99 protein-coding genes (1 of these 99 cut by a window edge) are annotated in these 115,343 nt (G+C 57.8%); 36 read left to right on the plus strand and 63 right to left on the minus strand.

What is annotated here, in order from left to right; translation table 11 throughout:
- Positions 1-705, minus strand: the start of a protein-coding gene (gene prlC, locus ABEH87_RS13245) for an oligopeptidase A (protein ID WP_346576843.1). The gene continues 1,338 nt to the left of window position 1, outside the view; 705 of the gene's 2,043 nt are visible here — the first part of the coding sequence; the start codon lies at positions 703-705; its stop codon lies beyond the left edge, outside the window.
- Positions 706-932: 227 nt separating this feature from the next.
- Here prlC and ABEH87_RS13250 point away from each other — a divergent pair, with 227 nt between their 5' ends.
- A complete protein-coding gene (locus ABEH87_RS13250) occupies positions 933-1,757 on the plus strand; it encodes a CPBP family intramembrane glutamic endopeptidase (protein WP_346576844.1) in 825 nt (274 codons plus the stop codon).
- Between the two features lie 94 nt (positions 1,758-1,851).
- Positions 1,852-2,694, plus strand: a complete 843-nt coding sequence (locus ABEH87_RS13255) for a 23S rRNA (adenine(2030)-N(6))-methyltransferase RlmJ (protein ID WP_346576845.1) — start codon at positions 1,852-1,854, stop codon at positions 2,692-2,694.
- A gap of 865 nt (positions 2,695-3,559) precedes the next feature.
- On the opposite strand, the gene rnz is transcribed toward ABEH87_RS13255, so the two are convergent.
- Positions 3,560-4,474: a ribonuclease Z gene (gene rnz / locus ABEH87_RS13260; protein WP_346576846.1), complete on the minus strand. Its 915-nt coding sequence runs from the start codon at positions 4,472-4,474 to the stop codon at positions 3,560-3,562.
- A gap of 19 nt (positions 4,475-4,493) precedes the next feature.
- Complete coding sequence (gene rtcR, locus ABEH87_RS13265; protein ID WP_346576847.1) at positions 4,494-6,077, minus strand: RNA repair transcriptional activator RtcR; 1,584 nt, start codon at positions 6,075-6,077, stop codon at positions 4,494-4,496.
- A gap of 497 nt (positions 6,078-6,574) precedes the next feature.
- Here rtcR and ABEH87_RS13270 point away from each other — a divergent pair, with 497 nt between their 5' ends.
- From ABEH87_RS13270 to gorA, 4 genes are all read left to right on the plus strand, one after another.
- A complete protein-coding gene (locus ABEH87_RS13270; protein ID WP_346576848.1) occupies positions 6,575-7,708 on the plus strand; it encodes a slipin family protein in 1,134 nt (377 codons plus the stop codon).
- 2 nt (positions 7,709-7,710) lie between these two features.
- Entirely contained in the window at positions 7,711-8,928 is a 1,218-nt protein-coding gene (locus ABEH87_RS13275; RefSeq protein WP_346576849.1) for an RtcB family protein, read from the plus strand.
- A gap of 12 nt (positions 8,929-8,940) precedes the next feature.
- Entirely contained in the window at positions 8,941-9,732 is a 792-nt protein-coding gene (locus ABEH87_RS13280; protein WP_346576850.1) for a nucleotidyltransferase domain-containing protein, read from the plus strand.
- A gap of 179 nt (positions 9,733-9,911) precedes the next feature.
- Complete coding sequence (gene gorA, locus ABEH87_RS13285) at positions 9,912-11,264, plus strand: glutathione-disulfide reductase (RefSeq protein WP_346576851.1); 1,353 nt, start codon at positions 9,912-9,914, stop codon at positions 11,262-11,264.
- A 58-nt stretch (positions 11,265-11,322) separates the two neighbouring features.
- Here the strand turns inward: gorA and ABEH87_RS13290 are convergent, their stop codons facing one another.
- From ABEH87_RS13290 to ABEH87_RS13310, 5 genes are all read right to left on the minus strand, one after another.
- Positions 11,323-12,465 (minus strand): fimbrial protein, encoded by a 1,143-nt coding sequence (locus ABEH87_RS13290; protein ID WP_346576852.1) that lies wholly within the window; start codon positions 12,463-12,465, stop codon positions 11,323-11,325.
- Positions 12,466-12,469: 4 nt separating this feature from the next.
- The gene (locus ABEH87_RS13295) at positions 12,470-15,085 is read right to left on the minus strand and encodes a fimbria/pilus outer membrane usher protein (RefSeq protein ID WP_346576853.1); all 2,616 of its coding nucleotides are present in this window, start codon (positions 15,083-15,085) and stop codon (positions 12,470-12,472) included.
- 43 nt (positions 15,086-15,128) lie between these two features.
- Complete coding sequence (locus ABEH87_RS13300) at positions 15,129-15,824, minus strand: fimbria/pilus periplasmic chaperone (RefSeq protein ID WP_346576854.1); 696 nt, start codon at positions 15,822-15,824, stop codon at positions 15,129-15,131.
- Positions 15,825-15,887: 63 nt separating this feature from the next.
- Positions 15,888-16,424, minus strand: a complete 537-nt coding sequence (locus tag ABEH87_RS13305) for a fimbrial protein (RefSeq protein ID WP_346576855.1) — start codon at positions 16,422-16,424, stop codon at positions 15,888-15,890.
- A gap of 639 nt (positions 16,425-17,063) precedes the next feature.
- Complete coding sequence (locus tag ABEH87_RS13310) at positions 17,064-17,984, minus strand: substrate-binding domain-containing protein (RefSeq protein ID WP_346576856.1); 921 nt, start codon at positions 17,982-17,984, stop codon at positions 17,064-17,066.
- A gap of 185 nt (positions 17,985-18,169) precedes the next feature.
- On the opposite strand from ABEH87_RS13310, the gene ABEH87_RS13315 reads away from it, so the two are divergent.
- Both ABEH87_RS13315 and ABEH87_RS13320 read left to right on the plus strand, forming a co-directional pair.
- On the plus strand, positions 18,170-19,147 hold the full coding sequence (locus ABEH87_RS13315; RefSeq protein WP_346576857.1) for a hypothetical protein: 978 nt from the start codon (positions 18,170-18,172) through the stop codon (positions 19,145-19,147).
- A gap of 23 nt (positions 19,148-19,170) precedes the next feature.
- The gene (locus tag ABEH87_RS13320) at positions 19,171-20,034 is read left to right on the plus strand and encodes a hypothetical protein (RefSeq protein WP_346576858.1); all 864 of its coding nucleotides are present in this window, start codon (positions 19,171-19,173) and stop codon (positions 20,032-20,034) included.
- 77 nt (positions 20,035-20,111) lie between these two features.
- Here ABEH87_RS13320 and ABEH87_RS13325 read toward each other — a convergent pair whose 3' ends face one another.
- The 3 genes from ABEH87_RS13325 to ABEH87_RS13335 are packed head-to-tail and all read right to left on the minus strand — an operon-like array spanning position 20,112 to position 23,236.
- A complete protein-coding gene (locus tag ABEH87_RS13325) occupies positions 20,112-21,983 on the minus strand; it encodes an amidohydrolase (protein WP_346576859.1) in 1,872 nt (623 codons plus the stop codon).
- A complete protein-coding gene (locus ABEH87_RS13330; protein WP_346576860.1) occupies positions 21,973-22,557 on the minus strand; it encodes an antibiotic biosynthesis monooxygenase in 585 nt (194 codons plus the stop codon). Before ABEH87_RS13330 ends, ABEH87_RS13325 begins: the two co-directional genes overlap by 11 nt.
- A gap of 37 nt (positions 22,558-22,594) precedes the next feature.
- The gene (locus ABEH87_RS13335; RefSeq protein WP_346576861.1) at positions 22,595-23,236 is read right to left on the minus strand and encodes a hydrolase; all 642 of its coding nucleotides are present in this window, start codon (positions 23,234-23,236) and stop codon (positions 22,595-22,597) included.
- Positions 23,237-23,366: 130 nt separating this feature from the next.
- On the opposite strand from ABEH87_RS13335, the gene ABEH87_RS13340 reads away from it, so the two are divergent.
- Positions 23,367-24,275, plus strand: coding sequence for a LysR family transcriptional regulator (locus ABEH87_RS13340; RefSeq protein WP_346576862.1), 909 nt, complete (start codon positions 23,367-23,369; stop codon positions 24,273-24,275).
- Between the two features lie 57 nt (positions 24,276-24,332).
- Here ABEH87_RS13340 and ABEH87_RS13345 read toward each other — a convergent pair whose 3' ends face one another.
- Positions 24,333-25,196 (minus strand): EamA family transporter, encoded by an 864-nt coding sequence (locus ABEH87_RS13345; RefSeq protein ID WP_346576863.1) that lies wholly within the window; start codon positions 25,194-25,196, stop codon positions 24,333-24,335.
- Positions 25,197-25,258: 62 nt separating this feature from the next.
- Here ABEH87_RS13345 and ABEH87_RS13350 point away from each other — a divergent pair, with 62 nt between their 5' ends.
- Positions 25,259-25,798 carry a MarR family transcriptional regulator gene (locus ABEH87_RS13350; RefSeq protein ID WP_346576864.1) on the plus strand — a complete coding sequence of 180 codons (540 nt, stop codon included), beginning with the start codon at positions 25,259-25,261 and terminating at the stop codon, positions 25,796-25,798.
- A 47-nt stretch (positions 25,799-25,845) separates the two neighbouring features.
- On the opposite strand, the gene ABEH87_RS13355 is transcribed toward ABEH87_RS13350, so the two are convergent.
- From ABEH87_RS13355 to ABEH87_RS13380, 6 genes are all read right to left on the minus strand, one after another.
- Positions 25,846-27,426 carry an MFS transporter gene (locus ABEH87_RS13355; RefSeq protein ID WP_346576865.1) on the minus strand — a complete coding sequence of 527 codons (1,581 nt, stop codon included), beginning with the start codon at positions 27,424-27,426 and terminating at the stop codon, positions 25,846-25,848.
- Between the two features lie 160 nt (positions 27,427-27,586).
- Positions 27,587-28,228, minus strand: a complete 642-nt coding sequence (locus ABEH87_RS13360; protein WP_346576866.1) for a hydrolase — start codon at positions 28,226-28,228, stop codon at positions 27,587-27,589.
- Positions 28,229-28,497: 269 nt separating this feature from the next.
- Entirely contained in the window at positions 28,498-29,352 is an 855-nt protein-coding gene (locus ABEH87_RS13365; protein ID WP_346576867.1) for an alpha/beta hydrolase, read from the minus strand.
- Positions 29,353-29,583: 231 nt separating this feature from the next.
- Positions 29,584-30,507 (minus strand): sugar ABC transporter substrate-binding protein, encoded by a 924-nt coding sequence (locus ABEH87_RS13370; RefSeq protein ID WP_346576868.1) that lies wholly within the window; start codon positions 30,505-30,507, stop codon positions 29,584-29,586.
- A 79-nt stretch (positions 30,508-30,586) separates the two neighbouring features.
- Entirely contained in the window at positions 30,587-31,363 is a 777-nt protein-coding gene (locus ABEH87_RS13375; protein ID WP_346577144.1) for a TIM barrel protein, read from the minus strand.
- Between the two features lie 5 nt (positions 31,364-31,368).
- Positions 31,369-32,388: a Gfo/Idh/MocA family oxidoreductase gene (locus tag ABEH87_RS13380; protein ID WP_346576869.1), complete on the minus strand. Its 1,020-nt coding sequence runs from the start codon at positions 32,386-32,388 to the stop codon at positions 31,369-31,371.
- A 187-nt stretch (positions 32,389-32,575) separates the two neighbouring features.
- Here ABEH87_RS13380 and ABEH87_RS13385 point away from each other — a divergent pair, with 187 nt between their 5' ends.
- A complete protein-coding gene (locus ABEH87_RS13385) occupies positions 32,576-34,576 on the plus strand; it encodes a sigma 54-interacting transcriptional regulator (protein ID WP_346576870.1) in 2,001 nt (666 codons plus the stop codon).
- Between the two features lie 29 nt (positions 34,577-34,605).
- A complete protein-coding gene (locus ABEH87_RS13390) occupies positions 34,606-35,271 on the plus strand; it encodes a TerC family protein (RefSeq protein WP_346576871.1) in 666 nt (221 codons plus the stop codon).
- A 75-nt stretch (positions 35,272-35,346) separates the two neighbouring features.
- On the opposite strand, the gene ABEH87_RS13395 is transcribed toward ABEH87_RS13390, so the two are convergent.
- From ABEH87_RS13395 to ABEH87_RS13405, 3 genes are all read right to left on the minus strand, one after another.
- Positions 35,347-35,844 (minus strand): TIGR00645 family protein, encoded by a 498-nt coding sequence (locus ABEH87_RS13395; protein WP_346576872.1) that lies wholly within the window; start codon positions 35,842-35,844, stop codon positions 35,347-35,349.
- Positions 35,845-36,019: 175 nt separating this feature from the next.
- Positions 36,020-36,223 (minus strand): hypothetical protein, encoded by a 204-nt coding sequence (locus ABEH87_RS13400; protein WP_346576873.1) that lies wholly within the window; start codon positions 36,221-36,223, stop codon positions 36,020-36,022.
- Between the two features lie 14 nt (positions 36,224-36,237).
- Positions 36,238-36,570 carry a helix-turn-helix domain-containing protein gene (locus ABEH87_RS13405; RefSeq protein WP_346576874.1) on the minus strand — a complete coding sequence of 111 codons (333 nt, stop codon included), beginning with the start codon at positions 36,568-36,570 and terminating at the stop codon, positions 36,238-36,240.
- Positions 36,571-36,774: 204 nt separating this feature from the next.
- On the opposite strand from ABEH87_RS13405, the gene ABEH87_RS13410 reads away from it, so the two are divergent.
- Entirely contained in the window at positions 36,775-37,683 is a 909-nt protein-coding gene (locus tag ABEH87_RS13410) for a LysR family transcriptional regulator (protein ID WP_346576875.1), read from the plus strand.
- Here ABEH87_RS13410 and ABEH87_RS13415 read toward each other — a convergent pair whose 3' ends face one another.
- Positions 37,684-38,589 carry a siderophore-interacting protein gene (locus ABEH87_RS13415; RefSeq protein WP_346576876.1) on the minus strand — a complete coding sequence of 302 codons (906 nt, stop codon included), beginning with the start codon at positions 38,587-38,589 and terminating at the stop codon, positions 37,684-37,686.
- Positions 38,590-38,782: 193 nt separating this feature from the next.
- Here ABEH87_RS13415 and ABEH87_RS13420 point away from each other — a divergent pair, with 193 nt between their 5' ends.
- Positions 38,783-39,910, plus strand: a complete 1,128-nt coding sequence (locus ABEH87_RS13420) for a GNAT family N-acetyltransferase (protein ID WP_346576877.1) — start codon at positions 38,783-38,785, stop codon at positions 39,908-39,910.
- A gap of 203 nt (positions 39,911-40,113) precedes the next feature.
- Positions 40,114-41,922, plus strand: a complete 1,809-nt coding sequence (locus ABEH87_RS13425) for a hypothetical protein (protein ID WP_346576878.1) — start codon at positions 40,114-40,116, stop codon at positions 41,920-41,922.
- 50 nt (positions 41,923-41,972) lie between these two features.
- On the opposite strand, the gene ABEH87_RS13430 is transcribed toward ABEH87_RS13425, so the two are convergent.
- On the minus strand, positions 41,973-43,805 hold the full coding sequence (locus tag ABEH87_RS13430) for an ABC transporter ATP-binding protein (protein ID WP_346576879.1): 1,833 nt from the start codon (positions 43,803-43,805) through the stop codon (positions 41,973-41,975).
- A gap of 209 nt (positions 43,806-44,014) precedes the next feature.
- Here ABEH87_RS13430 and ABEH87_RS13435 point away from each other — a divergent pair, with 209 nt between their 5' ends.
- Positions 44,015-44,617 (plus strand): dienelactone hydrolase family protein, encoded by a 603-nt coding sequence (locus ABEH87_RS13435; RefSeq protein WP_346576880.1) that lies wholly within the window; start codon positions 44,015-44,017, stop codon positions 44,615-44,617.
- Here the strand turns inward: ABEH87_RS13435 and kdpD are convergent.
- The 6 genes from kdpD to ABEH87_RS13465 all read right to left on the minus strand — a co-directional run bounded on the left by kdpD (position 44,595) and on the right by ABEH87_RS13465 (position 52,772).
- Positions 44,595-47,285 carry a two-component system sensor histidine kinase KdpD gene (gene kdpD / locus ABEH87_RS13440; protein WP_346576881.1) on the minus strand — a complete coding sequence of 897 codons (2,691 nt, stop codon included), beginning with the start codon at positions 47,283-47,285 and terminating at the stop codon, positions 44,595-44,597. The genes ABEH87_RS13435 and kdpD overlap by 23 nt on opposite strands.
- Positions 47,286-47,359: 74 nt before the next feature.
- On the minus strand, positions 47,360-47,932 hold the full coding sequence (kdpC, locus tag ABEH87_RS13445; RefSeq protein WP_346576882.1) for a potassium-transporting ATPase subunit KdpC: 573 nt from the start codon (positions 47,930-47,932) through the stop codon (positions 47,360-47,362).
- A gap of 11 nt (positions 47,933-47,943) precedes the next feature.
- Positions 47,944-49,992 (minus strand): potassium-transporting ATPase subunit KdpB, encoded by a 2,049-nt coding sequence (gene kdpB, locus ABEH87_RS13450; protein ID WP_346576883.1) that lies wholly within the window; start codon positions 49,990-49,992, stop codon positions 47,944-47,946.
- A gap of 16 nt (positions 49,993-50,008) precedes the next feature.
- Positions 50,009-51,694, minus strand: coding sequence for a potassium-transporting ATPase subunit KdpA (gene kdpA, locus ABEH87_RS13455; RefSeq protein ID WP_346576884.1), 1,686 nt, complete (start codon positions 51,692-51,694; stop codon positions 50,009-50,011).
- Entirely contained in the window at positions 51,694-51,783 is a 90-nt protein-coding gene (gene kdpF, locus ABEH87_RS13460) for a K(+)-transporting ATPase subunit F (RefSeq protein ID WP_084344168.1), read from the minus strand. The genes kdpA and kdpF overlap by 1 nt, the downstream gene beginning before the upstream one ends.
- An 842-nt stretch (positions 51,784-52,625) precedes the next feature.
- Positions 52,626-52,772: a hypothetical protein gene (locus tag ABEH87_RS13465; RefSeq protein ID WP_346576885.1), complete on the minus strand. Its 147-nt coding sequence runs from the start codon at positions 52,770-52,772 to the stop codon at positions 52,626-52,628.
- 144 nt (positions 52,773-52,916) lie between these two features.
- On the opposite strand from ABEH87_RS13465, the gene ABEH87_RS13470 reads away from it, so the two are divergent.
- Complete coding sequence (locus ABEH87_RS13470; protein WP_346576886.1) at positions 52,917-53,945, plus strand: acyltransferase; 1,029 nt, start codon at positions 52,917-52,919, stop codon at positions 53,943-53,945.
- A gap of 1 nt (position 53,946) precedes the next feature.
- Here ABEH87_RS13470 and ABEH87_RS13475 read toward each other — a convergent pair whose 3' ends face one another.
- Positions 53,947-54,867, minus strand: coding sequence for an EamA family transporter (locus tag ABEH87_RS13475; RefSeq protein WP_346576887.1), 921 nt, complete (start codon positions 54,865-54,867; stop codon positions 53,947-53,949).
- Between the two features lie 194 nt (positions 54,868-55,061).
- Here ABEH87_RS13475 and ABEH87_RS13480 point away from each other — a divergent pair, with 194 nt between their 5' ends.
- The 3 genes from ABEH87_RS13480 (at position 55,062) to ABEH87_RS13490 (ending at position 56,892) form a co-directional block, all read left to right on the plus strand.
- Positions 55,062-55,457 carry a polyketide cyclase gene (locus ABEH87_RS13480; RefSeq protein ID WP_346576888.1) on the plus strand — a complete coding sequence of 132 codons (396 nt, stop codon included), beginning with the start codon at positions 55,062-55,064 and terminating at the stop codon, positions 55,455-55,457.
- A 50-nt stretch (positions 55,458-55,507) separates the two neighbouring features.
- Positions 55,508-56,428 (plus strand): nucleoside hydrolase, encoded by a 921-nt coding sequence (locus ABEH87_RS13485; protein WP_346576889.1) that lies wholly within the window; start codon positions 55,508-55,510, stop codon positions 56,426-56,428.
- 251 nt (positions 56,429-56,679) lie between these two features.
- Positions 56,680-56,892 carry a YdgH/BhsA/McbA-like domain containing protein gene (locus ABEH87_RS13490; protein ID WP_346576890.1) on the plus strand — a complete coding sequence of 71 codons (213 nt, stop codon included), beginning with the start codon at positions 56,680-56,682 and terminating at the stop codon, positions 56,890-56,892.
- 148 nt (positions 56,893-57,040) lie between these two features.
- Here ABEH87_RS13490 and ABEH87_RS13495 read toward each other — a convergent pair whose 3' ends face one another.
- Positions 57,041-57,907, minus strand: a complete 867-nt coding sequence (locus tag ABEH87_RS13495; RefSeq protein ID WP_346576891.1) for a helix-turn-helix domain-containing protein — start codon at positions 57,905-57,907, stop codon at positions 57,041-57,043.
- A complete protein-coding gene (locus tag ABEH87_RS13500; protein ID WP_346576892.1) occupies positions 57,904-58,521 on the minus strand; it encodes a TetR family transcriptional regulator in 618 nt (205 codons plus the stop codon). The genes ABEH87_RS13495 and ABEH87_RS13500 overlap by 4 nt, the downstream gene beginning before the upstream one ends.
- Positions 58,522-58,766: 245 nt before the next feature.
- Between ABEH87_RS13500 and ABEH87_RS13505 the strand changes: the two genes are divergently transcribed.
- The 3 genes from ABEH87_RS13505 (at position 58,767) to ABEH87_RS13515 (ending at position 62,168) form a co-directional block, all read left to right on the plus strand.
- A complete protein-coding gene (locus ABEH87_RS13505) occupies positions 58,767-59,798 on the plus strand; it encodes a LacI family DNA-binding transcriptional regulator (protein ID WP_346576893.1) in 1,032 nt (343 codons plus the stop codon).
- 244 nt (positions 59,799-60,042) lie between these two features.
- Positions 60,043-60,981, plus strand: coding sequence for a TIM barrel protein (locus tag ABEH87_RS13510; RefSeq protein WP_346577146.1), 939 nt, complete (start codon positions 60,043-60,045; stop codon positions 60,979-60,981).
- Between the two features lie 14 nt (positions 60,982-60,995).
- On the plus strand, positions 60,996-62,168 hold the full coding sequence (locus tag ABEH87_RS13515) for a Gfo/Idh/MocA family oxidoreductase (RefSeq protein WP_346576894.1): 1,173 nt from the start codon (positions 60,996-60,998) through the stop codon (positions 62,166-62,168).
- Between the two features lie 62 nt (positions 62,169-62,230).
- On the opposite strand, the gene ABEH87_RS13520 is transcribed toward ABEH87_RS13515, so the two are convergent.
- Entirely contained in the window at positions 62,231-63,124 is an 894-nt protein-coding gene (locus tag ABEH87_RS13520; RefSeq protein WP_346576895.1) for a LysR substrate-binding domain-containing protein, read from the minus strand.
- A gap of 157 nt (positions 63,125-63,281) precedes the next feature.
- On the opposite strand from ABEH87_RS13520, the gene pckA reads away from it, so the two are divergent.
- Positions 63,282-64,898, plus strand: a complete 1,617-nt coding sequence (gene pckA, locus ABEH87_RS13525) for a phosphoenolpyruvate carboxykinase (ATP) (RefSeq protein WP_346576896.1) — start codon at positions 63,282-63,284, stop codon at positions 64,896-64,898.
- A gap of 71 nt (positions 64,899-64,969) precedes the next feature.
- Here the strand turns inward: pckA and ABEH87_RS13530 are convergent, their stop codons facing one another.
- Complete coding sequence (locus ABEH87_RS13530) at positions 64,970-65,500, minus strand: cysteine hydrolase family protein (protein WP_346576897.1); 531 nt, start codon at positions 65,498-65,500, stop codon at positions 64,970-64,972.
- A gap of 47 nt (positions 65,501-65,547) precedes the next feature.
- Here ABEH87_RS13530 and ABEH87_RS13535 point away from each other — a divergent pair, with 47 nt between their 5' ends.
- Both ABEH87_RS13535 and ABEH87_RS13540 read left to right on the plus strand, forming a co-directional pair.
- The gene (locus tag ABEH87_RS13535) at positions 65,548-65,670 is read left to right on the plus strand and encodes a hypothetical protein (protein ID WP_346576898.1); all 123 of its coding nucleotides are present in this window, start codon (positions 65,548-65,550) and stop codon (positions 65,668-65,670) included.
- Positions 65,671-66,126: 456 nt separating this feature from the next.
- Positions 66,127-66,759: a LysE family transporter gene (locus ABEH87_RS13540; protein WP_346576899.1), complete on the plus strand. Its 633-nt coding sequence runs from the start codon at positions 66,127-66,129 to the stop codon at positions 66,757-66,759.
- Here ABEH87_RS13540 and ABEH87_RS13545 read toward each other — a convergent pair.
- The 3 genes from ABEH87_RS13545 to ABEH87_RS13555 all read right to left on the minus strand — a co-directional run bounded on the left by ABEH87_RS13545 (position 66,749) and on the right by ABEH87_RS13555 (position 69,044).
- A complete protein-coding gene (locus ABEH87_RS13545; protein ID WP_346576900.1) occupies positions 66,749-67,519 on the minus strand; it encodes an AraC family transcriptional regulator in 771 nt (256 codons plus the stop codon). The genes ABEH87_RS13540 and ABEH87_RS13545 overlap by 11 nt on opposite strands.
- Before the next feature lie 34 nt (positions 67,520-67,553).
- The gene (gene mntP / locus ABEH87_RS13550) at positions 67,554-68,120 is read right to left on the minus strand and encodes a manganese efflux pump MntP (protein WP_346576901.1); all 567 of its coding nucleotides are present in this window, start codon (positions 68,118-68,120) and stop codon (positions 67,554-67,556) included.
- 327 nt (positions 68,121-68,447) lie between these two features.
- Positions 68,448-69,044: a short chain dehydrogenase gene (locus ABEH87_RS13555; protein WP_346576902.1), complete on the minus strand. Its 597-nt coding sequence runs from the start codon at positions 69,042-69,044 to the stop codon at positions 68,448-68,450.
- A 104-nt stretch (positions 69,045-69,148) separates the two neighbouring features.
- Between ABEH87_RS13555 and ABEH87_RS13560 the strand changes: the two genes are divergently transcribed.
- Both ABEH87_RS13560 and ABEH87_RS13565 read left to right on the plus strand, forming a co-directional pair.
- Positions 69,149-70,036 (plus strand): LysR family transcriptional regulator, encoded by an 888-nt coding sequence (locus ABEH87_RS13560; protein ID WP_346576903.1) that lies wholly within the window; start codon positions 69,149-69,151, stop codon positions 70,034-70,036.
- 60 nt (positions 70,037-70,096) lie between these two features.
- Positions 70,097-70,339, plus strand: coding sequence for a DUF1158 family protein (locus ABEH87_RS13565; RefSeq protein WP_346576904.1), 243 nt, complete (start codon positions 70,097-70,099; stop codon positions 70,337-70,339).
- A 205-nt stretch (positions 70,340-70,544) separates the two neighbouring features.
- Here ABEH87_RS13565 and mgtA read toward each other — a convergent pair whose 3' ends face one another.
- Positions 70,545-73,226 (minus strand): magnesium-translocating P-type ATPase, encoded by a 2,682-nt coding sequence (gene mgtA / locus ABEH87_RS13570; RefSeq protein WP_346576905.1) that lies wholly within the window; start codon positions 73,224-73,226, stop codon positions 70,545-70,547.
- Between the two features lie 982 nt (positions 73,227-74,208).
- Between mgtA and ABEH87_RS13575 the strand changes: the two genes are divergently transcribed.
- Positions 74,209-75,537, plus strand: coding sequence for an MFS transporter (locus ABEH87_RS13575; RefSeq protein WP_346576906.1), 1,329 nt, complete (start codon positions 74,209-74,211; stop codon positions 75,535-75,537).
- Between the two features lie 232 nt (positions 75,538-75,769).
- Here the strand turns inward: ABEH87_RS13575 and ABEH87_RS13580 are convergent, their stop codons facing one another.
- Both ABEH87_RS13580 and pdeH read right to left on the minus strand, forming a co-directional pair.
- Complete coding sequence (locus tag ABEH87_RS13580; protein ID WP_346576907.1) at positions 75,770-77,809, minus strand: AsmA family protein; 2,040 nt, start codon at positions 77,807-77,809, stop codon at positions 75,770-75,772.
- A 61-nt stretch (positions 77,810-77,870) separates the two neighbouring features.
- Positions 77,871-78,644 carry a cyclic-guanylate-specific phosphodiesterase gene (gene pdeH / locus ABEH87_RS13585; RefSeq protein WP_346576908.1) on the minus strand — a complete coding sequence of 258 codons (774 nt, stop codon included), beginning with the start codon at positions 78,642-78,644 and terminating at the stop codon, positions 77,871-77,873.
- 286 nt (positions 78,645-78,930) lie between these two features.
- Here pdeH and ABEH87_RS13590 point away from each other — a divergent pair, with 286 nt between their 5' ends.
- Positions 78,931-79,863 (plus strand): sugar kinase, encoded by a 933-nt coding sequence (locus ABEH87_RS13590; RefSeq protein ID WP_346576909.1) that lies wholly within the window; start codon positions 78,931-78,933, stop codon positions 79,861-79,863.
- Here ABEH87_RS13590 and ABEH87_RS13595 read toward each other — a convergent pair.
- Positions 79,835-81,121: an alginate lyase family protein gene (locus ABEH87_RS13595; protein ID WP_346576910.1), complete on the minus strand. Its 1,287-nt coding sequence runs from the start codon at positions 81,119-81,121 to the stop codon at positions 79,835-79,837. The two genes, ABEH87_RS13590 and ABEH87_RS13595, sit on opposite strands and share 29 nt — an antisense overlap.
- Before the next feature lie 404 nt (positions 81,122-81,525).
- Here ABEH87_RS13595 and ABEH87_RS13600 point away from each other — a divergent pair, with 404 nt between their 5' ends.
- Entirely contained in the window at positions 81,526-82,401 is an 876-nt protein-coding gene (locus tag ABEH87_RS13600; RefSeq protein WP_346576911.1) for an alpha/beta hydrolase, read from the plus strand.
- A gap of 84 nt (positions 82,402-82,485) precedes the next feature.
- On the opposite strand, the gene ABEH87_RS13605 is transcribed toward ABEH87_RS13600, so the two are convergent.
- The 4 genes from ABEH87_RS13605 to ABEH87_RS13620 form a co-directional block, all read right to left on the minus strand.
- Positions 82,486-83,967 carry a pitrilysin family protein gene (locus tag ABEH87_RS13605; protein WP_346576912.1) on the minus strand — a complete coding sequence of 494 codons (1,482 nt, stop codon included), beginning with the start codon at positions 83,965-83,967 and terminating at the stop codon, positions 82,486-82,488.
- Between the two features lie 383 nt (positions 83,968-84,350).
- Positions 84,351-85,625 carry a dicarboxylate/amino acid:cation symporter gene (locus tag ABEH87_RS13610; RefSeq protein ID WP_346576913.1) on the minus strand — a complete coding sequence of 425 codons (1,275 nt, stop codon included), beginning with the start codon at positions 85,623-85,625 and terminating at the stop codon, positions 84,351-84,353.
- A 300-nt stretch (positions 85,626-85,925) separates the two neighbouring features.
- The gene (locus tag ABEH87_RS13615) at positions 85,926-86,381 is read right to left on the minus strand and encodes a hypothetical protein (protein WP_346576914.1); all 456 of its coding nucleotides are present in this window, start codon (positions 86,379-86,381) and stop codon (positions 85,926-85,928) included.
- The gene (locus ABEH87_RS13620) at positions 86,374-87,162 is read right to left on the minus strand and encodes a winged helix-turn-helix domain-containing protein (RefSeq protein WP_346576915.1); all 789 of its coding nucleotides are present in this window, start codon (positions 87,160-87,162) and stop codon (positions 86,374-86,376) included. Before ABEH87_RS13620 ends, ABEH87_RS13615 begins: the two co-directional genes overlap by 8 nt.
- 460 nt (positions 87,163-87,622) lie before the next feature.
- Between ABEH87_RS13620 and ABEH87_RS13625 the strand changes: the two genes are divergently transcribed.
- Positions 87,623-87,970 carry a hypothetical protein gene (locus tag ABEH87_RS13625; protein WP_346576916.1) on the plus strand — a complete coding sequence of 116 codons (348 nt, stop codon included), beginning with the start codon at positions 87,623-87,625 and terminating at the stop codon, positions 87,968-87,970.
- A gap of 60 nt (positions 87,971-88,030) precedes the next feature.
- On the opposite strand, the gene ABEH87_RS13630 is transcribed toward ABEH87_RS13625, so the two are convergent.
- From ABEH87_RS13630 to ABEH87_RS13675, 10 genes are all read right to left on the minus strand, one after another.
- Positions 88,031-88,606, minus strand: a complete 576-nt coding sequence (locus tag ABEH87_RS13630) for a fimbrial protein (RefSeq protein WP_346576917.1) — start codon at positions 88,604-88,606, stop codon at positions 88,031-88,033.
- A complete protein-coding gene (locus ABEH87_RS13635) occupies positions 88,588-89,058 on the minus strand; it encodes a fimbrial protein (RefSeq protein ID WP_346576918.1) in 471 nt (156 codons plus the stop codon). The genes ABEH87_RS13630 and ABEH87_RS13635 overlap by 19 nt, the downstream gene beginning before the upstream one ends.
- A 19-nt stretch (positions 89,059-89,077) precedes the next feature.
- Entirely contained in the window at positions 89,078-89,563 is a 486-nt protein-coding gene (locus ABEH87_RS13640; protein WP_346576919.1) for a fimbrial protein, read from the minus strand.
- A 2-nt stretch (positions 89,564-89,565) separates the two neighbouring features.
- Positions 89,566-90,081, minus strand: a complete 516-nt coding sequence (locus ABEH87_RS13645) for a hypothetical protein (protein ID WP_346576920.1) — start codon at positions 90,079-90,081, stop codon at positions 89,566-89,568.
- Complete coding sequence (locus tag ABEH87_RS13650) at positions 90,078-90,569, minus strand: fimbrial protein (RefSeq protein ID WP_346576921.1); 492 nt, start codon at positions 90,567-90,569, stop codon at positions 90,078-90,080. Before ABEH87_RS13650 ends, ABEH87_RS13645 begins: the two co-directional genes overlap by 4 nt.
- Positions 90,570-90,576: 7 nt before the next feature.
- Complete coding sequence (locus tag ABEH87_RS13655) at positions 90,577-91,152, minus strand: fimbrial protein (RefSeq protein WP_346576922.1); 576 nt, start codon at positions 91,150-91,152, stop codon at positions 90,577-90,579.
- A 113-nt stretch (positions 91,153-91,265) separates the two neighbouring features.
- Complete coding sequence (locus ABEH87_RS13660) at positions 91,266-92,018, minus strand: fimbria/pilus periplasmic chaperone (RefSeq protein WP_346576923.1); 753 nt, start codon at positions 92,016-92,018, stop codon at positions 91,266-91,268.
- A 67-nt stretch (positions 92,019-92,085) separates the two neighbouring features.
- The gene (locus ABEH87_RS13665) at positions 92,086-94,638 is read right to left on the minus strand and encodes an outer membrane usher protein (protein ID WP_346576924.1); all 2,553 of its coding nucleotides are present in this window, start codon (positions 94,636-94,638) and stop codon (positions 92,086-92,088) included.
- Positions 94,639-94,729: 91 nt separating this feature from the next.
- A complete protein-coding gene (locus tag ABEH87_RS13670; protein WP_346576925.1) occupies positions 94,730-95,269 on the minus strand; it encodes a fimbrial protein in 540 nt (179 codons plus the stop codon).
- A 68-nt stretch (positions 95,270-95,337) separates the two neighbouring features.
- Positions 95,338-95,880: a fimbrial protein gene (locus ABEH87_RS13675; protein WP_346576926.1), complete on the minus strand. Its 543-nt coding sequence runs from the start codon at positions 95,878-95,880 to the stop codon at positions 95,338-95,340.
- Between the two features lie 656 nt (positions 95,881-96,536).
- Here ABEH87_RS13675 and ABEH87_RS13680 point away from each other — a divergent pair.
- The 3 genes from ABEH87_RS13680 (at position 96,537) to ABEH87_RS13690 (ending at position 99,776) form a co-directional block, all read left to right on the plus strand.
- Positions 96,537-98,144, plus strand: a complete 1,608-nt coding sequence (locus ABEH87_RS13680; protein ID WP_346576927.1) for a Wzy polymerase domain-containing protein — start codon at positions 96,537-96,539, stop codon at positions 98,142-98,144.
- The gene (locus ABEH87_RS13685) at positions 98,141-98,743 is read left to right on the plus strand and encodes a LuxR C-terminal-related transcriptional regulator (RefSeq protein WP_346576928.1); all 603 of its coding nucleotides are present in this window, start codon (positions 98,141-98,143) and stop codon (positions 98,741-98,743) included. Before ABEH87_RS13680 ends, ABEH87_RS13685 begins: the two co-directional genes overlap by 4 nt.
- Positions 98,744-98,912: 169 nt before the next feature.
- On the plus strand, positions 98,913-99,776 hold the full coding sequence (locus ABEH87_RS13690; protein ID WP_346576929.1) for an FKBP-type peptidyl-prolyl cis-trans isomerase: 864 nt from the start codon (positions 98,913-98,915) through the stop codon (positions 99,774-99,776).
- Here the strand turns inward: ABEH87_RS13690 and ABEH87_RS13695 are convergent.
- Complete coding sequence (locus tag ABEH87_RS13695) at positions 99,754-101,247, minus strand: EAL domain-containing protein (RefSeq protein WP_346576930.1); 1,494 nt, start codon at positions 101,245-101,247, stop codon at positions 99,754-99,756. The genes ABEH87_RS13690 and ABEH87_RS13695 overlap by 23 nt on opposite strands.
- 322 nt (positions 101,248-101,569) lie before the next feature.
- Here ABEH87_RS13695 and bcsE point away from each other — a divergent pair, with 322 nt between their 5' ends.
- Positions 101,570-103,003, plus strand: a complete 1,434-nt coding sequence (gene bcsE, locus ABEH87_RS13700; protein ID WP_346576931.1) for a cellulose biosynthesis protein BcsE — start codon at positions 101,570-101,572, stop codon at positions 103,001-103,003.
- Positions 103,004-103,144: 141 nt separating this feature from the next.
- On the opposite strand, the gene ABEH87_RS13705 is transcribed toward bcsE, so the two are convergent.
- The 7 genes from ABEH87_RS13705 to bcsO form a co-directional block, all read right to left on the minus strand.
- Positions 103,145-104,143: a glycosyl hydrolase family 8 gene (locus ABEH87_RS13705; RefSeq protein ID WP_346577148.1), complete on the minus strand. Its 999-nt coding sequence runs from the start codon at positions 104,141-104,143 to the stop codon at positions 103,145-103,147.
- Between the two features lie 11 nt (positions 104,144-104,154).
- Positions 104,155-104,619: a cellulose biosynthesis protein BcsD gene (gene bcsD / locus ABEH87_RS13710; protein ID WP_346576932.1), complete on the minus strand. Its 465-nt coding sequence runs from the start codon at positions 104,617-104,619 to the stop codon at positions 104,155-104,157.
- A 2-nt stretch (positions 104,620-104,621) separates the two neighbouring features.
- The gene (locus tag ABEH87_RS13715; RefSeq protein ID WP_346577149.1) at positions 104,622-108,677 is read right to left on the minus strand and encodes a cellulose synthase subunit BcsC-related outer membrane protein; all 4,056 of its coding nucleotides are present in this window, start codon (positions 108,675-108,677) and stop codon (positions 104,622-104,624) included.
- Positions 108,677-111,229, minus strand: coding sequence for a cellulose biosynthesis cyclic di-GMP-binding regulatory protein BcsB (gene bcsB / locus ABEH87_RS13720; protein ID WP_346576933.1), 2,553 nt, complete (start codon positions 111,227-111,229; stop codon positions 108,677-108,679). Before bcsB ends, ABEH87_RS13715 begins: the two co-directional genes overlap by 1 nt.
- Positions 111,226-113,325, minus strand: coding sequence for a UDP-forming cellulose synthase catalytic subunit (gene bcsA, locus ABEH87_RS13725; RefSeq protein ID WP_346576934.1), 2,100 nt, complete (start codon positions 113,323-113,325; stop codon positions 111,226-111,228). Before bcsA ends, bcsB begins: the two co-directional genes overlap by 4 nt.
- 80 nt (positions 113,326-113,405) lie before the next feature.
- Positions 113,406-114,203 (minus strand): cellulose biosynthesis protein BcsQ, encoded by a 798-nt coding sequence (gene bcsQ, locus ABEH87_RS13730; protein WP_346576935.1) that lies wholly within the window; start codon positions 114,201-114,203, stop codon positions 113,406-113,408.
- Positions 114,194-114,856, minus strand: a complete 663-nt coding sequence (bcsO, locus tag ABEH87_RS13735) for a cellulose biosynthesis protein BcsO (RefSeq protein WP_346576936.1) — start codon at positions 114,854-114,856, stop codon at positions 114,194-114,196. The genes bcsQ and bcsO overlap by 10 nt, the downstream gene beginning before the upstream one ends.
- Positions 114,857-115,343: the final 487 nt, after the last annotated feature.

Raw genomic sequence — 115,343 nt, forward strand, 5'->3', positions numbered from 1 at the left:
CAGCTCTTCGCGCAGCGCCTGGTTGTCGCAGTACATCATCACCGGCAGATAGCTTGGAATATCCAGCGTCAGCAGCCAGCCTTCCTGCTCTTTGGCTTCGGCCTGCGCTCTGGCGGCGGCCAGCGCGCTTTCCGGCATGCCGGACAGTTCGCTTTCGTCAGCGATCAACTTGCTCCAGCCCATGGTGGCATCCAGCACGTTATTGCTGTAGGTCGACCCCAGCTCGGACAGACGCGCGGAGATTTCGCCATAGCGCTGCTGCTTCTCTTTCGACAGGCCAATACCGGACAGTTCGAAATCACGCAGCGCGTTATCCACCGCTTTCTTCTGCGCCAGATCCAGCGCGGCGAAGTTTGCCCCCTCTTTCAGGTCGCGATAGGCCTGATACAGCCCCTCATGCTGGCCTACCCAGGTGCTGTACTCAGACAGCAGCGGCAGCGTCTGCTCATAGGCCTGGCGCAGCTCCGGGCTGTTTTTCACCGAATTCAGATGGCTGACCGGTGAGAACAGGCGGCTTAAGCGGTCATCTACTTCGGCCAGCGGTTGTACCAGGTTATCCCAACTGTACGGCGCGCCCTGAGCAACCGCCTTTTCAACCGCTGCACGGCTGTCATTCAGCGCCTGAGTCACGGCAGGCACCACATGTTCAGGTTGAATGGCGGAGAAAGGGGGAAGCGTAAAAGAGGAGAGTAACGGATTGGTCATAGCGCAGTCCTTTAATCGTTGATATGGGGCGCATGTTTTCGCGCGATTTATTTAAGATGGGGTTAAGCACAGAGAAAATCAATGGGTCAGGGCAGCGACGGTGCCATTCACGGCGCGCAGAAGCCCATTTTTACCGCACTTTACGCATTGCCACACTCCGTCTGGCGTAGCATACTCCCCCCGCTTTAATACGTCGTATAACTCCGTTACAAACAGGGAGGTTATTTATGTGGTATACGCTGGCGGCCTCGTTACTTTTTCTACCTATTTATCTGCGCAGTTCTCTGGTGCTTCTTGCCATTGCACTGGGGCTGGCGGTGTCTGACCATACCCTGCAACCGCCGGGCATTATCGCGCTGCTCGTCATCGGCGTTGTCGCCGTCTACTGCGGCGGTAAGAAGCAACCGCATGCCTTCTCGCTGCCCGGCGAAATCATCCTCGTGGTCAGTGCAATCGCCCTGATGCTGCATATGATCCCAGGGTTTAATAACCTGATCATTGTGTCTGGTGAACAGGCCGGGCCACAAAGCGCGCCCTTCACTTTTTATTACAACATTGATAAAGCGCTGATCCCTTTTCTGCTGTTAGCCTGCCTGCCCACCCTGCTGAAACGGCCGGCTAGACCCCCGGCGAACGCGCTCTGGTGGCTGGTGCTGCTGATGTCGCTGCCGCTGCTGCTGCTGCTGGCAACGTTAGCCGGGGGGCTGAGAGTCGAGCTGCACCGGCCAGAGTGGCTGGGATCGTTTATGCTGGCCAATCTGTTTTTTGTCTGTCTGGCCGAAGAGGCGCTGTTTCGCGGCTATATCCAGCAGCGTCTGAGCCAGCTGCTGGGCGATAAACGAGCGCTGTTGATTGCCGCCCTGCTGTTTGGTTTCGCTCATTTCTCCGGCGGCCTGCTGCTGATGCTGTTTGCCACACTGGCCGGGCTGATTTACGGCCTGGCCTGGCTGTGGAGCGGGCGGCTGTGGGTGTCTACGCTGGTACATTTCGCCTTTAATATGCTGCACCTGCTGTTCTTCACCTATCCGGTCTGGCAGCGAATCCCGACTTGAACGCGCTTTTTTAAGCCGTTTTCGCTATAATGAGCGCAACCTGTGCCGCCCGGTGGCGGCACGCTCGCATTTACCATCCGGATTATCCCAATACATGCTCAGTTATCGCCACAGCTTCCATGCCGGCAACCACGCCGACGTTCTCAAACATACCGTGCAGAGCCTGATTATCAGCGCGTTAAATGAGAAGGAAAAACCCTATCTTTACCTCGATACCCACGCGGGTGCCGGGCGTTATCTGTTAAGCGGTGAGCATGCGGAGCGTACCGGAGAGTACCTGGAAGGTATTGCGCGCATCTGGCAGCAGGATGACCTGCCGGAAGAGCTGGCCGCGTATATCAGCGTGGTGAAGAACTACAATCCCGGCGGCAAACTGCGCTACTACCCTGGCTCGCCGCTGATCGCCCGTCATCTGCTGCGCGAGCACGACCAGCTACAGCTGACCGAGCTGCACTCCAGCGACTTCCCGATGCTGCGCAGCGAATTCCAGAAAGATGACCGTGCGCGTCTCGCCCGTGCCGACGGCTATCAGCAGCTGAAGTCCAAACTGCCGCCGCCGTCGCGCCGGGGTCTGATCCTCATCGACCCGCCGTATGAGATGAAAAGTGATTATCAGGCCGTGGTGCAGGGGATCCAGGAAGGCTACAAGCGCTTCGGTACCGGTGTGTTTGCGCTGTGGTATCCGGTAGTGCTGCGCCAGCAGATCAAGCGTATGTTCAACGAACTGCAGGCGACCGGTATTCGCCGCATTCTGCAGATCGAGCTGGGCGTGCGCCCGGACAGTGATCGCTTTGGCATGACCGCATCGGGCATGATCGTGATTAACCCGCCGTGGAAGCTGGAGCAGCAGATGAACAACGTGCTGCCGTGGCTGGAAAAAGTGCTGGTGCCTTCAGGTACGGGTCACCACAAAGTCAGCTGGATCGTGCCGGAATAATCTGCGGCACGGGGCGACCGAAAAAGAAGGTCTACATCACTGCTGGTGGAAATCTGCGGCACGGGGCGACCGGAAAAAAAGGTCTACATCACTGCTGGTGGAAATCTGCGGCACGGGGCGACCGGAAAAAATGGTCTGCATCACTGCTGGTGGAAATCTGCGGCACGGGGCGACCGGAAAAAATGGTCGCCCCCTACGATTTATTCCCAATCCGATCGCAAAATCCCCATCCGGTCGCGTAATCCCCATCCAACCGCGTAATCCCCATCCAAACGCGTAATCCCCAATCCGACCGCGTAATTCCCCATCCGACCGCAAAATCCCCATCCGACCGCGTAATCCCCAATCCGACCGCGTAATTCCCCATCCGACCGCGTAATCCCCCATCCAACCGCGTAATCCCCCATCCGGTCGCGTAATCCCCAATCCGACCGCAAAATCCCCATCCGACCGCAAAATCCCTATCCGACCGCGTAATCCCCCATCCAACCGCGTAATCCCCATCCAAACGCGTAATCCCCCATCCGGTCGCGTAATCCCCATCCAAACGCGTAATCCCCAATCCGACCGCAAAATCCCCATCCGACCGCGTAATTCACCATCCGACCGCATAATCCCCCATCCGGTCGCGTAATCCCCCATCCAAACGCGTAATCCCCAATCCGATCGCAAAATCCCCATCCGACCGCGTAATTCCCCATCCGGTCGCGTAATTCCCCATCCGGTCGCGTAATCCCCCATCCGGTCGCGTAATCCTCAATCCGACCGCAAAATCCCCATCCGACCGCGTAATCCCCCCAATCGCGTAATTCCTCCGCGATCGCGTAGGGGCTGACCTTCTTTTTCGGTCAGCCCGCTATCACAGTCAGAGCGGAAACACCGCGAAATCATGCGCCATCTCGGTGTGTTCAAACACCGCCCGGCACTCCGCCAGCAGCCGTTCACTATCACCCCGCAGGTAACGCGTGCTGAGATGCGTAACAATCAGCCGTTTTGCGCCGCTTTCCAGCGCCACTTTTGCCGCCTGCGCCGTGGTGGAATGCCCGCGGCTGTTGGCCTTCTCTTCCATCGCCACTTCCAGCGTGGCCTCATGCACCATCAGGTCTACCCCCGCTGCCATTTCGTTCGCCGCCGCCGTCGGTGCGGTATCGCCAAAAATCGCCAGGCTGCGCCCTTTGATTTTATCGCCCACGTAATCCCAGCCGTTAAGGGTCCGGCCATCCGGCAGCGTCACGCGCTTACCGTGCTTCAGGTCATAGAAGTAAGGCCCGGCAGGAATGCCGTCGGCGGCCAGCTTCGTCGCATCCAGCGCGCCCGGCTTATCATGCTCATCAATGCGGTAGCCGTAACACTCCACCGGATGGGTCATCGGGTACGCCGTTACGCGGAAATGCTCATCGTTGCACACCTCACCCGCGCTAATTTCGATAATCTCCAGCGGGAAGGTCAGCCACGAGCCGCTCAGGCTGAGGGTGGTTTCGACAAAGGTTTTCAGCCCCGCAGGGCCGTATATCGTCATGGGGTCGGTAGAGCCGTTCATCGACCGGCTGGTGAGCAGACCCGGCAGGCCAAAAATATGATCGCCGTGCAGATGGGTAATAAAGATCTTCTCGATCTTCCCCGGCTTGATCGGGGTGCGCAGGATCTGGTGCTGCGTGGCCTCCCCGCAGTCAAACAGCCAGGTGGCATTGCGCACCCCCTGCAAATCCAGCGCTATGCTGGTGACGTTGCGCTCGCGACCGGGCGTTCCGGCACCGGTACCTAAAAACTGCAATTGCATAATTGACGGACTCCCTGAGCTATTGTTGCGGTAATTCACCCGACTTCACGCTGTCCCAGTCTAACGCAAAACGGGCCAGATACTTGCGCAGCCGGTCGGCGTCATTCGGCTGTTTCTTCTGCTGGCGTGAAACGGCAAACAGCGTGCGGCCGGCCTCCGACAGCGATGCGGATTCGCGACACACCTTCAGCACCGTCTCCAGCTGGCTGTGGTCAAACAGATCCAGCGTCTCCGGTAACACCAGCGTGGGTTCAAGCTGCCAGCTGGCGCGCAGGCGGGCGATCTCTTCTTCCACCTGCGCCAGTTCGATACGGCCGTTATCCGCCAGCGTGGCCATGCGGGTGACGGAGGCGCTCAGCTCGCGAAAGTTACCGCGCCACAGGGCAGCAGGCGCGCAGGCAAATTGCAGGTAACGCTGACGCGCCTGCGGCTCAAAACGCACCTGCGACTGGGCATCGCTGGCAAAGCGCAGCAGTTCAAACTCCAGATTAGGTTCAATATCTTCACGCCGTTCCGCCAGCCCCGGCAGCGTAAAGCTCCACATATTAATACGCGCATAGAGATCCTCACGGAAGCGCCCTTCCGCCACCCACTGGCGCATATCGCGATGGGTCCCGGCGATCAGCTGAAAATCACTGCTGACCTCTTTATCCGCGCCGAACGGCAGGAAGCGCTTCTCTTCTATCGCTTTCAGCAGCATCGCCTGTTCATCCAGCCCCAGCTCGGCAATCTCATCAAGAAATAACATGCCGCCGTCGGCCTCACGCAGCAGCCCGTTGCGCGGCTGCAACGCGCCGGTGAAGGCCCCTTTCACATGGCCAAACAGCGTGGACATGGCATTATCACCGCGCAGCGTGGCGCAGTTGACCGCCACCAGCCTGCCGCTGACCCGATGACGTGACTGGCGCAGCTGATAAATTCGCTCGGCCAGAAACGATTTGCCCGCCCCGGTCGGGCCGCTCAGCAGCAGTGGCGCGTCCGAGCGCAGCGCCACCCGTTCAATCTGATCGATCAGGTTATTAAAGGTGGCGTTACGCGTGGAAATACCGCCCTTCAGCAGCGATACCGACTCCTGACGTTCGCGCATAAAGCGGCTGGTCAATGTGGCATAACGGCTCAGGTCGAGGTCAATCAGCGTACAGACGCCCTCGGTTTTGGCACTCTCCTGTTCACGCGGGGCGGGGGCCGTTTGCAGCAGTCTGGCGGGCAGATAGCGTGCCTCGGTCAGCAGGAACCAGCAGATCTGCACCACATGCGTTCCGGTGGTGATATGCACCAGATACTCTTCATTCTCGGTATCAAAAGGATAGTGGCGGGCAAAATCGAGCAGGACGGTGTACACCTCCTCAAAATCCCACGGGTCATTCAGCGTAATCGGGTTCAGCCGCACCTCGGTTTCCGGCGAGACCAGCGCGATATCCTCCGACATTTGCTGTGCCATGGTCTGACGGTCGGGCTGATGCAGCAGGTCCAGGCGGTCAACCGGCAGATCCGGCTGCATGCACAGCCCCAGCGTCGGTCGCCATTTGTTCCAGCGGTTTTCACGCTTGCCCCGCTTATCCAGCGTGGTTCCCAGCATGCCTATCACCACTCTGCGCTTCATGCCTTATCCTTTTATCGCAATATTTATCCCACAGGATAAATTCCTCCCTCAACCCGCAGCAAGCCCTTTCTTTCGCGTAAAAATAAAAATGATATTTATCAATCAACTAAAAATAATTTCACCTTTTTTTTCACCCTGGCACGCTTCTGGCAATAGTTACCCCGTCGATATGCTGAATCATGCCAGGGTTATGAACCCAGCCGGCGCACCGGGAACGGATGACCGTTTTCCCGCAGGCGTTCCGTCAGCACCAGACATTTTGCGAAGGGCACAGGGCCAGAACGGGTTCGACTCCCGGCTTCGCACCTCTCTCCCAGGAGCCTTGAATAGCAGTACCCCGGCTGTGCAGTCAGCAGCCCACCCGGAGCACCGGCTAACGCGTCGGGTCTGGGGCATCATCTCCGCGCCGCCGCCGTACCGGGTGCCGCTCAGATGCTCCCCCAGGCTTCACGCCGCAGCCCGCGCTCCGCGGTGCCCAAATTAATTAAGGAGATAAGATGTTTAAGAAATTCACCATACGGAAAGGTCAAATCGCGTTGCTGTCAAAGAACGATGAATACCAACAAATTTTGCCAGCCGGGGAGTATCGTTTCCGCGACTGGCGCCTTCAGCTCCAGGTCGCGACCTTCGGGCTGAATGAGCCGCTGGATAGTCCCCTGGCCGACTACCTGCAACAGTATCACCCGCAGTGGGTAAGCGAGTTCTGTCAGACGGTGGCGGTGCCTGAAACCTGCGTCGGCCTGCACTATAAAAATGACCAGCTGGTGGAGATCCTGCCGCCGGGTACGCGCCGCCTGTGGTGGCTGAACGGCAGCGCGCAGCGCGTCGACCTGCTGTCCACCGATACGGTAGAGATCCCGGCGACCATCGTCGCCAGCCTGATGCAGCCACAGCTGCGCCAGCACGTGGTGGCCGGTAACGCCGGAGTACTGCTGGTGCAGATACCGGCCTGGCATGTGGGCATCCTGAAGGTTGACGGCATGCCGCAGGCGCTGCTGCCGCCCGGAGCCAGCGGCTACTGGCGCTTCAACCATCAGGTTGATGTTGAGGTGGTGGACACCCGCGTGCAGGCGCTGGAAGTGAGCGGCCAGGAGATTCTGACGCGTGATAAAGTCAGCTTACGCATCAATCTGGCGGCCAACTGGCGCTACAGCGATGTGATGAGCGCCTATGCGCAGCTGACCAAACCGCTGGAATACCTCTACCGTGAGCTGCAGTTTGCGCTGCGGGAAGCGGTCGGGACGCGCAGCCTGGACGAACTGCTGGAAAATAAGCAGGCGATCGATGAGCTGGTAAGCACGCAGATCCGCCAGAACGTGGCGGCTTACGGGATGGAAGTGGCCTCACTGGGGGTGAAAGACATCATCCTGCCGGGAGAGATGAAGACCATCCTTACCCGCCTGGTGGAGGCGGAGAAATCGGCCCAGGCAAACGTGATCCGTCGGCGCGAAGAGACGGCCGCCACCCGATCGCTGCTGAATACGGCCAAAGTGATGGAAAACAACCCGGTCGCACTGCGCCTGAAGGAGCTGGAAACGCTGGAAAGAGTGGCAGAGCGCATCGATAAAATCTCCGTATTCGGCGGCCTGGACCAGGTGCTGAACGGACTGGTACAGATAAAAGGGAACTGACAATGAGTCTGCAACAGCTGACCGCGCCGGGCGCGGCAATGATAAAAATGTGGACCGAGGGCGTACCGGTCGATGCCAAAGCACAGCAACAGCTGCTGAACACGGCAAGGATGCCGTTTATCTATAAACATCTGGCGGTGATGCCCGATGTACACGTCGGCAAAGGCTCGACCATCGGCAGCGTGATCCCGACCCTGGGCGCGATTATCCCGGCGGCGGTCGGCGTGGATATCGGCTGCGGCATGATGGCGGTGCGCACCTCGCTGACGGCCAGCGACCTGCCGGATAATCTGCTGGGCATCCGCAGCGCGATGGAGCGCGCGGTGCCGCACGGCCGCAGCAGCGGACGCTCGCGCAACGATCGGGGAGCATGGCAGACACCGCCACCCACGGTAGACCGCCACTGGCAGGTACTGGACGCAGGGTTTAAACGCCTCACTGACCGCTACCCGGCGCTGCTGAAAACTAACCACTATCATCACCTCGGCACGCTGGGCACCGGCAACCACTTTATTGAGCTGTGCCTGGACGAAGCGCAGCGGGTGTGGGTGATGCTGCACAGCGGTTCGCGCGGGGTGGGCAATGCGATTGGTAACCTGTTTATCACCCTCGCCCGCGAGGATATGCGCCAGCACATCGCCGACCTGCCGGATCGCGATCTGGCCTATTTCAGCGAAGGCAGCCAGCACTTTGCCGACTACCTCGAAGCGGTAGCGTGGGCGCAGGAGTTTGCCCGCCACAACCGCCAGGTGATGATGCAGCAGACGCTGAGCGCGCTGGCTCAGGTGCTGCCGAAGGCGTTTATCGCCGAAGAGCAGGCGGTCAACTGCCACCACAACTACGTGCAGCGCGAAGCGCACTTTGGGCAAGAGGTGCTGATCACCCGTAAAGGCGCGGTGTCAGCGCGCAAAGGTGAGATGGGCATTATTCCCGGCTCGATGGGGGCAAAAAGCTTTATCGTACGCGGGCTGGGCAATGAAGAGAGTTTCTGCTCGTGCAGCCACGGTGCCGGACGGGTGATGAGCCGCACGGAAGCCAAAAACCGCTTCACGGTGGCCGACCAGCAGCGCGCCACGGCCCACGTTGAGTGCCGCAAAGACAGCCACGTGATTGATGAGATCCCGATGGCCTATAAAGATATTGATGCCGTCATGGCGGCCCAGTCATCGCTGGTAGAGATTGTGCATACGCTGCGTCAGGTCGTGTGTGTTAAAGGATAAGGAGCAAACCTGATGAATACAGAAGAAGCCGTCAGCCCGGCGATGCGCGAGCGGGTGCTGGCAGCATTAAAGGCGATTGAAGTCCGCGAAAACGTGCGCGTGCTGTACGCCTGCGAGTCCGGCAGCCGGGGCTGGGGATTCGCTTCACCCGACAGCGACTACGATGTGCGCTTTATCTACGTGCATCAGCCTGAGTGGTATCTGCGCGTGGAGCCGCCGCGTGATGTAATCGAACGGCCGATCGACAGCGAGCTGGACGTCTGCGGCTGGGAGCTGCGCAAAACGCTGGGGCTGCTGAAGGCCGCCAACCCGACGCTGATGGAGTGGCTGGACTCGCCGGTGGTTTATCGCCAGCACCCGGACGCGGTGCAGGCTTTACGCGGGCTGGTGCCGGATTTCTTCAGCGATCTGCGGGCGCGCTACCACTATCTGTCGATGGCGAAGAAGAACTTTCGCGGCTATTTACAGGGCGAGTCGGTGCGGCTGAAAAAGTACTTCTACGTGCTGCGCCCGCTGCTGGCCGTGCAGTGGATCGAAGCCGGGAAAGGCATACCGCCAATGCGTTTTGACCGGCTAATGGCGGGAACGGTAAGCGACCCGCTGCTGCGGGCAGAGATCGACGCCCTGCTGGAAAATAAACGCCAGGCGGGTGAAGCGGAGTACGGCCCGCGCCGTGAGCGGATCCATGCCTTCATTGGGCAGCAGCTGGCACGGCAGGAGCGTCCGCCGCTGGATGACACACCGCGCCGCGATGCCAACGCCCTGAACCAGCTGCTGATGCAGACGGTACTTTCCCCGGTATAAAAACAGGCACAGGGTGCGCTCTGTGCCTCCCCCTATCACAATCATAGACGCAACCTTTGCGGCTTTTCCCCTTGTGGCGTTACACTCTATGCCAGCTGATTTAACTCAATCAGGGTCTGGCCGGACAGGCATCATTGTTGCAGCCTGTCTGGACAGACTCTCACTAAACGGAAGACTCGATGACCCGACATTATGACTACCTTGCCATCGGCGGCGGCAGCGGCGGTATCGCCTCCATTAACCGTGCGGCTATGTACGGACAGAAATGTGCGCTGATCGAAGCGAAAGAACTCGGCGGCACCTGCGTGAACGTCGGTTGCGTACCGAAAAAAGTGATGTGGCACGCCGCCCAGATTGCCGAAGCTATCCATAACTACGGCCCGGACTACGGCTTCGATACCACCGTTAACCAGTTCAACTGGGACGTGCTGCTGAAAAATCGCAGTGCCTATATCGACCGTATCCACACCTCGTACGACAACGTACTGGGCAAAAACAACGTGGACGTGATCAAGGGCTATGCCCGTTTCGTTGACGCGCACACCGTTGAAGTCAACGGTGAGAAAATTACCGCCGACCATATTCTGATCGCCACTGGCGGCCGTCCAAGCCAGCCGACCATTCCGGGTGCGGAATACGGCATCAACTCCGACGGCTTCTTTGAACTGCAGGCGCTGCCAAAACGCACGGCAGTGGTCGGTGCAGGCTATATCGCGGTGGAAATCGCCGGGGTGCTGAACGCGCTGGGCTCTGAAACCCACCTGTACGTGCGTAAACACGCGCCGCTGCGCAGCTTCGATCCGCTGATCGTTGATACGCTGGTGGAGGTGATGAACGCCGAAGGCCCGACGCTGCACACCGAATCGATTCCGAAAGCGGTAGTGAAAAATGCCGACGGCAGCCTGACCTTACAGCTGGAAAATGGCCAGGAGCAGACGGTTGACTGCCTGGTATGGGCGATTGGCCGCGAGCCAATGACCGACAACCTGAACCTGGAGGTCACCGGCGTTAAGCTGAACGAAAAAGGCTACATCAGCGTTGATAAGTACCAGAACACCAGCGTGAAAGGGATTTACGCCGTGGGGGACAACACCGGCGCGGTCGAACTGACCCCGGTTGCCGTCGCCGCTGGCCGTCGCCTGTCCGAGCGCCTGTTTAACAACAAGCCGGACGAGCACCTGGACTACAGCAACGTGCCTACCGTGGTGTTCAGCCATCCGCCAATCGGCACGGTCGGCCTGAGCGAGCCGGAAGCGCGCGAGAAGTTTGGTGATGACCAGGTGAAGGTGTACAAATCGTCCTTCACCGCCATGTACACCGCCGTCACGCAGCACCGCCAGCCGTGCCGCATGAAGCTGGTGTGCGTCGGTGCCGATGAGAAGATCGTCGGGATCCACGGCATCGGCTACGGCATGGACGAGATGCTGCAGGGCTTCGCCGTGGCGCTGAAAATGGGCGCGACCAAGAAAGACTTCGACAACACCGTCGCGATCCACCCGACCGGTTCGGAAGAGTTCGTTACCATGCGCTAACTGCGCCGATGCAGATAAAAAAGCCAGCGAATGCTGGCTTTTTTTATGCCGTCAGAAACTAGTAATAGTTAATGGTAAAGGTCGCCGTGGCATTCGCTTTGCCCGGCGTGACCGGGCCGCTGGTTTTGATATAGCGGGCGACCAGCGCAACAGCCCTTGTTCTGATGTCAGCGCTGCCTAAGAGCGTGTTTTTTGCTATCGCAAAATTAACCAGAGGTGGGGACACCTGCCCCGTGGCTCCATAGGCAAGTTGAATACCCACGCCGGAAGCGGTGCCGCTTCCCGATTGCAGATTAAAAATACCCTTTACTGAATCTGTTACCGGGGTATTCGGCTGAATCGATACGCTGATTGAATTAGGTGTCATCGCACCGATAGCGCTATTGCCATTGTCGGAATAATAACTGTTGCGTCCATCGGTCAGTTTGCCGTAAAAGCGCGGGCAGTTGGTCATTATGATTGACGCATCCTTCCAGGGCGTGCCATCTCCCGCATTTTTAAACTGCCCGATATCGTAGCTGCCCATATTCACCGTGACGTCCGGCGTGGTACAGGTGGCTGAGACGATATTCAGCGAGCCAACAAAGCTGGTTTCCACGGCTTTAATTGGCGTAATGTTTGAGGCTTCAAAGAAAGAGCCGAGCGTGGGCAACGAAGCCCCGTCTAAAACACCCGGCTGGATATCCCCGATTTTGATTAAAACCATATCGAAGTCGTAGCCGTTATTAGCCGTAAATGTGTAAGCTGGAGCCGCATTGGTGCCACCCCATGAATTCTGACTAAAAGGGACTATGGGCACCGATGCATCGGTACCACGGCGAAAGAGTACGCCAATACCCGGCACATTAGTCTCCATAATCTTGCCCGCATACGCGGAGACACCGCCATCAGAACTCGATACCGGATAAGGACGGTGCGTGAATCGATAGCTCGATGAAGGCTGATAGATCCCGCTATTATTGCTACAGTGAAAACTAATCGGGCCAGAAGGCCGATAGTATTGCTCATGGATCACCGTACCGTTTGGCACATCAGGACCAACGGTGATATTGCTTCCCTGAATCGGCATCTGCATGGTAATCAGTGCGGAGCCCGGGCTAAATTCACAGGTCAACGCGCTGGCTCCCGTCGCGGCCATCAGCAGTGACAGCAGCAGCGTGCTGCGCATCACCCCTTTTTTAATCAATTGCATATTATTCATAGCCTTATCCTGCTGAAGATGGTGTCGGCAGCGACTGCGCGGCCAGCTGCGTATCTGCGGAAGCGGCAGGGAAGGCACAGACCCCGTTAAACTGCTGCACTACCGCGTTTTCACTGCCTTTCGCCTGCGGCATCAGGTGGTAGCCGATGCGGCAGCTTTCTGCCACGCCCTCTCCCCACTTCACCCGCAGCTCGCCCTGCGGTTCGCTGATGCGCGCGTAAATCTGCCCGCCCTGGCCAACCGCGCCGACGCTGTTGCCCGCGCTGTCCAGTACCTCGGCACCAAACGGTACTGGCTGGCCCTCCAGCGTGGCGCTAATCAGGATCGGGCTGCCGCTGTGCGTCTGGTACTTCAGCTTCACCACCGCCCCGGAATAAGGGGCGACGCGCTGGGTGGTATTGTCCAGCTCGACATCGGCGGCGGTCCCTTTCGGGTCGATGCTGACCTCGTTCATCTCATACGGATTGAGGTACGGCACCACCGCATAGCCGAACGGGTCGATCGTCACGCCCGGATAGTTAGAGACGTGCGCCCCGCTCGCCCCTTTCGCCTCGACCAGCGCGAAGGTATCCGCCACGTAAGGCGAGGCGGTGACGCCGCCGCCGTGGGCGACCAGCGTGCCGCTGGCACCAAGCGATTCACTGTGGTAGTTGCGCCCGGTGCTGTAAGCCGCATTGAGCGAGCTGTAAGGCGCGCGATACTGACCGTTGACCGAGCCGCTGCTGCCGCTGTTGTTATGCAGCCCGGAGATACCGTAGCTGTACTGATTTTCGCTGCCCGCCGCGCCTGAAATCGTCGCCTGCTGGCCGCTGTTGCCGTTGCTGTCGCGGTTGAAGTCCAGTCTTGCCTGCGGCGTATAGGCGGTATCGGCACGCCCCAGCGGGAAGCTGAAGGTCAGCTGGTAGTTGTTCTGATTCACGCCGTAGCCGGACTGGGTGCGGCTGGCGTTGATGCCGTACGTCAGGCTGCGGTAGCGGTTGCTGTAACCAAGCTGATACTGCTTGTCGCTGCCGTTTTTATTCCAGTAGTCCTGTACCGAACTGCTGATATAGAACTGGCCCCATGCGCCCGGCAGCCCCTGTGAAGCGGTCACCGTCAGGCGGTTCTTCGCCCTGACGATGTTGTTTTGATCCATGCCCTGCTGAAGCGCGTCGCGCGCCTGAGCGTGGGTGATGAAATCCATATAACCGCTGGTCGAGAAACGATAAGCCGCCAGCGCCAGGTTACTGTTGGTTTCACTGATCAGCTTGCTGTAGCTCAGACGATAGCTCTGCCCGGAGTAGCTCAGGCCATTGTTATTCAGGTGTGCTCGCGCCTGAGTAACGTCAGCGCTGACCGCACCTGCCGGAGTGCCAATAGCCGCGCCGAACTGCAGGGCGTAGTAGTTCTGGCTGAGTTGCATACCGGTATAGCCGGTGACGGCGTTGGTCAGCCCGCGCTGATAAGTCCCCTGGTACAGCGCGGGCTTATCGTGCAGATAGTCGCTGCGCAGATTTCCGGCGGTCAGCGAGTAACGGTCACTGCCGGGGCGCAACAGCGCAGCTACCGAAGCATAAGGCACCAGGAAGCGCTGTTCAGTACCGTCGGCCTCGCGCACCGTGACCGCCAGGTCGCCGCCGTAGCCGCTCGGATAAAGATCATTGATCAGGAATTCGCCCGGCGGCACGGTGGTTTCATAGATCACCTGTTCGCCCTGGCGCACGGTAACGCGGGCGTTAGTGCGGGCAAAACCATGAATATCGGGCGCATAGCCGCGCAGCGACTGTGGCAGCATGCGCTCGTCGCTGGCAATCTGTACGCCGGTAAACGCCAGCGTATCAAACAGCTGTCCCTGGGTGTTCGACTGCCCGGCGAGGAAGCGACCTTTGATCGCCGGAATATCGCGCTGCACGTAGCTGTTGATTGCATCGTAGTGCTTGCCGCCGTGATCGGTGGCGTTATAGGAGCCGTTATGGCGGAAGTACCACGCGCCAACGTTCAGCCCGGCGTTCACTCCGGCATACAGCGACTGATACTGATACCCCCGGGCGCTGCTGCTGTAACCGCTGAGGTTATAGCCCAACATGCCGGCGGTGACCCCCTTATCCCACAGGGCCGGATTGACGCTGCCGCGCGCGCGCTGCAGCAGGTAGACCTGCGGAATGCTGAGGTTCAGCTGCTGCTCATTACTGTCGAATTCAATGCGCGATTCCGGCAGGCGCGCCTGTAAATCCAGGCACGCGTCCTCGCCCGCCAGTGGCTGAAGGAAATCTTTCGGCAGTTTCGCTTCGTTGAAGTTGATGCCCTGCAACAGGGTAGGGGTGAGACACGGATAAACCGACTTATCTGCACGGGATGTAAAGGTGACCTCTTCGTTACCGATCGGCTCGCCGTTGAGGCTCACTGATACGCGGTAAGTCCCCGGTGTGGCTGATGCGCCGTTGGCGAAGCGCGACAGATCAACATCACTTTTGTTTTCCAGGTTAAGAAACGACGGGTCGAACTCAACGTTAGTGGCAATATTCTGTGGCTCTGTAGCAAAGGCCGGGCAGGAGAGCGCAGCGGCAATCAGCACGCAAAGCGTGGAGAGTGTTCCCTGGCGTGGGGAAACACCATGTGTCGCAACAGAATTCAGTTTCATCCTGGCTCCGGCCTTTTGGTCATAGTTTTGGGAGAGAGTGCGGCTATTTAACGCTGGCGCTGCCGTTGACGATCGCGCCGTAGTCATTGACCGAACTGACGGCAAGCTGACTGCCCGCTCTGGCACCCGGCAGGGCAAAAGAGAGTGAGCCGTTCGGCGGAACCATCTGGCCCTCGACTTTTTTGCCACCCAGCGACAGCTCGACCAGGGAGACGTTATAAGGCGTCGGATTAACCGCGGTGACGCCACCGGGGCTGGCAGTCCAGGTCAGGGCTTTGACGGCATCGTTGGCGTTGCCCGTCAGTCCGGCCGGACGGAAAAAGAGCTTGATACGCGAACGAAAAGCCATCTGCAGCAGATTGTCAGACTGCAACGTTTTATCTTTGGCCGGAATTTCCAGAACATTAAGGAAGAACACCGACTCTTTATTCGACGGCAGCGGCGCACCGGTATAGCTCAGGCGCAGGGTCTGACCCTTTTTCGCTTCGATACGGTTAATCGGCGGCGTTAATATAAACGGCACCTGAATTTTTTCCGGTTTCGCCTCAGCGTCGCCATTATCTATCCAGCTCTGAACCAACACCGGAGACTTTCCGACATTATCTAATTTTATCGTCACCTCTTTCTGCCCGGCGGGGTATATCACGCGTGTCCCACTGATAATGACACCGGCAAAGGATGGCAGACTGAAAAAGGCAGTGAACAGGGAGAGAAGGAAATAAATAAATAAGCGAGGCATAGCTGTTTCTCAGTAAGATAAATAAGGGCAGCTATGACTGCCCTTTTATGATCTGCCAGCAGATTATTTATACTGCAGGCTGTAAACTACACTGCTGACAACGGTACCGGCAGTGGTTGCCGCCGTTGCAAAGTAGCGTACGTCGTAAGGCAGCGTTGCAGAACCAGTCGAGGTGTCCACATAGGTTGTGTTAGTGATCTGGTCGCCGCTGCCAACGTTAATCACGCCGCGCGTACCGGATCCATCCAGCAGCTGCAGGTCAACGTTGGTGGCCGTACCGGAGTTGATCAGACGGCCCTGTGCATTCACCGTCGCGCCATCTTCAAAGAACGCAGAGGCGGTCTGCAGCGTACCGGCACAGTTGGTCAGCGCCATGTTGAAGCGGGTGTTGCCCGCAGTTTTGCTGGCAACATCCAGCACGTTAGTTCCCAGCGTTGGCAGTACAACCGTCGCGTCCGGACCCTGGCCTTCTACGCTGACGTCACAGGTAGTGGCGGTCAGTTCACCGTTGAAAGTAATCGTACCGGTGGACGCAGCCTGTGCCATATTTGCCATACCAAATGCAGTAATAACAGATACCGCCAAAATAACTTTTTTCATTACTCTCATTCCTTTTTACAACAGGTTAATATGCAGGATTCATTTCCTGTAAATTGATCATTAACGCGTATTCATTCACTAAAGAGAGGTGGATTACCGAAATAATATCCGTGAAAAAATAACCTCATCCCTGAGGAAAATATGACTACAAAAAAATAATAAAATGCCACTGCACAAATACACTCTCAGGTAATAACAGACTCAACCATCTCATCCCTGATCCGCTTCTTATTTCCTTTACCGAAGCATTCCTTAATAACTGACGCCATCCCTGACTAAATCCATTCATTGCGTCTGAGCTGCATATTACTCACATCCTGCCATACCACAATAGGGGTATACCGGCGTAAAAAAAGCACGAAACATGCCTGTTAAATACATTAATTAATAAGTAGTTAAGGCTTTTATTAGCAATATCAGGAAGTAATAAGAAAACCACCAACTTAGAGACCGGTACTAAAAAGCCTGTTGCTGATAGTATTTGACGAAAAGGATGAGTCCAGAAGATGAAAAGGACTACAGGTATTGCTGAATATTCTTTCCCTTTTCAGGGGCGTTTTTTATCAGGCAGAGAGAGCCACGCGTTTCACGAGGGCAGACAGCCCCCGTTGTTACGTAGCAAATAGCCGGATGAAGAGGTTAGCTCCGGCTGGCGCAGCCGCACTGGGACATTTCGCCATGCACTTCGCGGCTCAGGTGCGAATGGCGGATTTTCAGTTCACCCTTGCGCCATACGCCCTGTGCGTCAGTGCGCTGGTCGAGCAGGCGATTGAGCGCCTCGTTAATCTGCAGGTCACTGCGCTGGGCCCAGGTGGTCAGGCTCCACATCGAAGAGTGGGCTTCGCTGACATCGTCAAAGCCCACGACACCGATATGCGCGCCTTCGCCAAAATCACGAATCGCCTGCATCGCACCAAAAGCCAGCACGTCGTTCTCGCAGAACAGCCCTTCGATGCGCTCAGAGGCCCAGGTGGTTTTCAGGTAGGCCATCATCGCTTTGTAACCCATCTCCCGATCGGACTGACCCGCCACCAGCACGCTGTTCAGGGTTTTACCCGCGCCCTGCAAACTGGCAGCGTAACCGTCCATCCGCCGCAGGGGCGCTGAAGCGACCTCCTGACCCTGCAGATAACCAAAACGCTGATACCCCTGCGACAGCAGCAGGCGGCCGATCTGCTCGCCGGCCGCATACTCATCAACACCGATCGCCGCTTCCCCCTCTTCTGCCGCGCTGCGGCAGACGTGGATGGCGGGCAGCGGATAGCACTCCTCAATCGCGGCAAGCTGTTCCGCGCTGAGGGGGTGGGTAAGAAACAGCAGCGCATCTAACGGTAACTGCCCGGCCGTGCGTAAAACGGCCTGACAGCTGGCATCGTCGTCCACGTTTAACAGCACGGCGCTGGCGCCGCGCTGGTGAAGCTGGCGCGTCACTTCATTCAGCAGGGTCAGGGTATACGGGTTACTGAACTCCCCGGCGACAATGCCAATCGCGCGGTGCTTTTGCTGCCGGGTAAGGCCTGCGGCATGACGGGTCTGTTTTTCTGTCGGGGTATTATTCATGATGAGGTAAGCTGTTGCGCTCCGGTGACTGAACCTGTGAGGGTCAGAATAGAGGAATCCCGCACCCGTCAAAAGAACAGTGCAGCGGATATGTGATTTCGCACGCCTTTAACGGGGGAATACTACCCTGCATTTATCCATACTCACCGGCTCAGGCAGCGTGCCTCTCCGGACTAAGGGACTCAATGAAATTCGCTTCATTTGCTGCTCTGGTACTTTCTGGTCTGTTTATCTGCGGTGCGGCGTCAGCGGCCAAAACGTTAGACGACTTCAACCATCGGCCCACCGCCTATGGCAACGCGGGCGAGCTCACGCCGGAACCGCATTTAGTGGCGGAATTCAAAGACAAAAAGTTTGTCTGCCGCAGCGAAGAGGCGTTCACACCGCAGGAAAGTCCGGCGGCAGCGGCGGCCTTTCGACAGCTGGTTGACTACGCAGCCAGGGGCGATGCGGTAGACAATTTCTGGCAGGATGCCGGAAACAAAAAACAGCGTGAAGAGCTACTGGCGGCGGCCGTCAAAGCCGGAAGCTGGAAGGCCGTCTGGCTGGATACTGTCTGGACGCTGCGTTACCCGGCCAGCCCGGAAGCCACGAAGCAGGCCAATGCGACCCTGCAAAAAATGATTGAGCAGGGTGTCCCGATCGCCGCCTATGCCTGGGCTTCCTCTCTGTATGGTCGTGACTACAAGACCATGTACCGTCTGCTGTCGACCGCCGTCGATCGCGGCAGTCCGCAGGCGATGGAGCTGGTCGCAGGCACCCTCGTTCCCCAGGTCAGAGAGCTGCACCCCATTGCCAGAGAGATGCTGGAATGCGCCGTTAAGCAGGGCTACGCGCCGGCTTATGCCAGCCTCGGCAGGCTGGCATGGATTGAAGGACACCGGACAGACGCCTACCGCCTGTGGGCAAAAGGCCTGAACCTGGGATGTGATGCCTGCAGCGAGCCTCTGGAGTCGCTGGCCAGGGTGCGTTCTGGCTACAACACCGCAACCCCGATGCTGGATTTGATGCCTGAGCTGGCCGCCATTAATGCGTTCTACAACAGCAACTTTTTCTACACGCTGAGCGGACTGCGCGACTTTGAACGCCCCCTGCCCGAAAAACTGGCGTTTCACCTCAACGATAAAGAGCTGTTAGCCCTGCTGAAAGCAGAACAGGGCTGATGACCCTTGCGGGAGATTGAACGATGAAATCGTTACTACTTTGTCTCATCGCGCTGCTCTCAGGCTGTGATAACGCCAGTGCGCCGGTCACCCGCACCGTTAAGGTGTGGCTGGGCGATACCACAGACGGGATGCAGTCTGCGCTGGGGGAGGATCTGACCCGCGACTGTGACGACACGATGTGCTGGTATAATTTCACTAAGCCATCCCAAAGCGGCAATACCCTCAATCTGGTGCTGGGCGGCGATCGCCCCTTCACCCTCGACGGGGTGTTCTCTTTTACCGCCCCGGTCTACAAAGAGAATCACCATCGTTTTGATGAGATCAATATCTACCCCCTCGGCCTGCCGGAAGACAGCCTGCTGGCGGATAGCCGCAGGTGGTTCTATCAGCTGGTTGAGCGCCTTCAGGCCGCCGGATGGCAGCGTTTTATTATGCAGGATGATCCGCGCTTGCCGGGGTCTGAAGTGGCTAACGCCGTGCGGATTGAACAGGTGATGACCACGTCCAGCCTCACGACGCCGTTTAACGACCCGTCATCGCCGCTCAATAACGCGCAGTGGCGAACGCTGCCATTTTTAGCCGACTGGTATTTTTACCGCGGTAATGAATACCTGACCCTGCGCGTACAGCGTCAGAACAGCGACACCGCCCCTGAGGAACGCGCGACTTACCTGTACACCCTGGTGTTCCGCAGTGAGCAACAGACGTATCAGGACTATTTTCCGTATGAGGAGCGTCACCGCTGGAAAACGCTGTTACCTGCGCTGTTGAAAACCATGGCGAAACAGCGGGCGGAACAGGAAGCGCGACTGCGCGCGGCAGGCATCAGGATTGATGAGAACTATCACGACCCGGCGATCGGTGCGCTGAGCGGGCCTGACTAGCCCAGCGCGGGCTCATCCAAAATCTGCAAACGGCTCAGGCGCTGGCGTTGCCGGGGTGAGGCAGGTCTGACCCTCAATCAGAACGCGAAGCAGGAACAGCCCAGCGCGCCCCAGAAGGCATTATCATCCGACACCGGCACGCCGGAGCGGCGCGCCACATCGTGCGAGTGGCTGTGAACGCCGCAGGGGCCGCTGCACTGGTGCGGCTGTGAGGCAAAAGCCACGCGCCCGTTCGCCAGCGGCGGTGCGCTGCGGTAATGGCCTGGCGTGGTCACCACCGGCGACCATTCCGGCAACACCGGCACCGGCGGCGGCGACAGCGGGCTGAAGCGGCCTGCCGCATACACCACGTCGCCATTCACCACGGTCAGCACCGATTCGATCCCCTTAATCGCTTCTTCGCTGACGCTGAAATAGTCCTGTGACAGGATCGCCAGGTCAGCCAGCTGCCCCACTTTAATCTGCCCCTTTTTCCCCTGCTCGCTGGAGAACCAGGCGCTGCCCTGGGTCCAGAGCATCAGCGCGGTTTCGCGGTCCAGACGGGCGCTGACGTCATACATCGCCATGCCGCCGACGGTGCGGCCGGACACCAGCCAGTAAAGCGCGGTCCACGGGTTATAGCTGGCAACGCGGGTGGCATCGGTGCCCAGGCCAACCGGCACCCCGGCTTCCAGCATTTTTGCCACCGGCGGCGTCTGCTTCACCGCCTCGTGGCCGTAGCGTTCGGCAAAATATTCGCCCTGGAACGCCATACGGTGCTGAACCGCAATACCGCCACCCAGCTCTTTCACCCGCTCAATATTCGCTTCGGTGATGGTCTCCGCATGGTCGAAAATCCAGTGCAGGCCGTTAAAGGGAATATCGCGGTTCACCTTTTCGAACACGTCCAGCATGCGGCCGATCGACTCGTTATAGGTGGCGTGCAGGCGGAACGGCCAGCGGTGCTCGACCAGGTGACGCACCACGCGCTCCAGCTCGTCTTCCATTCCGGGGGCCAGATCGGGCCGGGGTTCGAGGAAGTCTTCGAAGTCGGCGGCGGAGAACACCAGCATCTCGCCTGCGCCGTTATGGCGATAAAAATCAGTGCCCTGGCCCGGCTTCAGCATATCGGTCCAGCGCTCAAAATCTTCCAGCTCGTGACCGGGCCGCTGCGTAAACAGGTTGTAGGCGATGCGCACCGTCAGCTGTTTTTTCTCGTGCAGCTCGCCGATCACCGCATAGTCATCCGGGTAGTTCTGGAAACCGCCGCCCGCATCGATAGCGCTGGTCAGCCCCAGGCGGTTCAGCTCACGCATAAACTGGCGGGTAGAGTTCACCTGCTGCTCCAGCGGCAGCTTCGGCCCTTTTGCCAGCGTGGAGTACAGCAGCATCGCATTCGGACGGGCGATCAGCATGCCGGTCGGATTGCCGTTGCCGTCGCGCTGGATCTCCCCGCCCGGCGGGTTTGGCGTGTCTCTGGTATAGCCCACCACGCGCAGGGCGGCGCGGTTAAGCAGCGCACGGTCGTAGAGGTGCAGAATAAATACTGGCGTATCCGGGGCCGCCTCATTAATTTCATCCAGCGTCGGCATACGGCGTTCGGCAAACTGGAACTCGTTCCAGCCGCCCACCACCCGCACCCACTGCGGATTTGGCGTGCGCAGCGCCTGCTCTTTCAGCATGCGCAGGGCGTCAGCCAGCGACGGTACACCTTCCCAGCGCAGCTCCAGATTGTAGTTCAGCCCGCCCCGGATCAGATGCAGGTGCGAGTCGTTCAGCCCCGGAATACCGGTGTGGCCCTTCAGGTCCACCAGCCGGGTGTCATTACCGGCAAACTGCATCACTTCCGCTTCGCTGCCCACGGCGAGGAATTTACCGTCTTTAATGGCCACCGCCGTCGCCAGCGGGTTTTCGCGGTCAACGGTGTGGAATTTGCCGTTGGTCAGAATCAATGAGGCATTATTCATCATTACTCTCCGGGCTGATTTTCCCGCGCGGGGACAGCCAGTTGTTTAATAAACGCGTTATCGCCGGCATCCAAAAATACACCACCAGGCCGACCACGCAGGCATCGTTGAGAAAATGTCCCCACAGCGTTCCTTTACTGGCGGGCAGCACTGCCCCCCAGAACCAGGGAACCAGATTAGTGGAGGGAAAAATCACCGCCAGGGTAACCAGAAACTGCTTCCACTGCTTCGGTGCCACCCGCGCCGGGTCGACCGGGGTAAACCAGAATGCCGCGCCGGGGCGCATCTCAATATGCTCCTGCCCCGCCAGCAGCCCCGCCAGCTCTGCCACGTGCGCCGCACGCTGCGTTGAGTTCAGCCACTGATAAAGATTGTCCAGGTTGTCGAATCTGACCAGTATCGTCCAGGTCAATTCCCCGTGAACCGGGCGCAGTATGTTGACGCCCAGATGGCCGGGGAACAACGCCGCCTGCGGCATAATGGCTTCCAGCCAGCGCTGATATTCGGCCTGCTTTTCGGGCAACAGGCGATGCGTAATCACCAGGGTGATATGTTCAGGCTGATGGGGATAATCCACGACGTTCTCCTTTATGCCCCCTCAGGGGGCCAGGCCATCAGGCTTTGCGGGCCGGGGCGTTGTGCACCATGGTGTAGGCGTAGTCCACCCCCATGCCGTACGCGCCGCTGTGCTCGCGCACCAGGTCCATCACCTCGTCATACGTCTCTTTGCGTGACCAGTCGCGCTGGTACTCCAGCAATACCTGCTGCCACGTCACCGGCACCGCCCCCGCCTGCACCATGCGGTCAATGGAGCGCTCGTGCGCGTCCACGCTGGTCCCGCCTGACGTATCGGTCACCACGTAAACCTCAAACCCCTCCTTCATCGCCATCAGCGCCGGAAACGTCAGGCACACTTCGGTCCACAGGGCCGAGATAATCAGCTTCTTACGCCCCGTCGCCTTCACCGCCTTCACGAACGCCTCGTCTTCCCAGGAGTTCATCGAGGTGCGCTCAATCGGCGCGGACTCCGGGTGTACCGCCAGCAGCTCCGGCCAGATGTAGCCGCTGAAACTCTCGGTTTCCACCGAGGTATAAATGGTCGGCACGTTAAAAATCTTTCCTGCTTTTGCCAAAGCAACGGTGTTATTTTTAAGCTGCTGACGATCGATGTTAGCGACGCCGAACGACATCTGCGGCTGATGGTCGATGAAAATCAGGGTGGAGTTCTGTGGGTCCAGCAGGTCGAATTTAGACATTTTATTATTCCTTTTACGTTTCAGGTTTCGGGTTTGTCTTGCGTGCTGACACAATACGAAATGGCCGTCCCGGTTGATAACGGAAAGAATTCAGGTTGTTGTTAAATAAATTTTGGGTTTGGGGAGCACCATGCGATTAAACCTTGAAGCGCTGCTGATTCTGGATGCACTGGACCGCCACGGTACCTTTGCCGCAGCGGCGGCCAGGCTGTTTAAAACCGCTTCCGCGCTGAGTTACACGGTGCAGAAGATGGAAAGCGATTTAAATATCACGCTGCTGGATCGCTCCGGTCACCGTGCCACATTTACCCCCACCGGGCGTCTGATGCTGGAAAAAGGACGCATTCTGCTGCGCGCCGTGAGCGAACTGGAACAGCAGGCGCAGTACGTGGAAAGCGGCTGGGAAAGTCAGCTCACCATCAGCCTGGATGCCACAGTGCCGTTTGCGCTGCTGTCCGGGCTGATCGATACCTTCTATCAGGAGCACCAACACACCCGGCTGCTGTTCCGGCAGGACGTGCTGGCGGGCTGCTGGGAAGCGCTGAGTTACGGTCTGGCGGATATTGTTTTCGGTGCGGTACAGGAACCGGTGCGCCACAGCGGCGTGAGCTGCGTTCCGGTGGGCTGGCTGGAATATACCTTTGCGATTGCGCCGCATCATCCGCTGGCGGCGCTGCCTGCCCCGCTGCTGCGCGAGCAGATCCGCCAGTACCGGGCCGTGGTGGTCCACGACACCTCGCGTCACGCCGAAGGCACCGATCTGCGCGTGCTCGACGAACAGCCCATCCTCAGCGTGCACAGCTTCAGTGACAAAGTTCAGGCGCAGGTGGACGGGCTGGGCTGTGGCTACCTGCCGCGCTATCTGGCGGCGCCGCATCTGGAAAAAGGTACGCTGGTCGAACGCCAGCTGGACAGCGAAACCCGGCGCGACCAGGCGTTTCTGGCCTGGAACGACAGCGCCACCGGCAACGCCGCGATGTGGTGGCGTGAACGCTTGCAGAACTTTGAGGGGATCCGCAGCGTGTATGCGGCGGAGTAACGCGTCACGCCCGGTCCTTCCGGGCGTCCGCAGTAAAACGATCGGTGGCCCGCATATTTAGCGACCGCGCGCGGTGTTCCACTGTACGGCAAACACGCTGGCCAGCACCACAACCAGGCCGGCCAGTGCCGTGCCGGTCATCGACTGCCCCAGCAGCACCCAGCCCAGCCCCACGGCGCAGAGCGGGCTGAGTAAGCCCAGCGAGGCCACCGCCACCGTCGGCAGCCGCGCCACACCGCGAAACCAGATGGTATAAGCCAGCAGCGCACCGGCCAGGCTCAGATAAGCATACGCCGCCCACTGTTGCAGCGTCAGCGCGGGCAGCGGGGCCTCAACCTGCCACGCCACGGGGGCCAGCATCAGTCCGCCGATCGCCAGCTGCCAGCCGGTCAGCGACAGGACCGGAAGATCGATCTTCCAGCGGCGCGTCAGCCAGACGCCGGTCGCCATACAGCCAGCCCCCAGCAGCGCCGCCGCGATCCCCACCGGTTCAAATACCGTCTGCGGCGACAGCAACAGCATCGCCATACCGATAACGCCTGCCACAGAGGCCCACAGGGTGATTTGCGCCGGTGAACGGCGATCCACCGTCCATGTCAGCACCATCACCAGCAGCGGCTGGATGGCACCGAGCACCGCGGCCAGCCCGCCGGGCAGGCGATAAGCGGCAACAAACAGCAGCGCCTGGAACACGCCGATATTGAGTGCGCTGAGTACCAGTAAACGCCACCAGTCCCGTCGGGCGGGCAGCTGCCGGGTAAACAGCAGCAGCAGCAGGCCGGCAGGCAGCACGCGGATCAGCGCGGCGGTAAACGGCCGGTCCGGCGGCAGCAGTTGTGAAGTCACGATATAGGTCGAGCCCCAGATAGCCGGCGCCAGGGCCGTCAGCATAATGTCGCGCAGAGAGGATTGGGTGTTCATGACTTTACCTTCAATTCAAGATATCATGATTGTGTTGATCAACTACCTTGAAGTCAAGACAAATGAAACAGACTGTCAGCCAGCCGCCGCGCGATGCGGTCGATACGATCCTCGAACAGTGGCGACGCGAACGTCCCGACCTGGACGCCAGCCCGATGGGCCCCATTGGCCGCCTGAAGCGCTGTAGCGTGCTGCTGGAGCAGCAGCTTGAAGCCTGGTTTTCGCGTTTTGATTTAACCAGCTGGGAGTTCGATATGCTGGCGACGCTGCGGCGCGCGGGTGCGCCCCACTGCCTCAGCCCTACCGCCCTGTTCTCGACGCTGATGGTGACATCAGGCACCATGACCCACCGTCTGAAGCGGCTGGAAAGCCGTGGGCTGGTGGCGCGCATCGCCAACGCAGAGGATGCCCGCAGCACCCTCGTGCAGCTCACCCCGGAGGGGCTGGCACTGATTAATCGCGTGGTCGGGCCGCACGTTGAGAATGAGCGCCAGATACTGTCGGTACTGCCTGCCGACGCGCTGGCCAATCTTGATGCCTCTCTCTCGACGCTGCTGCTGGCGTTAGAGGCCGGAAACCGGGACGGCGACCAGCCCGAATAAACACGATGCAGGGGGCGAACCGACCAAAGGTCGCCCCCTGACAGGGATTATTCCAGCGAGATAAAGTGATGCACTTTCGGTTTGTCCTCACCCTGGTGGAAGCGCGTCACGCTGCTCTGTAAATCCGCATCGGCATGCGAAACCCGCTGATGCTGGCGCAGGTGCTCGTGCCAGGACTCGACCAGGAACCATTCAATCAGCGTGGTGGCATCGTGGCTGTGCTCGGCAATGCCCCAGGCGTAAGCGCCGTCGCGGCGGCGGGTCAGCGACAGCCTTTTAATCTCGGCCAGGAACGCCGGGCGGTCCTCCGCCTTCACCTGGTACTCAATCTGAATCATTACCGGGCCACGATCTGCCGTCACTTCCGTCTCTAATACCGGTTCATCCCAGTGGCCGGAAGGTTGCAGGTCGGCTTCCCCGGCCGGGAGCTTCAGACGCAGACACAGCAGTGCGGAGACGGTCAGCGCTACGGCGGCGATCAGCAGGGTATTCACCAGCCCGGTTTCCTGTGCCACCAGCCCCCAGAACAGGCTGCCTGCGGCCATCGCGCCGTTAAAGATCATCAGATACACCGCCAGGCCACGACCCCGCACCCAGTCCGGCAGTACCGCCTGCGCCACGCCGTTCAGCGAGGTCAGGGCAATAATCCAGCTGACACCCAGCAGCACCATCAGCGGCAGAGCCAGCGCTTTGGCCGGCAGCAGGGCAATCACCACCATGACCAGCGCGGACAGCCCCGCCGACAGCAGCATCAATCCGTCCACGTTCATCCGCTGACGCAGTAAAGGCAGCAGCAGCGCGCCGACAATCGCCCCCACGCCCACCGCGCCCAGCAGGGTGCCGTAAAACCCGGCGCTGCCCTGCAGCAGATTGCGCGCAACCAGCGGCAGCAGAGCCCAGATGGCGCTGGCAAAGAGGAAGTAAATCGCGGCACGGACCAGCACCCGGTGCAGTTCACGGCTGGCTTTGACGTAGCGGATACCGGCACGGAACGCGCCGGGGAAGTGTTCGGACAGTTCCGTTTTCGCCTTTTGCGGCCGCTTCCACCAGATCAGGGCGGCAATCACAAACACATAGCTCATCACATCGGCACCGTAGGCGGCCCAGGCCCCAAGCGCCGCCAGCAGCAGACCGCCGGTCGCCGGACCGACGGCGCGGGCGATATTGATCCCCAGCGAGTTGAGCGCCACCGCATTCTTCAGCTGCGGACGCGGCACCAGCTCCGGCACAATCGCCTGCCAGGCCGGGCCCATCAGCGCCGCGCCAATACCGCCGATAAAGGTCAGCGCCACCAGGTACTCCACGGTCAGCAGATTATGATGCGACAGGAACAGCAGCGTGCCGCTGACGCTGGCCAGCAGCAGCTGCACAAAAATCAGCAGGCGGCGGCGGTCAAGAATATCGGACAGCACCCCGGCAGGGATCGCCAGCAGGAAAATCGGCAGCGTCGCGGCGGTCTGCATCAGCGCCACCGCCGCCGGGTTGGACGACAGCCCGGTGACCAGCCATGAGCTGGCCACGTCACGCATAAAACTCCCGGTGTTGCCGAGGATCGTCGCGGCCCAGATCACCGCGAACAGACCCTGCTTCAGAGGAGCAAACGCCCCGCCTGCATGATGCTGATTCATTTTTCCGCCCTCAAATCGTTCGATGCCACATACGCCAGCGCGCTCAGCCAGCCCACGGTGACAGACCAGGACACGCCGGAGGACAGAGCAGAAAGGGAAGCGTTACACATGGTTCTCTCCTGCCGGGGTGACGCGAATCATCCCCGGCATCAGTGGGTTATCAGGCTTTGCGGGCCGGGGCGTTGTGTACCATGGTGTAGGCGTAGTCCACCCCCATGCCGTACGCGCCGCTGTGCTCGCGCACCAGATTCATCACCTCGTCATACGTCTCTTTGCGTGACCAGTCGCGCTGGTACTCCAGCAATACCTGCTGCCACGTCACCGGCACCGCCCCCGCCTGCACCATGCGGTCAATAGAGCGCTCGTGCGCGTCCACGCTGGTCCCGCCTGACGTGTCGGTCACCACGTAAACCTCAAACCCTTCCTTCATCGCCATCAGCGCCGGGAACGTCAGGCACACTTCGGTCCACAGGGCCGAGATAATCAGCTTCTTACGCCCCGTCGCCTTCACCGCCTTCACGAACGCCTCATCTTCCCAGGAGTTCATCGAGGTGCGCTCAATCGGCGCGGACTCCGGGTGTACCGCCAGCAGCTCCGGCCAGATGTAGCCGCTGAAACTCTCGGTTTCCACCGAGGTATAAATGGTCGGCACGTTAAAAATCTTTCCTGCTTTTGCCAAAGCAACGGTGTTATTTTTAAGCTGCTGACGATCGATGTTAGCGACGCCGAACGACATCTGCGGCTGATGGTCAATGAAAATCAGGGTGGAGTTCTGTGGGTCCAGCAGGTCGAATTTAGACATTTTTTTATTCCTTTTACGTTTCAGGTTTCGGGTTTGTCTTGCGTGCTGACACAATACGAAATGGCCGTCCCGGTTGATAACGGAAAGAATTTGGTAACTTGTTCAGATTTTTTTGACGGGGGTTTTTGGCAAAGCACGGAGGGGGAACAGACAGTATTTCCTGTTGATCAATTGCGTCAGAACTATCCTGAGCGCCTGTGTCCGGTCGTGGAGAGAGAAGACAAACGCGATGTGATGGGTTTTAAAAGCGGGGCATCCCTGCCCGCGCGTCAGCTGTGTGCTGCCAGCCACACCGCATAGGCTTCATCCCAGATGGCCGCGGGCGTACCGGCTTTCCCCAGGCCAAAACCGTGGCCGCCCTGTGAAATACGGATCATCTGCACCGATACCCCGGCTTTACGGCAGGTATCGTGCATGATCACGCTGTTTTCCGGGTCAGAGGTGCGGTCATCTTCCGCCTGAGCCAGGAACAGCGGCGGGTAAGCGCGGGTGACGTAGTTTTGCACCGACCAGTTGGCTTCTTCCGCCGGGGAGGGATGATTGCCCACCAGCGAGAGATGCGTATTGGTGTGGGTATAAGGCGGTTCAAGGGTGATCACCGGGTAGATCAGACCCACGCTGTCCGCCTTCGGCACGATCTGGTCAATCTCATCCTGCGCAGGGTAGGACGCATAATCCGGGCGCGCGGCGGCCAGGCCGAGCATATGACCACCGGCAGAAAAACCGAGCAGGTGCACGTTGTTTTCTATCGACCGCACCAGGCGGATCGCCCGCTGCGCATCCTGGAAGGCCACGCGGTTGCCATCCTGCCAGTGTTCACCCGGCAGACGATAGCTCAGCACATAGGCGGTATAGCCCTTGCTGTTCAGCCAGCGCGCCACCGGCCAGCCTTCGCGCCCCATGCCTATCCAGCGATAGCCCCCGCCTGCGGCAATCAGTACCGCGCGACCGTTGGGATTTTCCGGCACAAAGCGCTGAATACCGGGGCTGACAATGTTAGACCACGAGCCGTTAGCCGAAATGCGCAGCGTCCCACTCGGCCCGCCGCCACCGGGGGGTTGATCGGGCCACAGCGGGAAAAAATCCTGACGGGCGAACAGCTTATCGGTGCTCATGGCAAGCATAAACGCACCGGTACCCAATATGAACCGGCGGCGACTAATCAAGATGCATGTCCAACATTCTCAGCAGAAAACAGGGGGATAATTGTTGAGCCACAGACGGGACTGACTCAGTGGCGAAATAGTATGCATATCACGCATAAAATGCTACTGAGATCACACTTTTTTCATCGCCGGAGAGGAAATATTAAGGCGGAAGGCCACCGGACCCCGAAAACCAGAGTCCGGCGGGGATTATTTGACGTTTTTACTGGCAAATTCGGCGTAATTTTCCTGGGTAATCACCTGGTACGGGATCCACATAAACTTATCGCCCGCCTTACCATCAATGACCTGCTTCGCCATGGTCACCGCCCCTTTCCCCTGACCGGCGGCGTCCTGGAACACGGTTAGCGCCAGCTTACCGTTTTTAATAAACTGCAGCGCATCCGGGGTGCCGTCGATGCCCGCCACCAGAATATCTTTTCTGCCGCTCTGGCTCAGCGCCATAATCGCCCCAATCGCCATTTCATCGTTGTTGGCGGCGATAGCATCGATTTTATCGCCGGACAGCAGCCAGCCGGAGGTGACATCCACCGCTTCATTACGCATCCACTGGGCAGACTGCTTCTCAACCACTTTCATCTCTTTATATTTGGCGATGACGTCTTCCGTCGCTTTGGTGCGCTGGCGGGCTTCTTCCGCCGACAGCGCGCCCATCAGGATGGCAACGTTACCTTTGTAATTCATTTTTTTCGCCAGCGCTTCCATCTCCATGCGCCCGCCCAGCATCGAGTCAGATCCGACGTAGGCCATCTTGCCGCTCAGTTCGAGCTCCGGCTTGCGGTTAACGAAAATCAGCGGAATATTGGCGCGCTTCGCCGCTTCCATCATCGGTTTCACCCCCTGGGTATCCACCGGATTGAGGATGATGGCGTCAACGCCCTGATTAATGAAGTTCTCAACCTGCTGTACCTGGACCGCAACGTCCCCTTTGGCATCTTCAAACTGCCCGCGGATGTGCTCCTTTTCCATCTCCTTCGCCATCTGGGTGCGCAGGATAGAAACGAAATTCAGGTCGAAATTCGCCAGCGCCACGCCAATACGCAGATCTTTTGCCTGGGAAGCGGGGGCCAGTATCAGCGCCCCGATCAGCAGTGCGATTTTATTTACGTTCATAGAGAGATTCCTGTAGGTGTCGGTAAGTTATTATTTTGTTGAGTAAAAGCGGCCAGACGCTGCCGCATCACTGCGTTAATTAATCGAAATGTGCTTTGAACGCGGCCAGCGCAGCTTCGCTGTCGCCTGACGCCCAGCCTTCCAGCGCGATGGTCCCGCGATAGTTCATGGCGCGCAGCGCGCTGGCCACCGCGCGATAGTTGATTTCGCCCGTACCCGGCTCGCAGCGCCCCGGCACGTCCGCGACCTGGATTTCACCAATGGCAGCGCCACAGCGCCTGACCAGCTCGATCAGGTTGCCTTCGCCGATCTGCGCGTGATACAGGTCAAGATTCATCTTCAGATACGGGCTGTTCACCGCCTCCACCAGCGCCAGCGTATCGGCCGCTCTGGCAAACGGCGTGCCCGGATGGTCCACCGCGAGGTTGAGGTTCTCCAGGGTAAATACCCGCCCGGCTTTCTCACCCAGCGCGGCTAATTTTTCCAGGGTCCGCACGGCTTTTACCCACATTTCGCCGGTCACCACCGCCACCGGCTTCACCGGCAGGCCCTGATTGTCCAGCCCGGTACCGTGCAGGTTGAGGCTCGGGCAGTTGAGCCGCTGCGCGACGGCCAGTGATTCTGCGGCGCTGCTCAGCAGCGAGTCGATCTCCACGTCGTCCGTCAGGTTGCCCGTCAGGTAGCCGGTCATCGAGGTGAAACGCGCCCCGGTTGCGGCCAGCGCGTCGATGTCTTTATTATTCCAGTGCCAGATTTCCACACCGAAACCGAGCTGGTGAATACGCTGCACCCGTTCGATAAACGGTAAATCCAGAAAAACCATCTCGGCTGATACTGAAAGACGATAATCCGCCATCATTGTTATCCTCGTAGTTGAATCGGTTTACCCTGACGCACAGAGTCAATGCAGGCCAGCGCAATTTCCAGCGCGTTGCGCGCATCGTCACCGGTGGCGCGCGGGGTGTCACCGCTGGCCGCGCAGCGGACAAATTCGCTCAGCTCGGCAATATAGGCATCTGCCAGCAGGTCAGTATCCTGACGCGAAGTGTCAATCGAGATCCCACCCGCGCCGTAGCGTACGCAGTTATTTACGTTGATATTGCCCATCTGGAACATGCCGTTGCTGCCGAACACCTCCGCCCGCACATCGTAGCCGTAGACGGCCTGGAAGTTGGCCTCTGCCACCGCTATCGCACCGTTATCAAAGCGGATCGTCACCACTGAGGTATCCAGCAGCCCCCGGTCTTTAAAGTCCGGGCGCACCAGCGCATCGGCGATGGCATACACTTCCACCGGTTGCGCGCCGGGGTTGCAGTGCAGCAAAGTGTCAAAGTCGTGGATCAGCGTTTCCAGATAGATGGTCCAGGGCGGGATACCGGCCGGATCGCGCAGCGGCGACGGGTCGCGGGTCAGCGAGCGAATCAGCTGCGGGGTGCCGATCTCCCCCGCTTTAATTCCGGCCAGCGCGGCGGCAAAACCGCTGGCGAAGCGGCGGTTAAACCCGACCTGCAACACCACGTTCGCCGCTCTGGCGGCGGCGATGGCGCGATCGGCTTCTTCCAGCGTAATGGCCATCGGCTTTTCGCAGAACACATGCTTTCCGGCACGGGCAGCGGCGACCACCAGCTCCGCGTGGGTGCGCGCCGGAGTGGCAATCAGCACGGCGTCAATGTCCGCATCGTCGAGCATCGCCTGTGGTTCGCTGTAAAATTTCCCGGCACCGAGCTTTTCAGCCAGCCGCTGCGCGGCACCCGGCACCGGATCGGCCACGGCGGCCAGTAGCGCACCCGGCACCTTTTGCGCCAGCGACGTGGCGTGGAAACTTCCCATGCGCCCGGCTCCGATTAATCCCACTCGTACGCGATTGTGTGTAGCTGACATCTTGTTCCCCTTCAGGTGGCTGACTGTTTTAGCGTTAAACAGACATAAGCAAACCCTATGCCAGAGTGCGTAAGGCCGGGTGGTGCGCCTTTCCCTGTGCCTGGCGATCACAAAATGGACACAAAAAAAACATGTCAACTTAACATGTCGATAAAATGGACACTTCTGTGAGCGGGGGAGAAGCAGTATGAATCAGGCAAACTTTGCGGGTGCAATCGACAGCGAAAACGAGGGCAAACTCAGCCTGCCGACGGGAAACGAGGCCAGCCGCTGGGACAGCCTGCTGGAACAGGCGAGAGTCGACTTTGACGCCGGGCGGGAGCCGACGTTTGTCCGCCCTGAGGTGCTCAGCTCGTGGAAACGCAGCCGCGACGCCGGGATTGACCCGTCGCACTTTGCCTATACCTCCCCGCCGGAGGATGAGGTCAGACAGATTCAGGCCGACCATGCCGAACTGATTGAGGTGGCAGGCAGCATTATGGAAAACCTGCTGGCCTACAACCCCGACGGCCACATCAATCTGACCAGCGCGCAGGGCATCACGCTCTCCTGCTGCGGGCGCGACCTGACCCCGGTGGGCAGCATTCTCACCGAATCTGAAATGGGCACCAACTGCACGGCCTGCTGTCTGAAACAGCAGCGGCTGGTCTATCTGCTCAACGGCGAAAACTGGAAGCTTGCCCTGCGCCAGCGCCGCCTGCAGTGTACCGCCGCGCCCATCCGCGATGCCGACGGGCAGATGATCGGCGTGCTGACGCTCACTGCCAGCCAGGATAATTTTCACTATCACACCCTCGGCACGGTGCAGGCCGCTGCCGAAGCCATTCGCCAGCAGCTGATGCTGCGGGCGCTGCTGGCCGAACAGACGTCGATACTTGAAACGCTCAATGAAGGGGTGATCGTGCTCGATCGCTCAGGGACGATCAAAACCATCAACCGCTATGCCCGGCAGATCTTCCAGTGCGAAGCGCGGGCAGGCCAGCAGATCGATGAAAGGCTTAACCCGGAAAATCTGCGCCTGGCCACCATGACCTTCTGTAACGACCGTGAAATCATCTTCACCCCCGCAGAGGGTCAGCGCATCTCCTGCCTGGTGTCGGTGATGTCTGCACCGGCCGGCGGCCGGGTGATTACCCTGCGTGAAAATCAGCGTATCCGCGCCATTACCCGCCGGGTGATGGGGGCCAGCGCCAGCTACACCTTTGATATGCTGTGCGGCAGTGCGCCCGCGCTACAGGTGGCGATGGATAAAGCACGCAGCAGCTGCCGCAGCGACAGCACGGTGCTGCTGACCGGCGAGAGCGGCACCGGCAAGGAGCTGTTTGCCCAGGCGATCCACAACGGCAGCCCGCGCAGCGGCGAGCCGTTTATCGCCGTCAACTGCGGCGCACTGCCGCGCGACCTGGTACAGAGCGAGCTGTTTGGCTATATGGACGGCGCGTTTACCGGGTCGCGGCGCGGCGGCGCGGCCGGCAAGTTCGAACTGGCAGAGGGGGGAACGCTGTTTCTGGATGAGATCGGCGATATGCCGCTGGAGGCACAGGCCAGCCTGCTGCGGGTGTTACAGGAGAGTGAAGTGGTGCGCATCGGTGCTTCGCTGCCGGTGAAAGTGAACGTGCGCATTATTGCCGCCACCAACTGCAACCTGATCAGAGCCGTGGAAACCGGCGCCTTTCGCCGCGACCTCTACTACCGTCTGAACGTTATCTCTGTTCCCATTCCGGCCCTGCGCGAACGCAGCAGCGATATTCCGGCGCTGACCGAATGGTTCCGCCAAAAAGTCTGCGCTCAGTTGAAAAAGGCCAACGTGCAGTTTACCCCGCGTGCCTTAGAGGCCCTGAGCCAGTACCCCTGGCCGGGCAACGTGCGTGAGCTGGAAAACATCGTCGAGCGGACGATCAATATGCATAGCGGACTGTTGATTGATGCCGGCGATCTGCCGGACGAAGTCACACAGTACAGCCAGCGGCTTCCGGTGTCCTCACGCTCTTCCGCTGCGCAGTCCGTGCGCCTTGATGATAACGAACGTGCGCATATCATCACCACGCTCAGCGCGCTGGACGGCAACCTGCGTCAGGCCGCGCGGCAAATGGGGCTGTCACGCGCCGGGTTATATAATAAACTGAAGAAATATCAGATTAGCGTCGATGATTTTCGCCGCCAGTCCCTGTCAGGATCGCCACGGTGACCTTTTTTCTCTGAGTTGATTGAGTGTTTATGGGGTTCGAACATCTGGATTTTGCCGTCATCCTGCTGCAAATCGTATTAATTGACCTGTTGCTGGGGGGAGATAACGCCGTGGTTATCGCCCTCGCCTGCCGCAAACTGCCGCCGCAGAGGCAGAAAAAAGCCATTATTCTCGGCACGTTTGGCGCGATAGTCGCCAGGGTGGTGCTGCTGATTATTGCTGTTCAGCTGCTGGCGCTGCCGTGGCTGAAGGTGGTGGGCGGCCTGCTGCTGCTGTGGATTGGCTTTAAGCTGGTCAGCAACGAAGAGGAAGAGACCACGGTCGACAGCGACAGCCGCCTGTGGAAAACGGTGTTGACGATTACGCTGGCCGATGTGGTGATGTCGCTGGATAACGTGCTGGCCGTGGCGGCCGCCGGGAATGGCAACGTCTGGCTGGTATCGTTCGGCGTGCTGATCAGCATTCCGGTTATCATGATGGGCAGCAAACTGGTGCTGAAACTGCTGACACGCTTCCCGTTTATCGTCACGCTGGGCGGCGCGTTAATCGGCTGGATTGCGGGCAGTATGCTGGTCAGTGACCCGGCGTTGCAGCACCTGACCGGCCATCTGGCGTGGCTGCACTGGGTTGCCGGGGCAGCGGGGGCGCTGCTGGTGATGGGGTACGGCGTCGGGAGGCGTGCGCTGAAGGTTTAAAACAGCCACGCCATCGCATTCTGTTGCAGGGCCCGACCGTCTGTTTTTCGGTCGGGCCCTGCCGGTGATGCGCCTTTAAATCTTCTCTTTGCGCGACATGCTGTCGAGATAACCCATGACAAACGCCGACAGCACAAACGTCAGATGAATAATCACGTACCACAGCAGTTTGTTATCCGGAATATTCTTCGCATCCATAAAGACTCGCAGTAAATGGATCGATGAAATCGCCACAATCGACGCCGCGACCTTATTCTTCAGCGATCCGGAATCCATCTTGCCCAGCCAGGTGAGCTTCTCTTTGTTCTCGTCAATATCCAGCTTAGAGACAAAGTTCTCGTAGCCCGACAGCATCACCATCACCAGCAGCCCGCCGACCAGCGTCATGTCGATCATCGAAAGCAGCACCAGCACCATGTCATTTTCCGATATTTCCAGCACGTGCGGCAGCAGGTGGATCAGCTCCTGGAAAAACTTAATGGCCAGCGCCACTAATCCCAGCGACAACCCAAGGTAGATCGGAGCCAGCAGCCAGCGCGCAGAGTAAATCAGGTTTTCGACGAAACGTTCCATAGCATCCAGTTCACAATTCAACAGGGCGAACAGTATACCCGATGGCAGAAGCACTTTTTCAACACGCTGGCGCTTAAAAGCGTGGAATTTAAGCGACTTTACGTTGAGAGCGGAAAAAAGGGCGCAGAATGACCGCCAGTGGCATCTGAGCATCCTGCCCCGACGCCCCCTCACGCTATTCGCGCCCCTGCGGCCCCTCGTCACGGCTGCCCTGCGGCAGCAGATCGTTAATCGGCCGCATCATCTTTTGCTTCTGGCGCTCATAGCCGAACGGGCTCCCCCTGCCATTGTCTGCCTGCGGGCTGGCCGCAGCGGCCTGGGTCAGGGATGTCAGGCACAGCACCGCCAGCAGGGCGGCGATTTTAATCAACTGTGGCACGGGGCCTCCGGGGCTTAGTGATACTGGCGGTACTGAATACGGTAGTCACGCGGGGTCACATTGAAGTGTTTTTTAAACACCCGCTGAAAGCACTGCTGGGAAGAGAAACCAAGGTCCATCGAAATAGTCATAATCGTTTTGGTCGAACTCACCAGGCACTGCGCCGCCTGATCGAGACGGCGGCTGCGGATAAACGTCGCCAGCGTGATGCCTTTCTGCTGCTTGAATGCGCGCTGCAGGTGCCACTTTGAGTAGCCCGATTTTGCCGCGACCGCTTCAATATTCAGGCCTTCTTCTAAATGATCGTCTATCCAGTCGACGATCACGTCAACGATTTCATTTTTCATATTTCACTCCGCGATGACGGGCGTCAGACGCCCACTCCTGCCTTGAAAATTCAGGGAAGTTGTTTATTGTTTTGATTTTATTGAATTAAATACGATATGAAAAAAAAGTGAGAACATATCAAAAAAACGTGGAAGGGATGGTATTAGAGCGCTTAAAATAGTTCAAATAGATAATTTGAATCTTCGTTTATAGACAGAGACTATATGCCATCCAATATGGACCTCAACCTGGTCCGGGTTTTCATCGCGATCTATGAAACGCAGAGCGTCAGCGGGGCCGCTGCACGTCTGTTTATCACCCAGCCCTCGGCCAGCTACGCCCTGGCCCGGCTACGGGATACCACGGGCAACGAGCTGTTTAAACGCAGCCGCAAAGGAATGTTGCCCACCCCAACGGCCACGCAGCTCTACAGCGTGTTTAAGAAATCCCTGAGCGGCATTGAGAAGGCGGTGGCGGACACCCGCAGCTTCTCCCCGGACACATCCATTCACAAATTTCGTCTGGCACTCTCGGACCTCGGCGAACTGCTGCTGCTGCCCGGCCTGGTCCGTCACCTGCGCGCCGTCGCACCTAACGTACAGCTGGAAGTGATCCCCGTTGAGATGCGCAAACTGGATGAATGGCTGCTGACCGGAAAAGTGGACGCCGCGCTGTGCAGCCGCAACGAGAGCATCTCGCTGGCCCAGCGTGACCGGATTATGGATGAGCGCTATGTCTGCCTGCTGAACGACCAGCATCCGCGCATTGGCGGGACGCTGACGCTCAGTGCCTACCTGGAAGAGCAGCACATTATTGTATCGACCATCAGCGGGCATTACATGGTGGAGGAGCGGATAAAAGAGTACGGCTTTGAGCGCCGCATCGCGCTGGAAGTACCGCACTTTGCGGCGCTGGGGGAGCTGATTGCCTCCAGCGAGCTGCTGGTCACCCTGCCCTCCAGCGCGGCGAAAATCTACGTTGCGCGCGGCAACGGGCGGATTATCGAACTGCCGTTTAAGCTGCCGAACCTGGAGGTATACCTTTATGCCCACACGGAGATTGGCGATATCACCGCCAAAACCTGGTTCTACAACACGCTGAAAGAGACCAGCCAGCGGCTGATGACGCGCTGATTACCCCTCGCGGCGCGGGCCACGGCTCCAGTAGGCCATAAAGCTGATGCACTCCGGCGACAGGCCGCGCTCGCCAATCAGATAGCGGCGCAGCTGCTTAACGGCGCTGGATTCCGCAGCCACCCAGCCGTGGAAGCGCCGATCTGCGCTGTCGGCGCGGTCCCAGAGAATATCCCCCTCGCTCTCTTCACGCAGTTCACCGCGTACCAGAGCGCTTTCCGGCAGCGTCACCCGCTGCTGCACCGCGCTCAGCAACGCTTCGCCGTGCGACGCGCCGCTTTCTTCACGCGGCAGCCAGTGAATGTCGGCAAAGCGGTAGTGGCTGAGATCAATGCAGTCGCCGCGTTTCGGCACTTCGAGGAACACCTGCAGCTGCGGTGGATGTTGCCAGCCTGCCAGCTGTTCGAGGATCGCCTTCGCCGCCGGAAGCGCCGTTTCGTCGGCGATCACCAGCGCCCGCTCAACGTCCGGGTGCGGGTCCCACTCGTAGCCGCCGCTGCTGGTCGGGCAGGCGGCATTCGGGGCCACCATTTGCAGTGCCGCGCCCGGCTCCGCACTCAGCGCCCAGGCAGAGGCCGGGCCTTCGGTGCCGTGCATCACGAACTCCACTTCGACCTCGGCGGCCCCGGCATTGACGTGACGCAGGGTGTAGGTGCGCGCGATGGGACGGATTTCCTGCGGCATCGCCCGCGCTTTTTCCCACCAGGTTTTTTCACCGTCGTTGGTCAGCGTTGACGGGGTGCCGTTGAGCGACGGGAACAGCAGTTTGATGCGCTGGTCCGGTGCGTCCATCTTCATCTGGCGAATGTCATCACCGCTGAACACGCAGCACAGCATCGAAGGTGAAAGCACCTTCTTACGTGCCAGCACCACATTAAATAAGCGATAACCCTGAACATCCGCCATAAATCCGCCTTGTAAACCGGTAAGCCGCGCCCGTGTGATAACGCGTATAAGGGCGGCAAGAATAGCAAAGCTAAATGATAATGAGAATGAGTATGAGGCTTCTTTACATGCTAAGCGCAGGAATAACGGATTGATCCCGGCGCGAAAAGCAGTCAACGTAGCGTTTTCCCTGTGGTAAATACGGAGCACGCCGATGTCCCTGATGGTCCTGACCCAGCTGGCCGAGATACCTGCCAGCCAGTGGGATGCCCTGGCCCCCAACGATCAGCCTTTTATGCGCCATGCCTTTCTCTCTGCGCTGGAGGAGAGCGGTGCGGTCAGTCGTCACAGCGGCTGGCTGCCGCAGCATCTGCTGTGGGTGGAAAACGGCGTGCCACGGGCGGCGATGCCGGGCTACGCGAAGACCCACTCCATGGGGGAATACGTGTTTGACCACGCCTGGGCCGAGGCCAGCGAGCGGGCGGGGATCCCCTACTATCCGAAATGGCTGTCGGCAGTGCCTTTCAGCCCGGTCAGTGGCGCAAGGGTGCTGGGCGATGAGCAGGCGGCCACGCAGCTGTTGCAGGCAGTGCCGACGTTCCTCGAACAGCAACAGCTGTACAGCGGCCATATTAATTTCAGCGATGATCGCGTCAGGCAGGCGCTACAGCAGGATCCGCTGTGGCTGCCGCGCCTCGGCTGCCAGTACCACTGGCACAATCGGGGTTTTCGCGACTTCCAGGACTTCCTCGACCTGCTGACCTCACGCAAACGCAAACAGCTGCGTAAAGAGCGCGAGCTGGTCGCCCGCCAGGGCGTGGAGTTTGTCTGGTATCAGGGCGCGGAGCTGGATGAGACGCAGTGGGATTTTGTCTATGCCTGTTATGCCAATACTTACCTGATTCGCGGCCGCCAGCCTTATCTGCCGCGCACTTTCTTCAGCCTGCTGGCAGAACGGATGCCGCAGGCGATCCGCGTGACGATCGCCAGCCAGCGCGGGGAGCCGGTAGCGATGGCCTTCAGCCTGGTCGATGGTGACACCTTCTACGGCCGCTACTGGGGCTGTCTGGAGGAGTTCAACCGCCTGCATTTTGAAACCTGTTTTTATCAGGGCATGGAGTACGCTATTGCGCACGGGCTGAAGCGCTTTGACGCCGGAGCCCAGGGAGAACATAAGCTGATCCGCGGGTTTGAGCCAGTGCTGACCGAATCCTGGCACCGGCTGCGCCATCCGGGTTTACACGCAGCGGTTGCTGATTTCCTGCAGCAGGAGCGCGACGGGGTGCAGGCATGGGCAGCAGAGGCGCGTTCCGCCCTGCCGTGGCGTCAGTCCCTGGAGTAAGAAGAATCGTATTAAGGATAATCTGGTAAATATCGTTATCCGCTGATGAAATTGCGTCAGACAGCAGCCTTATCCCCTGACATAAGTGAAATTCATCAGCTTAATCACCCGGTTAAGGCTGGCCCTGACGTCGCGCCAACATTATCCCCGAATATACTTTAATGGATTTCACCATTTCACCTTATATTTTGCCGGGGTAACTTATGTCAGCAACGACGTCCAGCTCTAACAGCCCGAACGCCAGCATTCCTACCAGCGTTATCACCGTGAAGACATTTGAAGATCTGCGCCTGACCGAACCCAGCGGCATGGGTGAAGTGGCGATGGTGCTGGAGTACCGCAAAGATTATAAAATGGGCGGCGGCTTATTTGTCTTTGACGTGAGTGACACCACCACACCGCACGATCACGGCGTCAACTGCGTGACGCCGGGCGGTAAACGCTGGAAACGCGCGCTGACCGATTACAACGACGTCACCGTAGTCCATTTTGGCGCGCTGGCAGACGGCAAGACCGACTGTATTGAAGCGGTTAACCGCATGTGGACCTGGTCGAAGCGGGTTAATCCCACCCTCGGTATCAAATTCCCCGCCGGAAAATTTATGCTGTCGAAGTTTGATATTTCCGGCGAAGAAGTGGCTAAATTCCGCGTAGCGGGTGAGCACGTTAACTTTGGCTATTATCCCTCCACGCAGCTGGTCTCCGATAAAGCCAGTGATGTAATGTTCAGCGTGAAAGCGCGCTATATGGAAGTCTCCAGCCTGATTGTTGACGGTGAGAGTAAAGAGGGAGCGAGAAATACCAAAGGCTTCTTTAAAAACATTATTCCCGGCGGGCAGTTTGTGCGCGTCACCAGCGTGATGTTTTACAATATGGGCGGACGCTCGCTGGACCTGGTGGACACCCTCGACTGTAAAATTGACCAGTGGTACGCCCGCGACTGTACCGGCACCGTGGTTTACGGCACCTGGTCCGGTCAGGTGCAGGGCAAATGGGACCATATCACCGCCATTGAGCTGTGCAACTTCAATATTCAGCGCAGTACCGGCCCCAATCCCGCCATCGACCTGCAGCGCGCCGGGCAGTCTGCCATCTACAACGGCTGGATCGAACACAGCGAGTACCCCGGCAATATCGCCTTTGGCCAGTGGTCGATTGAAGCGTTCAATATGGAAACCTGTGCCAACCCGCTGCGCTGTTACCGCGCGCGCATCGTCAATCAGCAGTTCAACGTGCAGAACGGCAAGGGGTTTGATTTTGTTGACGGCAGCGGCATTGAGGACTGGCCGGAACTGTCGATCTACGAGCAGGGCAACGTCAGCATTGAAAACCACGGTATCAAAATTAACGGCTCACTGAACTACGAGTATCTCACCACTCCCGGCACGGAGCGCATGGATAACCGCAGCGATAAAGAGAAGTGGTTCTACGTGGGCGAGCTGTTCTTTTCGCATAACACCACCCAGGCACGTATGCGCATTATCGGCTCGGCATTTTACAGCAGTATGCCCACCACCCAGACTGACGCCACGGAACGCACCGCCGAAGGAGCTGCGGATATCTTCCTGCAGAAAACCGGGGATAAAAGCTATATCGCCACCTGGTCCGGCCAGGGATCCTGCCCGGTGACGCGCGTCCTGTTACAGCCGGGCAGCGCGGGGGAAAAAACCAGACTGTACGTTAAAATTGCCAAATACACCGGATTCTGTAGCGCCCTGCTGGAAACCAACTCCCTCGACCGCTACAGCGCCGGGATCCACTTTATGTTTGATAAAGCCTACCGCGCTGCCAGCGCTGAAGAGATCGCCGTACTGGATGCCGCGCCCGACACGGCTTTCCACCAGCACTGGCAGGGGCGACCTGCCGTCGGCTTTGGCTTTAATAACGACAATGAGCTGTTGATGCGCGGTAAGGTGTTAAACAACGACCAGTTTAACGCCTCAACCAAACATCTGAAGGTATACGTTAACGGTACGGCCTACGGGATTGAGCTGAAGCCGTATAAAGGCTGATCGCCGGTAATCATTCACGGGTCGGGCATGCCCGACCCGCGTCGCCCCCGTCACGGTTCGCCGACAAATCCCCCGGTCTGATGCTGCCACAGGCGGGCATACAGGCCGCCTTTGGCCAGCAGTTCGCTGTGGCTGCCGATCTCGGCAATCCGCCCCTGTTCCAGCACCACCAGCCGGTCCATACGGGCAATGGTCGACAGCCGGTGCGCGATGGCAATCACCGTTTTACCGCCCATCAGCGTTTCCAGGCTCTCCTGGATCGCCGCTTCCACTTCGGAGTCCAGCGCTGACGTTGCCTCATCCATAATCAGGATCGGCGCATCCTTCAGCAGCACGCGGGCAATGGCAATACGCTGGCGCTGGCCGCCGGAGAGCTTCACGCCGCGCTCGCCGACGTGCGCATCCAGCCCGGTGCGCCCCAGCGAGTCCGACAGCAGCGGAATGAACTCGTCGGCTTTCGCCTGGTGAACCGCCTGCATCAGCTCGGCTTCAGTGGCATCCGGACGGCCATACAGCAGGTTGTCGCGAATCGAACGGTGCAGCAGCGAGGTATCCTGGGTGATCATACCAATCTGCGCGCGCAGGCTCTCCTGGCTGACCCCGGCGATATCCTGCCCGTCGATAACAATACGCCCGCCGTTCAGGTCGTACAGACGCAGCAGCAGATTCACCAGCGTCGATTTCCCGGCGCCGGACGGGCCGATCAGTCCGATTTTTTCACCGGGCCGGATGGTCAGCTGTAAATCATCGATCACCGTGCGTTCGCCGCCGTAGTTAAAGCGAATGCCGTCAAAATGAATGTCACCCTGCTGTACCTTCAGGGCCGGAGCCTGGGCTTTATCGCTCACTTTTACCGGCTGGGCAATGGTTTGCAGGCCGTCCTGCACCATGCCGATATTTTCAAAGATGCCGTTCACCACCCACATAATCCAGCCGGACATATTGACGATGCGGATCACCAGCCCGGTGGCCAGCGCAATCGCCCCGACGCTGAGCAGCGACTGCGTCCACAGCCACAGCGCCAGCCCGGTGGTGCTGATAATCAGCAGGCCGTTCAGCGTGGTGATCACCACATCCATACCGGTGACCATGCGCCCCTGGCTGCGGGTTTTCGCCGTCTGGTCGCCAATCGCCTCGCGCGCGTACTGGCGCTCCAGGTCGCTGTGGGCGAACAGTTTCAGGGTGGTGATATTGGTGTAGCCGTCCACAATGCAGCCCATCAGGCGCGAACGCGAATCGCTGGAAGCGACCGAACGGGCTTTCACGCGCGGCACAAAGTAGCGCAGGCACAGCACGTAGCCGACAATCCAGATCAGCAGCGGGATGGTCAGCCGCCAGTCGGCTTCAGCAAACAGCACCAGCGTGGTGACGGCGTAGATCAGCACGTGCCACAGGGCATCGACGGCCTGCACCGCAGAGTCACGCAGGGCGTTACCGGTCTGCATAATGCGCTGGGCGATACGCCCGGCAAAGTCGTTCTGGAAGAAGTTCAGGCTCTGGCGCAGCACGTAGTTATGATGCTGCCAGCGGATCATACTGGTCATGCCGGGGTTAATCGTCTGATGCACCAGCAGGTCGTGCAGGCCGATAAACAGCGGTCTGAAAATCAGCGCCACCGCCACCATCCACAGCAGTTCGCTGCCGTGATCGCTGAAGAAGGTGGCGGCAGGGCTGGTATTCACCAGGTCTATAATGCGGCTGAGATAGCGGAACAGCGCCACTTCGATCAGCGACGCCACCAGCCCAATCACCAGCAACAGCGCGAAGCACGGCCACACCTGACGCAGATAGAACAGATAGAATGCCCAGACATTGTCGGGCGGGGTGTCGGCCGGGGCCTCCCTGAAGATATTGATCATCCTTTCAAAACGGCGATACAGCATAGAGCAGGCTCACTTGTACGGCAGGAAACCTGGAGTTTAGTGCATTTCTTTGAGGTGGGTCGACTGTTCGTGCGCACCGGCAAACGCCGGGCCTGGGGATTAAATGCGAAAAAAAACCGCTGTCTGATGCACAAAGCGGCGTGCGGCTGGTTTAATGACGGCAGGGCCGGACAACGCTCCGCCCACAAAACTGAGCTCAGGAGGCAGAGATGACCAAAGGATTAGTGATTTTACTACACGGCGTCGGCAGCAGCGGCGACGACCTGGCAGGCCTGGGCGATCACCTGGCCCCGTTACTGCCGGATGTAAGCTTTGCCAGCCCCAACGCACCGTATCATTTTGAACACGGCGCAGGCTGGCAGTGGTTCAGCCTGACGGGGATTACCCCGGAGAACCGCCCCGACCGCGTGGCAGAGGCGCGGGCGGCGTTTGACCAGACACTCCAGACGATCCTCGACCGGCATCAAATGAGCGACCGCCTGGACAGCGTGGTGCTGCTCGGCTTCTCGCAGGGGTCGATTATGGCGCTGGACACGCTGGTATCCGGCCGCTGGCCGGTCGCCGGTATTGTCGCGTTTTCCGGCCGCCTGTCGTCGCCCCAGCCGTTCACCCCGGCATTGACCACCCCGGTGCTGCTGGTACACGGCATGGCCGATGACGTGATCCCGGTGCAGGAGGGGGAATCCGCAGAGCAGCGCCTGCGCGCCCTCGGCGTTACGGTCAGCAGCCAGTTTCAGCCCGGCGTGGGTCACACCATTTCGGCGCAGGGTGCAGCGCGTGCCGCAGAATTTATTGCGTCGTGTCTGGCGTAATATAGTCCTCAATCATCGGCGGTGGGGTAAGCGGCAGCGTGATGATAAAGCGTGCCCCGCCCTGCGGCCGGTTCTCCACCCGGATTGTCCCCTCGTGCAGGGTGACAATCGCCTGACAGATTGCCAGGCCCAGCCCAACCCCCGGCACCGCCGACTCCTTGTCGCCGCGTGAAAACTTTTCGAAGATCCGCTTTTCCTGTCCGGGAGCAATGCCCGGCCCGCTGTCCCAGACCTCCAGCAGCAGCTGGTGCGCCGACGGCTGCGACGCTGCAATCCCGATGTTCGCCTCTGCACCGCCATACTTCAGCGCGTTTTCCAGCAGATTACTCAGCACCCGCTCCATCAGCGGGCCATCGACGTCAATCAGCAGCAGCGGCGGCAGATCCAGCGTGAGGTGGCGCCCGGCCAGCAGCGGGGCCAGCTGGCGCAGCGTACTGCCAACCAGCTCATCCAGCGCCATCCACTCGCGGCGCAAATGGAAGCCGCCGGACTGGAGGCGCGCCATATCCAGCAGGTTATTCACCAGACGAATGGTATTCAGCGTCTGTTCGCGCATCGCGCTGGCCTGCGGGGCATACGGCGAGTTTTCAGACGCCAGGTCCAGAGTGAGAATTTCAGCCTGACCGAACAGTACCGTCAGCGGCGTGCGCAGGTCGTGTGACAGCGCCGACAGCAGCGCGTTACGCAGCTGTTCACGCTCGGCAGCCAGCCTGGACACCGCCTCACGCTGGCTGAGGTTCATGCGTTCCAGCGCGTTGGCGATCAGCACGGTGAAGGTTTCCACCAGCCGCTGCTGCTCCGGGATCATCAGCTGGCGCAGGTTCAGCGGTTCGAGGATCAGCAGGCCCAGCGTTTCACTGCCGCTTTTCAGCGGCAGCATCTGCCAGGGAACGCCGGGTAGCGTATCGGTTCCCGCCCCGGCGGGCTGGCCCTTGTCAAAGCTCCAGCGCGCTATCGCCCGATCCGGCACCGCGCTGAGATGCGCCTCACCCACCGCGACCAGCTCGCCGTGCTCGTCGGGCAGATAGAGTTCGCTACGGGCGTGCAGCGTGCTTTCCACGCTGCGCTGCAGCGTGGTGGCGATATCGCGCTGGCTGAGCGCCCGGCTGAGGGCTTTCGCCATCTCATACAGATGGTGCGCCCGCTGTTCGCGGTAGCGCGCCACCCGCGCCTGATAGCGCACCCCGGAGGTCAGATTGCCGACAATCACCCCGACCGCCAGCATCACGCCGAAGGTCACCAGATACTGCACGTCCGACACCGCCATGGTGCCGGTAGGCGCGACAAACACCAGGTCAAAGGCCACGATATTCATCAGCGTGGCCACCACCGACGGCCAGCGACCGTAGCGCAGGGCGATAATCACCACGGACAGCAGGTAGACCATCACCAGGTTCACCGAGTCAACGGCGGGCAGCAGCCAGCGTCCGGCGACGGTGATCAGCGCACACAGCAGCAGCGCGGCGGCACCGCCCCGCAGCTGGGCGCGCCATTTCCCTTCGGGGCTGCCGGTGCGCGGGGCCAGTGGGCTGGCGGCATCCGGCGGCGGGTCGTCCAGCGCGACAATCAGAATATCGAGATCCGGCCCCAGCTCGCCCAGGCGGTCGGCGAAACGTTCGCGCCACCAGCGCCGGGTCGGGCGACGGCCGATAATGATTTTACCGAGGTTATGCTCACGGGCGTAGCGCAGCACCGCGTTGGCTTCGCTGGGGTCGGAGAGGGTGGCGGTTTCCGCGCCAAGATCCTGCGCCAGCTGAAGGGTACGCAGAATACCGCGCCGCCGCGCTTCGGACAGGCGATAAAGGCGCGGGGTTTCGACATACACCGCGTGCCACACGCTGTCGAGCCGGGCGGCGAGCCTTGCTGCGCTGCGCACCAGCTTTTCACTGCCGCTGTTGTCACCGATGCACAGCAGAATGGCATCGCGGGTGTGCCAGACTTTCTCGCGCCCCTGGGTGTCGCGCCAGGCGCGCATCTGATCGTCAACGCGGTCGGCGGTGCGGCGCAGCGCCAGCTCGCGCAGGGCAATCAGGTTGCCTTTGCGGAAGAAGTTTTCAATGGCGCGCTCCGCCCCTTCTCCGATGTAAACCTTGCCCTCTTTCAGCCGCTGGCGCAGGTCGTCCGGCGGCAGATCCACCAGCACCACCTCGTCAGCGGCGTCAAAAAACGGATCGGGGACCGTTTCCCGCACGCGGATGCCGGTCACGCCGCCAACCACATCGTTCAGGCTCTCCAGATGCTGGACGTTGACGGTGGTCATGACATCAATCCCTGCATCCAGCAGCTCTTCAATGTCCTGCCAGCGCTTAGGATGGCGCGAACCGCGCGCGTTGCTGTGCGCCAGTTCGTCCATCAGGATCACCGCCGGGTGGCAGGCCAGCGCCGCATCAAGATCAAACTCCGGGTGCCGATGCTGCCCGGTGGCGCGACGCGGCAATATCGTCAGTCCGGCCAGCAGCGCTGCCGTTTCCGGGCGCTCGTGCGTTTCCACCACGCCGACCAGTACCTCCAGCCCCTGCGCGCGCAGGCGGCGGGCCTCCTGCAACATCGCCCAGGTTTTCCCCACGCCCGCGCAGGCGCCAAAGTAAATTTTCAGCTTACCGCGCCGACTTTCCGCCGCCAGGCGCAGTAGCGCATCCGGGTCCGGGCGCTGGAGTTCGTCGTTCATCAGATTCCTTATTTATGGGCGGTTGCGCATCGCAAACGCGGGCGGAGCGAAAAAGCCGGCCCACCCGCCGTGGTTCAACGCTGTAATGCATCCAGCGCCATATTCAGCTTCAGCACGTTAACACCCGGTTCACCGATAAACGCCGGGCGCGGCGTCATCGTATTATCGTCAATCAGTCGCTCCACCGTTTCCAGCGGCAGGCTTCGCGCCTGCGCCACGCGCGCCGCCTGCCAGTGCGCGGCCTCTGGCGAAATCTGTGGATCCAGCCCGCTGGCGCTGGCGGTCACCAGATCCACCGGCACCTGCGGGCTGGCCTGCGGGTTCGCGGCTCGCAGCGCTGCCACACGTCCGGCTACCGCCTGATCCAGCGCCGGATTACTGGCCGCCAGGTTACTGCCGGAGGAGGCCAGTGGATTATACGCCGCATCGCCCGTTGCCGATGGCCGCCCCTGGAAATATTCCGCACGGGTAAAGCTCTGGCCGATCAGGGCAGAACCGCGCACGCCCCCCTCTTCACGCAGCAGCGAACCGTTCGCCTGTAGCGGAAACCACCACTGCGCCAGGCCGGTGGTTAACAGAGGATAGAGCAGCCCGGTGACCAGCGTCAGAACGATCAGTAAAAACAGGGCAGGACGTAATTGGCTCATCATTATTTTCCTTATGCCAGGCCCAGCAGGGTCAGCAACATATCAATCAGTTTTATTCCGGCGAACGGCACCAGCAGGCCGCCCACGCCATACAGCCACAGGTTACGTCGCAGCAGCGCGGCGGCACTCAGCGGACGGTAGCTCACCCCTTTCAGCGCCAGCGGGATCAGGAAGACAATCACCAGCGCGTTGAAGATCACCGCCGACAGGATGGCGGAGTTGGGCGAATGCAGGTGCATCACGTTCAGCATATTGAGCTGCGGTAAGGTGGCGGCAAAGGCGGCCGGGATAATGGCAAAATACTTCGCCACATCGTTGGCGATGCTGAAGGTGGTCAGCGACCCGCGCGTCATCAGCATCTGTTTGCCGATATGCACCACTTCCAGCAGCTTGGTCGGGTTAGAGTCGAGATCGACCATGTTGCCCGCCTCTTTCGCCGCCTGCGTCCCGGAGTTCATGGCCACCGCCACATCGGCCTGCGCCAGCGCCGGGGCATCGTTCGTGCCGTCCCCGGTCATCGCCACCAGCCGCCCTTCTGCCTGATACTGGCGGATCAGCGCCAGCTTGGCTTCCGGCGTGGCTTCGGACAGGAAGTCGTCCACCCCGGCTTCAGCGGCGATAGCGGCGGCGGTCAGCGGGTTATCCCCGGTGATCATCACCGTTTTAATCCCCATTTTGCGCAGTTCGGCAAAGCGCTCTTTGATGCCGCCTTTCACGATATCTTTCAGCTCGACCACGCCCAGTACCGTGGCACCGTCGCACACCACCAGCGGCGTTCCGCCCGCGCGCGCCACCTGCTCCACCAGCCCGTTAACTTCCGGCGGAAACTGGCCGCCGTTGCTGTCGATATGGCGACGTACCGCATCCACGGCACCTTTACGCACCGTGCGGTCCTGCACGTTAACCCCGCTCATGCGCGTCTGCGCCGAGAACGGAATAAAGGTGGCATCCAGGCTTTTCAGGTCGCGCTCGCGCAGGTTAAATTTCTGCTTCGCCAGCACCACAATACTGCGCCCTTCCGGGGTTTCATCCGCCAGCGAGGCCAGCTGCGCGGCATCGGCCAGCTGCTGTTCACTGACGCCGGACGCCGGCAGGAACTGCGTTGCCTGGCGGTTACCCAGGGTGATGGTGCCGGTTTTATCCAGCAGCAGAACATCCACGTCCCCTGCCGCTTCCACTGCACGGCCGCTGGTGGCAATCACATTGGCCCCCAGCATACGGCTCATCCCGGCCACGCCAATCGCCGACAGCAGGCCGCCGATAGTGGTGGGGATCAGGCACACCAGCAGCGCCACCAGCACCGTCAGGCTCACCGGATTGCCCGCCCAGGCGGTAAACGGATACAGCGTGGCGGTCGCCAGCAGGAAGACGATGGTCAGCGCCACCAGCAGAATAGTCAGGGCGATCTCGTTCGGCGTTTTACGGCGTTTGGCCCCTTCCACCATGGCGATCATACGGTCAAGGAACGTCTCCCCTGGGTTGACGCTGCACTGCACCACCAGCCAGTCAGAGAGGATGCGCGTCCCGCCGGTCACCGACGAGAAGTCGCCGCCGGACTCGCGGATCACCGGGGCCGACTCACCGGTGATGGCGCTTTCGTCCACCGAGGCACCGCCCTCCACCACTTCACCGTCGCAGGGGATCATATCGCCCGCTTCGACCAGCACCCAGTCGCCTTTGCGCAGTGATTCAGCGGCCACCGACTGATGGCCGGCACCGTATTTCGGCTCAGCGAGCTTTTTGGCAAAGCTGGTTTTGGTGATACCTTTCAGGCTGTTAGCCTGCGCTTTACTGCGCCCTTCCGCCAGCGCTTCCGCCATATTGGCAAACAGCACGGTAAACCACAGCCAGACGGCGATTGCGGCGGTAAAACCGGTGTCACCCGGCGTTTTCCCGCTGGCCATACCGATGGCCAGCAGCGTGGTCAGCATACTGCCCAGCCACACCACAAACATTACCGGGTTGCGTACCTGGGTACGCGGGTCCAGTTTTTTAAACGCATCGAGCAGCGCGGTACGCATCAGCGCTCCGTCAAACAGCGCCTGTTGATTACGACTCATGACTCTTCTCCGCCCGTTAACGACCGATCGTTTGCAGATGTTCCGCCACCGGCCCTAAGGCCAGCGCCGGGATAAAGGTCAGCGCACCGACCAGCAGTACGGTGCCAATCAGCAGGGCAATAAACAGCGCCCCGTGCGTCGGCAGCGTGCCCTGGCCTGCGGGCTGGACCTTTTTCAGCGCCAGTGACCCGGCAATTGCCAGCACCGGAATGATGATGCCGAAGCGGCCCGCCAGCATGCAGAACGCCAGCAGCAGGTTCCAGAACGCCGTGTTGGCGCTCAGCCCGGCAAACGCACTGCCGTTGTTATTCGCCGCCGAGGACACCGCGTACAGCACCTCCGAGAAGCCGTGCGTGCCGGGGTTAAGCATGCCGCTGCGCCCGGCTTCGGTCATCATCGCCAGCGCGGTGCCCAGCAGCACCAGGCAGGGGGTGACGAGGATTGCCAGCGCGGTCATTTTCATTTCCCACACGTCGATTTTTTTGCCGAGGTATTCCGGTGAGCGACCGATCATCAGTCCGGCGATAAACACCGCCAGCAGCACGAACAGCAGCATGCCGTACAGCCCGGCACCCACGCCGCCAAACACCACTTCACCGATCTGCATCAGCCACATCGGCACCATGCCGCCCAGTGCGGTAAAGGAGTCATGCATCGCATTGACCGCCCCGCAGGAGGCCGCTGTGGTGATCACCGCAAACAGGCTGGAGTTGAGAATGCCGAAGCGCGTCTCCTTACCTTCCATATTGATGGCGCTGTCTGCCCCCAGCGTCAGGAAGTGCGGGTTACCGTTCAGTTCGGCCCACATCACCACGGCCACCGCACCGATAAACATCAGCGACATCGCCCACAGCAGCACATGGCCCTGACGCGTATCGCGCACCACGTCGCCAAAGGCGAAACAGAGCGCCGCCGGGATGAGGAAGATCGCCAGCATCTGCACAAAGTTGCTGTAAACGGTCGGGTTTTCAAACGGATGCGCGGAGTTGGCGTTAAAGAAGCCACCGCCGTTGGTGCCGAGCATTTTGATCGCTTCCTGTGAGGCCACCGGCCCCATAGGCAGGGTCTGTTTCACCCCTTCCAGCGTGGTCAGGCTGAGGTAGCCGTCGGTGTTCTGCAGCACGCCCTGGCTGACGAGGAACAGCGCCATCAGCAGCGACAGCGGCAGCAGCACATACAGAGTGATACGAGTGATATCCCGCCAGGCGTTGCCCAGCTCACCCAGCGCACGGCGGGCAAAACCGCGCATCAGCGCAAAGGCCACGGCAATCCCGGTCGCTGCCGACAGGAAGTTCTGTACCGTCAGGCCCACCATCTGGCTGAAATAGCTCAGGGTGCTTTCCCCGGCGTACGCCTGCCAGTTGGTATTGGTGACAAAGCTGACGGCGGTATTCAGCGCCAGGTGCCAGCTCAGGCCCGGCAGCTGCTGCGGGTTAAGCGGCAGACTGCCCTGGCTCATCAGCATGACGAACAGCAGCAGCAGGCCGCAGGCGTTAAACAGCAGGATCGCCCACAGATAGCGCTGCCAGCTCATACCCTCTTCCGTTACGCCGCTCATGCGCCACAGCACGCGCTCCATCCCGGCCATACCGGGAAGCGGTCGGTCATCCACCAGCCGCGCCAGCCCTTTGCCCAGCGGGCGGGCCAGCACCATCAGCAGCACCAGATAGGTGGCAATCAGTAAAAATGCGGGGGCGGCCATCAGAACTCCTCCGCACGGATCAGGGCATACACCAGGTAGCCCAGCAGCAAACAGACCAGCACAATGCCGGTAATGACAGCGACGCTCACAACACACCTCCAGAGGCGTTTTTCAGTAACGCTATTGTTGCGAGCGGCGTGCAAAGTTGATGTAAAAATGCGGGGCTGGGGTGTAAAAAAAGTATAAAAATGGACAGGGTACCGGCGAAAATGGTCTGCATCACTGCCGGTGGAAATCTGCGGCACGGGGCGACCGGAAAAAATGGTCTGCATCACTGCCGGCGGAAATCTGTAACACGGGGCGACCGGAAAAAATGGTCGCCCCCTACGGTTATTGTCCCGACCGTCACGCAGGGGTTGACCTTCTTTTTCGGTCAGCCCGCCATCACCGGTATGCCGGCGGAAATCCGCGGCTCGGGGCGACCGGAAAAAATGGTCTGCATCACTGCCGGTGGAAATCTGTAACACGGGGCGACCGGAAAAAATGGTCGCCCCCTACGGTTATTGTCCCGACCGTCACGTAGGGGCTGACCTTCTTTTTCGGTCAGCCCGCCATCACCGGTATGCCGGCGGAAATCCGTGGCACGGGGCGACCGGAAAAAATGGTCGCCCCCTACGGTTATTGTCCCGACCGTCACGTAGGGGCTGACCTTCTTTTTCGGTCAGCCCGCCATCACCGGTATGCCGGCGGAAATCCGCGGCTCGGGGCGACCGGAAAAAATGGTCTGCATCACTGCCGGCGGAAATCTGTAACACGGGGCGACCGGAAAAAATGGTCGCCCCCTACGGTTAATTTCCCGACCGTCACGCAGGGGCTGACCTTCTTTTTCGGTCAGCCCGCCATCACCGGTAAAAGGGATGATCCGGGAAAAATGGTCGCCCCCTACGGTTAATGTCCCGACCGTCACGTAGGGGCTGACCTTCTTTTTCGGTCAGCCCGCCAGCAGTGCCAGTGCAGAACGCAGATCGTGAACAAAATTAGCCATCATTTCCTCCAGAATCCCGTGAGAACACCCGTCTGCAAGCCGCCTGCTGCGCTGACCATGACCGAAAAAATCACCGCCATACCTTTTGGCCATCACCGTCACGCCTCCAGTCAATACCGGACTCAACCGCCCTGTGGTTATTCTGAAATGAAAACGCGCCGTGATTATTCAGTTCCGACACGCACTTTTCCTGTCTTATAGTCGCAGCAACGTGGCGCCAGCCGAGTGAGGGCAGTGATGCAGATTTCCAGACAACAAACCGCGTGGCTGAAGGGTATCGCCATTGCGTTTATGGTGGGGCACCATCTTTTTGCCTTCCCGGAGCGCATCGACCCCGCGCTGCCCGTGCAGCATCTGCTGCCGTGGTTCAACCTTGAACGCGCCGTTGCCGGGTTTGAAAAAATCTGCGTGCCGATGTTTTTATTCCTCTCCGGCTACGGCTTCGCCATGAGCCGTGCGCGCGGCTGGCGCGATCTGCTGAAAAAAAGCTGGGGAATTTACAGTCAGTTCTGGCTGGTATGCCTGATTTTCGTGCCCGTCGGGATGATGTGGTTCAACGGCAGCGGCGCTTACTCGTCCGACATCGCCAGCGTGCTGCTCAATCTCAGCGGATTATCGACCACGTGGAACGGCGAGTGGTGGTTCCTGGTGCTGTACATCGCCTACCTGTGCACCCTGCCGCTGATGCGCAGAATGGGGACGCGCCAGCTGCTGGGTGCCGCGCTGGTGCTGATGGTGGCGGGCAACCTCTCTTTCCGCTACTTCCATGAGGGCTGGGTCGAACGGGATATTGCGCTGTACGGGATGTGGCTGCTGCCGTTTGTCTGCGGTTTTCTGGCCGGACGACATGCCGGAGATGTGGCCTCACTGACGCAGCAGGCCCTGCAGCGCCGCCTGTTCTGGCCGCTGTCGCTGCTGTTTATCGGCGTGATTTATGCCGCGGCGCGCCTGCCGGGCTTGACCAATATGGGGCTGGCGCTGGTTACGCCGCTGTTTATCGTGCTGTGCCTTGATGTCTGCCAGCGCCTGCCCGGCCGTGGCCAGGCGCTGCTGGCAGAGCTGGGCCAGCGCTCCACCTTTATCTGGCTGACCCACACCTTCTACTGCTACTACTTCTTCCAGCCGTTTATCTACGCACCGCGCTTTACGCCGCTGATCTGGCTGCTGTTGCTGACGGTATCCTGGCTGACCAGCGTGGTGCTCGGCTGGATCTATCAGCAGCTGTTTACCCGGCCCAAAATGCCGGATAACCGTATCCCGACCTGAGTCAGGGCTTGTCGACCGCCACCGCTTCAATGCGGGATTGGGGTTTCACCCCGCCCGCCACCAGCCACACCGCGACGATAATCACCAGCGCCCCGGCGATAAACCCTTTTGACAGGGTTTCGCCCAGGAAAAGATACCCCCACAGAACGCCAAACGGCGGGATGAGGAAGGTCACGGTCAGCGTTCTCAGCGGACCGATGTCGGCAATCAGGCGGAAGAACAGGATGTAGGCCCAGGCGGTACACACCAGGCCCAGTGCCAGCACGCACAGCCATACGCCGGGATGATCCCACTGCACCGCAGGCTGAACGATCAGCGACCCGATAAACACCGGCAGCAGAAAAACACTGGCCCCGATCTGACTGCCCAGCGCCACCAGCCGGGCATCCATCCCGCCGCGATCGCCAATCCATTTTTTCGTCAGGAAGCCTGCGCTGGCATAGCAGGCCGTTGCCACCAGGCAGGCGGCAATGCCCCACAGGACGTCCTGCGACAGCGCCAGGCTGCCGGTGGTGGTCAGCAGCACAATGCCCACCAGGCCCAGCAGCACCCCGGCGAGTTTTCTCAGGGTAAACGCTTCGCTGAAAAACAGGCCGCCAACCACTACCCCCATCAGCGGAGTGGTGGCGTTGAGGATGGCGGAATAGCCGGCGGGCAGCCACTTTGCCGCCAGGCAGTACATGACAAACGGCACCGCCGAATTAATCACCCCCAGCGACATGGCGGGCAGCGCCCGGCCGTTAAAATTAATCTTAACCCGCAGCACCAGCAGCAGCGTCAACAGCCCTCCGCAGCCAAACAGCACGCGCAGAAAAGCCGTATTCAGCGAACCAAAATACGGTGTGGCCACGCGCATAAAAAGAAAGCTCGCCCCCCAGATGGCGGCCAGCAGCACTAAGCGCCCGATATCCCCTTGCTTCACATCACTCTCCCGTTCCTGAGTTAAGCGTCCTTTATAGGCCGCACAACCAGGCAAAACAAGCCGTTAGCGGTCATTGAAATCGCTTACATTTATTTGCGAGCTGTGTCGTGGTATCGATATAACTGATCCGATGGGGCTTCTCATCTGGCAGTCAGGGTGCTTAAATTCGTTACTGAACACTGACCGGAGGTTTTATGCTGTCCTCACACACCCTTAGCCTGGCTATCCACCGTAACTGGGTAGACCTGTATGAAACGATCTGGAAACCCGAATTCTTCCCTAAATGGGCGTCGGGTCTCAGCCAGGGGCCGCTGGAGCCGGAAGGCAATGGCTGGAAAGGGCGCGGTCCCCAGGGGCCGGTAAAAGTGCGCTTCACCGGGCACAATCCCTTCTGCATCATGGACCACTACATTGACAGCGGTTACCGCAAAGAAATCTTTGTCCCGATGCGTATCGTGGCCAATGAAGAAGGGTCTCAGGTATTGATCACCGTATTTCGTCAGCCGCTGGTGTCGGACGAGAAATTCGCCCAGGAGCTGGAGTGGGTAAAACAGGATTTACAGGCGCTGCACACGCTGCTGACGACCTGACAGCACGGGCAGGGAGGAGCGGGCGCAGCCCGGCAGATAAGGAGCTTCTGATGCAGAAAATTATTTTTGATACTGATATTGGCGTCGATGACGCCTTTGCCCTCGCCTACGCGGCGAAAAGCATGGATATTCTCGGTGTGACCACCGTCTTCGGCAATGTGCCGGTCGAACAGGCGGTCAGTAATGCCCGGCTGTTCAGCCAGAAAATCGGTCTGGATGTGCCGATCTATCGCGGCAGTTCCCGGCCGCTGGCGCTCGCGCCCTCTGCCCCCGCCTGGGATGTGCATGGGGCCGACGGGCTGGGCGGCGTCTTTGACAACCCGTGGAACGGGGCCGCCGACAACGCCATTCACTTTATTATCAACAGCGTTCGCGCTCACCCCGACGAACTGACCCTGGTCGCCATCGGCCCCCTGACCAATATCGCGCTGGCGATTAATCAGGCGCCGGATATCGTGCCGCAGATTAAGCAGCTGGTGATCATGGGCGGTGCTTTTGGCACGCTGGGCAACAGCGGTAACGTCACGCCTTTCGCTGAGTTTAATATCTGGAAAGACCCGCATGCCGCCGACCAGGTGCTGAACTCCGCGCTGCCAGTGGTGGTGTTGCCGCTGGACGTGACGCATCGGGTGCGGGTCAGCGGCGATGACATCCGCGCCCTGCGCCACCCGGTGCTGGAAGCGATCTCCCGCAGCTACCTGCAATACAGCCTTGAAAAAGAGGGCGTTGAAGGCATGGCGCTGCACGATACGCTGACCATCGCCTGGCTGAACCACCCGTCGTGGTTTGGCATCACAGAGTCGCCGGTGCGGGTGGTGACCGACGGCATCAGCCGCGGCCAGACGCTGCGCCAGCTTAACAGCGTGGCATCCTGTGACGATCCGTTTGCCGGATGCCGGGTGCAAAAGCTTTGCCTGTCGGTCGAGGCGGAAAAAGTGAAAAAACACTTCCTGGATACGTTACGCCGCTGACTGCGCGCGAGCGGTGACCATTAATCCGGGTCAGCAGCAGAATTAATGGTCACTGCGTTAACGATCACTGTCATAAATTGTCCATTCTGTCAGGCCAGCTTATTAAGCGTAAAACAACGTCAATTGTTGCGCAATTTTTTTGAACAAGAAGAGCAAATCACTCCGCTATCACAACTTCATTAGCCCGCGTATTATTGTTTTCAACGAGGCAGAGCGCCTTATCTAAACAAACTTAATGAAGGAATGACCCCATGAAATCTATCAAAACTTTTGCAGCAGTTCTCGTGCTTTCTACCGTTTCTTTCGCCAGCTTTGCTCAGACTGTTACCGCGACCGGGACTACTCTGGACAGCGCTGAAGCCAGCATCGCCGCTCAGGCACAGCAGGCGGGTGCGTCTTCATACAAAATTACTGAAGCCAACACCAACAACAGCGTTCATATGACGGCTGAACTGCTGAAATAACAGCAACAGTGCAATGAGTGATATTGCCTGAGGTGATATGCCCGGTCCCTGGATAACAGGGAACGGGCATACCGCATTTTACCGCCCGGCCATCCCGGCCATCATCCCCATCGACATCCCCACCGCAATCCGCCCCGATATGAAGCGCTCAGGCAACCACTGGCACGTAGTAGTCAATTCTGCCGGAACGTGAGGCGCTGAAGCACTGCGGGTCGATACGCTCAATGTCATAGCCATCGCGGCGCACCGCTCCTGCGGTCGGCAGCGCATGCTCATAAACCAGCCTGATAAAGTCAGCGTACTGCTGCACGTCACCCTCGAAGATGAAATGCAGATACATCTGCCTGTCGACGGTCACCTGCACCGGCTGTGGTTCTCCCCCCGCTGCCTCAGGGTTCAGGCAGGCCAGATATTGCAGGGTGGCACAGTCTTCGGCGCGCGGGCCGCCTTTGATCACCTTCGTCAGGGCGTACAGCTCGCCGGGCATCACCGTCGTCGTCGCCAGCTGCTGCTGCCACAGCGTTTCACGCTGGTCCCAGCAAAAGTCGCACAGCGTGTCCAGCGTGAAGGCGTGATCCGTCACCCGCCCCTGCAGGGTCAGCGCCTCCAGCTCCACCATCTGGCCTTCCGGCACCGCTAACGTGGTGAGATTGATCGGTGGGCACAGCCCTTTGCACGACCAGTGCAGCGCATCGCGGTACTGCGCGGGGGTGACGTTGAAATGGCGCTTAAAGGTTTTGTGATAGACGTTATGGCTGGAAAAACCGTGCTCGCTGCCGACGGAGTCGATCTGTTTATCAAACAGTCGCAGCATAAAGGCGCTGGAGGTCAGCCGCCGCTGACGGCAGTAAGACGCCAGCTTTTGCCCGGTCACTTCTTTAAAAATACGCTGCAGGTGCCACTTCGAGTAGCCCGATTTTTCAACGAAGTCGTTGATGGTGAGCGGCGTATGGATATTCCCTTCCAGCCAGTGCAGCAGTTGGTAAACAACTTCCTGTTTGAAGGTCGTTTTCACGATGAATTACGCTCTCTGGTGAGTGTCAGCAAATGGTTTTTCAGGGACAAAGGGTTAGTGGTGCCCGCCGTATGACCCAGCGAACAGGCCAGCCATGCCCCGTCGGCGGCCAGCCGCGCCACTTCATGCTGGGGTTGGCTGTCCGTTTCATGATGCCGTTGCAGTCGGCCAGCCAGCCATGCCGCCCAGCGGGCACACAGTTCCGGCGACGCCATCATCGACAGTGACAGCGGAACGCGCAGGCTCTTTTCGGCCTGTAAAATATCGTCAAACGCCACGCTGATATAGGCACGGGTAAAACAGCCCGGCGACGATCCATCGACGGCCAGCAGGCGGTCAATCGCCCGCTCATTCTCCGCCATAAAACTGTCAAATACCGCATCCAGCAGCGACTGCTTGTGGGGAAAGTGGTGGAAGAATCCCCCTTTTGTCACGCCGGCAGCGGCCGCCACGGCCTGCACCGTTACGCCGTTCAGCCCCTGTTGCGCGGCCAGTTCGGCGGCGCAGTGGATCAGCGCGGCCCTGACCTGTTCAGGTTGTTTTTTACGCTTATAGCCCCGATCGCAGCAGAGCGCTTCGCGGATAGAACGGGATGCAATGGTGTTTTTGATCATGATGTTTCGTTTTAAAGATACCACGCGGTATGTTTGCAGCAAGATAGCATAATTCTGGAAACATCCGGATATTTTTAGCTTGACGAACGCCCGCTGATAATGAAATTTTTACATCTGATTTAACTCTAAATAAAAAAAATAATCTGACCGGGGTCATATCCTGAGAACTTACTCAGTCGCCCTCGCTGTTGCAGGCCCAACGGACATGATAGATTTCTTTCATACATTTTATCAGGACGCCTTAGATGAAAAAAACCACACTCACGGATATCGCCCGCGAAGCGGGCGTTGGTGTCGCGACGGTCGATCGGGTGCTCAACCGCCGCGCCCCGGTGCGGCCAGACACTGAGCAGCGCGTGGTTCAGGCCGCTTCCCGACTCGGCTATCGTTTTGACCCGGCGTTCCTCTCTGTTGCTGCTCCGCGCCACGGCGGTGGCACGCTGCGCGTTGGCGTGATCCTGCTTTCCCGCGATTATTCGTTTTACGATACGCTCGCCAGAGCCTTAGAACATCACGCCGCCCCCTATTTGCAGGAAGGCACCCGGATCGAATTTGCTTTTCATGATATTCACGCCATTGAAGAGACTGCCGCCGCCATTGACGATCTGAGCGACCGCGTCAACGTGCTGGCACTGATTGCGCTGGATAATGCCCTGATACGCCGCGCTGTTGAAAAAGCCAGCCAGAAAGGGGTCAAGGTCTTCACCGTGCTGTCGGATCTTTCTGCGTGTGGCCATGCCGGGTATATCGGCCTTGATAACCGCAAGGCAGGCCGGACCGCTGCCTGGGCAGTGCAGCGCCTGAGCGGGCCGCCGGGTAAAGTGGGGGTTATCGTCGGTGATAATCGCTTTTTATGTCAGGAAACCTGCGAAATCAGCTTCCGTTCCTACCTGCGGGAATATGCCACCGGTCATACGGTGCTGGAACCGGTCAAGAGTTTTGAGAACGTGGAGCAGGGCTATCAGGTGACGGCCGATCTGATCCGCCATCATCCACAGCTGTCAGTGATCTATGCGCCCTGCGGCGGCGTGGAAGGCGTGGTCAACGCCCTGCGTGACAGCGGCAGACGGCATGAGATTACGCTGATCTGTCACGGTCCGTTGCAGGATGCGCAGCTGGCGCTGATTGACGGTACGCTGGACATCATGATCGCTCACCGGCTGGATGAGCTGGCCGCCCGCATTATTGAGGCGATGCAGCAGTCCCGCCGGGAAGAACGCGGCGGGTTTATCACCCTGACCAGCGGTTTTGAGCTGATTACCAAAGAAAATTACTGATCCCCTCCGGGCTGAGACACGCTGTCCGTCGCGGCGCGACCTGCGCCGCGGTCTGAGCCCGGCTCCCCTGACTGCGCCTTTTTGCATAACGTTCTGAATTAGCGAAAATGATAGAATTTTATCATTTAAAACTATCAAAAATAGTGCGATCGCCATCAAAAAACAAACATTCCATCATTGTTGCTAATGGAATTTTTGTTTGATACTGCCTTCAAATAAAAACCTGAAGGATTCTCCTGTGCCGCTGAACGTATCAGAACCTGCAAAGATCCACATTGCTAACGCCCCCTGTAGCTGGGGCGTGGATGACCCGAAGAACCCGCACCTGCCCCCCTATGAGAAAGTGCTGAAAGAAGCGGCGCAGGCGGGCTACCAGAGTATTGAGCTGGGGCCGTGGAGCTATCTGCCCACCGATCCGGCACTGCTGACTGAAAAGCTGAATCAGTATGGCCTGACGCTGGTGGCGGGCACCCTCTTTGACGACCTGGTGAGCGAAGCCAACTTCCCGGCGATGGTGGAGCTGACCCATAACCTGTGCCGCAATCTGTCACAGGTGCCGACGGCAGCGCCCGTTCACGGCACTAACTTACCGGCACCGTATCTGGTGATTATCGACTTCGGCAACGCCGACCGCGCGCGCCTTGCCGGGCAGTACGATAAAGCCGAACGCCTGTCCGACAGTGACTGGCAGCGCATGACGGGTCATATCTGCGAGATTAGCCGCATTGCCAAAACCTATGGGGTACGCCCGGTGATCCATCCGCATGCGGGCGGCAGCATTGAGTTTGCCGATGAGCTGGAAAAGCTGGTGCAGTACATCCCGCACAGCGTAGCGGGCCTGTGCCTCGATACCGGGCACCTTTACTACGCGGGTATGGACCCGATCCCCGCGCTGGCGCACTACTTTGACCGCATTGACTATCTGCATTTCAAAGACGTGAACAACGCGGTGTTTCGCGACGTAATTGCCCGTGAAACCGACTTCTTTGCCGCCTGCGCAGAGGGGGTGATGTGCCCGATCGGTCAGGGGGCGATTGACTACCCGGCCGTGCGTGCCTTCCTCGCGGAGCGCCATTACCAGGGCTGGATCACCATCGAACAGGAGCGTGACCCGCGCCATGCCGACGGCAGCCTGCACGACGTGACTGAAAGTCTGCGTTACCTCAACTCTGTCGGATTTTAATTAAGGAACATCAGATGATTAACGGCATTAAACCTCTCGGTCGCTCTCTGCGCTGGGGCATGGTCGGCGGCGGCGGCACCAGCCAGATTGGCTATATCCACCGTTCAGCGGCGCTGCGTGACAACACCTTTACTCTGGTGGCTGGCGCATTCGATATTGACGCCGCACGCGGCCGCACTTTCGGCGAGAGCCTGGGCGTTGCGGGGCATCGCTGTTACCCGGACTATCAGACGCTGTTTGCTGAGGAAGCCGCACGCGCTGACGGTATAGAAGCGGTGTCCATTGCCACGCCAAACAGCACCCACTTTGCTATCTGCAGGGCCGCGCTGGAAGCGGGCCTGCACGTGGTGTGTGAAAAGCCGCTGTGTTTCACCACCGCAGAAGCGAAAGAACTGGCTGACCTGAGCCACAGGCAGAATAAAATTATCGGCGTCACCTACGGCTATGCCGGCCATCAGCTGATCCAGCAGGCGCGCAGCATGATTGCCGAAGGTCTGCTGGGCGATATCCGCATTGTGAATATGTCATTCTCGCACGGCTTCCACCATGAAGCGGTAGAGCTGGATAATCCAAGTACCCGCTGGCGCGTTGACCCGAAATTCGTCGGGCCGAGCTACGTGCTGGGCGACCTGGCGACGCACCCGCTGTTCCTGGCGGAAACCATGCTGCCGGAGTTGAAAATTAAACGCCTGATGTGTTCACGCCAGAGCTTTGTCAAAAGCCGCGCACCGCTGGAAGATAACGCCTTTGTCCTGATGGAGTACCATAACGGGGCGGTGGGATCGCTGTGGTGTTCGGCGGTGAACTGCGGATCGATGCACGGCCAGAAGATCCGCGTGATCGGATCGAAAGCCAGCCTGGAGTGGTGGGACGAGCAGCCGAACCAGCTACGCTATGAAATTCAGGGTGAACCGGTGCGCATTCTGGAGCGCGGCATGGGTTACCTGGCCCCGCGCGCGCGGGAAGAGGACCGCATCGGCGGCGGCCACCCGGAAGGGTTGTTCGAAGCCTGGTCGAATCTGTACCGCCGTTTTGCGATAGCGATGGACGCGACCGATCGCGGTGATAAGGCACTGCTGGCTGATTTCTGGTATCCCGATGTACATGCCGGGGTGGCGGGCGTGCAGTGGGTTGAGCGCTGCGTTGAGTCGGCGGATGCGGGTGCGACCTGGGTGGACTTCGGCTAATTCGCCCCGCCGCGGGCGGACAGGGAAAACGTGCGCCTGACACAGCTCTCTTATCTCCCCTTTTATTCCCGCCGCGTTGGCTGGGCGCGAATATACTGCCAAAACCGCTCCGCAGAGAGGTTGAGCCTTGACCCGGAGCGGTAGACATAGGCTTTGATATCCAGCGATACCGCAGGATCCATAATCGCCAGCTTCCCTTCCCGCAGTTCATCCTTAATGGAATACTGCGGCAGCCAGCCTACGCCCTGACCGTTGACGATCATGCGCTTCAGCAGCTCGCTCATCGACGAGACAAACCGCAGGGAAAATGTGTCGTCGGACAGCCTGTCGATCACCTGATTGACCTGTCGCCCCATATAGCTGTCGTTGGCATATTTCATTAACGGTAAAATATCGTGGTCGAGGGAATACAGCGGCTCGCCGCTCTGATCACAGGGCGTCACCAGATGGAGGTGAGAGTCAAAAATTTTATGGTTTACAAAGGGATAGTTCATCAGCTCTTCGTTGTAGAAACTCAGAATAAAATCACATTTCCCCTCTTTCAGGTTATAGACCGCCTCATCCACGTTAATCGATTCAACATAGTGAATACGCTCCAGGCTGTCGTTATAACCTGCAATCATTTCGGGCAGCAGCAGCACCGACAGTGACGGGGCCGCATCAATCTTGATGCTCTGTCTGAGATTGTCTAACCCTTTGATTCGGCTGAGCTGAAAATCCATATCGTCCAGCATGTTGCGGGCATAGCCGATAAAATTTTTGCCCTGCTGCGTCAGCTGCAGTGGGTTCTTACTGCGGTCAAAAATCATAAAACCCAGGGCTGACTCAAGCGACTGAATACGACGGCTGAAAGAGGACTGCGAAATATTTCTTTTCTCCGCCGCCTGGGTAAAACTGCGGCTCTCTTCCAGTGCAATCACATCATAAAACCACTTTACTTCGAGGTTGCCGATCATCGCTGTCTGTTTCCCATGTCGCAAAAACGCTATGCAAATTTAGCATGCAGCATAGAAATTATGCAATTAGAGCATCTGTTATCCAGTGCTAGTATCCCTTCCACTGTTCGCAACAAACCATTAACTCATTCTCCGGCCACTAATAGTCAGGTATCTCATGTCCAGCACCGCATCCCTTAAAGCAGCCCTGTCAGACCTTGGTATTACCGACCTTGATGATGTGATTTACAACCCCAGCTATGAACTGTTGATGGAGCATGAAACCTCGGCGGAGTTAACCGGCTGGGAACGCGCCAGCCTGACCGCCTCCGGGGCAGTAACCGTCGATACCGGGGAATTCACCGGGCGTTCGCCGCGTGATAAATACATCGTCAGGGATGCACTGACTGAGAATACCGTCTGGTGGTCTGACGCCGGAAATGGCCGCAACGATAATAAGCAGCTCTCCCAGGACACCTGGTCAGAACTGCGGGCGCTGGTTTGCCAGCAGCTGTCAGGGAAAAAACTCTACGTGGTCGATGCCTGGTGCGGGGCTAACCCCGACTCGCGCCTGGCAGTGAGAGTGGTGACGGAAGTCGCCTGGCAGGCACACTTCGTCAAAAACATGTTTATTGCCCCTTCAGCGCAAGAGCTGGCGGACTTTACCCCTGACTTCATCGTGATGAACGGGGCGAAATGTACTAACAGCCAGTGGCAGTCCCAGGGGCTGAACTCTGAGAATTTTGTGGCCTTCAATCTGAGCGAAAGAATTCAGCTGATCGGCGGCACCTGGTACGGCGGCGAGATGAAAAAGGGGCTGTTCTCGGTGATGAATTACCTGCTGCCTCAGCGGGGAATTGCCTCCATGCACTGCTCGGCCAACCGCGGCGCAGCGGGCGATGTGGCGCTGTTCTTCGGCCTTTCCGGCACCGGTAAAACCACGCTGTCAACCGACCCGCTGCGCGAGCTGATCGGCGACGATGAACACGGCTGGGATGCGGACGGCGTCTTCAACTTTGAAGGCGGCTGTTATGCCAAAACCATTAACCTGAGTGAAGCCGCAGAGCCGGAAATTTACCGCGCTATCCGCCGTAACGCGCTGCTGGAAAACGTGGTGGTGAGAGACGACGGCAGCATCGACTTCGCGGACGGCAGCAAAACTGAAAACACCCGCGTTTCCTACCCGCTGGACCATATTGAGAATATTGTCCGTCCGGTTTCCGCTGCGGGCCATCCTTCGAAAGTGATTTTTCTCGCCGCAGATGCTTTCGGCGTACTGCCCCCGGTATCGCGCCTGACCAGGGAACAGATGCAGTATCACTTCCTGTCCGGTTTTACCTCAAAACTGGCCGGTACCGAACGCGGCATCACCCAGCCGACACCGACCTTTTCCGCCTGCTATGGTGCCGCCTTTTTAATGCTGCCCCCGACCCGCTATGCCAGCGTGCTGGCAGAAAAAATGGCGGAAACTCAGGCAGAAGCCTGGCTGGTCAATACCGGATGGAATGGCAAGGGAGAGCGCCTGTCGCTGCGGGATACGCGCAATATTATCAACGCGATCCTGAACGGGACCATTGAGCAAAATGACACCCAACTGCCGGTCTTTGGGCTGATGATCCCGGAACAGGTGCCGGGCGTGGCCGATGCCCTGCTCGACCCGCGCAACGGCTGGGACAGCCCGGAAGCGTGGCAGCACGAGGCTGAAAAATTAGCCCACCTGTTTATCACCAACTTCGCACAGTACACGCGCACCGAAGAGGGAGCGCGTATCGCCCAGGCCGGACCGACCGTCTGATCGCACATCTGCCCGCAGTAAGGCCCTGTCAGGCCTTACTGCGTTAACCCGGCTTAACTCCCCCGGCTGGCTTACGCAAAGCTCAGGGCCTGCGTCTTCACCAGCCGCACAAACGGCCCCGCCAGCGTCGCATTATGATGGGCAATAATCTGCTCTGCCGCTAACACCTCGCTGTCCGTGGTGCTGTGCGCATCGCTCACCAGTACCACCTCAAACCCCAGATCTGCCGCCGCCCGACAGGTGGTATCAACGCAATATTCGGTTTTCATTCCGACGATCGTCAGCCGCTTCACCCCGGAGGCCTGTAGCCACGCCAGCAGCGGCGTACCGGCAAAACAGCTTGGGTGGGATTTGTTAAAACAGCGGTCCGTCTGCGCCAGCGGCAGTTCAGCGGCGAGCTGCCACCGTTCACTGCCTGCGGCGATCGGTGAATCCGCCGGCCCCGTGTGCTGAGCAAAATAGACAGGAACCTGCTGCGCGCGCGCGGTCGTCACCAGGTGGGCAATATTGGCGATTAAACGCGTTTTATCATGCGGAACCTGCGGACCGTGCAGTAAACCCGCTTGCATATCAATCACTAACAGCGCGGAAGCGTCAGACATGTTATTTCTCCTTTAACGATCCTGATAAATACCAGTCACGACGGAGAATGGCGCAGCCCCGTCGGAAACCGGCGGGTGGGGGAAGGTTTGCTAACTACTCAGACACGCAAACTCGCCACACGCCGCCGGAAGCGGTGGTGGTGGTGGTGGTCGCGGTGAGGAACAGCTGAGTATTTTGCATAACAGACAGCCTCGCGCAGACAGCACGGTTATGCAATATTTTTCTCAGGGGACGATCGCAGGAGGTGATAACCATCGGTCCAATCCCTGGCCGACGTTATCGAGGGTTTTCGGTGCAGCCGGGCTAAAGAATAGCGCCTGGCGGTACATGTTTGAAGGTATCGACATAAACCCGAAACACGTATTTAAAGAATTTTTTCATGGTGACCTGTATGCAGCATCAATTAATAACGCTAAAAAATTATACCTGTTGCACGTTTTTCAGGCAATATTTTATGAGCCAGATCACAAAATTGGCTTAAGTATGCCGATAAAAAGGTAAACCTTTCCTAAACGACCTGGCCAGCCTCCGCATTTATCCCTTCATCTGCTGCGCAATTTTTTCCAATATTTTGCAGGCCTGCGCGCAGATAATGGCGGCTTCTCTCATCATGGATCGGACGCCAATGCCCTTTTCGAACGGTTTTCTCCTCAGTCTTTCCCTGTGTCTGGATATTGGCATCGCCAATATCGCGATGATCACCCTCGCCATGCAGCGCGGCTATTTTCACGGCTTCTGGCTGGGGATCGGCACCTGCGTGGGCGATCTGATCTACGCGATCCTCGCTATGGCGGGCATGGCGGTGCTGCTGCAGTTCACGCCGGTGCGCTGGGTGCTGTGGATCGGCGGTTCGCTGATGCTGCTGTGGTTTGCGTGGAAGATGGTGCAGAGCGCAATGCGCCCGACGGCCGATCTCAGCGCCGGGGATATCGGTCAGGCCCTGAGCATTCGTCAGAACTTTTTCCGCGGTATCGTCCTGGCGATGTCGTCACCCACGGCCATCCTGTGGTTCGCGGCGGTCGGCGGCGCGTTGATTTCGCGCATGAGCAGCGGCGGCACGGCCGCTTCTGGCTGGTTTCTGAGCGGGTTTTTCCTGGCGGGTGTGACCTGGACGGCGGTGCTGTGTGCGGTGGGCAGCGTCGGCGGGCGCATGCTCGGAGCGAAGATGCTGCGCTGGTCGTATATCGCCTCGGCAGCGATCTTCTGCTATTTCGCCGCTTACGTCATCATCTCCGGCTACCGCGAATTTATCGGCTGACGATGCGCAGATAGTGGTGCGGCGTGATGCCCATCATTTTGCGGAAGCTGTTAATAAAGTGGCTCTGGTCGTAAAAACCTAAGCGATGCGCCACATCCAGCGCGCTGTGCTGATGACGCAGCAGGTTGCGCGCCGCCAGCAGGCGCAGCTGCATGTGGTATTGCAGCGGGGCAATGCCTATCTGCTGGCGAAACTGGCGCACAAAGTGGTATTTGCTGAGTCCGGCAGCGGCGGCCAGCTCGTCCAGCGTCAGCTTTATCGTCAGGTTATCGCGCATGCATTCCAGCGCCCGCCCGACGGACAGCGTGGCCGCCATGCTCTCCCCTCCGTGGCTGTGTTTCAGCAGCTGGCTGGTCAGCCACAGCAGATTTTGCTGCTGTACCTGCTCCTCATCTGCCGACTGCACGTAGCTGCAGATCGCCGCGAACAGCGCCGGATCGCGCAGCACCCCTTCGCGCAGGATCGGCTGTTTACGATCGGCAAGATCGGCAAACACCTGCTGGGGCAGATGCACGCTGAAAAACTCTACCGGGTCGGCACCAAACTGCGAGGACTGCAAGGTTTCGGGGTTATAGAGGGTGATCTCACCGGCCTGTACCGACAGGGTTTGCTGGTGCAGGCTGAGGGTTTCAATGCCGCTGAGGTTGGCACTGATGACGTATTCTTCATGGGTGTGCAGCGGGAAAGCCGCATGGGAGGCGGTAAGGTGCGAACATTCAATCTGATTGCGGCTGTGCCAGTCAACTATCGATAACGCCATATCCACTCCGCCCCTGACAGGCCGGAGCGTCAGCTCACCGGCCCAGATGTTCCACTAAAATACTACAGCCGATGCCGATCAGCACGACACCGCCAAAAATTTCCGCCCATTTTCCCATCACCGGGCCGAGGAAACGGCCGAGCAGGATACCGGCGGAAGCCATAATCATGGTGGAAGCGCCAATCGCCAGCGCGGTGGTAATAATGTTGACCTGTAAGAATGCCAGGCCCACGCCGACGGCCAGCGCATCCAGGCTGGTCGCCACGGCAGTACAGGCCAGCAGCCAGAAACCGTGACTGGCTGGCGCTTCTTCCGGCCGGCACTCTTTTTTGCGCAGCCCTTCGACAATCATCCGGCTGCCTAAGATAAACAGCAGGCCGAAGGCCACCCAGTGATCCCACGCCATAATGTACTGGCTGGCAGCCAGGCCAATCGCCCAGCCAATCAACGGAGTCAGTGCTTCTATCGCGCCGAAGATCAGGCCGGTACGCAGTGCTTCTTTCAGGCTGGGGCGATGCAGACTGGCGCCTTTGCCGATCGCCGCCGCAAAGGCGTCCATCGACATACCAAAAGCCAGAATCAGGGTTGCGTATAGGTTCATTGTATTTATCCTGTCTGAAGAGACAGATACGTTCCAGGTCGTTAAAACATCAGCTCATGTTGTCAAAACAACCCTGAGCCAGTTCAAGTGAGACGCATCCTAGCACGCAATTCAGAAGAAAAAAAGACAGTAAAATCAGGGATTTGAGTATAGCCTCGGCTATACTTTTTAACAGTGGCTATTTTAGCGGTGAAAATCAGAGCGAAAACTCTAAAAGAATTACCGTGTTACAAAAAGAGTAGGGATATACATCCCTGACGTGACTGGGGGATATTTCGCCCGTTATCCGCACGAATCCCCCCCTTTTACTGCCCTGAATCGCGGGTATTACCAGACGCGATAGACGCGGCCCGTTTCTACGCCATCCACGCTGCGGCGATAGGCCAGCGCCACGCGCGCGGCCGGGGCGCTCTCAAAACCGGGGAAGAACGGGCCATAGCTTTCCAGCGCTTCGCTGAGCACCGTCGGGCTGACGGCGTTGATGCGCAGGCCGCTCAGCTCAGTGGCGGCGGCCAGCACAAAGCCTTCCAGCGCCGCGTTCACCGCCGTGGCGTTCACCCCGGTACGGATTGGCTGCTGCGCGAGGATCCCGCTGGTCAGGGTAAAAGACCCTCCCGGATTAACGAAATCTTTGCCGATCATCACCAGCCGCACCTGCCCCATCAGCTTATCCTGCAGGCCGTGGTTGAACTGCTCACTGGTCATCTCCGAAAGTGGGCCAAAGTGGACGCCACCGGTGGCGGAGATCACCGCATCTACTTTACCCGTTTGCGCAAACAGGGCTTTCACGCTCTCCTCTGAGGTCAGATCCACCTGGAAATCCCCCTGCGTTTTTCCCACGCGGATCACCTGATGGTCACGCCTCAGCTCGCTGACAATACCCTGACCCACGGTGCCGGATGCACCAATCACTAAAATTTTCATCTGCTCTCTCCTGCCGGTTAGGTAAGTCCGCTGATTGTGGCGCAGTGCAGTTGTGGGATAAATGAGCGATACTTTCGGGAACTCCAAACCCAGAGTTTGTAATCATGGATAAATTACGCAGTATTGAAGCCTTTATCTGCGCCGTGGAGAGCGGCAACTTCAGCGAAGCGGCGCGGCGGCTGGACATCACCGCCGTGATGGTCGGCAAGCATGTGCGTCAGCTGGAAACCGTGCTTAATACCCGTCTGCTGCAGCGCAATACCCGGCGTCAGCATCTGACGGAAGCCGGGCAGAGCTATTACCGGCAGTGCAAAATGGCGCTGGCGCAGCTGCGCGAAGCGGATGAAAGCGTGGAGAATATGAAAAGCACGCCGTCAGGCCTGCTGCGCATCAGCGCGCCGCTGAATCTTGGGGCCAGCGCCATTGCCACGGTGGTGACGCGCTATCAGCTGTGCTATCCGCAGGTAAAGATTGAGCTGGACCTGAACGACAGCTTTGTCGATCTGATCGCCGAAGGGTTTGATTTTGCTGTGCGCATCGGCGGGCTGAAGCACAGTGAACCGCTGGTCGCTCAGTTTCTTGGCGAGTATCAGATGGTGGTGTGCGCCGCGCCGGACTACCTGGCGCAGCACGGTTCCCCGCAAACGCCGGACGACCTGCATCAGCACCGCTGCCTGGCGAACAGGGCCTGGAACAAGAACAATGCCTGGCAGTGGGGGACGGTCACCTGGCCGTTCGACAACAGCTTTACCTGTAATGACGGCCAGGCCCTGCGTCAGGCGGCGCTGGCCGGGGCCGGGCTGATACTGCAACCGCGCATTCTGCTGGCGCAGGATATTGCCGCCGGCCGTCTGGTGCCGCTGCTGCAAGCGTGGCAGCCGGAGAGCCGCCCGATTAACCTGCTGTGGCGTCAGGATCTCAGTCCGTCGGAAAAACGCCGCAGCTTTGTGCGCTGGATGCGCGAGCACGTCCCCCCGGCTCTGGTGGTTTAATGATTGAAGATGCGCGGGGATTCACTGAAAATAGCGGCAACTGATTAACACGGAATTGTGATGAAAAACCCTTTTGAAACTTTCCTGATGCCGATGAGCACCCTGCTGCTCGGGTTTCTCTCCGCGCTGCTGCTGCCGGCGCCCTCGTTCGGCCTGACGCTGGCGCGCAGGCTGGTCGACATGTTCCACCTGGATGATATCAGCCAGCTGTATACGCTGGTGTTCTGCCTGTGGTTTTTACTGCTGGGGGTGATTGAGTTTTACGTGATTCGTTTTATTTATCTGCGGTTTATACGGCCGTGATAAGCGGACGGGTCGTGTGAACGGGTCGACCGGAAAAAAAGGTCGACCCCTACGGGGTATGAGGTGGGGGCTGACCTTCTTTTTCGGTCAACCCGCCAGGTTACCCGCTAAATATCATCGCGATGCTGCTGGAAAAAATCACCAGGCCGATAAAAAACAGCACGATAGCGGTAACTGCATTATCCTTTTTCATCCTGATATCCCCTCAGAACCACTGGCCGAAACGGCGGATATACAGGCGTTTCATCCCCTGAGTGAGCAGGCAGTAGCCCAGCAGGGTCGCCAGCAGCCACGGGAAGTAGTTCCACGGCAGCGGCACCAGACCCACGGCATGGCCCAGCGGTGAGAACGGGATCAGAATGCCCAGCACCATCACCAGCCCGGTCATCAGCATCACCGGCAGCGCGGCGCGGCTCTGGATAAACGGGATTTTCTGCGTGCGCAGCATATGCACCACCAGCGTCTGTGACAGCAGTCCCTCTACAAACCAGCCAGACTGGAAAAGTGACTGCATTTCGACGCTGTTCGCCGCAAAGACATACCACATGACGCAGAAGGTGGTGATGTCGAAGATTGACGAGGTGGGCCCCATCCACAGCATAAAGCGCCCGATATTCTTCGCATCCCACTGGCGTGGTTTACGCAGAAACTCTTTGTCCATTTTGTCCCACGGCAGCGCCAGCTGGGACAGGTCATACATCAGGTTCTGCAACAGCAGGTGAATCGCCAGCATCGGCAGGAACGGAATAAATGCGCTGGCCACCAGCACCGAAAAGACATTGCCGAAGTTGGAGCTGGCGGTCATGTTCAGGTACTTGATGATATTGCCAAAGGTCTCGCGCCCTTTAATCACCCCCTGCTCCAGCACCAGCAGGCTTTTCTCCAGCAGGATGATATCCGCCGATTCTTTGGCGATATCGGTCGCGCTGTCGACGGAAATGCCGATATCGGCAGCGCGCAGCGCGGGCGCATCGTTAATGCCGTCCCCAAGGAAGCCGACGGTGTGGCCGTTGCTCTGCAAGGCCTGCAGCACGCGGGTTTTCTGCTGCGGGCTGAGGCGGCAGAACAGCGTTCTCTGCTCCACCAGCCGCGCCAGCTCCGCGTCGCTGATGCGTGAGATCTCGCTGCCACATAGCGGCGTGCCCGGATCCAGCCCGACCTCACGGCAGATTTTACGGGTGACGGTCGCGTTATCCCCGGTCAGCACTTTCACCGTCACGCCGTTTTCATGCAGCGCGGCAATCGCCGCTGCGGCGCTCTCTTTTGGCGGGTCGAGGAATGTCAGCAGGCCGGTAATGACCAGATCGCGTTCATCGGCTACGCTCAGCGGAGTAGTTAGCGTGTGCTCACTTACATTGCGAGATGCCACCAGCAATACGCGGAAGCCCTGCTGGTTATACGCTTCCGCTAATGACTGCACGTTAAGGCGCGCGGCATCATCCAGCGGGCGCACGTCATCACCCTCCAGCCAGTGCGTCGAGACGGCCAGCATCTCGTCGACCGCCCCTTTGCAGATCAGCAGCTGCTGTTGCTCATCGGCCACCAGTACCGACAGGCGACGACGCTCAAAATCAAACGGCAGCTCGTCGATTTTACGATAGCGCCACAGCCCGCTCACCGCCTGACTGCCCTGGCTGAAGCCGAGGATCGCCTTGTCCATCAGGTTCTTCACCCCGGTCTGATGGCGGCTGTTGAGCCACGCCTGTTGCAGCACGCGCTCATCGCTCCGGCCGTGCAGGTTGAGGTGCTGCGCGAGGATGATCCGGTCCTGGGTTAACGTGCCGGTCTTATCGCTGCATAACACGTCCATCGCGCCAAAGTTCTGAATAGCATTCAGGCGCTTAACCACCACTTTGCGTTTTGACAGCGCGATCGCCCCTTTCGCCAGGTTGGAGCTGACAATCATCGGCAGCATTTCCGGCGTCAGGCCCACCGCGACGGCCAGCGCGAACAGCAGCGCATCGCTCCAGTCGCCCTTGGTGAAGCCGTTAATCAGCAGAACAATCGGCACCATCACCAGCATGAAACGGATCAGCAGCCAGCTGACACTGTTGACACCTCTGTCGAAGGAGGTTTGTGGGCGCTCACCTACCAGTGACTTCGCCAGCGATCCAAACCAGGTCTGACTGCCGGTGGCCACCACCACCGCCGTGGCGCTCCCGCTGGCGACGTTGGTGCCCATCAGGCAGATGCCCGGCTGGCTGAGCAACGCCTGCTCGTCAATCTCCGCCGCCGGGTTTCCCGCCAGCGGCTGGCTGTGGGTGTCAAACTTTTCAATCGGCAGCGCTTCACCGCTCAGCGCCGCCTGGCTGACGAACAGATCGCGTGAGGTCAGCAGCCGCACGTCGGCCGGGATCATATCCCCGGCGGAGAGCAGCACGATATCGCCCGGCACCACGTTTTGCAGCGGCACCTCAATGCTTACCGCCTCGCTGTCGGCATGGCTGCGGCGCAGTACCGTGGCCGTGGTGCTGACCAGCGATTTCAGCGCTTCCGCCGCTTTATTGGTGCGGTACTCCTGCCAGAAGCGCAGCAGTCCGCTGAGGCTGACCATGATCAGCATGATAATCACGCCGGTCAGATCGGTCTCTTCGCCCCTGCGCGCCGGCAGGATGTAGTCAGTGACAAAGCTGATGGCCGCCAGCACCATCAGCACCCAGATAAACGGGTTGTTAAACGCCTGGATCAGCTGCACCAGCGCCGCCGGGGCTTTATCGCTGGCGACCTGGTTAGGACCATAGTGCTGCAGACGTCCCTCTGCATCTTCCAGAGTCAGTCCCTGACGCTGAGTATTAAGACGAGCGAGGGTATTATCCAGGCTCTGGGTGGCCGCGCTGGCGATTGCCAGGTCGCGCGCCATTTTCAGGTTGGCTTTATGCATTTTCATGAGCCAGCTCCCTTTAATGAGGTGTTTTTTACGCGCAGGAAAGCCTTCCTGCTGACGAGGATTTTTCATTCATTCAGGGGGGCGGAGCTGGCGGAGCGAAGGGAACAGCCGTTAGTTGCCGTTATGCCTCCTCTGTTGCCACCGCCGCCTTTCTCGGGATGGAGGTTCTTTCATCGTGATGCTCCTGTTAGTAAGCCGCAGCGGCCGGGCTGTCCAGCGAAGTGCTGATGGGACTTAGGGTAAAAATTGCTGCACCATCGGGAGCGCGCGCAGGCGCACCGGTTACGTGCCGATAAGCCGCGTTAAACCGGGAGGAAACAGGTGATGACGTTGTGGTGTGACGTGTAAACGATGCATAAGCAATCCCTGTCCGGCAGTCTGCCTGGACGATATCGGATATCAGATTTCGGGATGCAACGACTCAGGGGAGAGAGGAAACATGGCCCGCCGGTAAACGGCAGGCGCACAACTGGCGTGGGCCTGCCTTTATAACGTTTCAGTTACAGGGTGACTGTCCAATTGTGTGCTCCTTAGAAGAAAGTGGCCGAATTCTAAACCGCGGGTGGCAGGTTGTAAACCGTGGGAACTGTTTACTAAGTAAACCTTTTATCAACGAAGTACGAATCTTCTTAAACACCCGGATTCCCCTTTACGTTAAAGGATGTGTCGAGGGGTTAACCTGCGGCGCGGGTAGCGTAAAACGCAAAACAGCGCGCCGCGACCAGTTGAAAATCGCGGGTAGTGGCGATTATTTCAGCAATAGTCAGCATTTATCGCTGGGGGATAACTTTTATTTAGCCCTTTTGCAGTGATTCCCGCCAGAAATAGACGATTTCACCCTGCCATCTTCGTGCAAATATCGCGTATTGAAAATTATCCTCTTTTCAGTCGCCAGGCCGGGCGCAGCGGGGGTTTTCACCATTGAATGCGGCTTTCGCTCTGCGTAAGATTCCTTGTTCACTTCTACTAATAAGAAACAATTATGCAAGCTTCCATCGCGCCATCTGTCGACACCGATACCGACGCCACGCCCGTCAATTCTCGCGGTAAAGTGGTGATCGCCTCGCTGGTCGGAACCGCTATCGAATTCTTCGATTTCTATATTTATGCCACTGCGGCCGTGATCGTCTTCCCCCATATCTTCTTCCCGCAGGGTGACCCGACCGTGGCCACGCTGCAGTCGCTTGCCACCTTCGCCATCGCCTTTATTGCGCGCCCGATTGGTTCAGCGGTATTTGGCCACTTCGGTGACCGCGCCGGGCGCAAAGTGACGCTGGTTGCCTCGCTGCTGACCATGGGAATTTCCACGGTGGCCATCGGCCTGCTACCGAGCTACGACACCATCGGCGTGTTCGCCCCGCTGCTGCTGGCGCTGGCGCGTTTTGGTCAGGGTCTGGGACTCGGCGGGGAATGGGGCGGAGCCGCGCTGCTGGCGACGGAAAATGCGCCGGCGAAAAAACGTGCCCTGTATGGATCCTTCCCGCAGCTGGGTGCGCCGATTGGCTTCTTCTTTGCCAACGGCACCTTCCTGCTGCTCTCCTGGCTGCTGACCGACGAGCAGTTTATGACCTGGGGCTGGCGCGTACCGTTTATTCTCTCTGCCGTGCTGGTGCTGATTGGCCTGTATGTGCGCGTGTCGCTGCATGAGTCGCCGGTGTTCGCCAAAGTACAGAAAGAGAAAAAACAGGTGAAAGTGCCGATTGGCACCCTGCTGACGAAACATCTGGGTACCACGATTATCGGCACGTTCATCATGCTGGCAACCTATACGCTGTTCTACATTATGACCGTGTACTCGATGACCTACGGCACCACGCCGGCCCCGAACGGGCTGGGGATCCCACGCAATACGTTCCTGTGGATGCTGATGGTGGCGGTGATTGGGTTTGGCGTGATGGTGCCGATTGCCGGGCTGCTGGCTGACCGCTTTGGCCGCCGTAAGACAATGATCGTCATCACGCTGATGATTATCGGCTTCGCGATGGTGTTCCCGTCGATGCTGGGCTCCGGTAACACGATGCTGATTATGGCTTTCCTGGTCTGTGGACTGAGCGTGATGGGGCTGACCTTTGGCCCGATGGGCGCGCTGCTGCCAGAGCTGTTCCCGACCGAAGTGCGTTACACCGGGGCGTCGTTCTCGTATAACCTGTCGTCGATTCTTGGGGCGTCTGTGGCACCGTATATCGCCACCTGGCTGGCGCACAATTACGGGCTGTTTTACGTCGGCGTTTACCTGGCGGCGATGGCCTGCCTGACGCTGATTGCGCTGATCCTGTGCAAAGAGACGCGCGACGAATCGTTATTTAACTGATGCGGAACGGGAATTGACGTGTACACCGGAACGGGTCGACCGGAAAAGAAGGTCGCCCCCTACGGATATCAACGTACGTATCGGAATAGGAATTAACGCGTACACCGGAACGGGTCGACCGGAAAAGAAGGTCGCCCCCTACGGATATCAACGTACGTATCGGAACAGATATCAGCGTACGTATCGGAACGGTTATTAACGTACGTATCGGAACGGGTCGGGCCCGACAGCGTTATTTACCGCTTTTCATCTGCTGCAACACGCGGGTGCACTGATTGTCATCGTTATCACTCGGTGAGATCAGCGCCAGCAGCGCGGCGGCCGGTCCCACCACCGCGCCCAGCGCCACTGCCGCCGCACCGCGCGCAATCAGGGGACCTGATTTCACCCCGGCATCCGGGTTTTTAAAGGTGCCGCGCACGTAGAGCGGTGAACGCAGGGTAATGATCCTGATGCCTTTGCTGTCCGGGTTAATCGACAGGTCCAGCCGCTCGTTGGCAAAGTTCGCGGTGCCGGTGATATTGATAATCGCGTTCTCGGTATCAAACACAAACAGACGCGAGGTGGCCAGACCGCTTTTCACGTCCAGATTCGCCGCCGCACAGTTAATTCGTACCTCATCATCACCAAACAGCTTACCCACCACGTAGTTACCGACGTTGAGACCGACAATTTCCATCAGGCTGCGGCTAATCAGGCCATCGTTCATCAACAGCTTCATATCGCCGTTGCTGGTCGCCAGCAGATCAGCCACTGAGTTTCCGCGTCCGCTCAGGGTGGCATCGCCATTTATCTGGCCCAGCGCACTCTTCATCGCCTCTACATCCGGGAACAGCTGGCGCAGCTTGAGTTTGCGGGCGTGAAGATCGATACGGCCCTGCATCGGGGATTTGTCCCCCTCCAGCCGGATACTGGCATTCAGGCTGCCGCCGGCCATGCCAAAACGCAGCGGGTCGAGGCGCAGGTCGCCATTTTTCAGCATCAGATGCGTCGACAGGTCGCTAATCGGCAGGGAACTGCTGTGCTCAATGCGGCGGCCTTTGAAGGTGATGTCGGCATCCATCACGTCCCAGTTTTTGGTGTCGAATTTATCATGCGGCAATACGCGGTCGGCAGGCTGGTTCTTCGCTGTAGCGCTCTGCTCACTGCCTTTGCCGGAATCCACCCCAATCAGCGGCCCGAGATCGGCCATGCGCAGCTGGCGGGACTCCAGGGAACCTTCCAGCTTCGGCCGGGGTTCACCCTGGCGGTAGGTCAGGGAGCCGTGAATATCGCTGTCGCCAATGTGACCATTGAAGTTTTTATAGTGGAACACCGCAGCGCCCTTCTCCCGGAAGCGCGCCGACAGGTGCCCATCCGTTTCATACGGCGGCGTGTCCGGCAGCAGCACGCCGGTCAGCCCGTAGAGGCTGGCCAGCGTCTCACCGGAGAAGCGCAGGCGAATATCCAACCCGCCCAGGTTCATCGGGTCCTGCACGGTGCCCGCTAACCGCACGCGGGTGGTCCCACTGCGCACGTCGGCCTGAAGCGGGAACGGGGTGTTTGCACTGCGCAGCGACAGCATGCCGCCGATCTTACCCTCGCCGTTCAGTTTTTCATTGTTATAGGTGCCGCTGGCACGCCAGCCGAAAACAAAATCGGCCGCGCCTTTCTGCCCGTCTTCGCCCCCGGCGAGCTGCGCGTAAGGGACGGGTTTACCCAGTGGATCAACGGTGACCTGCACATCGGCCTTGTTAACCGCATCGCGATAGCCGATCGTGCCCTGGTCAAAGACGACGTTATCCAGACGGAAAGACCAGGCGGAGGGGGGCTGCTCGCCCGGCTTCTCATCGCTACCGGCGAGGTTAAACGTCCAGTTATTTTTGCGGTCGGCGGTCTGCACCAGCTTCGCTACCGGCTGTTGCAGTTTGATCCACGGCAGATAGACCTGCTTACTCAACAGCGCCAGCGGTGAGAGAGTGGCGTCAATACGCGCCAGATGCAGCATCGTGACATCGGATATTTCAGGCGGGTTGCCCAGCATAATGTCCTGGGCATGAATGTGCGGCCAGGGCACCCAGCGTCGCCAGCCTGGCTCGTCACGCTGACGTTCCCATGCCACCCCCAGGTCGCCACGAATGGCAAACGGGCGGTTAATTTCGGCCGAGACTTTCTGATTGATGGTGGGTTTCAGGCGATTCCAGTCGAAGGTGGCGATGACCACGATCGCCACCCCCACCAGCAACACAAAAATCCCGACAATCCAGCTAATGACTTTCCCCGTACGCGACATTCGTCGTCTCCTTGATCGCTATCCGTCCCGGTAAATATAGTCGAGACGTCAGAACATGGGATCAGACAAGGTTCAGCGGCAGGGTTTCCAGCTGTTCAAACGGCATCGGGCGGGCAAAGAAATAGCCCTGAGCGGCACAGGCGGGGGAGTTTCGCACCTGCTCCCACTCCTCCTCCGTTTCCACCCCTTCGACAATCACCCCTTTGCAGTAGCGATTAATCAACGCCAGCAGCATGCTGAACAGGTTGCGACCCTCGTCGCTGGCGCGCAGCAGAATAAACAGCTCGCGCGCCAGCTTGATGTAGTCATACTTCAGCTCAGTCAGGGCAGAGAAGTTCGCCATGCCGGATCCGAAGTCGTCCAGCCACAGCGGCCCCAGTTCCGGCATCTGCGCGACGATCACTTCCTGTGGCAGCACGTGGTGCTCGACCAGTTCAAAACGCACCCACGGGCAGCGCGCAATCAGCTGGCGAATCGGACTGTTATGCTGGATAGCCAGCAGCGTTGGCCCGTCAATATTGACCGACGCGACTATGTTGGTACGGATAAATTTTCTTTCCCATTTGGCCAGCAGCGTCAGCTGCTCAGCCACAATATGCAGGCGTTGAGGGATCTCAAGCGTTGCAAAATAAAACTCCGGCGATACTCTCTGGCCCGGCGCAGACGGGTGAAAGACCGCAGTGAGCAACTCAATTGCCATCAGGCTACCGTTAACGCGGTATATAGGCTGGAAGTTATAGGAACGCTGACACTGCTGCCACCAGGCAGGTTCTTTACACTGCTCTTGTTCAACAATTGCGTTCGGTAACCGGTGACTGAGGCTATTCAGCACCATTATTGTGACCCTTATTGTGTGAGATCGCCTTCATATGGCATTCCGTGCTGCAGGTATCGGCAACGCCCCTGAGAACGTTATCCGCACTGCAGCCACGAAAATGGCATTCATGGTAACAATCACACGACATTTCAATCGCTAAAACAGCGACAATTTAGGGCGTTTTATCAGCAGTTGGTCGGGAGTAAACTGCCCTCGCAATAAAAATAAAACGTCGTTTTAAATCATTGACTGTTGCCGCCGGCGAGGCGAGACTGAGGACAGATTTTTTAAACCGAGAATGATCATGACGCAACAGAAACTGGCCGTGATTGGCGAATGTATGATTGAACTCTCCCAGCAGGGCCGCGATATGAGCCGGGGATTTGGCGGAGATACTCTGAACACCGCAGTGTATGTGGCGCGCCAGGTGCCGGAACAGGCGCTGCGGGTGGATTATGTCACCGCGCTGGGCAACGACAGCTTCAGCCGTGAGATGATCGCCGCCTGGCAAAGCGAAGGGCTGCATACCGACCTGACCCAGCGCATGGAGAACAAGCTGCCAGGGCTGTATGTGATTGAAACCGACGCGCAGGGTGAGCGCACCTTCTACTACTGGCGCAACGACGCAGCCGCCCGCTACTGGCTGGAGGGTGAGCGCGCAGCAGATATCTGCCAGCAGCTGGCACACTATGACTACCTCTATCTGAGCGGGATCAGCCTGGCGATTTTAAGCCCGCAGAGCCGGGAAACCCTGTATACGCTGCTGGCCGCCTGCCGCCGCAACGGCGGCAAAATCATCTTTGATAATAACTACCGCCCGCGCCTGTGGCAGAGCCGTGAAGATGCCAGGGCCGCTTATCAGGCGATGCTCGCGGTGACCGATATCGCGTTCCTGACGCTGGATGATGAAACCCTGCTATGGGGGGAAGTGCCGGTGGCAGAGGTGATCGCCCGCACCCGGCAGGCTGGCGTCAGTGAGATCGTGATTAAACGCGGGGCTGAAGCCTGCCTGGTGGCAAACGCTGCCGACCCGCTGCTGGAGATCCCTGCCGTGCTTCTGCCGCCGTCTGCCGTGGTGGATACCACCGCCGCCGGGGACTCTTTCAGCGCCGGCTATCTGGCCGTGCGCCTGACCGGCGGCAGCGCAACGGCTGCCGCGCAGCGCGGGCACCTGACCGCCAGCACGGTGATCCAGCATCGCGGGGCGATTATTCCCCGCGAGGCGATGCCGGACTGACGGCGAAGCGCGGCACGGCAAGCAGCCAGGTGTCGCGCAGTGCTCCGATCGTTGCCCCGCGCGCCTGCCCGCTGGCAGGCCGATCCCATCCTGTCTGGCGGATCCTCGCCTGATAGCGATCGCTATTAAGCTGATTATCGGCCAGCGACAGCAGCGGGATCATCTGTACGCCACCCGCGTGGTCGAGGCTGCGGTAGGGCCAGGTTTTGTCACCGCTGCTGAAGGGCGCCATAAAGTCGAGCGCGGTCAGCAAACTGACCTGCTGCGGCGTACGGTAATGCCACAGATCGCCTTCCCCGCTGTGCTGCGCCACGGTCGCCAGCGCGGTGAGTGCCTGCAAATTAAATACGCTGTAGTGGAACGAGCGGGTGCGCGCCAGCTCTTTCGGCTGGCTGCCGTCGGCGTCAAACTGGCTGTTCATCCGGCTTTTCGCCTGTTCCACCATCGGTTTAATCTCCTCTTTTCGCCCCAGATACCAGGCAATGCCCGCCACCTGGGCGTTGTACCAGCTACCGTGATTATTCTGCGCCTGTGCTTCGCTTTTCCCCAGCCTGCTGGTCTGCAACCAGTGCAGATACTCACTCATCCACTGCTGCATCTGCTGTTCATCCTGCGCATGCCAGCCGGGCGCACTGCGCAGCATCAGCAGAGAGTCAACCAGGCGCGTGGCGAAGTAACGGCCGTCGAGCACGCCGGAGCGCCGCCCGTCTGCCCTGCCCGGCACACCCTGGGCATAGTTCAGGTTGGGGTTCATGCGCGTGGCGGGATCGATAAACCAGTGGCGGATCAGCGCAATTGCCCGGCTGGCGTAGCGTTCGTCGCCGGAAAAATACCAGGCCAGCGTCAGGGTCTGCACTCTGGCGGTAAACGTCGCCAGCCGGACGCCGTCGCTGTCATTGTTCTTACTGGCCGGGTTGATCTGACCGTCACGCCGCACCCACGGCAGGCCGCCCGGCGCGCTGTCGTCCGGCCACCAGTAGGCGCTCAGGCTGAGATAATCATGCTTTGAGCCGCCGGGCGGCGTGAGTCCCTTATCCGTCACGCTGAGCAGCGGCGCGGTGAGCGCACGGTCAGCTTCGCGCTTTAGCGCCTTCCAGGCCTGCTGCGTCGGCGCAGGCGCCTGCTGCTGCTGTAAACGCGTTTTGTTGAGCGCCAGCTCGCTGGCGTTGAGAAACGCATACGGCTGCGCAAACAGCGGCAGACTGATGGCGATCCCCAGTAAGAAAACCATGGCACTGCGTATACTCAGTTTCATCATCGCTCCCGTTCAGGTTTCGAGGTACAGCATAACCCTGGAGGGAATAATACGCCGATATGATTAATCAAAAATCTTACGACAAATTATTACCTGCAACCTGTCTCTGCGCTGAATAGCTTATTTCCCAGTAAAAACAGCGCGCCATTAAATAGTTTGCGTTTAGGGTAATATTTTAAAATTTCTAATGTAAATAGCCAGAGAGACCCGGGAGTCGGGGCTTTAACGCAGGCTGAGGCTGAAAATTGAGTATATTCCGAAACTGCCTGACAGCGATGCGAAATAGTAGACGACGGGGGAAGAAAGCGGCACTGTTTCTCCTCAATACGCCGTGATAAATATCCCCGTCCTTTTTTCTGCGGCTTCTATAATTTTATTTATGACTATAACAATAATCAGGAGCGCCCATGAACGCTGAAATATTTAACCTCTGGCCGAACGGTGATGCACCGGGTGCCAGTGACTCACGGGCGCAGCCGCAGATTATTGATTTGGCCAAACAGTATGAGCCTTTTGACCGCGCTGCCAGCGGGGTGCGCTGCCCGGAGCTGGCCGTCTGGCACCCGGAAAACTCCAACGGCGTGACGCTGCTGGTCGCTCCCGGCGGCGGTTATCAGCGCATTATGATCGACAAGGAGGGCAGCGCGCTGGCGATGTTCTTTACCTCGATGGGCTACACGCTGGCGGTGATGACCTATCGCCTGCCTGCTGACGGTCACCACGAGGGGGCGGATGCGCCACTGGCGGATGCCCAGCGTGCGGTCAGGGTGCTGCGTGAACGGGCGCAGCGCGGCCGCAACGGCGAGCATATTGTGATGATGGGCTTTTCCGCCGGAGGCCATGTCGCCGCCAGCCTGGGGAACCGCTTTGCCGAGAAGCTTTATCCGGTGCAGGACGCCGCCGACGCCCTCTCGCCGCGCCCTGACGCCCAGGTGCTGATCTATCCGGTGATTAGCATGCGCGACGGGCTGGCCCATGCCGGGTCACGTTTGCAGCTGCTGGGCGAGCGCCCGGACCAGAAGGAGATTGATGCCTGGTCAATGGAGACCCGCGTCAGTGAGAAAACACCGCAGACGCTGCTGATCCACGCTGTGGACGACGCGTCCGTGCCGGTGAATAACAGCATGGTGATGTTCAGCGCCCTGCGCGAACACCAGGTCCCCTGCGAGCTGCATTTTTATGAGCAAGGCGGCCACGGCTTCGGCATTCGCAACGTCGCCGACCTTCCTTTAGCCAGCTGGCCAATGCTGGTCAACGAATGGCTGCGCGCGCGGAAATGGTGATGCAGGAATAGCACGGGGCGGCCCCAAAAAGGTCCGCCCCTGCATCAGTCAGAAAAGATAAGGATCAACCGGATAAAGGTTGCCTTACAAGGCAGGTGGGCTGCCGTCGGTCGGTGCAGCATCAGCAGGCGCGGCGGCGGGTGCTACCGGCGTCATTATCTTCTGCCAGTTCTCCAGCAGCATCTTCACTTTGGTTTCCGGCTCACCCTGCGGCTGCATCAGCACCATCGTCATATCCTGCGTTAACTGCTGACGCAGCTCCTGGTTGAGCATATCCAGCGTCAGCCCGGATAAAAAGGCCTGACGCAGCTTCTGATACTGTTCCGGAGCGATGTCCACGACCGCATTCTGCTGAGAACGCAGGCGCTGGCTCATCAGCACGTCGGTATCCGTGCGCGCATAGGTGGCAAACAGCTTATTCAGCTCGCTGGTTTTCTGCGCCATCAGGCCGTCAAACTCCTGCTGCGACAGCCCTTTATCGCGCACGCTGACCATCTCTTTCGCGATCATCTCCAGATTGTTGTTCAGCGCCGCATTGTCGGCATCCATATTAATGGCGCACTGGGCGCGCTGATACAGCACCCGGCAGTCGAAACCAACCTGCATACCCTGGGTTTTGTTGTCGCTCAGCACTTTCTGGACGTGCCAGAACAGGGCTTCACGCGCCAGGTCACTCTGCCAGTACCGCTGCAGGTTTTGCGACTCGCGGATAGGCTGCCACGGGGTATCCCACACCAGCGCCAGGCGATCCTGCGTGAGCGCGTTGTTCACCAGGTTCACCGGCTGCTGCGGCAGCGGAGAGAGCGTGGGCATCGTGGAGGGCTGGTCACGCTTGCCCTCCAGCGGGGAGAAAACTTTGGCGATCTGCTCGGACAGACTGCGGCTGTCAACGTTACCGACCACAAACAGCGTCATCGCATCGGGCGTATACCACTGCTTATAGAAAGCATACAGCTGCGCCATATCGACCGGCATTTTCACTGCGGCAGACGGATCGTGCGCCAGCATGGCGGAGCCTTTCAGACGATAGCGCCACCAGACATCCTGCGGATTAGCCGGCCAGGTGGCAATCGGGTCGTCGGCGTTGATCGCGGTGTTGACTACCTGATCGTTAATCGTCATTTTGCCTGCGGTCGCGGCCAGCCAGTTCAGCGCTTCTTTCAGCAGTTCCGGGCGGTTATTCGGCAGGCTAAGGCTGTACAGCGTGTAATCATAAGAGGTGATGGCGGGCGGCTGCGGATGTTGCGGATCAATACTTTGTTGCCACAGCGAGCGCTGCTGGGCCGGGTCGAGCGTAGCATTGTGGACCAGTGCCAGGCGCGGTATCAGGTGGCTGTAGCCTGCCTGCTGGGCGCTTTCCACCAGCGAGCCCGTGTTCACCATCAGGCGTATCTCAACGCGGTCGCTTGGACGCTGGGGGGTGGTTAACAGCTGCCAGTTAAAACCGTTCTCCAGTTTTCCCTGCTGCCAGGCAGGATCGGGTTGGAGTGTTTCAGCCTGTACAGTGCTACTGGCTGCGGCCAGTAATATTCCACCAATTAATAAACGAATTCTGGTGCCCTGCATGTGAACCCCTACTCAATCACAAACCCAAAAATTTTCACTGGCGGTCTACGGCCAGCCTCCGCCAGGGTGGCAGATAGCTGCGGAAAGCCGCTGTTTTTTAAAGGAACAGCTTCTTAGACCACGCATCGGCGAGGATGTCACACAGCGGAATGAAAAATAAAAAATATACCCTCAATCATTCGAGCGGCTTCAGGGCGGCAAGAGAAGGAGTCCCGATGCGCTCACGGTGGTAAGTGATGCGGGTGACGGAAAGAAGCCAACGCAGAAACAGCCTGAAGTATGACGGGTACAGAGGGGTTATTATGCAAATGCCCGCCGTGAGGGGCAAGTCACGACGGGCATTTGCGGTGATTTTTTGTGAATTAAGTACTTATGGCGATGTTTCAGGCTGTTTTTGCGCGATTTTTACCGGCATCCAGCGTCTCTTTTAACTGTTCCTCGTCCAGCTGGCCAACCCACTTGGCCACCACCACGGTCGCCACGCCGTTACCGATGAGGTTCGTCAGCGCACGCGCTTCGGACATAAAGCGGTCAATGCCGAGGATCAGTGCCAGACCCGCGACCGGCAGGTGCCCGACCGCCGACAGCGTTGCCGCCAGCACAATAAAGCCGCTTCCGGTCACCCCGGCGGCGCCTTTGGAAGAGAGCAACAGCACCACCAGCAGAGTGATCTGATGCCAGATATCCATATGGCTGTTTGTGGCCTGGGCGATAAATACCGCCGCCATGGTCAGGTAAATCGAGGTGCCGTCGAGGTTAAAGGAGTAACCCGTCGGGATCACCAGACCCACCACCGATTTCTTACAGCCAAGCTTCTCCATTTTATCCAGCATGCGCGGCAGGGCGGATTCAGAAGAGGAGGTGCCGAGGACGATCAGCAGCTCTTCTTTGATGTAGGCAATAAATTTGAAAATGTTAAAGCCAACCACGCGGGCAATCAGCCCCAGCACAATGACCACGAACAGCACACAGGTAATATAGAAGCAGATAATCAGCTGGCCGAGCTGCACCAGTGAACCGACGCCGTATTTGCCGATGGTGAAGGCCATGGCACCGAAGGCACCAATCGGGGCCAGACGCATGATCATGTTGATAATGCCGAAAATGACCTTAGAGAAGCTGTCGATAAAGTTGAACACCAGGGTGCCTTTATCGCCCATGCGGTGCAGGGCAAAGCCGAACAGGATAGCGAACAGCAGCACCTGGAGAATATTGCCGCTGGCAAAGGCGCCCACCACACTGCCGGGGATCACATCCAGCAGGAAGGCGACAATGCCCTGCTGCTCCGCCTGCTGGGCATACATCGCCACCGCTTTGGCATCCAGCGTCGCCGGGTCAACGTTCATACCGGCACCCGGCTGCAACACGTTAACCACCACCAGACCAATAATCAGGGCGATGGTGCTGACGATTTCAAAATAGAGCAGCGCCACCGCACCGGTGCGCCCTACTGCTTTCATGCTTTCCATACCGGCAATACCGGTCACCACGGTGCAGAAGATCACCGGGGCAATAATCATTTTGATGAGCTTGACGAACCCGTCGCCCAGCGGCTTCATCTGGGCACCTAACTCAGGGTAAAAGTGGCCCAGCAGCACGCCAATCGCGATGGCGCTCAGCACCTGGAAATAGAGACTTTTGAACAGTGATGTTTTCATAAGGTACCCGTTAACGGCTGAATTGCTGTTGTTATAATCAATGACAGCGCGAAAGTAACATTCAGTTAACAGGATTAATACACCCCGGCCAGGGCCGACAGCGTCCATCACCTGGTTTTATGAGCTGAATCACTTCAGCCCCAGGTTGTATAACTAAAGAAAGTGAAATCTGACCCGATTAACGCGCGATTCTCAGCGCAATAACGGCCAGTACCTTTACTGCCACACCCGTGGTCGATGCCGTATTGTTCTGAGCATCTGGCCTGACTGAACGCTCTGCTGATGCCGGAAATAGCCGGGTTAATTTTTCGTGCAGATCATCAGTTTTTCGTTGGGCAACTGCAGAATATAATCGGCTGAGTTAAGCGGAGTAATTTTTAACTTCAGCGACTCGTATCTTAAAGCGCCGATAATTTTCTCCAGTGCAGGGACTTTTTCCTTTGCCCGAATGGCGAAGTAATCGCCCTCTTGTTCAAAAGTAAAATTCACCGTCCCTTCCACCACATTTTGTAATGAGTTCTGACATGACCAGTTGCCATTGACCAGCAGGTAACCCTTACCATCAGCCTGCATCGACAGAAAAACATCCGCTGCGCTGGTTCTCTGGCAGTCACCGACCTGAATACGGGTATGGAGCCGTCCCCAGCAATCAAATTCGTCTTCACCCAGCAGCGGCCCCCATACTGTCCAGGCAATGCCTCCTGACAGGGCCAGCACGATGAGTGTCAAAGGGAGGATAACGGTTCTCTTAATCATTCTGTCCTTCGTAACGCGAAAAGATAAAATTGTCACAGGGTGCTTTACTGTTATAGGCGCAGTAGCTGAACATCTCGTTCACCACTGCAACGCCACGAGAGTCCATCAGTCTGTCAGAAGAAAAATAGACGTTCACCGGCAGGCGACAGTTTATTTTTTCCTCTTTGACAATGTTCTTAATTCTGGCGATAGCCTGGTCGGGTGCCTTTCTGCGTGTCACATCGTCAATCAGCCAGAAGCGGCACTGATCGCTGCGGAATAGCTCAGTTCTGATTGATGCCAGACGATAATAATCGTAAGTCTGGTAAGACAGAGCGGCGATAAAAAAGGCCACCACCAGAGATAACAGAATGATCCCCCCTGTTCTGATTTTATTTTTGCGGGGCATGACGGGCGGAACATGATTGAGTTCAGGCATAATATCAGCGGGCAGACCGGTATCAACCTCTGCCGGAGGCTGTACCGTCACGTCTGCACTGAAAATAAAACCGTGTTTAGGGATCGTGGTAATGAGGCCTTCACACCCACACTGCATCAGTGCTTTACGCAGCATAGAAACATAGTTATTAAGGTTATTGCTTGAGGCATTGAGCCCGCGTTTTTCCCACAGTTCAAAAAGAATGGCATCCCGGCTTAACGGCGCATCATTGTGAATAATAAAAAGTTGCAATAACTCACCACTTATTCTGCTCAGGGTAAGCATATCCACACTTTTATCATTGCTAATCAGTGTGTAATCCGCAGGATTAAATACCACCATACTGTTAATCAGATAGCGCATGGCCGCCCCTTAAAACCGAACAATTCTTATTATCATTACCCGAACAGCACATTTACGTCTCCTGCTAAATACAGACAGCATTGCCCAGGGTTTGCCCTGAAAAACAAAAAAATGAGTCAAACTAATCTTAATCTGAGTCTATCGCAATTTATCAAAAAGCCACAAAAGTAACATTTAAACCTATATTATCATAATAATAAGAACTTTTAACTAAATCAACAGGCAATTGCGAGATATAAGACCTAAAAATCAGCTGCAATGGTAGAGTTATTTCTTCAAAATGATTCAGATATCCCGGCGCATCGTCCTTGTTGATATAAACCGCCTGCCGGGGCTCATCAGGACGATGCCGACCCGCTCATCAAGCCAGAGGAATGATATCTGATGATGTAAATCATCTTATTAAACGGGAAAGCCCTCTCTACTGCTTATGAAAAATGTCACGTACTTTGAAAATGATATGCTGGTCCTGGATGTTAAAAAACTGACCTTCAAACGCCAAAAAAAAGAGGTGGCGTTAAGTAAATACCAGACACGCCTCATCGATGCCCTGATTAAAGGGATAAATGAAAAAGAGGCTCTTTTTTCCATGGTGTGGAATGATTCCACCGGAAAAAATAAAGAAAACAGTTTTAATCAGCTGATCTTTCGCACCCGTATTTTGCTGAGTGAAAACGGGCTCCCTGACGATTTTATTATCACCATTCCGCGATATGGACTGTGTATAAACCGTAATTACATTAGCCGGGTCTCAACTAACTCGGAAGTTTCAACCCGGCTTTATAATGATCATTCATGCCTGTGTTAACATAAATAAAAGTAAGAATTTATAAAAATATTCATAATAAAAAATCAGCACCGGTTATGTTTACTGATATCCCAGGCTGAAGGTGGCGACTGCGCTGAACTGACCATACTTAATGCTGTTTTCTTTTAATGCCTCTGGCTCCACCTGAACATAAGCTTTTAACGGAATGCTGTTTTCGCCTGACCGCAGCCCCTGCCATCCACTCTTTTCATTAATTTTAAGCGGTATTCCTTCAGCCGTTTCGATGCCAATAGCCACCCCGGAAGCCTGACTCGCACTGTCGATTTCCAGCAGGCCAGGCAAGCTTAAACTTTCACGGCCATTCAAAGTGATGTTAACCGAGCGAGCCAGTTCGGGATCGCAATCCCGCAGGTTTATCTGAAAGGGCTGAGCGTGCGTGCGCTGATTAGTCGCGAGATATTTTTCCATAATCGTCCCAAAGTCCAGATAGATGTTCTCATCACCTGGCGCGATCAAACAGGGTTGTTCCACGAGCGCACCTTTCATTATCAGATTCTCTTGCGCATATACTGCCGGGCAGGAACCCGACAATAAAAGCCCCGTAATGACCTGCCAGCTAACAGCCCAAAGGTGCAGGCCCGTGTCGCGATAATTTATCATTGGTAATTTATCCATAGCGTTGCCGCTGCGCTAAATGCCCCGGCGGTCAGAGTGCTGCCCGGTTTTTTTACCGGAACGGCTTCGATAACCGGCAGCTTGTCCGGGTTAAACGGCATCAGGATGTTGGTCATAAAAGGCTTACCATCTATCAACAGGCGAATACCCAGATCGTCCATATTGCTCTGGATTGCAGCATTATCATAAGGGGTGACCTCTCCCGTAAGGAAAAGTGACATCGCCCACGGCTTTAAATCAGCTTCACAAACAAGGGAGTAGTTTATGGTCTGTTTATAGTTTTTGCCGTCGACTTTATTCACGCCAACCCGTTCGCCAAAGTCCACGACACCAATATTAAACGTGCAGTCGGGTGGTTCCAGTAATGTGCCCTGTAAGATAAGATTATCATCGGCCCATCCGTTGGTACTCATGAGGAGAGCTATCATTAAACCCACTTTTTTATTTTCCATCTTGTTATATCTCAGAGACCTACTGATACTCAATCATCATGGTTGCCGTTGCGATAAAAGCCCCCCCCGTCAGGGTAGAGCCCGGGTTTTTTATGGGTACAGCTCTTATTTCAGGCTGCTTCAGGTTGGTAAAATTAAACCACTGATTGACAGGAAACTCCTGACCATTAGCATAAAACAATATGGCCAGATCATTTTTATTGGTGGATAAACTTTTAATATCAAAACTCGCACCGAGTCCTTTTATCTGCAGACGCAATGCATTTAGCGGCGGATTCGTACACTCCAGATTATAATTGACATCTTTGATGTAATTAATACCATTTACACGGGTGGTCATTACCGACGGGCCAAAATCGACAACGATCGCCGCTCCGCTATTGAAGATACAAGGAGGATCATCCAAAACCGTCCCCTGAAACGTCAATCTGGCCGCTGACGCAGAAAAAGGAAAAGTGATAAAAAACTGAAGAAATAAAAATATAATAAAGTGTTTATTTTTCATTGTTATTGATAATCAATATAAGTAATGACATAACCGCTGAATGAGCCAGCAGCGATTTTCACATCCGGATTTTTAACCAGGGTCATTTTCAAAACTAATTCTTTAGGATATGTGAAGTTAACCCATTCATTAATGGAAACTTTCTTGTCATCCAGTGTCAATGCAATGCCTAAATCCCTGTTAGTCAGACCTACGACATTGTCATCAAACCCTGATTCTGGGGAAGCGCCATCAAATTTTATCTTTAATGCATTAGTCGCCAGAACATTACAGACTATGTTTAACTCTATCTCCCGACTGTAATTTTCGCCATCAATTTTCCAGGGAACAATATCCGTCCCAAAATCTATAAAAACACCACTTTCTTTATTTTCAACGATGCATGAGTTAGGATCGATCAGTCTTCCTGAAAATTGCATATCAGCGGACACTGCCCACGCGGAGGAATAATTCATCGTACTCATGATCACAGAGAGGATAATGTTTTTTGCGATCAAATTTTTTTTTAATTTTTTCATTGATAGTCCAGCGTCAGGGTCGCCGCACCTGAAAAATCACCCGCTTTCAGCGAGGCATTTTTTTGCTTAACCGGAGCGGCTTTTAACAATGGTTTATCAGGCCAGGTAAAATTCACCCACTCATCGGGGCTGATTCTGGTGCTGCCATTATAAAGAGCGATCCCCAGGGCGGCCTGATCCGTTTTTATTGCGTTACTATCAAAACTGGTGGCCTGCCCGCTAATTTTTAATTTAAGCGCGTTGTTTGCATTGTTCTGACAGGTCATATCATAGTTGATTTCAGTGAGGGCATAACTCCCATCAATTTTATCAATACGCACCATCTGACCGAAGTTGACCTGGATTGGCTGATTACCGTTGATCACGCAGACCAGCGGGGCAACAACGATCACTTTCACCGTGACATTCGTCACGGCTGCAGCAAACAGGCTGGTCAGAAGACAACAAGCTCCGCCGAAACAGACGAGGGCACAGCGGCCCGTTGCCATTATTCTGTCAGTCATAGCTCAGCCCCACGTTGATTTTCGCCCGGAATGCGCCAGCCTTGAGGGGTGCAGCAGTGCGTACCGGAGTGAGGGTATAAGTCAGCTGATTTCTGCCCGGCGTTAATAGCAGATCGGCCCCCTTACTGCCGAGACGAACATCCCGGCCCAGTTTATCCGTGATGCGCAGAGCCAGACCGCCCGCCCCCTGCACTCTGATCAGCTGCGGGTTGTCGGCATCGGCCGGGGCAACAAAGCTGATAGTCGCGGCGGGCTGGCCCGGACTCCAGCGCAGATTACCGCTGCGCTCATCCAGTGAGCGCGCCGGCCCTGCGACGCAGTCTTCCAGATAGAGCTGGACGTCTACCGGCGTACCGCTATCGCCCACATGGCGCAGGCGACCGGTGGCAATGTGGCCCAGGTCAATATCCTGCCAGGCAGAGTTCATCGCCAGCCGGCAGGCGCTTTCACTCAACACGCCGCGCACCTGCATGACACCGTTGGCTTCATCTGTCTGCACGTTATTCACGGCGTGCGCCGGGAACAATATGGCGAGAGCCGCAACGCTCAGGATCGACCGGATTCGCACAGTGAATCCATTCGCTTGCCGGTAGCGCCGACAGCCAGATAACGGATGACCCCATCCCGTCTGCCTTTTTTCCTGCCGCATACATCCTCCTGATGTCATGAGTGAAGACCGGATTAGTAGGGCTTCACGGCCTCAGCTTTACAGGTACTCCCGCTACAGATGAATTTAAGCTGTGGGCGACCGCCGTAATCGTTGATATAGGTCAGAACCGGACTGTTGCCGAGTTCACCGACGCCGACCGACAGCGTGGCCTTACCCTGCGGCGCCAGCATCACGGGTTCAAAACCTTTTGCCGACTCTCCTTTGGCCGCACGGCTGCCGTCCACCAGCGTGACATAATAGGGGGTGGGGTTAGTCGCCACGTAACGATCGCCCTGCCGGGTCAGCGTGACTTTTTCCTGCCACGGCACACTCATTGACCCGGTGGTATTCATCAGCGCAGCCGGGCGATAGAAAAGCTTGATGCGCGTCTGCAGTGCAATCTGCAGGGTGTTTGGCTTGTCAGTACGCGGCGGAATTTCACGAAGATTGAAATAGAACAGCGATTCGCGATCCTGCGGCAGGCTGTTGACCGCCGGCAGTCCCTGCACCTTCACCTGACTCTTTGCACCAGGCTCTATACGCTGTACCGGTGGCAACACCGTCAGCGGGCTGGTGATTTTGTGACCCTGTGCATCCTCTATCCAGCCCTGGGCAAGATAAGGTAACTGCTTATTTTCATTACTGACGTTCAGACTGATCGATTTCTGGCTGCCGTCGTAGATCGCACGCGTGCGGTCCAGTGCAATCGCGCCAAAGGCTGACGGTGCTGTCAGTGTCAGCAGCAGGCTGCCGGTCAATACGGTGGTGGTCATTTTCAGTTTCATGGTTTCAGTCTCATTCGAAGGTTTTCAGGGCCGGGTCTCCCTGATTCAGCGCAACCCGGCTCAGGGATCAGTCGTTTTCCGCGCTCAGCCGTCGGCACGGCAGCAGTAAGTCGGTCTGGCCGCTGTTGGAAAGCACCTCCGGCAGCGACAGCTCACACTGTGCTTTCCCACCCCAGTTCACGCTCATGCGTTCCTCGGCTCTGATGCCGCTGAGATAAACATTGCCATCGTCGCTGACGATGCCGACGTTCTGCTTTTTCGCGTTCAGTACCGTCGCCCCAAATGGCGGTACGGAACCGTCGGCAAGGCGGATCATCGCCATCGCCTTCTCACCGGCAATGACCTCAAACTTGCGGTAGCCAATCGCCCCGGCCGTCAGAGTGGCCTGTACCACCGAATGCACCGCTTCGGCATTTTCAGGCATCTGGTTGAGATCGATACTCACCCGGTTGCGGTAATAGTTGCCGACGTCGGTGACAACGGCTTTTCCAAAGCGGTTGGACAGCGTGTTTGCCCCATAGCCACTAATTGGAATTCCGGGGATACCATCGGTGTCCAGTAACATCCGGGTTCCTCCCTGTGCTCCACCGCGATGCAGCGCAGCCCCTTGCAGCGTCGCGGTTGCCCCTCCCTGGAACGACAATCCCGCAGAAGAGTAGCTCCCCTCCTGATAGCTGACGCTGGCGTTGACCTGGGCGAGGTTCCCCTGATGGCTGTAGCTACCGCTGGCGGTGTTACCACTGCGTGACATTCCGCTGCTGACCTGATAGCTGTCATCATTATCAAGCCGGTCGTAATAGTTCACCTGGTGAGAGCTGTTGCCACGGCTGAACGAATTGCTGTAGCCCACTGACCCCCGGTTACCCCACGGCAGCGACAGTGACAGATACATCCCGTCGTCGTTGGTGCCGTTATATTTATTGCGATAGCCGGTCACTGACAGACTGATATTTTTAAAACGGCCAAGATCAAAATAACGCGACAGAGTCAGGTTATAGCGGTCATTAGCCGGACGATCCCAGTAGGTCTGATGGCTGTAGTTCAGATAGGCGCTCATGCCCAGCTCACGGAACTGCTGATTGAAGGTGATGGTGTACATCTCCTTGCTGTTCTGTGAACGTAAGCCATCCGAACGCGCCTCCAGATACTCGCTCATACTCATATAGTTCTGTTCCGAGAAACGATAGCCGGCGAAGGTCACCTGGCTGTCGTAGTCGTCGAAAGACTTTGAATAACTCAGCCGGTACGATCCCCCGGACAGCGTTGCTTCTTCACCTGGAAGGCTCGCCCGCGACTGAGTTGCATCAAACGACAGCGCGCCGAACATCAGCAGATCGCGCCCCATCCCGATGGCTACAGCATGGTAATCACCACCGGTTACTCCGCCGCCATACACTGACCAGCCGTTACTGATCCCCCAGGAGAACTCCCCGGTGGTGAACAACGGTCCGTTTGTCTGATGCTGCACGTTATCAGGCCGCCCGATGGCCACCTTGTAGCGCACCGTTCCGGGACGGGTCAGATAGGGAATGCTGGCGGTATTGATTTTAAATTCCTGCACGCTCCCGTCCTGCTCTTCTATCCGCACGTCAAGCTGACCTGTCACCGCATCGTTAAGATCCTGAATACGAAATGGCCCTGAAGCCACCTGCGTTTCATGAATCACACGCCCCTGTTGGCTGACGATGACTTTGGCATTAGTCTTCGCCACACCAGTCACCTCCGGCGCATATCCACGCAGATTAGGCGGTAACATGCTGTCATCGCTCATCAGGCTGGCACCCGCAAAGCGGAAACTGTCAAAGATGTCGGAGTTAAGGTAGTTCTCACCGACTGTCAGTGATGCGCCCAGGCGTGGGATGGCGCGGTAGGCGTAGTAACGACTCCAGTCCCAGCTCTTTTGTGTCGAGGGCTCCCCTCCCCCCTGATGGTCATAACGGGTTTGCCAGTCGGCGCGCAGCCGCCAGGCTCCGTAGTTGGCACCAACGGTCCCATTGCCGCTGACGCTGCTATTTTGTGTCCCCGTTTTTAACTGCCGCTGGGTCTGGGTATAAACGTTGTAGTCCATCAGGATCCCTGGAATACCATCGTCCCAGCGAGACGGTGGGTCCCAGTCATCGGAGGTATACTCCAGCCAGGCCTGAGGAATCCCCAGGTACAGCACACCCGCACCCAGATCGCCCCGGGTGGTCATCCCCTCCAGACTGTCGACCCGCAGGCACTGATCCTGATGCCACCATGTCAGCCGATCGTTCATGCCCGGTTTCAGAGCAAACTTTTTGACCATTTCGCGGGTAATGCACGGCTCGCTACCTTTAGGATCGTTATCAGGGACGTAATAGGTCACTGGCTGCTCAGGCAGCTCTTGCTTATTAATATGAATCGACATGACGTAATCGCCGGGCATAATATAGCCACTACGCGAAAACTGATCTAAATCGAAATTACTCCGGTCGTTAACATCCAGTACATCCGTGTTAAATGAAAACTCTTCCGCCTTTACGGAAAAGATGGCGCCACAGATCAAGCCGCTGATAATTATCGTCAGAAGCCGTGGACGTAAAGCCCATAAATTAAACGGTGACAACGCGGTTTCTGCAGGTATCTTATAATATTCCATCCGATGCCACTTCCATTTTAAAGACATCTGCCACGTTGATTAAAAAAATAAAGTTTAATCACCTAAGGCACTTAAATCTGATGAAGTTTTTTTAGTAGTAATCCATTTTAAATTTCACCGTCGAGAAATACTCACCGGCAAGTAATAGCTTATGATTGCTCACTAACCGCAACGAGTATTGCAGCGGCATCTCATTTTGTGTGGCATTCCGTTTAGGTAGCGGTAATCCTGGTATTGCAACATTGCCCTCACCGTCGACAATTTGCAGCGCGACGCCCTGCGCGTCACCGTTTAAACCGAATAATCCGGTATCATTCCTGCCTTCAAAGGTAATCTGATAATGCTGTCCGTCAGGTGTATTTTTCGATTTTTTTGCCTGCATGCAATTAACCAGTTTGATGGTTAACGGTTGATCGATGCTGTGGCCGGCGCGGATAATCTGAACGGTCGGAATAAAGCCCATATCAATGGTTTGATCACGACTCTCCGTATCAATCGCACAGGCTGTTTCAAGGATAGCTCCCAACATCTTCACCCGCCCCCAGCCCAGAGGCTGACTGGCGAAAACTGGATTTAAGCCGCTGATAATGCTAAATAACACTAGCGCGCTGATGCCTATTTTTGCGTACATAAATGACCCGACAAAAATAGTGGATAAAAAGCATGTGGGTGGCCCCACATGCTTAAGATGATGCTATATCACTGATAAGCCAGCGTGAAGTTAGTTACGCTATTGAATTCACCCGGGGTAATACCTTCAGATGCACCGTCACCCTGCAGGTAAGCTGAAAACGCCAGGGTGTTGTTACCATCCTGCAGCGACTGAGCAGAAGTTGCTTTACCCAGCTCCAGCACTTTGCCGCTACCGTCGGTCATCGCAATGCTTGCACCTTTAGCCGTACCGGTCATGCCCAGCATGCCTTTAGTATTGCCCGCTGCACCCGTAAAGGTCGCGCTCACCGCTTTATTGGCGCCTTCCAGGTTGCATTTTTCCAGCTTGATATAGAAATTCTTTGGCGTAGAAATGCCTTTATTGCTGTTTTCAGACAGCGCAACGGTAGAGACCTGACCCAGGTTTACTGTCTGGTCAATACTGTCCGGATCGATTGAGCATGGTGAATCAATAATTGAACCCGTAAAGGTTACAGTACCGTGCCCTTCGTCAACAACCGCTGCTGCATGAGCAAAAGTGGTGATGCCCATGGCCAGTGTTAAGCCCAGAACAATTTTGTTCATTTTCATCTTACATTCCTTTAAATGAAATTTTTGAAAACTATTTTCTGAGGAAGGGAACAAACGTTCACCGCCCTAATCGTAAAAAATGGTAGCAGACGACGGTTAAATGAATATTCATTTAAAGGTCATGTTAAATAACCCATGAAATATCACTTCCCTGCATTTCGTCTGAGAAACATTATTACAAACAAACTTATTTCTTAACAGCAAATAAACACTGAGAGGTTAATTTCACAACAATAGACGGATCGCTTAATAATAAAGTAATAAACACAGAACAAAAAACCAAAAGAAATTAATTAAACAGAACAATTATAATTAATATTGCAATTATTGAGTATTAATCCTGCAATGATGTTGTTTTTCGATATAATAATTCGAAAGGCGCTTTCCACTTCCCTGCCATACGCGGCAGAAGTCATTTATCAGGCAGCCTGCACAGGGTAGCGACAGCGGGCTTCACAGAGGCGAAAAATCTCAAATTTTCGGGCAAGTGCATGTACTCAATAAAAAAAAAGACTCACTCTTCATTTTTCCCTTTTGCGCAATGGCTACCGCTTTCTCTGCTAATGGTTTGGCTTGTACTGCTGCTACCGCTTTACCTGCCGAATATGGGCGGGTCAGGGTTAAAACTGCCGTTGAATATCCTGACGTGGGCAGTCATGGCTGCCATTACTGCGGGTATATGGATAAGTCTGCCCCATCATAACGCGCTTTTTTTGGGCACCACCACGCGCATTATTTTACTTGCGCTGGTACTGCTGGCCCTGCCTGTACTCACGACGAAAAGTCAGTGGTACGACACTGCAGGTGCACGCTGCATGGCACTGATGGCAGGAGCCCTGTTTGCGATGTCGCTGCGACAGTACGCTCTGTTTCAGGAAAAGTTTCGCTGGTTACTCACCGGCTTACTCTGTGCCATCACGCTTCAGGCGGTGATTGCCACAGGACAGCTTTTTGCGCCGCACCGGGTGCCCGATTTTTTTGCCTACCCCGTCCTGAACAACCGCCCCTACGGCGTTTTTCAGCAGGTTAATCTGCTGGCCAGTTTCATCGCAACCGGCCTGGCGCTGGCGCTGGTGATGTTTTTTATTCCCGGCGTGAATCCGTCCCGTCACCGAATGAAACAGATCACCCGCTCGCTTCTGGCGGCGCTGCTGGTGCTGTTTACCGCTCTGCTGGTCTGGCTACAGTCACGCATTGGCTGGCTGGGAGGAAGCGTGGCGGTCCTGCTACTGCTGACGGTGGGATTAAGGGTTGCGCCGAAAAAAACGGCGCTGGCAGCAGGACTGATGCTGACGGGCCTGACCCTGGCTCTGATAGTGAGCCGGGAAGGTGAGCTGCCGTCGGTTACTCACGCGGATTCAAACCAAGCCCGACTGATTATATTGCAGAACACGCTGAAGATGATTGCTGCCAGGCCTTTTCTCGGCTGGGGTTATGGTGGCTTCGAATACAGTTTCCAGCACTTTCGTGCCGCACACCACTTTTCTACCCTGGGATTAGGCGTGGTGCGTCACCCACACAATGAGATTTTGCTGTGGTGGGTTGAAGGGGGAATGGTGGCGCTGTGTGGCATCTTAGTGCTGATAGCGGCCGGAGCCTGTGTCTTCTGGCGAGCCATCCGTATGGCCTTCTCCGCCGTGGGTGACAGTGAAAGCAGTCCGCTACCTCTGGCGATCACGGCCGTGTTGATTCCGATGCTGCTGCATACTCAGACAGAGTTTCCATTTACTTCGTCAGCGCCGCACTGGGCGGTGTTTTTAATGCTGGCGGCGCTGTTGGCCGGGCAGTTGAATATCACTCCCCAGGCCTGCATCGCCCCACGCAGGATAAACAGGATCAAGGTGCCGATTATTGCTCTGTCACTGGCGGCCCTGGGGCTGTTTTCACAGGGGCTGTACGCCAATCTGGTGTTGACCTCGGCAGAACGCCATCAGTTACGGGATATCACGCGGGCGCATGCCGTCATGAAATATGACCTGTGGGTCAACCGTGAACGCTGGCAGTACGATAAGCATCTCCACGACCTGCTGGTTTTTAATCACGCCGCAAATATAAACAGTTTATACCAGTATCAACACTGGGCTGAGCGTTACCTGTTGTCCCGCATAGACAGAAATGTGTATGGCAATCTGGTCAGTGTTTTAGCCTGGCTGAAGGCTGACGGTCAGTATCACAAGATAAAACAGGAGGCTTTTATTATGTTTCCTGATGATAAGCGATTCCGCACGGATGAAATCAATAACAAAAAGGAGGCAGCAAAGTGAAGCGCATATTTAAAGTTCTGATTATCGATTCGAATAGAATTTTTTCAACGGGTTTGCAAAGCTACATTGAGGAGTATTTCTCGCAGAGGAATATACCCGTCTTTATTTTGTCCGTCCCTTACGCCTACCCTATCGCTGATATGATATTTTGGGCGCCTGACTCCCCGGAAACCTCACTCCCGCTGGGTCTGATACGCGAAGCGCCCTACATGAAAAAGCTGGTGATGGTGATGTCGGAAAAAAACCACCACTTTTCCAGATATAACATCCCGTCGGTGTTTTATCGCCACCAGGGGAAAGAGATATTAAGGCAGTTGCTCGATAACATCGTTGCCGCTGAAAAAAAGGCGTGTGAGACACCCTGCACCCCCTCCGGCAATATAGTGCTGACAAGTCGCCAGGAACAGGTTCTGTACTTCCTGTCCCGTGGCATGGGTATCAATGAGATCTCTTCTTTGCTGAGAATTAACGGTAAGACAGTGAGTTGCCACAAGCGCAGTGCGATGGCAAGACTCAATCTGCCGCGCTCCACTGACTTGTATCAATGGCTAATCGGTAACGCTATGACAAAAATCGTCGGAAAGTCTCACCAGGTCTGAAACCACCGTTTTTAACATCATGGCGCGCCCTGCGTTGATTATGCAGGACGTACGCCGCAGATCGGAACACCGAACGGAATGGTGGCGCTGAGATACAGGTCATGCCCGGTATCGTCAGCGCGTCATTACATAACGTGCCCAATCGGCAAGCACAGGGAAAATGGTTAAAATGACCCACCGGGTAAGGACGCTGGCATGGCTTACGCTGATAACGGTAAGTCTGGCCCCCTCCTGTTCACAGGCCGAAAAGCCGCAGCAAAATACGCTCCCTGCCATGCTGCCATTTACTGAAAACTCTCTGCTACAGGCTGGCTGGGGGGCCGTGGAAAGGTCCGCGTCCGCCGCGTTGAATGCCCCCATGCAGGAAGGGCTGCCCCACACGAGCATTCCTTTCCGTGCGGAGAGCGGGAATGGTCAGGCCGTTGAAACAGAAAAACAGCGCACATTAACCGCACACCCGGCTGAGTCTTCGCAGCATACAGCCGCTCAGGCTGAGGTGCAGCGGGCCGCAGAGGCAGAGTTCAGTCAGGCGCGGGAAGAGCGCCTTCTTCGTCAATACCCCATGGATGAGGATTTTCTCCGGACCTTTAAACAGCATAAAGAAGTAACATACTCGGAAAGTGGTTTTTGGTATCACATTGATTATGAAGGTGATAGCGTCATTTCGTCAGGTGCAATCGTGGATGTGGTAGTAAAAGAGACGCTGACCGACGGCACCGTCATTCATGATATGGAAATCTCCGGCACCACGCTGTCACAGAAGGTCGCTGATTTTCCACCGCTGTTTAAAGAAGCGATCCTGCTACTGAAGAACCATGGATCGATGACGATGGTGGTCCCTCCGGCACTGGCCTACGGCGAGCGGGGCTATCTCCAGAGGGTGCCGCCTGATGCCACCATGGTCTATCAGTTACGTATTGCTGAAATGTACCCGGAGAACGCGCAGACAGGGGAAAATTCCCCCGGAGACGGAATGAATCCCCGGCCTGACGATATGCGGCAGGCCGGTTTTAGCGCAGATAACGCTGAGTAAACTCGGCCAGCGGCAGCGCCTCAGAGTAGAGATAGCCCTGACCCGTATGGATGCCGTGGGCCAGCAGCGAGTCGCGCTGCTCGCGGGTTTCCACCCCTTCGGCAATGACATCCAGCTGCATGATATCGGCAATCGAGGAGACAATCTGCACCATGGTGTCGTCATGTGGCAGTATCGCCACAAAGCTGCGGTCCATCTTCAGTTTGGCAATCGGCAGGGTTTTAAACTGGTTCAGCCAGTTCAGGTTGGCGTACCCCATGCCGAAGTCGTCCAGCGCCACGGAAACCCCGGCTTGGCTGAGCTGTTGCAACAGGCACAGCGCCTGCTCAGGCTCGCCAATCTGCGCGGTTTCCGTGATCTCCAGCACCAGGCTACCGGGGCGGATCGGGTAGCGGGTCATCAGCGCCTGCAGATGGCTGAGCATCTGCGGTTCACGCAGCTGGACCGCCGAAAGATTAACGCTGAGCGGCAGCGCAATCCCCCGCGCCTGCCAGTCTGCCAGCACCCGGCAGGACGCTTCAAACACCCAGCGGCCCAGCACGGTAATGCATCCGATCTTTTCGGCACTGGGGATCAAATCTTCCGGCAGAGACCAGCTTCCGTCCGGCTGGCGCATCCGTAACAGAGCTTCCGCGCCGACCAGCTGGCCGCTGCGCATATCGATCTGCGGCTGCATCCACAGCGCAAATTGTTCCGCTGCCAGTGCCTGAACAATAACCTTTTCCAGCGCCGTGCACGGCGCTGCGCCAGAACCCGGGTTCTGGTCATCCTGCAGCGCAGTCCGAATCTGCTGGTTACGGTTATAGTTGCGGATCAGCAAACCGATTTCGTCATCGCGATGATAATGCGGCAGCGTCAGCTGATGGTTTGCCACCTGCTGTGCCGTTAAGTCCTGTAACTCATGGGCAATGGTGCGCAGCGGCCGCACCATCAGCCGGTTGATGCACCAGCTGATAGAGACAGAGAGGATCAGCGCCAGCAGCAGGTAGGCGGTAACCATGGTGGAGACGGCGCTGAGGATAAACTGATACACGCGCCAGGAGTCAGCCTGTAAAACCAGATAAGCCAGCGGCTTCGGGTTGGCAGGCTGTACTGAATAAAGCGGAACGGTGATCTGCACCGGCAGTTCAAACAGATCCATGATAAAACGCGGCACCGGTTTTTCAGGTTCAAAATCCGTGTGCAGCGCCTGTAAACCGTTCGGTAGCAGCACTTCTGCGCGCGCCAGAATGCCCGCCGGGCGCAGCGAGTTAAGTATAAATTCAGCCTGAGGGATATCCGCCTTCAGTACGGCCTGTGACAGCGGCTGACGCACGGTATGCGCCACATTTTCCATCTGCTGGGCATAGTCAATCCTGCGCTGCTGCACAAAATGAAAAAGCTGTATGACGATAAAAATGCAAATAGTGACGACGGCAATGCTGGAAATCGTCGCCATTTGCTTAATCGTTAAGGAACGACTGACGCGCAAGCCTGCTCTCCGAAGCGCTGAATTCGTTGTTCAGCGCGTATAGGGCAAAAAACAGCCCTGAGTATATCCTATGGCAACCGCTTTTTAAGCTACCACAAGCCGCAATCGCTCGTTTAGGCGTTTTCCTGGTATTTTGCTGCGGCCGGAGCCGGTGAAAAAGGGTGGGGGCTGCCCGCTGATTAATCGGGTTTATCACACTACGTCATCACCAATCATTCACTGGCAGGGTTTACGTTGTAATGTATATTGACGAAGTTACAAAGGGCCCGGACATTTTATCCGGGCTGTCATTATGCTGGATTACCCTGGTGCGAAATATCTTATGACGATTTCATTTAGCTTAGGGCTGGGTCAGGTGCAAAACGAATTAGTGTTGATGCAATCGCCAGGCTGCTACTGGATGACCGTCAACCGCCAGGACGATGCCCCCCCACTGATACACCCGATCCTCAGCGCTCAGCGCTCATTAGCCCTGATCGGCACGGCCGGCAACCTCCGGCACCTGCTGGCGGCCATCCCGCAGGCTGACGGCCATCACATCCCTCGCTATACGCTGCCAGAAACGCCAGAGGCGCTGGTAGATTTAAGCGCAGCGCTGTCGCGTACTTTCGACGACGAACCCCGGCTTCTGCTGTTTTATACAACATTCAGCACCTGGGAAAGTTTATCTTCAGTGGAGTTCAGCCGCTGGCTCAAAGAGATGCAGACAGGGTTGAGTGCGCGAAATTCAACGCTGTTGATTATCACCGCAGGGGCCGGGGTTGACGGGCTGCGTGATGATTTAAAAAAATGCTATCGCCATTTAGACGGTTTATCCCATCTGGAATGGCAGCAGGAGAGCTGGAATTATCGGGTCCAATGGTGGAGCAATAACAGCGTGATGCTGGTGGACCAATCGCTGCGTCTGACTTTACTTGATGACTCTTTCATTCAGCGGCACGATGCGGCGCAAACGCTCACCTTAGCCTCAGAGGATGAGCCTCTGTATCTGGCTGAAAAAAGCGTGCTGGCGGGGACGCTGCCGCTGTCGGGCATATGGATGTTATTTGATGATAACAGCCAGCTTGCCAGCGCAGTGCAGGTGAAGCAGGCCAGCGCCGCTACGGTGATATTTAACCTGCATGCTAATGAGCAGATTGTCACACTGGCGGGCGATATTCACCGTCTGCGCCGCACCTGTGGCAGTGCCCTGAAAATGGTGGTACGTGAAATGCAGGCCACGCTGCGCTACAGCGATGAGCGCCTGCTGCTGGCCTGCGGCGTCAACCTCATCGTGCCCTTCGACGCCCCCCTGCCGCGCTTTCTGACCGCCCTTGAAGGGTTGCAGGGGCAGAAGTATCACCGCCACGTGGCCGCTGATCTCGGCATTCTGCTGAATTCCATGCAGCCGCTGCAGGAGAAAGGTTACCTGCCGCTGGCGCATTTCTGCCGCTGCGTCACGCAGCTCATCGAAAACCCCCTGCTGCCGGAGAAGGGTAAAGGTCTGCTGGTGGCACTGTGCCCGGCGCCAGAGTTCAGCCCGGAGCAGGCGATAACGCTGTGCAGACCGCGCCGCTACGGCGACCTGTTCACCCGCTCAGAAGACCGCCTGTACCTGTTCCTCACCTCCTGCCGTGAAGCCGACCTGGAGACGGCGCTGCACTACATCTTCGGCCGGCCATCCGCTGAGATTTTCAGCCAGAGAATGACCTGGTTTGAAGATGTGCAGATCCTGGCGGAGGTGAGGAAAATAGATGAAATGACGCCAGGCGACTGACGTAACACGACGTCATCCCGTAAAAAAGGATCCGCAGTGATACTGATGGGAGGGGGCCGATGCGGCTCCGGTTCACACAGCGTGTATGACGGGCGCGTTTGGTGCAGGGGTCGGACATGCCCGACCCCTCAGGGAAGGAAATTAACGGTCTTTCAGCGCCAGATACGTCAGCAGATGCAGGCTGGCAGAGTAATAATCCTCGCTGCTGCTCAATGAATCCGTGATATAGCCCGTATCATCCAGCGTCAAATCCCGCACTGCCAGCAAACCGCCCGCCATCATGTACGGCGCTGGATTATTGCTTAGCACGTCAATCCACGCCGGGGTTTGCAGGCGCTGGAAGTTCATCCAGAAACGCTGGAACGGCACCAGCTGCAACGACTGCGCATCGTACCAGTGCAGATAGAGCGGAATGCGGATGGCATCGTAGCTGAAACGCGGCGGCCAGGCGGTGGCCGGAGCCATCGAGCCGTCGGCGTTCATCGCCACCCAGTCCAGCGGCAGACCACTGTCACCAAAACGCATCTCAGACAGCATTTCCAGCCCGTCACTGGTCAGCGCATTCCACACTTTCAGATGACTGCGCCGGGCAAAATCACGCCACGCCGGGAAGATAAAATAGGCCGGGTTCAGTACCACATAGCTGGTTTTATTGAAGCCCTGCGCACCCGGCAGCATCACGGTACGGCCCGCAAAGGTGATCACGTTATGGGCCACAATCGCCCGCTGAATGCGGTCGGACTGCTGTAAATACGCCGGTTCCTGCCACTTCTCACCCGCTTTGAGCAGCGCCCAGGCGATCAGCACATCACCGTCGGAGGCGTTGTTTTTATCGCTGACCGGATCGGCGTTACCAGGGATATACTTCCAGTAAAACAGACCGTTAGTCGGGTTACTCAGGTTGTTTTGCGTCCAGCGCCACAGGCTGTCAAAACTGCTGCGGTCGTTGTAATACACCGCCATCAGCATCCCGTAACCCTGGCCTTCCGTGTGGCTGACGTTTTTATTGCCCGTATCCTGAATGCGCCCTTCTGACGTCATAAAGCGGGTTTTAAAGGTGCTCCAGCCGTCTGCGGCACTGGCCTGGGCGATCCCCAGCGCCAGTGCGAACAGGATGATGCCCGTTCTGAGCATTGCCATCATCGTTTTCCTCATGATTGGTAGCGGAAACGCAGTGAACTTTCACCGGTCTCTTCACAGGTTAGCGCCACCTTATCGCTGCCGCCCTGAACGCGCAGCCAGCGGGCGTACAGCCCCATCAGCACCGCGCCCAGCGCCAGACGCCACTGACGATCCGGCATCACGCCGTCGCCCGGCGGTAAGGCCAGATGATCGATGACGATCGCCGTTTCAGACGGTTGCAGATCGACAAATCCCCAGTTGAAGCGGCCCAGCACCTGATTGATCTGCGTTTCCAGATCCGCCACGGTGGCGATGGCGCCCAGCGGGTAACGACTGGCGAGGTTATCGCCCATCTGGCGTAAAAACGCCTGACTTTCGCGTTCACCGGCATTATTCAGCATCCCGTTAATCATCACGCTCAGCAGATCAAACCAGCCCGGCTGGTACTGTTGCTGACGGTAATACTGCAGAGTGCGTTCCTGTAACTGACTCATGCTTATTTGCCTCCCAGCATGTAGCGGAAGTAGAGCTGCGCTGTACTTTCGTTATAGTCGCCAAAGGTGTCATAGCCCAACTGACCGCCGATGGTAACGTCTTTGTTGATTTTGTAATCCGCACCCGCGTGCAGGTTGTAACCAATGCCGCTCTTGCTGCCGCCGCTGAAGTAAGCCTCTTTGGCGTAGCCCGCCGTCACGGCATTTTCCAGCAGTGACTGGTAATCGCTGTTGTTCGGGAAGTAAGCGCTCTGGTCCTGAGTGTAGGACTGATAGCCCGCCGAACCGCCCACCTTCACGCTCAGGTCATCATAGGTCTGGGTGAAGTCCACCGGGAACGACACGCTGACATAGTTCTGCGGGCTGAAGTAGCCGCCCTGACCGTAGCTGAAGTTGCTCAGGTTCTTCGAGAAGTCCATCCAGCTGATGTTGATCCCGGTTTTCAGTTCGCGATCGCTGAAGTGGAACGGACGCACGTAAGCACCGGCACTTCCCATTAACGAGGTGTTGCTGGCGACGTTTTCACCCTGGTAGCTGTAGCCGCCCGCGCCGACGTAGAATCCGGCGTCGCCGTCATCGTAGCTCAGCATCGCGTTGCCGCCGTTTTTGGTCACGCGGCCCCAGCTTTTCCCGGAGTATTTGTCCTTCACGCCGACATAAGAGAGCAGGCTGTCGGTCACCGCACGGCGCTCACCGGTCAGGATCAGCGTCAGGTAGTCCGTCAGCTTCGGCGCCCACTTCACGCCACCGACCAGCGTGCTGAGGTCCTGGCCCAGCGGCGTACTGCCGAGGTCAATCTTGTAGCTGTCGCCGCTTAACGCCAGGTTCAGCTCGACCCCGCTGGCGGTCTGGGAATCCGTCGCGGATGAGGTCGCGGTATCGACGTTCACCTTACGTGACGAGGTTGCCAGGTATCGTGCCAGCGTGGCGTTATTGTTCAGGTTCTGCAGGTTGCTCAGACCGCTGTTGGTGAACGGGTTGAAGTCTGCACTATCAATACCGTTAAGGTTGTTCAGGGCGGCACTGACGCCGGGGTTAGCCGCATCAAAGGTGGCTTTCTCGGCGGCAGTCAGGCCGCTGTAGTTGGTCTGCTCGTTCTTGATATTCTGGATCAGGTTCTCGACGGCGACGCTGGAGCCACCGGTGCCCAGGCGACGATAGGCGTCGCCGCTGGCGCTGCCTGCGCTCAGGGTCATTGGCGTGACGGTAAAGTCAAAGCGCGCATCCCCCAGCGGAGAGCTGGACCACACCAGCGGCGCTTTGGCTTCGGTCAGCTTGCTTAAACCGTTTTCGCCGTCGCGGGCGCGGATCTGAACCCCGCCCTGCATCCAGGTGCCGGTATCCTTTTGCAGCTCGTCCATCATGGTGTCGATCTGGTGCAGCGTCTGGTTCTGCTGCGTGGCGGCCGCAGAGCCACCGCCGACCAGGGTCAGCCCGCCTTCGGCTCCGTCGATGTCCCGATAGTCTCGCGCATCCGGGGCCTGCTGCCACGGCATCGTATTGCCATACACCGACGGCGACTTGCGTACCGTCATGGTGGTGCGGTTGATAAACGGGTTATCAGACAGCGTCAGGCCACCCATACCGGCCGCGCTGCCCACGCTGCTGCCGTCCAGGCCAATCATCTTCCCTTTGGCGGTGCGCAGGTAGCTCAGCGCCTGGTTGTGGTCGCCTTCCGCTTCGGAAACGCGTGCCAGCAGCAGCAGGCGTTCCGGCGAAGGCTCACCGCGCAGGCCGCTGGTCAGCGCACGGGCTTTTGGCACGTCATTCAGCGCCAGGGCGGTGTTGATCGCCCCTTCACGCGCATCCTGCGTTTCCGTATCACGCGTCATCAGGTAGTCATACACCACCGCCGCTTCTTTGTTCATTTTGCCGGACTGGTAGAGACGTGCCATGGCAAACATCAGGTCGCTGTTCTGCGGATCTTTCTGCAGTGCGCCAATCAGCTTGTCGTAAGCCGCCGCGTACTGTTTACGTTCGCGCAGGTTATCCACTTCATTAATCACGCCGCCGTTACGAATAGCGGCCAGCTGGGTGCTGGTACTGCGCGCCTGAAGCTCCGGGCTGTTGAGGAAAGCCTGAGCTTCGCCGCCGAGGCCCGCCTGATTCAGCACCGCTACCTGCGCCGCATAGTCCCCGGCGTTACCCTGAACGCCGCGCTGCATGCTGGCTCGCACCACGGACACCGCCGTAGTCATATCACCCGCCTGCGCCAGGCCTTTCGCCAGGTTGCCCGCATCGGCCGGATTCTGCGGCGGGTTCGCCGCCAGCGCTTTCAGCGTATTGGCTGCCGCTGCGTTCGAACCCTGTGCCAGATACTGCTGAGCGACGGACATCTGCTGATTGAAGTTCACCCGCTGGATAAGCGCGCGCATTTCGGCGTTCTGGCTGCGGGCCGGAATACGTGACAGCAGGCTCTGCGCCTGGGTCCAGGCTCCACTTTCGCTGGCAAACAGCGCAGCGGCGTAAACCTCATTGCTGCTGGCCCCGTTGCGGAAGGCGGGCTGCATCACGCCCGCAGCAGCGGCAGAATCCCCCTGCTGCTGATAAATACGGGCGAGATCAAGACGCAGCCAGCCGTCGGCCGGGAAGCGCTGCATCCCCTGTTGCAGAATGCTGATAGCGCGCTGCGGGTTTCCTGCCGCCAGCGCCTGTTTCGCGTCACGGCGCACCGGATCGCTGGTCGCCACCGGGCGCGGCGTCACCGCTTCACGCACGCTGGAGGGCAGAGAAGCCAGCATCGTATTGGCTTCGGCGGTGTTGCCCTGCTGACGCAGCACGTAGAACAGCCCCTCTTTCGCCGGGCGGTTATCCGCATCGCTCGCCAGCACGTCGCGGTAGGTCTGTTCAGCCTGAGCCAGCTGATTATTGCGGCGCAGCACGTCGGCGCGGAACAGCTTCGCGGCCACGCCTTTCTCGCCTGTCGCCTGGGTTAACGGTGCGCTCAGGCTCAGCGCCTGGGCACTGTCACCGGATTTCTGTGCCTGCTGGGCCGCAGCCAGCTGGCCGTAGAAACGGGCATCCGCCGCCTGCTGCTGACGCTGCTGGCTGTCGGTGCCGCCCAGTTTAGCCGCGCGCTCCAGATAGTCTGCCGCTTTGGCGTAGTCGCCGCTGCGCTGTGCCACATAACCCAGACCGGCCAGCGCATCTGCATCTTCCGGGTTAGTTTGCAGAACCTGGTCAAAGGCGGTCTGAGCGCCGCTGACGTCGCCGCTGTTCAGGGCGGTAAAACCCTGACCCTTCGCCGCGCCGCCAACGTTTTTACGGAAGTAGTCCATCACCGTCTTATCCTGCGGATGACGCTGCTGGTAGTTTTGATACAGCGGCGCATCGCCCGGCTGCGGGCCGAGCCACAGCAGTCCCTGACGCAGGGAGCGATCGGCGTCGGCGTTGCCGCCCGCCAGCCCTTCCAGCGTTTGCAGGCCTTCACGGCGGGTGGCTTCCTGATAGGTCAGCGCCTTACCCAGCGCCAGTTTCGCGCCGATGTCCTGCGGATGCTGTGCCGAGAACTGGCGCAGGTTGTCCACCGCCTGCGGCAGCAGGGTGCGGTCACCGGCCATGGTCAGGTAATATTCCGCCGCCACGCTGGCCGGAGGCTCATTGCCGCTGAAGGTATTGCGCCAGGTCTGTAGCGCGGCGGCCGTGTTGCCGCTGCGCGCCTGCTGACGGGCGAGCGACAGCTGCGCTGCCGGGATAGTTTGCAGCTGACGGGCGTTGTCCAGCTCCACCAGACGCGGGTCCTGTGGAGAGACCTGGCTCAGGCGCGCGCGCCATTTAGCAGCGGCGGCACCGTCGCCGCCCTGCTGTGCCCACAGCGCCATCAGGTACAGTGCCTGAGCGTTGTTGCCGTCAACCATCAGCACTTTGTTCAGCGCATCGCGCGCCAGCTCATCGTGGGCTTTCTGATGCCAGTAGTTCGCCTGGTCAAACAGCGCCTGAATCGCCGGGTTGTTGTCTGCGGCAAACAGCGGGAACGCCATTACCGACAGCGCAAGACCGCTGCCGATCATCCAGCAATGACGAATTCTGGCGGTTAAGGGGGTCAGTCTGGTTTTCATCATTCTTTCTTCTCGCCAGAGGTATTGGAATTATTCTGCGGGTGCAGACGACGCCGCGAGTGACGCTTCAGCAGGACGTATACGCTCAGACCCACCAGCACTGAACAGAACAGCGCCAGTAACGCCAGCAGCACCGCATGCTGGTTGGCATACCACACCACCATCATGTACCACGGCATCTGCCCGCTCGGGAACATGGCCCCCACGCGGAAGCTGCGGATGCCGTTCTCATCGGTGATGATCGCCGTATCGCCGCGAATACCCGCATTGATACGCGATGACGTCATGTCGTTATGCAGACGCGCCAGCTGGTTATCGTCGGTGGCGACGGTCATGACCACCAGACGGCTGCTGTTCCACGGCGAGCGATAGCTGATAAAGCCGCGCCAGTCTTCGTTCGACGAGAAGTAGCGGTCAGCGTCCAGCGTCTGGCGGTTCCAGTCGCCGGTCAGCCAGCCGCGCAGGTTGTCGAGGGTGTTGGGTACTTTCACGCCCAGCGTGTGGTTGTTCAGCTCGTACGGCGATGCTGCCAGCATATCGCGGTTAAAACCGGTCTGCGCCAGGGTGGAAACAGAAAGAATATCGCTGTTTTCCAGGCGACCGCGCAGCGTGCCGCTGGCCGGAATACCAAACATCACGCTGTTCTGGGTCAGCGCCACGCCGGTGGCGTTGCCGGAACGGCCTGCCATATCCAGCAGGGTGCTGATCTCAGCATTACCTGGCTTCTCAGGCAGCATCAGCACCGTCTGCGAATAGTCAGCCAGACGCGAGAACGGGAAAGAGGCCCCGACGAAGTAAGAGAGGTTCGGCAGCAGCGTAAAGTGACGGGTGTTGCTCAGGTCGATAAACGAATTGTCCTCAATCCGGCTCTTGATATTGTTATTGGTCAGTACGCTGCACGGTGCGCTGGCCTTCGGTTTGATGTTGAAATAGAGCTGCATCTGGTTATCACCGTAAATCAGGTACGGTTCCAGCTTCAGGGTGTATTTCTCCTGACGCGCGTCGCCGCCCAGACGGTGCCAGATATTCTCCAGCAGCCCGACCTTGTTTACCGTCAGGTTACGCAGGAAGGTGCCGTTCAGCGTGACGTTGAGCAGGGAGCTATCTTCATCAATCCAGCTTTCTGACGGGAATCGATAGTTAAGCTGTACCGGAATGGTGTCGCCGTCCCACAGGAACAGGTCAGGCGCCGCGCGGAAGTTCACGCGCAGCGCATCGTGCCAGATGCCGGTGGTGGTCAGGTTCTGATCTTTACGCAGAAGCTCGCTGAGACGCACCGGGCGCTCGGTATTGATCCAGCGCGGCGCATCGTAAGGCTTACGCTGCGGCATACTCTGCGGAACCACCGCCAGGGCAGACTCGTCGATGCTGACAGGCTGTAACAGACGCCAGGTGGCCTGACGCAGCTGATCGTCACTTTTCCCCACAATCAGCAGCAGCTTGTACACCGGATTGTCGGGGTTATCGACGATATGCAGTGACGGACCTTCGCTGTCGGGCAGGGTCAGGCTGCCGATTTTTTCGCCGGGGTGACCCAACACCACGCCGTTTTTCTCCGGCAGCCGATCGCGCAGCACCGGGAAGCTGATGCCGCGATAGTCCGCCTGAATGCCCATCCACGAGGCGAGTATCGCCGCCGCACTGACTTCACCCGGCGTGACGTCTTCGCCGAACACCATGGCCACGCTGGCCGGACTCATCCGCAGCGGGTCAATAAACGGGCGCGGGAAGTTGCGCAGGCTGGTGCCGATGTTCAGCTGCTGGCCTTCCAGCGCCAGCGTGGTTTTCGGCAGGATGGTCACCTGGTACTGTTCGGCGCTGTCGCGCTCGCACAGCAGCTGGTCGGCATCGTTAATTTTAAAGCTCAGGTTGTTGCTGGAGACCACCATCGCGGCCGGAATATCCAGCTGATAGTCTTCGCTGGCGCGGTCAGAGGCGCTCAGCGGCAGGGTGCCCAGCGGCTGACCGTTCAGCATCAGCTGCAGCGAGGTGTTGCGCGCCGCCAGCGCCTGAGACACTTTCAGCGACAGATTCAGACGTGCGTTAGTGACCACTTCATCCGTTGGCAGCGTAAAAACGATGCCGGACTGCAGCTGACCGCCGGTCAGGGTAATGCCCCGGCTCTGGCCCATCTGCGCCACGCTCACCGTCGTGCTCAGCGGCTGGTTGAGTGACACCGCAGGCTGAGCGGCCGGCTCGTCCATCACCGGAGCTGGCAGCGGCGGCAGGCCCGCAGGCAGCCCTTCGTTGGTGCCCGGCGGCAGCGCCTCTTCATCACCGGCAGGGAGATCGCCTTCCGCCATAGCCGCAGCCGCAGGCTGAGCATTCTCAACGGGTTGCGCTGGCGTCGCAGCAGGCTGAGCGTTCTCAGCGGGTTGCGCTGACGTCGCAGCAGGCGCAGCAGCCGGGGCCGCGGCGGATCCAACATCCGCCGGAGGCGGAATATCTGACAGCGCGCTGCTGTCACTGGTGACGCTGGTCGGATCGGCCTGAACGTTGCCCAGGGTCAGTAAGGTACTCAGGCACAGTGCACGGAGTAATAATGGCTTCATACCGCGCTATCCTCTTCCACTTGCGCCTGATTTTTTTTTCTTGCCCGACGGTCCTGGAAGGTCAGCCAGAACAGTTCAAATACGGTACGGATAATCGTCAGCAGCGAGCGCAGCGGTTTATCTTTGCGCCCCTGCGGCTGGATCCAGGCATCAGCCCGCGAGAGCACCACGCGCACCAGCTCACGGCGGCGCGACAGCGGCATCTCATCGAACTGCAGGCGGATCACGCCGTTTTCAGCGCCGATAATCTGTACCGGAATGGAGATCACCCCGGATTGCAGGATCACATCAATCGCTTCAATGTCGTCGTTTTCATGACGCTGGTCAGGGGCGTTGATCTGCGCTCCGCCCATCGACAGGTTGACGGTATTGGTACGTGATGAGATGCCGTTGGCGTAATGCACCACTACCGGCAGATCGACATCAATACGGATGGTTTTACGCACCTGTTTGGTTTCACGCGCGACGGCGATCGCCGCCATCAGAATAATCAGGCTGAAGGTGGCCCAGCCGACGTTCAGCGCAATGACATACGGATCGACGCCGAAGTAATCATGGGCGGTGGCGCGGATAATCCCGCTCACCACGCCAACCAGCAACAGCAGCGCGCAGATGACGTGCGGACGCACAATGTTGAAATCAAAGAAGCCGACGTCCAGCAGGCCGCCCTTATCCGTCACGTTGAACTTGCCGTGCTTTGGCGAAATCATCGTAAGCAGCGTCGGGATCACCAGGTGGAACGCCATCACCGTCTCATAGATTTCCCCCCAGAAGGTGGCGCGGAAGCGGCCGTTCATACGGGAGTTAACGTACAGCGACATCACCAGGTGCGGCAGCACGTAGGCGAAGATCAGGCTGGCCGACGAGTGAATGATATTCAGGTTAAACAGCAGGTACGCCAGCGGCGCCGTCAGGAAAATGACGCGCGGCAGACCAAACTGGAAGTGCAGCATCGCATTGAGGTAGCACAGGCGCTGCTGCCATTTCAGGCCCCGGCCAAACAGCGGATTATCCACGCGGAAAATCTGCGTCATACCGCGCGCCCAGCGGGTACGCTGCACGATGTGCAGGCCGAGACGTTCGGTCGCCAGACCGGCCGCCAGCGGGATCGCCAGGAAGGCCGAGCCCCAGCCGAGACGCTGCATTTTCAGCGCCGTGTGGGCATCTTCGGTAACGGTTTCTACCGCAAAGCCACCGATCTCTTCCAGCGCTGAACGGCGGATCACTGCACAGGAGCCGCAGAAGAAGGTGGCGTTCCAGTTGTCGTTACCCTGCTGTACCGGGCCATAGAACAGTGCGCCTTCGTTCGGAATTTCACGCGCCGCTTTCAGGTTGCGCTCAAACGGGTCCGGGGAATAGAAGTAGTGCGGCGTCTGCAACAGCGCCAGCTTGTCATCTTTCAGGAAGGCACCCACGGTCGCCTGCAGGAAGGTACGCGTTGCCACGTGGTCACAGTCAAAGATGCAGATCAGCTCACCTTTGGTGATTTTCATCGCGTGGTTAAGGTTACCGGCCTTGGCATGGCGGTTATCATCACGCGTGATGTAGCCCACGCCGACGTCGGCGGCAAAGCGGGCAAACTCGCTGCGTTTACCGTCATCCAGCAGGTAGACTTTGATTTTGTCACGCGGGTAGTCGATGCACTGCGCGGCCAGCACGGTATCCCGCACCACATCCAGACTTTCGTTATAGCTGGGAATGTAGACATCGACCGTGGGCCACAGGCTGACATCATCAGGCAGCGGCTCAATGGTACGCTTAAGCGGCCATGACGTTTGCAGGTAACCCAGAATTAATATCAGCCAGACGTAAAGCTCGGCAATAAATAATCCGATGCCGAGAATAGCTTCAACCTCAGAATTAAAATGCAGCGTTTCCGTCGCACGCCAGTAAATATAGCGCGTCGACATCATGGCGGAGAGCATCACCATGACCAGCGAGATTTTTTTGCTTTTGCTGACCCCTAATAAAAACAGGATAGCAATCGAAATCAAGCCGAAAATATATTGTTTCTGGCTATCCATCGGGGTAATAACGATGACGGCTGCGAGAGGGGATAATACCAGCAGCAGAAGATAAAACAGGACTTTGTTCATAAGTCATCCTGAATACGGATTGTTATAATTCGTGGTACAGACCACGCGTCTTCAGGCGTCCCTGCCTGGCCATAAAGCTGTTAACGGGACTTGAGCGGGGCGTGCATTTCACCGTCGCCGACTTTGATATTGAGCAACGCGGAAAGGCGCTTGCCGATCAGCTCAATATCAAATGCCGCAGCGGACACCGGGCTAAAATCAAAAATCGACTGCTGGGAAGCATTGGCTTCCGCCACGCTTTCATCGCGATTCACCACGCCCATCAGCTTGTCGCCCAGGCGCTGCTGCATGAAAGCGGTCACATCACGGCTGATGTTCCGGCGGCTGTCACTCTGGTTAAGAATAAAATAGTGACCGCCACGCTGGTTCAGCGCGCCGCCAATCATTTTTTCGTTTTCAATCTGCGGCAGCAGGGAAAGTGAAGCGGTGTCTGCCAGCATGACCACTAAATGCATATCGGCCAGCGCGGTCATAGCTTTAAGGGCAGGACCCGGACCCGGCGGGAAATCGGCGATAATCACCAGGCCTGGATAGTTGAGGACCGAGTGCAGCCCACGGGCGAGAAAGTTGGGATCGTTCGTCAGATTATTTTCAAATTCAACGCGCTGCTCTTCACTGACTTCACCATAGGGCAGTACGAAGATATTGCCGCCGGTCGTCAGGATGGACTGGCTCCAGTCGGAAGATTCGGCCGATTTTGCCACAAATCCGCGGCCATCCGACAGCGGAACGCCAAAGTGCAGGCGCAGGGCGTTCTGCACGTCAAAATCGATCGCCAGCACCTTGCTGCCGCCGCGTGCAAGCGCGTGAGCAAGGTTGGCTGCCATGGTGGTTTTACCCACGCCGCCTTTAGGGGAGCAGACACAAACTAACGGCATGAGGCAATTTTCTCCAGCAGGGGTTGTAACAACATATCTTTCGGAAGCGACGCGGAAGCCGGTGCGGCCGCGGTGCTAAACAACTGTTTATAACTGACGCTGGCGGGCGCATCGGCCACGGATGGCGCAGGCGGTGCCCGCACGACGTCGGGCGCAGGCTGCGGTGCGGCAGCCGTAACGGCGGCCAGCTGTTCCAGCAGGGAAGCCCCGGACACTGCGGTCTGCTGTACTGCCGGCATGGCGCGCAGCGGAGCCGATTCAGCGGCAGGTGCGGGTGCCGTTTTCACTGGCTCAACCGGCGCGGCAACAGGCGGCTGCAGCGAGGCCGAGATATCGCCCAGCAGCGAAGCGCCAATGCGGTCGGATGGCGCGGGCGTGGTGGCAACAAAAGACTGCACCGTCAGGTGTGAGGTGACAGGCGCCGAACTGGCTGGCGGGGGCTCAAAGGCCGCAGGATCAACCGGCTGCGGTGCCGCCCGATCGACGCGTTGAACGCTATCCAGTACCGACCCTGCGCCCTCATTCAGCAACTGTTTGATCACCGCCCAGTTGGTGGTGTCGGAGTTGATCGCCTGCTCGGACATGTCTTTGAATTCAATATGGTTTGTTTGCGTTTTTTCTTTAAAACGCTGCAGGTCATCATAGCTGTTCATGAGTATGATCGCGCAAGGTGGATGATTTCGCGGCAATATAACATATAAATTTTAAATCACTCAGACTATTCTCATACCACAGATAAAAGGTTTTGAATGAATAAATAACGTGAAATAATTAAAATTATTGATTGCATAAGCAATATATCAACAGGGTGATTATTTGCCTTAATCGATTATTTGACACGCGCTTAATTAAGCTATTCCATTTAATTGAAATACCTTTTTCATAATGACACTTTCATTTTGCGTCATTGCCGGTGTGATGGTTAAGACTATCCCATAATCCACTCCGTTACCGTGAAAATTTGACATAAGTCACTGGCAAAAGCCCTTCCGACACTGCATTTCTTCGCCATACTCAGATTCCGCTTAAGTATTACAGATTAGAGGGCTGTTGATTGAGCATAGCAGTGCCTGAGAAAACATGCGTTTTGCTTAAGGATTTTGTGTGATCGGCAACAGCGGGCCGACCGGAAAAAAAGGT

The organism is Erwinia sp. Eh17-17, from assembly GCF_039675725.1.
Lineage (GTDB): Bacteria > Pseudomonadota > Gammaproteobacteria > Enterobacterales > Enterobacteriaceae > Erwinia.

What these genes read in the sequence shown, in the direction of transcription:
- ABEH87_RS13635 (WP_346576918.1), bottom strand. Translation starts at nt 89,058, where the DNA reads ATGGAAAATAAAAAAGTGGGTTTAATGATAGCTCTCCTCATGAGTACC.
- ABEH87_RS13275 (WP_346576849.1), top strand. Translation starts at nt 7,711, where the DNA reads ATGAGTCTGCAACAGCTGACCGCGCCGGGCGCGGCAATGATAAAAATG.
- ABEH87_RS13545 (WP_346576900.1), bottom strand. Translation starts at nt 67,519, where the DNA reads ATGGCGTTATCGATAGTTGACTGGCACAGCCGCAATCAGATTGAATGT.
- kdpB (WP_346576883.1), bottom strand. Translation starts at nt 49,992, where the DNA reads ATGAGTCGTAATCAACAGGCGCTGTTTGACGGAGCGCTGATGCGTACC.
- bcsE (WP_346576931.1), top strand. Translation starts at nt 101,570, where the DNA reads ATGACGATTTCATTTAGCTTAGGGCTGGGTCAGGTGCAAAACGAATTA.
- ABEH87_RS13385 (WP_346576870.1), top strand. Translation starts at nt 32,576, where the DNA reads ATGAATCAGGCAAACTTTGCGGGTGCAATCGACAGCGAAAACGAGGGC.
- ABEH87_RS13600 (WP_346576911.1), top strand. Translation starts at nt 81,526, where the DNA reads ATGAACGCTGAAATATTTAACCTCTGGCCGAACGGTGATGCACCGGGT.
- ABEH87_RS13650 (WP_346576921.1), bottom strand. Translation starts at nt 90,569, where the DNA reads ATGGCAACGGGCCGCTGTGCCCTCGTCTGTTTCGGCGGAGCTTGTTGT.
- ABEH87_RS13320 (WP_346576858.1), top strand. Translation starts at nt 19,171, where the DNA reads ATGAAATCGTTACTACTTTGTCTCATCGCGCTGCTCTCAGGCTGTGAT.
- ABEH87_RS13390 (WP_346576871.1), top strand. Translation starts at nt 34,606, where the DNA reads ATGGGGTTCGAACATCTGGATTTTGCCGTCATCCTGCTGCAAATCGTA.
- ABEH87_RS13645 (WP_346576920.1), bottom strand. Translation starts at nt 90,081, where the DNA reads ATGAAAAAATTAAAAAAAAATTTGATCGCAAAAAACATTATCCTCTCT.
- ABEH87_RS13715 (WP_346577149.1), bottom strand. Translation starts at nt 108,677, where the DNA reads ATGAAAACCAGACTGACCCCCTTAACCGCCAGAATTCGTCATTGCTGG.
- ABEH87_RS13515 (WP_346576894.1), top strand. Translation starts at nt 60,996, where the DNA reads ATGATTAACGGCATTAAACCTCTCGGTCGCTCTCTGCGCTGGGGCATG.
- bcsB (WP_346576933.1), bottom strand. Translation starts at nt 111,229, where the DNA reads ATGAAGCCATTATTACTCCGTGCACTGTGCCTGAGTACCTTACTGACC.
- ABEH87_RS13380 (WP_346576869.1), bottom strand. Translation starts at nt 32,388, where the DNA reads ATGTCAGCTACACACAATCGCGTACGAGTGGGATTAATCGGAGCCGGG.
- ABEH87_RS13595 (WP_346576910.1), bottom strand. Translation starts at nt 81,121, where the DNA reads ATGATGAAACTGAGTATACGCAGTGCCATGGTTTTCTTACTGGGGATC.
- ABEH87_RS13565 (WP_346576904.1), top strand. Translation starts at nt 70,097, where the DNA reads ATGAAAAACCCTTTTGAAACTTTCCTGATGCCGATGAGCACCCTGCTG.
- ABEH87_RS13470 (WP_346576886.1), top strand. Translation starts at nt 52,917, where the DNA reads ATGCAGATTTCCAGACAACAAACCGCGTGGCTGAAGGGTATCGCCATT.
- ABEH87_RS13395 (WP_346576872.1), bottom strand. Translation starts at nt 35,844, where the DNA reads ATGGAACGTTTCGTCGAAAACCTGATTTACTCTGCGCGCTGGCTGCTG.
- ABEH87_RS13415 (WP_346576876.1), bottom strand. Translation starts at nt 38,589, where the DNA reads ATGGCGGATGTTCAGGGTTATCGCTTATTTAATGTGGTGCTGGCACGT.
- ABEH87_RS13615 (WP_346576914.1), bottom strand. Translation starts at nt 86,381, where the DNA reads ATGATTAAGAGAACCGTTATCCTCCCTTTGACACTCATCGTGCTGGCC.
- ABEH87_RS13630 (WP_346576917.1), bottom strand. Translation starts at nt 88,606, where the DNA reads ATGGATAAATTACCAATGATAAATTATCGCGACACGGGCCTGCACCTT.
- ABEH87_RS13625 (WP_346576916.1), top strand. Translation starts at nt 87,623, where the DNA reads ATGCTGGTCCTGGATGTTAAAAAACTGACCTTCAAACGCCAAAAAAAA.
- rnz (WP_346576846.1), bottom strand. Translation starts at nt 4,474, where the DNA reads ATGCAATTGCAGTTTTTAGGTACCGGTGCCGGAACGCCCGGTCGCGAG.
- ABEH87_RS13345 (WP_346576863.1), bottom strand. Translation starts at nt 25,196, where the DNA reads ATGAACACCCAATCCTCTCTGCGCGACATTATGCTGACGGCCCTGGCG.
- ABEH87_RS13590 (WP_346576909.1), top strand. Translation starts at nt 78,931, where the DNA reads ATGACGCAACAGAAACTGGCCGTGATTGGCGAATGTATGATTGAACTC.
- bcsA (WP_346576934.1), bottom strand. Translation starts at nt 113,325, where the DNA reads ATGAACAAAGTCCTGTTTTATCTTCTGCTGCTGGTATTATCCCCTCTC.
- pckA (WP_346576896.1), top strand. Translation starts at nt 63,282, where the DNA reads ATGTCCAGCACCGCATCCCTTAAAGCAGCCCTGTCAGACCTTGGTATT.
- ABEH87_RS13410 (WP_346576875.1), top strand. Translation starts at nt 36,775, where the DNA reads ATGCCATCCAATATGGACCTCAACCTGGTCCGGGTTTTCATCGCGATC.
- ABEH87_RS13610 (WP_346576913.1), bottom strand. Translation starts at nt 85,625, where the DNA reads ATGAAAACATCACTGTTCAAAAGTCTCTATTTCCAGGTGCTGAGCGCC.
- ABEH87_RS13620 (WP_346576915.1), bottom strand. Translation starts at nt 87,162, where the DNA reads ATGCGCTATCTGATTAACAGTATGGTGGTATTTAATCCTGCGGATTAC.
- ABEH87_RS13255 (WP_346576845.1), top strand. Translation starts at nt 1,852, where the DNA reads ATGCTCAGTTATCGCCACAGCTTCCATGCCGGCAACCACGCCGACGTT.
- ABEH87_RS13405 (WP_346576874.1), bottom strand. Translation starts at nt 36,570, where the DNA reads ATGAAAAATGAAATCGTTGACGTGATCGTCGACTGGATAGACGATCAT.
- ABEH87_RS13490 (WP_346576890.1), top strand. Translation starts at nt 56,680, where the DNA reads ATGAAATCTATCAAAACTTTTGCAGCAGTTCTCGTGCTTTCTACCGTT.
- ABEH87_RS13335 (WP_346576861.1), bottom strand. Translation starts at nt 23,236, where the DNA reads ATGTCTAAATTCGACCTGCTGGACCCACAGAACTCCACCCTGATTTTC.
- ABEH87_RS13670 (WP_346576925.1), bottom strand. Translation starts at nt 95,269, where the DNA reads ATGTACGCAAAAATAGGCATCAGCGCGCTAGTGTTATTTAGCATTATC.
- ABEH87_RS13605 (WP_346576912.1), bottom strand. Translation starts at nt 83,967, where the DNA reads ATGCAGGGCACCAGAATTCGTTTATTAATTGGTGGAATATTACTGGCC.
- ABEH87_RS13665 (WP_346576924.1), bottom strand. Translation starts at nt 94,638, where the DNA reads ATGGAATATTATAAGATACCTGCAGAAACCGCGTTGTCACCGTTTAAT.
- ABEH87_RS13480 (WP_346576888.1), top strand. Translation starts at nt 55,062, where the DNA reads ATGCTGTCCTCACACACCCTTAGCCTGGCTATCCACCGTAACTGGGTA.
- ABEH87_RS13315 (WP_346576857.1), top strand. Translation starts at nt 18,170, where the DNA reads ATGAAATTCGCTTCATTTGCTGCTCTGGTACTTTCTGGTCTGTTTATC.
- ABEH87_RS13680 (WP_346576927.1), top strand. Translation starts at nt 96,537, where the DNA reads ATGGCTGCCATTACTGCGGGTATATGGATAAGTCTGCCCCATCATAAC.
- ABEH87_RS13580 (WP_346576907.1), bottom strand. Translation starts at nt 77,809, where the DNA reads ATGTCGCGTACGGGGAAAGTCATTAGCTGGATTGTCGGGATTTTTGTG.
- ABEH87_RS13575 (WP_346576906.1), top strand. Translation starts at nt 74,209, where the DNA reads ATGCAAGCTTCCATCGCGCCATCTGTCGACACCGATACCGACGCCACG.
- ABEH87_RS13355 (WP_346576865.1), bottom strand. Translation starts at nt 27,426, where the DNA reads ATGAATCAGCATCATGCAGGCGGGGCGTTTGCTCCTCTGAAGCAGGGT.
- ABEH87_RS13435 (WP_346576880.1), top strand. Translation starts at nt 44,015, where the DNA reads ATGACCAAAGGATTAGTGATTTTACTACACGGCGTCGGCAGCAGCGGC.
- ABEH87_RS13340 (WP_346576862.1), top strand. Translation starts at nt 23,367, where the DNA reads ATGCGATTAAACCTTGAAGCGCTGCTGATTCTGGATGCACTGGACCGC.
- mntP (WP_346576901.1), bottom strand. Translation starts at nt 68,120, where the DNA reads ATGAACCTATACGCAACCCTGATTCTGGCTTTTGGTATGTCGATGGAC.
- pdeH (WP_346576908.1), bottom strand. Translation starts at nt 78,644, where the DNA reads ATGGTGCTGAATAGCCTCAGTCACCGGTTACCGAACGCAATTGTTGAA.
- ABEH87_RS13295 (WP_346576853.1), bottom strand. Translation starts at nt 15,085, where the DNA reads ATGAAACTGAATTCTGTTGCGACACATGGTGTTTCCCCACGCCAGGGA.
- ABEH87_RS13430 (WP_346576879.1), bottom strand. Translation starts at nt 43,805, where the DNA reads ATGCTGTATCGCCGTTTTGAAAGGATGATCAATATCTTCAGGGAGGCC.
- ABEH87_RS13420 (WP_346576877.1), top strand. Translation starts at nt 38,783, where the DNA reads ATGTCCCTGATGGTCCTGACCCAGCTGGCCGAGATACCTGCCAGCCAG.
- ABEH87_RS13530 (WP_346576897.1), bottom strand. Translation starts at nt 65,500, where the DNA reads ATGTCTGACGCTTCCGCGCTGTTAGTGATTGATATGCAAGCGGGTTTA.
- ABEH87_RS13505 (WP_346576893.1), top strand. Translation starts at nt 58,767, where the DNA reads ATGAAAAAAACCACACTCACGGATATCGCCCGCGAAGCGGGCGTTGGT.
- ABEH87_RS13305 (WP_346576855.1), bottom strand. Translation starts at nt 16,424, where the DNA reads ATGAAAAAAGTTATTTTGGCGGTATCTGTTATTACTGCATTTGGTATG.
- ABEH87_RS13485 (WP_346576889.1), top strand. Translation starts at nt 55,508, where the DNA reads ATGCAGAAAATTATTTTTGATACTGATATTGGCGTCGATGACGCCTTT.
- ABEH87_RS13365 (WP_346576867.1), bottom strand. Translation starts at nt 29,352, where the DNA reads ATGCTTGCCATGAGCACCGATAAGCTGTTCGCCCGTCAGGATTTTTTC.
- ABEH87_RS13360 (WP_346576866.1), bottom strand. Translation starts at nt 28,228, where the DNA reads ATGTCTAAATTCGACCTGCTGGACCCACAGAACTCCACCCTGATTTTC.
- ABEH87_RS13300 (WP_346576854.1), bottom strand. Translation starts at nt 15,824, where the DNA reads ATGCCTCGCTTATTTATTTATTTCCTTCTCTCCCTGTTCACTGCCTTT.
- ABEH87_RS13350 (WP_346576864.1), top strand. Translation starts at nt 25,259, where the DNA reads ATGAAACAGACTGTCAGCCAGCCGCCGCGCGATGCGGTCGATACGATC.
- ABEH87_RS13640 (WP_346576919.1), bottom strand. Translation starts at nt 89,563, where the DNA reads ATGAAAAATAAACACTTTATTATATTTTTATTTCTTCAGTTTTTTATC.
- ABEH87_RS13250 (WP_346576844.1), top strand. Translation starts at nt 933, where the DNA reads ATGTGGTATACGCTGGCGGCCTCGTTACTTTTTCTACCTATTTATCTG.
- ABEH87_RS13425 (WP_346576878.1), top strand. Translation starts at nt 40,114, where the DNA reads ATGTCAGCAACGACGTCCAGCTCTAACAGCCCGAACGCCAGCATTCCT.
- ABEH87_RS13540 (WP_346576899.1), top strand. Translation starts at nt 66,127, where the DNA reads ATGCCCTTTTCGAACGGTTTTCTCCTCAGTCTTTCCCTGTGTCTGGAT.
- ABEH87_RS13375 (WP_346577144.1), bottom strand. Translation starts at nt 31,363, where the DNA reads ATGGCGGATTATCGTCTTTCAGTATCAGCCGAGATGGTTTTTCTGGAT.
- bcsD (WP_346576932.1), bottom strand. Translation starts at nt 104,619, where the DNA reads ATGAGTCAGTTACAGGAACGCACTCTGCAGTATTACCGTCAGCAACAG.
- ABEH87_RS13535 (WP_346576898.1), top strand. Translation starts at nt 65,548, where the DNA reads ATGGCGCAGCCCCGTCGGAAACCGGCGGGTGGGGGAAGGTTTGCTAAC.
- ABEH87_RS13310 (WP_346576856.1), bottom strand. Translation starts at nt 17,984, where the DNA reads ATGAATAATACCCCGACAGAAAAACAGACCCGTCATGCCGCAGGCCTT.
- ABEH87_RS13325 (WP_346576859.1), bottom strand. Translation starts at nt 21,983, where the DNA reads ATGATGAATAATGCCTCATTGATTCTGACCAACGGCAAATTCCACACC.
- ABEH87_RS13675 (WP_346576926.1), bottom strand. Translation starts at nt 95,880, where the DNA reads ATGAAAATGAACAAAATTGTTCTGGGCTTAACACTGGCCATGGGCATC.
- ABEH87_RS13660 (WP_346576923.1), bottom strand. Translation starts at nt 92,018, where the DNA reads ATGAAACTGAAAATGACCACCACCGTATTGACCGGCAGCCTGCTGCTG.
- ABEH87_RS13290 (WP_346576852.1), bottom strand. Translation starts at nt 12,465, where the DNA reads ATGAATAATATGCAATTGATTAAAAAAGGGGTGATGCGCAGCACGCTG.
- mgtA (WP_346576905.1), bottom strand. Translation starts at nt 73,226, where the DNA reads ATGAAAATGCATAAAGCCAACCTGAAAATGGCGCGCGACCTGGCAATC.
- bcsO (WP_346576936.1), bottom strand. Translation starts at nt 114,856, where the DNA reads ATGAACAGCTATGATGACCTGCAGCGTTTTAAAGAAAAAACGCAAACA.
- rtcR (WP_346576847.1), bottom strand. Translation starts at nt 6,077, where the DNA reads ATGAAGCGCAGAGTGGTGATAGGCATGCTGGGAACCACGCTGGATAAG.
- ABEH87_RS13370 (WP_346576868.1), bottom strand. Translation starts at nt 30,507, where the DNA reads ATGAACGTAAATAAAATCGCACTGCTGATCGGGGCGCTGATACTGGCC.
- kdpD (WP_346576881.1), bottom strand. Translation starts at nt 47,285, where the DNA reads ATGAACGACGAACTCCAGCGCCCGGACCCGGATGCGCTACTGCGCCTG.
- kdpC (WP_346576882.1), bottom strand. Translation starts at nt 47,932, where the DNA reads ATGAGCCAATTACGTCCTGCCCTGTTTTTACTGATCGTTCTGACGCTG.
- bcsQ (WP_346576935.1), bottom strand. Translation starts at nt 114,203, where the DNA reads ATGCCGTTAGTTTGTGTCTGCTCCCCTAAAGGCGGCGTGGGTAAAACC.
- ABEH87_RS13705 (WP_346577148.1), bottom strand. Translation starts at nt 104,143, where the DNA reads ATGGCAATGCTCAGAACGGGCATCATCCTGTTCGCACTGGCGCTGGGG.
- ABEH87_RS13270 (WP_346576848.1), top strand. Translation starts at nt 6,575, where the DNA reads ATGTTTAAGAAATTCACCATACGGAAAGGTCAAATCGCGTTGCTGTCA.
- gorA (WP_346576851.1), top strand. Translation starts at nt 9,912, where the DNA reads ATGACCCGACATTATGACTACCTTGCCATCGGCGGCGGCAGCGGCGGT.
- ABEH87_RS13280 (WP_346576850.1), top strand. Translation starts at nt 8,941, where the DNA reads ATGAATACAGAAGAAGCCGTCAGCCCGGCGATGCGCGAGCGGGTGCTG.
- ABEH87_RS13690 (WP_346576929.1), top strand. Translation starts at nt 98,913, where the DNA reads ATGACCCACCGGGTAAGGACGCTGGCATGGCTTACGCTGATAACGGTA.
- ABEH87_RS13555 (WP_346576902.1), bottom strand. Translation starts at nt 69,044, where the DNA reads ATGAAAATTTTAGTGATTGGTGCATCCGGCACCGTGGGTCAGGGTATT.
- ABEH87_RS13500 (WP_346576892.1), bottom strand. Translation starts at nt 58,521, where the DNA reads ATGATCAAAAACACCATTGCATCCCGTTCTATCCGCGAAGCGCTCTGC.
- ABEH87_RS13560 (WP_346576903.1), top strand. Translation starts at nt 69,149, where the DNA reads ATGGATAAATTACGCAGTATTGAAGCCTTTATCTGCGCCGTGGAGAGC.
- kdpA (WP_346576884.1), bottom strand. Translation starts at nt 51,694, where the DNA reads ATGGCCGCCCCCGCATTTTTACTGATTGCCACCTATCTGGTGCTGCTG.
- ABEH87_RS13520 (WP_346576895.1), bottom strand. Translation starts at nt 63,124, where the DNA reads ATGATCGGCAACCTCGAAGTAAAGTGGTTTTATGATGTGATTGCACTG.
- ABEH87_RS13465 (WP_346576885.1), bottom strand. Translation starts at nt 52,772, where the DNA reads ATGGCCAAAAGGTATGGCGGTGATTTTTTCGGTCATGGTCAGCGCAGC.